107 protein-coding genes and 2 tRNA genes (2 of these 109 only partly in view) are annotated in these 115,343 nt (G+C 58.2%); 65 read left to right on the top strand and 44 right to left on the bottom strand.

Annotated features, from left to right (window positions below; genetic code table 11):
* On the top strand, nucleotides 1-450 hold the 3' portion of the coding sequence (locus tag KF767_09615; GenBank protein MBX3018135.1) for a tetratricopeptide repeat protein. It extends 351 nt beyond the left edge of the window; 450 of the gene's 801 nt are visible here — the last part of the coding sequence; its start codon lies off the left edge, out of view; it ends in the stop codon at nucleotides 448-450.
* 104 nt (nucleotides 451-554) lie between these two features.
* Here KF767_09615 and rpsT read toward each other — a convergent pair whose 3' ends face one another.
* Nucleotides 555-830, bottom strand: a complete 276-nt coding sequence (gene rpsT, locus KF767_09610; protein ID MBX3018134.1) for a 30S ribosomal protein S20 — start codon at nucleotides 828-830, stop codon at nucleotides 555-557.
* 64 nt (nucleotides 831-894) lie between these two features.
* On the opposite strand from rpsT, the gene murJ reads away from it, so the two are divergent.
* The gene (murJ, locus tag KF767_09605) at nucleotides 895-2,529 is read left to right on the top strand and encodes a murein biosynthesis integral membrane protein MurJ (protein MBX3018133.1); all 1,635 of its coding nucleotides are present in this window, start codon (nucleotides 895-897) and stop codon (nucleotides 2,527-2,529) included.
* 93 nt (nucleotides 2,530-2,622) lie between these two features.
* Here the strand turns inward: murJ and KF767_09600 are convergent, their stop codons facing one another.
* The 11 genes from KF767_09600 to mazG form a co-directional block, all read right to left on the bottom strand.
* Nucleotides 2,623-3,279 carry a hypothetical protein gene (locus KF767_09600; GenBank protein MBX3018132.1) on the bottom strand — a complete coding sequence of 219 codons (657 nt, stop codon included), beginning with the start codon at nucleotides 3,277-3,279 and terminating at the stop codon, nucleotides 2,623-2,625.
* Between the two features lie 22 nt (nucleotides 3,280-3,301).
* Nucleotides 3,302-5,335, bottom strand: a complete 2,034-nt coding sequence (locus KF767_09595) for a hypothetical protein (GenBank protein MBX3018131.1) — start codon at nucleotides 5,333-5,335, stop codon at nucleotides 3,302-3,304.
* Nucleotides 5,336-5,380: 45 nt separating this feature from the next.
* Nucleotides 5,381-6,136: an outer membrane beta-barrel domain-containing protein gene (locus tag KF767_09590; GenBank protein ID MBX3018130.1), complete on the bottom strand. Its 756-nt coding sequence runs from the start codon at nucleotides 6,134-6,136 to the stop codon at nucleotides 5,381-5,383.
* A gap of 53 nt (nucleotides 6,137-6,189) precedes the next feature.
* Nucleotides 6,190-7,545 carry an AgmX/PglI C-terminal domain-containing protein gene (locus KF767_09585; GenBank protein ID MBX3018129.1) on the bottom strand — a complete coding sequence of 452 codons (1,356 nt, stop codon included), beginning with the start codon at nucleotides 7,543-7,545 and terminating at the stop codon, nucleotides 6,190-6,192.
* A complete protein-coding gene (locus KF767_09580; protein MBX3018128.1) occupies nucleotides 7,542-7,841 on the bottom strand; it encodes a hypothetical protein in 300 nt (99 codons plus the stop codon). Before KF767_09580 ends, KF767_09585 begins: the two co-directional genes overlap by 4 nt.
* Nucleotides 7,838-10,486 (bottom strand): hypothetical protein, encoded by a 2,649-nt coding sequence (locus tag KF767_09575; protein ID MBX3018127.1) that lies wholly within the window; start codon nucleotides 10,484-10,486, stop codon nucleotides 7,838-7,840. The genes KF767_09580 and KF767_09575 overlap by 4 nt, the downstream gene beginning before the upstream one ends.
* Nucleotides 10,487-10,496: 10 nt before the next feature.
* Nucleotides 10,497-10,976: a biopolymer transporter ExbD gene (locus tag KF767_09570; GenBank protein MBX3018126.1), complete on the bottom strand. Its 480-nt coding sequence runs from the start codon at nucleotides 10,974-10,976 to the stop codon at nucleotides 10,497-10,499.
* Nucleotides 10,973-11,518, bottom strand: a complete 546-nt coding sequence (locus tag KF767_09565; GenBank protein ID MBX3018125.1) for a biopolymer transporter ExbD — start codon at nucleotides 11,516-11,518, stop codon at nucleotides 10,973-10,975. The genes KF767_09570 and KF767_09565 overlap by 4 nt, the downstream gene beginning before the upstream one ends.
* 71 nt (nucleotides 11,519-11,589) lie before the next feature.
* On the bottom strand, nucleotides 11,590-12,213 hold the full coding sequence (locus tag KF767_09560; protein ID MBX3018124.1) for a MotA/TolQ/ExbB proton channel family protein: 624 nt from the start codon (nucleotides 12,211-12,213) through the stop codon (nucleotides 11,590-11,592).
* A gap of 45 nt (nucleotides 12,214-12,258) precedes the next feature.
* The gene (locus tag KF767_09555) at nucleotides 12,259-13,275 is read right to left on the bottom strand and encodes a hypothetical protein (protein MBX3018123.1); all 1,017 of its coding nucleotides are present in this window, start codon (nucleotides 13,273-13,275) and stop codon (nucleotides 12,259-12,261) included.
* Between the two features lie 327 nt (nucleotides 13,276-13,602).
* Nucleotides 13,603-14,439, bottom strand: a complete 837-nt coding sequence (gene mazG, locus KF767_09550) for a nucleoside triphosphate pyrophosphohydrolase (GenBank protein ID MBX3018122.1) — start codon at nucleotides 14,437-14,439, stop codon at nucleotides 13,603-13,605.
* A 121-nt stretch (nucleotides 14,440-14,560) separates the two neighbouring features.
* Here mazG and KF767_09545 point away from each other — a divergent pair, with 121 nt between their 5' ends.
* The 17 genes from KF767_09545 (at nucleotide 14,561) to KF767_09465 (ending at nucleotide 34,225) form a co-directional block, all read left to right on the top strand.
* Nucleotides 14,561-16,987: an HDIG domain-containing protein gene (locus KF767_09545; GenBank protein MBX3018121.1), complete on the top strand. Its 2,427-nt coding sequence runs from the start codon at nucleotides 14,561-14,563 to the stop codon at nucleotides 16,985-16,987.
* A complete protein-coding gene (ybeY, locus tag KF767_09540) occupies nucleotides 16,987-17,418 on the top strand; it encodes an rRNA maturation RNase YbeY (protein MBX3018120.1) in 432 nt (143 codons plus the stop codon). The genes KF767_09545 and ybeY overlap by 1 nt, the downstream gene beginning before the upstream one ends.
* Before the next feature lie 66 nt (nucleotides 17,419-17,484).
* On the top strand, nucleotides 17,485-18,027 hold the full coding sequence (locus KF767_09535) for a hypothetical protein (protein ID MBX3018119.1): 543 nt from the start codon (nucleotides 17,485-17,487) through the stop codon (nucleotides 18,025-18,027).
* 170 nt (nucleotides 18,028-18,197) lie between these two features.
* Complete coding sequence (gene prfB, locus KF767_09530) at nucleotides 18,198-19,268, top strand: peptide chain release factor 2 (protein ID MBX3018118.1); 1,071 nt, start codon at nucleotides 18,198-18,200, stop codon at nucleotides 19,266-19,268.
* A complete protein-coding gene (locus tag KF767_09525; protein MBX3018117.1) occupies nucleotides 19,268-20,506 on the top strand; it encodes an ABC transporter permease in 1,239 nt (412 codons plus the stop codon). The genes prfB and KF767_09525 overlap by 1 nt, the downstream gene beginning before the upstream one ends.
* Nucleotides 20,499-21,182 (top strand): ABC transporter ATP-binding protein, encoded by a 684-nt coding sequence (locus KF767_09520; protein MBX3018116.1) that lies wholly within the window; start codon nucleotides 20,499-20,501, stop codon nucleotides 21,180-21,182. The genes KF767_09525 and KF767_09520 overlap by 8 nt, the downstream gene beginning before the upstream one ends.
* A 238-nt stretch (nucleotides 21,183-21,420) precedes the next feature.
* A complete protein-coding gene (bamA, locus tag KF767_09515; GenBank protein ID MBX3018115.1) occupies nucleotides 21,421-24,066 on the top strand; it encodes an outer membrane protein assembly factor BamA in 2,646 nt (881 codons plus the stop codon).
* 31 nt (nucleotides 24,067-24,097) lie between these two features.
* Nucleotides 24,098-24,601, top strand: a complete 504-nt coding sequence (locus KF767_09510) for an OmpH family outer membrane protein (protein MBX3018114.1) — start codon at nucleotides 24,098-24,100, stop codon at nucleotides 24,599-24,601.
* 5 nt (nucleotides 24,602-24,606) lie between these two features.
* The gene (gene lpxA / locus KF767_09505) at nucleotides 24,607-25,389 is read left to right on the top strand and encodes an acyl-ACP--UDP-N-acetylglucosamine O-acyltransferase (GenBank protein ID MBX3018113.1); all 783 of its coding nucleotides are present in this window, start codon (nucleotides 24,607-24,609) and stop codon (nucleotides 25,387-25,389) included.
* 25 nt (nucleotides 25,390-25,414) lie between these two features.
* Complete coding sequence (locus KF767_09500; GenBank protein ID MBX3018112.1) at nucleotides 25,415-26,341, top strand: Gfo/Idh/MocA family oxidoreductase; 927 nt, start codon at nucleotides 25,415-25,417, stop codon at nucleotides 26,339-26,341.
* A 68-nt stretch (nucleotides 26,342-26,409) separates the two neighbouring features.
* Complete coding sequence (lpxB, locus tag KF767_09495; GenBank protein MBX3018111.1) at nucleotides 26,410-27,543, top strand: lipid-A-disaccharide synthase; 1,134 nt, start codon at nucleotides 26,410-26,412, stop codon at nucleotides 27,541-27,543.
* Nucleotides 27,540-28,595 carry a tetraacyldisaccharide 4'-kinase gene (gene lpxK / locus KF767_09490; protein ID MBX3018110.1) on the top strand — a complete coding sequence of 352 codons (1,056 nt, stop codon included), beginning with the start codon at nucleotides 27,540-27,542 and terminating at the stop codon, nucleotides 28,593-28,595. Before lpxB ends, lpxK begins: the two co-directional genes overlap by 4 nt.
* Nucleotides 28,596-28,603: 8 nt before the next feature.
* On the top strand, nucleotides 28,604-29,452 hold the full coding sequence (locus KF767_09485) for a lysophospholipid acyltransferase family protein (protein ID MBX3018109.1): 849 nt from the start codon (nucleotides 28,604-28,606) through the stop codon (nucleotides 29,450-29,452).
* Nucleotides 29,453-29,502: 50 nt separating this feature from the next.
* On the top strand, nucleotides 29,503-30,642 hold the full coding sequence (locus KF767_09480) for a DUF3108 domain-containing protein (protein ID MBX3018108.1): 1,140 nt from the start codon (nucleotides 29,503-29,505) through the stop codon (nucleotides 30,640-30,642).
* A 152-nt stretch (nucleotides 30,643-30,794) separates the two neighbouring features.
* Complete coding sequence (locus KF767_09475; protein MBX3018107.1) at nucleotides 30,795-31,958, top strand: glycosyltransferase family 9 protein; 1,164 nt, start codon at nucleotides 30,795-30,797, stop codon at nucleotides 31,956-31,958.
* A 195-nt stretch (nucleotides 31,959-32,153) separates the two neighbouring features.
* Nucleotides 32,154-33,089, top strand: a complete 936-nt coding sequence (locus tag KF767_09470) for a glycosyltransferase family 9 protein (GenBank protein ID MBX3018106.1) — start codon at nucleotides 32,154-32,156, stop codon at nucleotides 33,087-33,089.
* Nucleotides 33,090-33,235: 146 nt separating this feature from the next.
* Nucleotides 33,236-34,225 carry an HNH endonuclease gene (locus tag KF767_09465; GenBank protein MBX3018105.1) on the top strand — a complete coding sequence of 330 codons (990 nt, stop codon included), beginning with the start codon at nucleotides 33,236-33,238 and terminating at the stop codon, nucleotides 34,223-34,225.
* On the opposite strand, the gene KF767_09460 is transcribed toward KF767_09465, so the two are convergent.
* Both KF767_09460 and KF767_09455 read right to left on the bottom strand, forming a co-directional pair.
* A complete protein-coding gene (locus KF767_09460; protein ID MBX3018104.1) occupies nucleotides 34,226-35,674 on the bottom strand; it encodes a sigma-54-dependent Fis family transcriptional regulator in 1,449 nt (482 codons plus the stop codon).
* On the bottom strand, nucleotides 35,643-37,442 hold the full coding sequence (locus KF767_09455) for a CHASE2 domain-containing protein (protein ID MBX3018103.1): 1,800 nt from the start codon (nucleotides 37,440-37,442) through the stop codon (nucleotides 35,643-35,645). The genes KF767_09460 and KF767_09455 overlap by 32 nt, the downstream gene beginning before the upstream one ends.
* Nucleotides 37,443-37,597: 155 nt before the next feature.
* On the opposite strand from KF767_09455, the gene ribF reads away from it, so the two are divergent.
* The 8 genes from ribF to KF767_09415 all read left to right on the top strand — a co-directional run bounded on the left by ribF (nucleotide 37,598) and on the right by KF767_09415 (nucleotide 48,010).
* A complete protein-coding gene (ribF, locus tag KF767_09450) occupies nucleotides 37,598-38,587 on the top strand; it encodes a riboflavin biosynthesis protein RibF (protein ID MBX3018102.1) in 990 nt (329 codons plus the stop codon).
* Nucleotides 38,584-39,381: a hypothetical protein gene (locus KF767_09445; protein ID MBX3018101.1), complete on the top strand. Its 798-nt coding sequence runs from the start codon at nucleotides 38,584-38,586 to the stop codon at nucleotides 39,379-39,381. Before ribF ends, KF767_09445 begins: the two co-directional genes overlap by 4 nt.
* A 68-nt stretch (nucleotides 39,382-39,449) precedes the next feature.
* Nucleotides 39,450-41,144, top strand: a complete 1,695-nt coding sequence (pilB, locus tag KF767_09440; protein ID MBX3018100.1) for a type IV-A pilus assembly ATPase PilB — start codon at nucleotides 39,450-39,452, stop codon at nucleotides 41,142-41,144.
* Between the two features lie 21 nt (nucleotides 41,145-41,165).
* Nucleotides 41,166-42,200 carry a hypothetical protein gene (locus tag KF767_09435; GenBank protein MBX3018099.1) on the top strand — a complete coding sequence of 345 codons (1,035 nt, stop codon included), beginning with the start codon at nucleotides 41,166-41,168 and terminating at the stop codon, nucleotides 42,198-42,200.
* 46 nt (nucleotides 42,201-42,246) lie between these two features.
* On the top strand, nucleotides 42,247-43,467 hold the full coding sequence (locus KF767_09430; GenBank protein MBX3018098.1) for a type II secretion system F family protein: 1,221 nt from the start codon (nucleotides 42,247-42,249) through the stop codon (nucleotides 43,465-43,467).
* Nucleotides 43,468-43,473: 6 nt separating this feature from the next.
* Nucleotides 43,474-45,129 carry a PAS domain-containing sensor histidine kinase gene (locus KF767_09425; GenBank protein ID MBX3018097.1) on the top strand — a complete coding sequence of 552 codons (1,656 nt, stop codon included), beginning with the start codon at nucleotides 43,474-43,476 and terminating at the stop codon, nucleotides 45,127-45,129.
* Between the two features lie 60 nt (nucleotides 45,130-45,189).
* The gene (locus KF767_09420; GenBank protein MBX3018096.1) at nucleotides 45,190-46,596 is read left to right on the top strand and encodes a sigma-54-dependent Fis family transcriptional regulator; all 1,407 of its coding nucleotides are present in this window, start codon (nucleotides 45,190-45,192) and stop codon (nucleotides 46,594-46,596) included.
* A 196-nt stretch (nucleotides 46,597-46,792) separates the two neighbouring features.
* Nucleotides 46,793-48,010 carry a hypothetical protein gene (locus KF767_09415; GenBank protein ID MBX3018095.1) on the top strand — a complete coding sequence of 406 codons (1,218 nt, stop codon included), beginning with the start codon at nucleotides 46,793-46,795 and terminating at the stop codon, nucleotides 48,008-48,010.
* A 9-nt stretch (nucleotides 48,011-48,019) separates the two neighbouring features.
* On the opposite strand, the gene KF767_09410 is transcribed toward KF767_09415, so the two are convergent.
* Nucleotides 48,020-48,095 (bottom strand) — tRNA-Arg (locus KF767_09410).
* Nucleotides 48,096-48,234: 139 nt separating this feature from the next.
* Here KF767_09410 and KF767_09405 point away from each other — a divergent pair.
* Nucleotides 48,235-49,215 carry a trypsin-like peptidase domain-containing protein gene (locus tag KF767_09405; GenBank protein ID MBX3018094.1) on the top strand — a complete coding sequence of 327 codons (981 nt, stop codon included), beginning with the start codon at nucleotides 48,235-48,237 and terminating at the stop codon, nucleotides 49,213-49,215.
* A 3-nt stretch (nucleotides 49,216-49,218) separates the two neighbouring features.
* Nucleotides 49,219-49,569 carry a hypothetical protein gene (locus KF767_09400; GenBank protein ID MBX3018093.1) on the top strand — a complete coding sequence of 117 codons (351 nt, stop codon included), beginning with the start codon at nucleotides 49,219-49,221 and terminating at the stop codon, nucleotides 49,567-49,569.
* An 18-nt stretch (nucleotides 49,570-49,587) separates the two neighbouring features.
* Here KF767_09400 and KF767_09395 read toward each other — a convergent pair whose 3' ends face one another.
* Nucleotides 49,588-50,280 (bottom strand): hypothetical protein, encoded by a 693-nt coding sequence (locus KF767_09395; protein MBX3018092.1) that lies wholly within the window; start codon nucleotides 50,278-50,280, stop codon nucleotides 49,588-49,590.
* Between the two features lie 148 nt (nucleotides 50,281-50,428).
* Between KF767_09395 and KF767_09390 the strand changes: the two genes are divergently transcribed.
* Nucleotides 50,429-51,547, top strand: coding sequence for a glycosyltransferase (locus KF767_09390; GenBank protein MBX3018091.1), 1,119 nt, complete (start codon nucleotides 50,429-50,431; stop codon nucleotides 51,545-51,547).
* Here the strand turns inward: KF767_09390 and KF767_09385 are convergent.
* On the bottom strand, nucleotides 51,544-52,296 hold the full coding sequence (locus KF767_09385; GenBank protein MBX3018090.1) for a hypothetical protein: 753 nt from the start codon (nucleotides 52,294-52,296) through the stop codon (nucleotides 51,544-51,546). The genes KF767_09390 and KF767_09385 overlap by 4 nt on opposite strands.
* Before the next feature lie 225 nt (nucleotides 52,297-52,521).
* Between KF767_09385 and KF767_09380 the strand changes: the two genes are divergently transcribed.
* From KF767_09380 to KF767_09340, 9 genes are all read left to right on the top strand, one after another.
* The gene (locus KF767_09380; GenBank protein ID MBX3018089.1) at nucleotides 52,522-53,478 is read left to right on the top strand and encodes a hypothetical protein; all 957 of its coding nucleotides are present in this window, start codon (nucleotides 52,522-52,524) and stop codon (nucleotides 53,476-53,478) included.
* A 69-nt stretch (nucleotides 53,479-53,547) separates the two neighbouring features.
* Nucleotides 53,548-55,092 (top strand): ATP-dependent DNA helicase RecQ, encoded by a 1,545-nt coding sequence (locus KF767_09375; protein ID MBX3018088.1) that lies wholly within the window; start codon nucleotides 53,548-53,550, stop codon nucleotides 55,090-55,092.
* A gap of 91 nt (nucleotides 55,093-55,183) precedes the next feature.
* Entirely contained in the window at nucleotides 55,184-55,375 is a 192-nt protein-coding gene (locus KF767_09370) for a hypothetical protein (GenBank protein ID MBX3018087.1), read from the top strand.
* Nucleotides 55,362-55,781, top strand: a complete 420-nt coding sequence (locus tag KF767_09365; GenBank protein ID MBX3018086.1) for a hypothetical protein — start codon at nucleotides 55,362-55,364, stop codon at nucleotides 55,779-55,781. The genes KF767_09370 and KF767_09365 overlap by 14 nt, the downstream gene beginning before the upstream one ends.
* A gap of 183 nt (nucleotides 55,782-55,964) precedes the next feature.
* Nucleotides 55,965-56,480 (top strand): helix-turn-helix transcriptional regulator, encoded by a 516-nt coding sequence (locus KF767_09360; protein ID MBX3018085.1) that lies wholly within the window; start codon nucleotides 55,965-55,967, stop codon nucleotides 56,478-56,480.
* 2 nt (nucleotides 56,481-56,482) lie between these two features.
* Entirely contained in the window at nucleotides 56,483-57,025 is a 543-nt protein-coding gene (locus KF767_09355) for a hypothetical protein (protein ID MBX3018084.1), read from the top strand.
* 1 nt (nucleotide 57,026) lies between these two features.
* Entirely contained in the window at nucleotides 57,027-57,425 is a 399-nt protein-coding gene (locus tag KF767_09350) for a hypothetical protein (protein MBX3018083.1), read from the top strand.
* Nucleotides 57,426-57,523: 98 nt separating this feature from the next.
* Nucleotides 57,524-57,802 (top strand): hypothetical protein, encoded by a 279-nt coding sequence (locus tag KF767_09345; GenBank protein MBX3018082.1) that lies wholly within the window; start codon nucleotides 57,524-57,526, stop codon nucleotides 57,800-57,802.
* Nucleotides 57,803-57,960: 158 nt separating this feature from the next.
* A complete protein-coding gene (locus KF767_09340; GenBank protein ID MBX3018081.1) occupies nucleotides 57,961-61,290 on the top strand; it encodes a hypothetical protein in 3,330 nt (1,109 codons plus the stop codon).
* A gap of 37 nt (nucleotides 61,291-61,327) precedes the next feature.
* Here the strand turns inward: KF767_09340 and KF767_09335 are convergent, their stop codons facing one another.
* The 4 genes from KF767_09335 to KF767_09320 all read right to left on the bottom strand — a co-directional run bounded on the left by KF767_09335 (nucleotide 61,328) and on the right by KF767_09320 (nucleotide 67,413).
* Nucleotides 61,328-62,719: a DUF1552 domain-containing protein gene (locus KF767_09335; GenBank protein MBX3018080.1), complete on the bottom strand. Its 1,392-nt coding sequence runs from the start codon at nucleotides 62,717-62,719 to the stop codon at nucleotides 61,328-61,330.
* Nucleotides 62,720-62,726: 7 nt separating this feature from the next.
* Complete coding sequence (locus KF767_09330; protein MBX3018079.1) at nucleotides 62,727-64,844, bottom strand: DUF1592 domain-containing protein; 2,118 nt, start codon at nucleotides 64,842-64,844, stop codon at nucleotides 62,727-62,729.
* A gap of 138 nt (nucleotides 64,845-64,982) precedes the next feature.
* Nucleotides 64,983-65,831 carry a hypothetical protein gene (locus tag KF767_09325; GenBank protein MBX3018078.1) on the bottom strand — a complete coding sequence of 283 codons (849 nt, stop codon included), beginning with the start codon at nucleotides 65,829-65,831 and terminating at the stop codon, nucleotides 64,983-64,985.
* Nucleotides 65,832-66,039: 208 nt separating this feature from the next.
* Complete coding sequence (locus KF767_09320) at nucleotides 66,040-67,413, bottom strand: porin family protein (protein ID MBX3018077.1); 1,374 nt, start codon at nucleotides 67,411-67,413, stop codon at nucleotides 66,040-66,042.
* A 297-nt stretch (nucleotides 67,414-67,710) separates the two neighbouring features.
* On the opposite strand from KF767_09320, the gene KF767_09315 reads away from it, so the two are divergent.
* Together KF767_09315 and KF767_09310 are read left to right on the top strand one after the other, a co-directional pair.
* Nucleotides 67,711-67,798: transfer RNA gene (locus KF767_09315), tRNA-Leu, on the top strand.
* A gap of 28 nt (nucleotides 67,799-67,826) precedes the next feature.
* A complete protein-coding gene (locus tag KF767_09310; GenBank protein ID MBX3018076.1) occupies nucleotides 67,827-68,195 on the top strand; it encodes a hypothetical protein in 369 nt (122 codons plus the stop codon).
* Here the strand turns inward: KF767_09310 and KF767_09305 are convergent.
* The 3 genes from KF767_09305 to KF767_09295 all read right to left on the bottom strand — a co-directional run bounded on the left by KF767_09305 (nucleotide 68,192) and on the right by KF767_09295 (nucleotide 70,153).
* On the bottom strand, nucleotides 68,192-69,058 hold the full coding sequence (locus tag KF767_09305) for a TIGR02147 family protein (GenBank protein ID MBX3018075.1): 867 nt from the start codon (nucleotides 69,056-69,058) through the stop codon (nucleotides 68,192-68,194). The genes KF767_09310 and KF767_09305 overlap by 4 nt on opposite strands.
* Nucleotides 69,049-69,468, bottom strand: a complete 420-nt coding sequence (locus tag KF767_09300; protein MBX3018074.1) for a hypothetical protein — start codon at nucleotides 69,466-69,468, stop codon at nucleotides 69,049-69,051. The genes KF767_09305 and KF767_09300 overlap by 10 nt, the downstream gene beginning before the upstream one ends.
* Nucleotides 69,469-69,583: 115 nt before the next feature.
* A complete protein-coding gene (locus tag KF767_09295) occupies nucleotides 69,584-70,153 on the bottom strand; it encodes a hypothetical protein (GenBank protein ID MBX3018073.1) in 570 nt (189 codons plus the stop codon).
* 267 nt (nucleotides 70,154-70,420) lie between these two features.
* On the opposite strand from KF767_09295, the gene KF767_09290 reads away from it, so the two are divergent.
* The 12 genes from KF767_09290 (at nucleotide 70,421) to KF767_09235 (ending at nucleotide 83,413) form a co-directional block, all read left to right on the top strand.
* Nucleotides 70,421-71,173 carry a hypothetical protein gene (locus KF767_09290; protein ID MBX3018072.1) on the top strand — a complete coding sequence of 251 codons (753 nt, stop codon included), beginning with the start codon at nucleotides 70,421-70,423 and terminating at the stop codon, nucleotides 71,171-71,173.
* Between the two features lie 116 nt (nucleotides 71,174-71,289).
* Nucleotides 71,290-71,616, top strand: coding sequence for a GNAT family N-acetyltransferase (locus tag KF767_09285; GenBank protein ID MBX3018071.1), 327 nt, complete (start codon nucleotides 71,290-71,292; stop codon nucleotides 71,614-71,616).
* 186 nt (nucleotides 71,617-71,802) lie between these two features.
* Nucleotides 71,803-72,375 (top strand): ribosome maturation factor RimP, encoded by a 573-nt coding sequence (locus KF767_09280; protein ID MBX3018070.1) that lies wholly within the window; start codon nucleotides 71,803-71,805, stop codon nucleotides 72,373-72,375.
* Entirely contained in the window at nucleotides 72,375-73,790 is a 1,416-nt protein-coding gene (nusA, locus tag KF767_09275; protein MBX3018069.1) for a transcription termination/antitermination protein NusA, read from the top strand. The genes KF767_09280 and nusA overlap by 1 nt, the downstream gene beginning before the upstream one ends.
* A complete protein-coding gene (gene infB, locus KF767_09270) occupies nucleotides 73,787-76,759 on the top strand; it encodes a translation initiation factor IF-2 (GenBank protein MBX3018068.1) in 2,973 nt (990 codons plus the stop codon). Before nusA ends, infB begins: the two co-directional genes overlap by 4 nt.
* Before the next feature lie 26 nt (nucleotides 76,760-76,785).
* Entirely contained in the window at nucleotides 76,786-77,187 is a 402-nt protein-coding gene (gene rbfA, locus KF767_09265) for a 30S ribosome-binding factor RbfA (protein MBX3018067.1), read from the top strand.
* An 8-nt stretch (nucleotides 77,188-77,195) separates the two neighbouring features.
* Complete coding sequence (truB, locus tag KF767_09260; GenBank protein MBX3018066.1) at nucleotides 77,196-78,104, top strand: tRNA pseudouridine(55) synthase TruB; 909 nt, start codon at nucleotides 77,196-77,198, stop codon at nucleotides 78,102-78,104.
* Nucleotides 78,105-78,263: 159 nt separating this feature from the next.
* On the top strand, nucleotides 78,264-78,533 hold the full coding sequence (gene rpsO / locus KF767_09255) for a 30S ribosomal protein S15 (protein MBX3018065.1): 270 nt from the start codon (nucleotides 78,264-78,266) through the stop codon (nucleotides 78,531-78,533).
* Between the two features lie 157 nt (nucleotides 78,534-78,690).
* On the top strand, nucleotides 78,691-80,796 hold the full coding sequence (gene pnp / locus KF767_09250; GenBank protein MBX3018064.1) for a polyribonucleotide nucleotidyltransferase: 2,106 nt from the start codon (nucleotides 78,691-78,693) through the stop codon (nucleotides 80,794-80,796).
* A 102-nt stretch (nucleotides 80,797-80,898) separates the two neighbouring features.
* Nucleotides 80,899-82,233 carry an insulinase family protein gene (locus tag KF767_09245; protein ID MBX3018063.1) on the top strand — a complete coding sequence of 445 codons (1,335 nt, stop codon included), beginning with the start codon at nucleotides 80,899-80,901 and terminating at the stop codon, nucleotides 82,231-82,233.
* Between the two features lie 22 nt (nucleotides 82,234-82,255).
* A complete protein-coding gene (gene dut, locus KF767_09240) occupies nucleotides 82,256-82,720 on the top strand; it encodes a dUTP diphosphatase (GenBank protein MBX3018062.1) in 465 nt (154 codons plus the stop codon).
* Between the two features lie 282 nt (nucleotides 82,721-83,002).
* Complete coding sequence (locus KF767_09235; GenBank protein MBX3018061.1) at nucleotides 83,003-83,413, top strand: translation initiation factor; 411 nt, start codon at nucleotides 83,003-83,005, stop codon at nucleotides 83,411-83,413.
* 50 nt (nucleotides 83,414-83,463) lie between these two features.
* Here KF767_09235 and KF767_09230 read toward each other — a convergent pair whose 3' ends face one another.
* From KF767_09230 to KF767_09220, 3 genes are all read right to left on the bottom strand, one after another.
* Nucleotides 83,464-83,823 carry a hypothetical protein gene (locus KF767_09230; protein ID MBX3018060.1) on the bottom strand — a complete coding sequence of 120 codons (360 nt, stop codon included), beginning with the start codon at nucleotides 83,821-83,823 and terminating at the stop codon, nucleotides 83,464-83,466.
* A 102-nt stretch (nucleotides 83,824-83,925) separates the two neighbouring features.
* Entirely contained in the window at nucleotides 83,926-84,519 is a 594-nt protein-coding gene (locus KF767_09225; protein MBX3018059.1) for a hypothetical protein, read from the bottom strand.
* Nucleotides 84,520-84,551: 32 nt separating this feature from the next.
* Nucleotides 84,552-85,226 carry a hypothetical protein gene (locus tag KF767_09220; GenBank protein ID MBX3018058.1) on the bottom strand — a complete coding sequence of 225 codons (675 nt, stop codon included), beginning with the start codon at nucleotides 85,224-85,226 and terminating at the stop codon, nucleotides 84,552-84,554.
* A gap of 84 nt (nucleotides 85,227-85,310) precedes the next feature.
* On the opposite strand from KF767_09220, the gene KF767_09215 reads away from it, so the two are divergent.
* The 11 genes from KF767_09215 (at nucleotide 85,311) to KF767_09165 (ending at nucleotide 96,731) form a co-directional block, all read left to right on the top strand.
* Complete coding sequence (locus tag KF767_09215) at nucleotides 85,311-85,742, top strand: hypothetical protein (protein ID MBX3018057.1); 432 nt, start codon at nucleotides 85,311-85,313, stop codon at nucleotides 85,740-85,742.
* Nucleotides 85,743-85,786: 44 nt separating this feature from the next.
* Nucleotides 85,787-86,491, top strand: coding sequence for a polyprenol monophosphomannose synthase (locus KF767_09210; protein ID MBX3018056.1), 705 nt, complete (start codon nucleotides 85,787-85,789; stop codon nucleotides 86,489-86,491).
* On the top strand, nucleotides 86,491-87,492 hold the full coding sequence (locus KF767_09205) for a hypothetical protein (GenBank protein MBX3018055.1): 1,002 nt from the start codon (nucleotides 86,491-86,493) through the stop codon (nucleotides 87,490-87,492). The genes KF767_09210 and KF767_09205 overlap by 1 nt, the downstream gene beginning before the upstream one ends.
* 31 nt (nucleotides 87,493-87,523) lie before the next feature.
* Nucleotides 87,524-89,509 (top strand): DNA mismatch repair endonuclease MutL, encoded by a 1,986-nt coding sequence (gene mutL, locus KF767_09200; protein ID MBX3018054.1) that lies wholly within the window; start codon nucleotides 87,524-87,526, stop codon nucleotides 89,507-89,509.
* Nucleotides 89,506-90,420: a tRNA (adenosine(37)-N6)-dimethylallyltransferase MiaA gene (miaA, locus tag KF767_09195; protein ID MBX3018053.1), complete on the top strand. Its 915-nt coding sequence runs from the start codon at nucleotides 89,506-89,508 to the stop codon at nucleotides 90,418-90,420. Before mutL ends, miaA begins: the two co-directional genes overlap by 4 nt.
* Nucleotides 90,421-90,478: 58 nt before the next feature.
* Complete coding sequence (locus KF767_09190; protein ID MBX3018052.1) at nucleotides 90,479-91,357, top strand: YicC family protein; 879 nt, start codon at nucleotides 90,479-90,481, stop codon at nucleotides 91,355-91,357.
* The gene (gene gmk / locus KF767_09185) at nucleotides 91,354-91,920 is read left to right on the top strand and encodes a guanylate kinase (protein ID MBX3018051.1); all 567 of its coding nucleotides are present in this window, start codon (nucleotides 91,354-91,356) and stop codon (nucleotides 91,918-91,920) included. Before KF767_09190 ends, gmk begins: the two co-directional genes overlap by 4 nt.
* A 29-nt stretch (nucleotides 91,921-91,949) precedes the next feature.
* Entirely contained in the window at nucleotides 91,950-92,189 is a 240-nt protein-coding gene (gene rpoZ / locus KF767_09180; protein MBX3018050.1) for a DNA-directed RNA polymerase subunit omega, read from the top strand.
* Between the two features lie 79 nt (nucleotides 92,190-92,268).
* Complete coding sequence (locus KF767_09175) at nucleotides 92,269-94,497, top strand: bifunctional (p)ppGpp synthetase/guanosine-3',5'-bis(diphosphate) 3'-pyrophosphohydrolase (GenBank protein ID MBX3018049.1); 2,229 nt, start codon at nucleotides 92,269-92,271, stop codon at nucleotides 94,495-94,497.
* A gap of 21 nt (nucleotides 94,498-94,518) precedes the next feature.
* Nucleotides 94,519-95,484 (top strand): DUF4421 family protein, encoded by a 966-nt coding sequence (locus tag KF767_09170; GenBank protein MBX3018048.1) that lies wholly within the window; start codon nucleotides 94,519-94,521, stop codon nucleotides 95,482-95,484.
* A 65-nt stretch (nucleotides 95,485-95,549) separates the two neighbouring features.
* Nucleotides 95,550-96,731, top strand: a complete 1,182-nt coding sequence (locus tag KF767_09165; GenBank protein ID MBX3018047.1) for a hypothetical protein — start codon at nucleotides 95,550-95,552, stop codon at nucleotides 96,729-96,731.
* Nucleotides 96,732-96,735: 4 nt separating this feature from the next.
* Here KF767_09165 and KF767_09160 read toward each other — a convergent pair whose 3' ends face one another.
* The 16 genes from KF767_09160 to KF767_09085 all read right to left on the bottom strand — a co-directional run bounded on the left by KF767_09160 (nucleotide 96,736) and on the right by KF767_09085 (nucleotide 113,140).
* A complete protein-coding gene (locus KF767_09160; protein MBX3018046.1) occupies nucleotides 96,736-97,395 on the bottom strand; it encodes an SGNH/GDSL hydrolase family protein in 660 nt (219 codons plus the stop codon).
* A 43-nt stretch (nucleotides 97,396-97,438) separates the two neighbouring features.
* Complete coding sequence (locus KF767_09155) at nucleotides 97,439-98,344, bottom strand: hypothetical protein (protein MBX3018045.1); 906 nt, start codon at nucleotides 98,342-98,344, stop codon at nucleotides 97,439-97,441.
* Nucleotides 98,337-98,675: a hypothetical protein gene (locus KF767_09150; GenBank protein MBX3018044.1), complete on the bottom strand. Its 339-nt coding sequence runs from the start codon at nucleotides 98,673-98,675 to the stop codon at nucleotides 98,337-98,339. Before KF767_09150 ends, KF767_09155 begins: the two co-directional genes overlap by 8 nt.
* Before the next feature lie 103 nt (nucleotides 98,676-98,778).
* Nucleotides 98,779-99,240: a single-stranded DNA-binding protein gene (locus KF767_09145; GenBank protein ID MBX3018043.1), complete on the bottom strand. Its 462-nt coding sequence runs from the start codon at nucleotides 99,238-99,240 to the stop codon at nucleotides 98,779-98,781.
* 193 nt (nucleotides 99,241-99,433) lie between these two features.
* Entirely contained in the window at nucleotides 99,434-100,402 is a 969-nt protein-coding gene (gene gspN / locus KF767_09140) for a type II secretion system protein GspN (protein ID MBX3018042.1), read from the bottom strand.
* Entirely contained in the window at nucleotides 100,402-101,052 is a 651-nt protein-coding gene (locus KF767_09135; GenBank protein ID MBX3018041.1) for a hypothetical protein, read from the bottom strand. The genes gspN and KF767_09135 overlap by 1 nt, the downstream gene beginning before the upstream one ends.
* 10 nt (nucleotides 101,053-101,062) lie before the next feature.
* Nucleotides 101,063-102,721, bottom strand: a complete 1,659-nt coding sequence (gene pilM / locus KF767_09130) for a pilus assembly protein PilM (GenBank protein ID MBX3018040.1) — start codon at nucleotides 102,719-102,721, stop codon at nucleotides 101,063-101,065.
* Between the two features lie 284 nt (nucleotides 102,722-103,005).
* The gene (locus tag KF767_09125) at nucleotides 103,006-104,322 is read right to left on the bottom strand and encodes a general secretion pathway protein GspK (protein ID MBX3018039.1); all 1,317 of its coding nucleotides are present in this window, start codon (nucleotides 104,320-104,322) and stop codon (nucleotides 103,006-103,008) included.
* A complete protein-coding gene (locus KF767_09120) occupies nucleotides 104,319-105,188 on the bottom strand; it encodes a prepilin-type N-terminal cleavage/methylation domain-containing protein (GenBank protein ID MBX3018038.1) in 870 nt (289 codons plus the stop codon). Before KF767_09120 ends, KF767_09125 begins: the two co-directional genes overlap by 4 nt.
* Nucleotides 105,185-105,670 (bottom strand): general secretion pathway protein GspI, encoded by a 486-nt coding sequence (locus tag KF767_09115; protein MBX3018037.1) that lies wholly within the window; start codon nucleotides 105,668-105,670, stop codon nucleotides 105,185-105,187. The genes KF767_09120 and KF767_09115 overlap by 4 nt, the downstream gene beginning before the upstream one ends.
* Before the next feature lie 43 nt (nucleotides 105,671-105,713).
* Nucleotides 105,714-106,268: a type II secretion system protein gene (locus tag KF767_09110; GenBank protein ID MBX3018036.1), complete on the bottom strand. Its 555-nt coding sequence runs from the start codon at nucleotides 106,266-106,268 to the stop codon at nucleotides 105,714-105,716.
* Nucleotides 106,269-106,329: 61 nt separating this feature from the next.
* Nucleotides 106,330-106,791 (bottom strand): type II secretion system major pseudopilin GspG, encoded by a 462-nt coding sequence (gene gspG / locus KF767_09105; GenBank protein MBX3018035.1) that lies wholly within the window; start codon nucleotides 106,789-106,791, stop codon nucleotides 106,330-106,332.
* A gap of 44 nt (nucleotides 106,792-106,835) precedes the next feature.
* Nucleotides 106,836-108,059 (bottom strand): type II secretion system F family protein, encoded by a 1,224-nt coding sequence (locus KF767_09100; GenBank protein ID MBX3018034.1) that lies wholly within the window; start codon nucleotides 108,057-108,059, stop codon nucleotides 106,836-106,838.
* An 8-nt stretch (nucleotides 108,060-108,067) separates the two neighbouring features.
* Complete coding sequence (gspE, locus tag KF767_09095) at nucleotides 108,068-109,759, bottom strand: type II secretion system ATPase GspE (protein MBX3018033.1); 1,692 nt, start codon at nucleotides 109,757-109,759, stop codon at nucleotides 108,068-108,070.
* A 108-nt stretch (nucleotides 109,760-109,867) separates the two neighbouring features.
* Nucleotides 109,868-112,168, bottom strand: a complete 2,301-nt coding sequence (gene gspD / locus KF767_09090; protein MBX3018032.1) for a type II secretion system secretin GspD — start codon at nucleotides 112,166-112,168, stop codon at nucleotides 109,868-109,870.
* A 33-nt stretch (nucleotides 112,169-112,201) separates the two neighbouring features.
* On the bottom strand, nucleotides 112,202-113,140 hold the full coding sequence (locus tag KF767_09085; protein MBX3018031.1) for a general secretion pathway protein GspC: 939 nt from the start codon (nucleotides 113,138-113,140) through the stop codon (nucleotides 112,202-112,204).
* A 283-nt stretch (nucleotides 113,141-113,423) separates the two neighbouring features.
* Between KF767_09085 and KF767_09080 the strand changes: the two genes are divergently transcribed.
* Complete coding sequence (locus KF767_09080; protein MBX3018030.1) at nucleotides 113,424-114,599, top strand: hypothetical protein; 1,176 nt, start codon at nucleotides 113,424-113,426, stop codon at nucleotides 114,597-114,599.
* On the opposite strand, the gene KF767_09075 is transcribed toward KF767_09080, so the two are convergent.
* Nucleotides 114,591-115,343, bottom strand: the 3' portion of a protein-coding gene (locus KF767_09075) for a hypothetical protein (protein MBX3018029.1). Its footprint extends 396 nt past the window's final position; only the last 753 of its 1,149 coding nucleotides appear in the window; its start codon lies off the right edge, out of view; the stop codon is at nucleotides 114,591-114,593. The genes KF767_09080 and KF767_09075 overlap by 9 nt on opposite strands.

Raw genomic sequence — 115,343 nt, 5'->3', positions numbered from 1 at the left:
AATGCCTTGAATTTGCAATCGCCGGAAGAGTCCGACGCGAAACTGGGGACGCTCGAAAAGATCGGCTACTGCTTGCATCATGCGGGTCGCAGCGAAGAGGCGCTCGAGGTCAACCGCGGGCTTCTGTTGCGGGCCGAGGCCTTCTTCGGGCCGATGGATCCCACTTTGGCGTCGGTGCTCACCAACCTGGCGGCGAACACTTTCGACACGGGGGACTTCGCCTCGGCACTGGCTTATCTGGAGCGGGGCTACGAGATCTGCGCGCAGCTCCCTGAGCAGGCCTTCGAATTTTTATTTCAATTGGGCGCCCTGTGCGTCGAGCGGGGGGACCGCGAAAAAGCGATGGAGTGGTTCCAACGCCAACTCGCCATCGCCGAGTACATCGAAAGCCCCGACCACATCGAAGAAGCCTGGCGCAATCTCGAGATGCTGAAGGCCGGCGCGGCCTAGGCCGCGCCCAGACTCTGGCGGCTGAGGCCGTGCTCAAAAGAAAACCGCCAGCAACGCCGGCGGTTCTTCGACTGTCCATTCAAAAACGGAACGAAAGAGTCTTCTTACTTGGTCGCTTCTGCGGCCATTTTCGAAATGCGCTTCGAAATACGGCTGATTTTGCGCGAAGCGGTTTCTTTCTTGATCACGCCTTTGTTGACCGAAGCCATGATCTTCGCGGTGAAATCGCGGAGGGCTTGCTCAACGTCTTTCGACTTTGCGGCGATGGCGGTGGTCAGGGTCTTTTCGACGGTCTTCACACCTTTGCGAGCTTGCGAATTGCGAGCGGCACGTTTGATCGTTTGACGAGCGCGTTTCTCTGAGGACTTATGATTTGCCAAGTGAGACCTCCTAAAGGACACTTTGAATGCTTGAATAGACAGCTTCGAGGAGTGGTTTCGTAGCATGGCCGATGCTTTGAATCAACAGCAAAAAACCAAGCCAAATCAAGACGATGCTTCGCGCTCCGTGGTGGTCCAAGCCCTTTTCATGGCGATGGGGACCCTGACCAGCCGTGTGCTGGGTTTGGTGCGGGAAGTCCTTTTTGCCGCTCTTTTCAGCCGGGCGATCACCGATTCGTGGTACGCGGCCTTCCGACTTCCCAATATTTTCCGCCGTTTGCTGGGGGAGGGCTCCCTTTCGGTCAGCTTCATCCCGGTCTTCGTCGAAGCCCAAATGGAATCCAGCGCCCGGGCGCGCAACCTGGTGAACAGCTTCTATACCCTGTTTTTGATCGTGATTTCGGCTCTGACCGCCGCCGGGATTTTCGGCGCCGAGACGATCCTGCCTTATCTTCTGGATGAGGCCTTTCTTTCCCAACCCGAACGCCGCGAGATGGTGCTGCGGATGAGTCAGATCATGTTTGGCTACGTCTTTTTGGTCTGCACTTACGCCTATTTCATGGCGATTTTGAATGCCCTGGGGAAGTTCGGCTGGCCCGCGCTGGCGCCGACGTTCTTTAATATCGCCATGGTGGCATCGACCCTGATCCCCATCCACTACCTGGGGTGGCCGGGGCAGGCGCTCAGCTGGGGCGTGATCGTGGGCGGGGCGCTGCAGATGGCGGTCTTGCTGCCGTCGCTGCATCGGCTGGGGTACTTGCCGGTCTTTTCATTCAACTTCTGGAACCGCGATGTCCTCAGGGTTTTGCGCGCCATGGGACCGGGGCTTCTGGGGATGGGGCTTTTACAGATCACGACTCTGGTGAATATGAACTTCGCAAGTTCCCTGGGCGAGGGCCCGATCTCGTACCTGAATCTGGCGGACCGCCTGATGGAGCTACCGCTGAGCCTCGTTTCGGTCTCGATCGGCACCGCGCTCCTGCCGACGCTCAGTCGGCTTTGGAGCGAAGAGCGCAAAACCATGATGATCGAAACGGCGGATGAATACTTCCGTCTGAACCTCTTCATCTGCTTGCCCGCGGCGGTGGGGCTATTTTGCCTGGCCCGGCCCATCGTGGAGCTTTTGTTTGAGCGCGGCGAGTTTCGCAGCTTTGAAACCGAAATCGTCGCGAGCGTGATTCGCGTCTACTCGGTCATCATGATCTTCACGAGTTCGGTGCGGGTTTTCGTTCCGGCCTTTTACGCCATCAAAAACACCTGGCTTCCGGCGGGCGTTTCGGTGGTTTGTCTCCTTCTGCACATCTACATCGCCCCGATGCTGATGGAAACGTGGGGGCTGACGGGCCTGAACCTGTCCACGCTCATCAGCGTGACGCTGAATTGGATTTTGCTTTTGATCGCGTTCCGTATCTTGATCGGCAGCTTCCCGTGGACATCGCTTCTGTGGTCGATGCTGAAATGGAGCGTGCCGCTGGCGGGGCTCTTCGTGTGGCTCCAGAGCTATTCGTTTTCGCGTTATCTGGTCGGGGATACGTTCATCATGAAGATGCTGGTCTTGGCGTTCACGATCGCCGTGGGCGTGATCATTTTCGCGGTTTTGAGCTACTACATGTCGGTTTCGGAATTCAAAAATACGTCCGAGATCTTCGTGCGTAAGCTCCGCCGCCGTTATCCGCGTTGGTTCAAGGGGGAGGCATGATGGCCCAAGCCTTGGCGAAGCGAGCGACGGAGTCCGAAGAGCCACCGCCGAAAAGCTAAGCGCGGGTCCGTTCACCCGCGCCCGCCTCGACGCTTAACCGCCCTTGAGGGAAGCTAAGTTTTTCTTCACGGTTTCTTGTTCGGTCAAAGCCTTATCCCACTTCGCCGAGTCTTTTTCGTAGCGCGATTTCTTGCCGCGCCACTCTTTTTCTTCGCCGGCCAAGCGGTCGTCGCGGACTTTGGCTTCGGCTTGGAGTTTCATGAGCTGGTCGCCCCGCGATTTCCACTCGGCGTGGGCCGCGCCGACCTTTTCACGTTCGCTCGTGATTTGGGTCAGGTTCGTGCGGCGTTTGTCGATCGAGTCGCGCAGCAGCTGGGCGGCTTTTTCGAGCTCTTGGATTTTCCGTTCCTCGGCGGCGATGGCTTTCTTTTCGGCCTCTTCGCTCTTCTTGAATTGATCCAGGGACTTTTCGATTTCGCCCGTGGTTTTCTGGTTCACGGCGATTTCGCCTTTAAGTTTGGTCATGTCGGCCTGCACGCTGCCGCGCGCGCGTCCCACTTGGCCGAGATTTTCGGTCACGACCCCGAGGTTACGCGCGTTGTCTTCGCGGTTGGCCTTCGCGTTTTCGATGTTCTTCTCGACGCGGCTGAAGACTTCGGGGCTGGAGCTTTGCGCCCACGCGAGTGAGGCGGCAAAAGCGTTGACGGCGGCGAACAGGGCAAGACGTTGAAGTAATTGATGCGAGTTCATGTGTTTGATCCTTCCTTAGATCTTAGTTGCTAGCGGTTTCTTTGGCGCAGACGTTCGAGAGCGATGAACGGAAATGTCCGAGCTCGTCCTCCCAAATTTCACCTTTGAACTTCCAATTCACGGCCTCGTCCTTCTTGGGATTGAGGCTTGCTGTTCGACGGGCTTCGATTTCGCCGCCCGCCGCTTGGAAGCGCAGGTGATCGCCGGCGCCGTTGTAGATTTCGTACAAAAGAACTTCCGACTGATCGATCACGCCTTTCAGCGCGCCGTGCAGGGACGTGCGACGCTGCGAAAGCGCCTCGAGGGCCAGGGCCTTACGTTCGTCCTTCAATCCTTCCAGCTTCGCGGTGATTTCGGGACGGATCTGGGCGAGCGACTTACGCGCGAGCTGCAACATTTTCGATTCCACTTTCGCGGATTCCAATTGGTTTTTCAGCTTCGCCATTTTTTCGGCGTCCGCTTTCGCGGCGACGGCCGCAGAAACGGCGTCGGAAGCCTCGGCGATCTTTTTCGAGAGTTCGCGCTCTTGCTTGACCACGGTTAACGACAGGCCACGGAACGCCTCGAGTTCGTCTTCGAATTGGTTGATGCGCACCTGGTGGCGTTGGAAGTCCGGATCTTGCGTCCAGGCGAACAGGAACGGGCGGGCGACACCCTTGACGTCGCTGACACCCGGGTTTTTCGCGAACTCGCGGATCGTATCGTAGTCCGACGTGCCTTTGACTTTTCCGTATCGCTCAAGACCTTCCAGAATCGGTTTGTATTTGCGTTGCAGATCCTGCACGACCTGCAGGGCATCGGCGTACTGGCACAGGTTCAGGTAGCCGACCGTACGGATCAGGTAACTGTCCGGCGAATACGACTTCTTGAAGAAGTCCGTATGCAGCGAGAACATATTCCCCGCCGCGCCTTCGAAGTCTTCATAAAGGATTTGGCTGAGGGCTTGCTCCATCATGGCTTCGGGCCAGACGGGGTTGTTCTTCGGGACGTTCCGGTAGGCTTCGAACGCGTTGTTGAAGTCGCGGCTCTGGAAGCTCAAACGTCCCATAAGCATATTGGCTTTGGCTTTGATCTCGTTTTCGCGGAAGGCTTCGGGGTGCTGTTTCAGCGCCGTCGCGAGCGAGGTCTTCGCGGGGGCGAGGCTGCCTTGACGGTATTCCAACAGCGCCTCGAAATACGCGCGCAGACCGAAGATCTTTGAGTTCGGCGCGATCTGTTTCAAAGTTTCGAGCGCGTCTTTGACCTGTTTCTGCGCGATTTGGCGGTGGACCCGTAACATCAGGTAGGCGTCCGAAGGGGCCTCGACTTTGAGCGACCCAAATTGCGTTTCGCTTAAATGTTGCACCCACACCGATTTATCCATATCCGAGTTGCGCACCAGGCTTTCGGTCGCACGCGTGGACCATGCGGGGGTTCCGCGACTCAAGAACTCCAGCAGCGTCACTTCATATTGGACGCGTAGTCCGAGCGCGAGGGCCGCGTGCGCGTAACCCCAGCGGGCCGAGTCTTGTAGCGCCGACTTTTTCGTCATCAAGGTCGCGAAGTTTCCCAAAGCGGGGAGCGGTTTTTTCTGATCTTCCAGAAGGACGTAAGCTTCGAACAAACGAAGCTCGTCGGCGGTGTAGCTCTCGACGGTTTTCAGTTGATCGTTCGTCTCTTTGAGCTGCAGGACGGCTTCGGCCCCCAATGCGGGCATGGCCCCTTTCGGAAGTTGAAACGCCGCCGCGCCTTTGGGTTGGGCGACGGGCGCTTCGGGTTTCATGTCCAAACCCTTCAGCGAAGTCTCGGGACGTGCGCCACGGGCCGCGGGCGCTTGAAAGCGCGCCGGCACGTCGGGAATCACCGACGGGCGATGCTGAAATTCGAAGTTCTTTTCGTTGGGCAGTTGATGCCGCGGGATCACGACAGGCTTGCCGCCCGCGTTCTGCGGCGCGCGCGCAATCCGTTTCGCGGGAGCGGAGGTTTTCGTGGGGCCGGCGGCTTGCGCGAAGCTCGCGCTACCGACGAGGGCGGCGAGCATAAGGGGAGCGTAGCGAACCTGGTTTTGTCTTTTCATGGCGAAAGTCCTTTTCTGCCTTTAGTTCTGATATCCGGTTCTTAATTAGTAAAAGAAAGTCACGCCCAGCAGGATGCTCGTATCCTGCGCGCTCAGGTTGGGCAGTCCGCGATCAGCCTCCGTTTGGCTGCCGCTCAGCTGGTAGCGCTGACGATCCTGGCTGGACCACTTGTTCTTGATGTCCAAGCGCAGGGCGATGTGTTCGTGGAAGAACAACTGCTGGGTGATATCGAAGTTGAACGAGGTCGCCGATTTCGTTTCCGGGCCGATATTGCGTTGGACTTCATATTCCGTTTGTCCGATGCCCGCCGCGAACTGCATGTCGAAGTACAGGATCGACGTGTCCAGGAAACTCATTTTCGCGTAGAGGGGAACGAAGATGACGTTTAAAGATTTGTTGCTCACGAATTTATTATAGTCGACTTGCACGCCGTACTGGTCGCGATATTTCGTCACGCCGTCGTTATCTTTTAAGTCGCCTTTTTCGTATGCGAACTCGACACCCCAGCGCTCATTAAAGAAGTACCCAATGGCCGCGTTCGTCATCCGGCCCGTAGAGTAGCTGTCGTTGAGGAGGGGGCCGTACGAAAGTGAGATGTAGGGGCGGTTCGCTTTCGTGTACGTGCGGTTTTGGACCACCGAATAGTCGCTGTCCTTCGCCGCCCAGTATTTCTCTTCGAGTTTTTTCAAGTCCACCTTGTCCGAGTCCGCATTTTGCGCGAAGGCCGGGGTGGAAATTCCGCACATCAAAGCCAAGAGTCCAATTTTGATTGCGTGGGGGATTGTTTTTGTCGTCTGCATGAAGAACCTCCGATGTTCTTTCAAGTGTGTGTCTGACCTTTTATTCTTTTCTTTTAATTCGTCGTCTTAAACAGGAACGGGTAGTTGACCGAAACTTGGACCCCGCCTTTCGGCGTCGGGAACTTCCACTGGGCGACCTTGTCCAGGATGCAGCCCTCGACGCGTTGGTCTTTCAGGGTCGATTCGCCGATCTTCTGCGTTTCGACTTTCCCCGAAGCCCCGATCACGAAGCGGACGGACACCTTCCCGAACAGATTCGGGTTCGCGGACAAAGAGCGTTCGTAGCAGTACAGGATGTGACCGATGTTGCGGCGGATGAAATCCGCGATCACTTCACGGTCGAGTCCTCCGGTGACTTCGGATTCTTGATCCAGCAGATTCACGCCGGACGTTCCGATGCCGTTACCGGCCAGACGGGCGTTGCCGCCGGTCCCGCCCGCCAGCGAGCCGCCGACTTGCCCCGAAACTTTGGTGCCGGCCGCAGTATTCCAGTCCGTCGACGGTCCATCGAGATTCGCGACGCCCATCGCGGGGGCGTTCAACGTGCCGTTCGGGCCGATCGAGGCGGGCATCCGCGACGCTCGCTTCAGGAATTTTCCGGCGCGGGCGGCGATGGATTGCGAAAGATCTTGGATGCGGGCCACGCGGTTGTTTTGGTTTTCGTTCTTTTTGCCGGGGGCTTCGGGGGCGCGGCGCTCGGTCGGAGGCACGAGCTTCATGACCAAGGGCTGCGAGGATTTCGGAATTTCATCCGCCGCCACTTCGACCGAGGTCTTTTTAACGAACGACGTCGAAAGCGCGCCGATCATGAAGACCGCCAGGATCGAGGCCATCACGATTTTGTCGTGACGCGAGGTCTCGAAGCTCTCTTTCAAGCTCTTCAGGTAGGCGGCGACCCCCTGACGGGCCAGGGTTTTCTGGCGGATTTCGAAGGAGCCTTGGGTTTCATAAATCCACGTGCGTGACGGTTGGGTCTTCACGGACATATTTTCGCCCGCGAGTTCCAGGTTCAAAGTTTCGCCGGGTTGAACGCGAGCGGAGTGGAACAGGTGACCGCGGTTATGGAACAGGACGATCTGCTCGCCCAGCTCGCCTTCGGTCGGCGCGTCGTCGAAGATCGACTTTTGCTCGACGATTTCGGTCGAGAACACGAACTCACCGATGCGGAATTTTCCGGTCCCGCGTAACGGCACCAGGATCGGCGCCTTTTCGTTCAGACTGAACGAGTGGTAAGTCCACGCGCCATCTTCGAAAAGGATGCAGCCTTCGATGTGTTCCGACATCGCTTTGGGCAGACGGATATCGGCCTTACGCGAGTGGCCCAGGACCACCTGCTCGCGGTCGTGATCGAAACGGTAGATTTTTTCGCGGCCGTCCTGGCCTTTTTGCGTGACGAAGAGCTGATTCATTTCGCGCTCCGGGTACGGGTCATTGTGGTATTCAGAATCTCGTCGGGCTCACTCCCGCGGATCCGGGCATCCATGTCTTTCTGAACTTCGTACAGCGGGAAGAACTTCAGGTTCTTCTTCTGCACGAGGAAGGCGCCCTCGGGGTTACGAATCGTCCCTTTCATGGTCATCTCTTCGAAGTTGACCTCTTGGACTTTCGAACGTTTTTCGGAGCCGGCGCCCTTTTTGAACTGCGCGTAGCCGGGCAGTGCCAGGAAAACCGAAACCAACGTGATAAGGACAGTGAATTTCATCATGACTTCACCTCTTCCGATGCGATGAGCTCCTTCAATTGGAGCTCGAGCGGACTGATCAGATTCTGCATCTGTTCATCCAGGGATTTCTTCTCTTGAGCGTTCAGTTCTTCTTTGATCTCGACGGCTTTCAGGGCCTCGATCGAGTGCTGGAAACAACGTTTCAGGCCTTCGCGGGCGTCACGGGATGTTGCCGGGTCTTGGCCCGCCATTTGGATCGTGGACATGAAGGCTTCTTGCGCTTTGCCGAGTTTTTCGAGTTTCATGCCGATGACCATTTGCAAACGGGTCAGCGAGCTCTTCACGCTCTGGCGACGGAGTTCTTGCTCCAGGACGCGCGCTTGCAACAGGCGCGCGCGGGCGCGCACGATCGCGGGTTTGGAGGAAGCGACCAGGGCACGCGACTCGTTGAAAACCTTTTCGACTTTGCCGGCTTCGAAATCCTTTTCCAGACGGGAAACCAGGATCAGGCTTTTTTCGGGCTCCATGCCGCGTTTTAAAATCTCGTTTTCCAGTGCGGCGATGCGCGCGGGCGAGCCGTTGTACTGGATCAGGTTTTCGCGGTAGGTCCACAGGATCTTGGCGACCTCGTTGCCGTTCGCGCGTTTCAGCGAGGTTTCGAAAAGCTCGACGCTGCCCGGGCGTTTCGCGGCGGGCGTCTTATCGAAACGCACCAGGATCTGTTTCAGGCCGTCCCACAAACGCACGTCTTTGCTGTCGGCTTTACGCTCGATCAGTTCGAAGGCGACTTTGTCTTCGTTCATGGTCAACGCGAGCGCGAGCGTCTTCCAGTAGACGGGCTCGGTGACTTTGACGTCGTTTTTGTAGGCCTGCATGAAATCCAGATATTCCTTCAGCTTCTTCGCATCGCCATCGGTCCCGGTGGGGGCCGTTTCGAGTTTTTCGAGCTCCAGCTGTGCGACCAAGCGGCGCAGTTCGGTTTTGCGGGTCGTGTCGGTCGTTTTTTCGGTGATGCCGTCCAAAGTTTTACGGAACTCGGCCGTCTTGTTCTGCGCTTTCAGCGTTTCCAGAAGCAAGTTCTCGGCGGGGACGCGGGGATCTTCTTTGGCATCCTTCGCTTTGACGTTGGTGGCGAGCACGGTGCGCAAGTTGGCTTCGGCTTTCGCGAAATCCATTTCGGCGTACTGGATGTTCGCCAGACGCAAGAGCAGCTCGGCCTTGAAGGGCGTTTGCGGGAAGTCCTTCAGGTGGACCAGAACTTCTTCTTTATAAAACTCGGGGGCGAGGACGGCATTTTTGTTCTGATCCATCCAGCGGTCCAAAGAAACGAGGCTTCCGTACTGGTATTTCTCGAGGGCCTTTTCTTTGAGTTTCGCGTCCGCCTTGGGAGTTTTATCATTTTTCGTTTTCGCGACCAGTTCGCGGTAAATCCGCGCGGCATTTTCGAAATCGTCGGATTGGAAAAGCAGTTCGGCGTAAGCCTCCAGCGTTTTCGGGCGGGGATCGGGATTGCGCTGAATTTCGATCTCGAAAATCTCTTTGGTGGCTTTCAGGGCCGCGGGATTTTTGGTTTTTTCCCACGATTTCCATGCGTCTTCCGCCGATTCGGTCAGCTGCACGCGCAGGTCCTGTTTACAGACCTCGGCGTCGTCGGGTTGGATCAAACACAGGTCGTAGGCGGCTTTCAAGTGCGCGACCTGATCGGTGGGATCTTTGCGTTCTTTGGCGTCCTTCGCCATCAGCAGGCGAAACTGGATTTTGCCGGTTTCGTCGGTGCCGCGTTTCAAGTATTCGTTCGCGATCAAGCGCGCGTCTTTATGTTTGGAGTGCGAGCGGTAGATGTTCGCCATCCGGTAAAGGCCCGCCGCCGTTTCTTGGGGCGTGGTGAACTTTTGGAAGAAGTCGAAAGCTTCGTTCGAGGCGCGGGTTTCGGTCAGGTACAGGGCGATGTCCCGCAACGATTCGCTCCGTAACGCGAAGCCTTCGGGTTTTTCGGGATCGACGGCTTTGACCAAGCCCATGAGCTTCGCGATCGCGTCTTCGTTGCGTTCCAGGTTGTAAAGGGTCCACGCCGCTTTGTACTGCGCGTAGTGCGAGATCTTGATTTTATCGCTGGTCGCGGCTTCGTTGAAATGGCTGAGGGCCTGGGTATAGCGTTGGCTGTCGTAGAAGACTTCGCCGATCAGCAGGTGCGCGTCGGAACGCCATTCCGATTTCGGATACTTCGCCAGCAGCATTTCGACTTCCACGGTCGAGGGTTTGAAAAGGCCCATCTGCGCGAGGGTCAGGGCTTTGTGGAAGTGCACGCGATCCGCGTGGGCGTATTTCGGGGACTTGGTCTGGATCTGCTGGAAGCACTCCACCGCTTTTTTCAGCGGGCGCAGCGCGGCCTTTTCTTTGATGACGGGCGGAAGCAGCGACAGGTTCTTGTCGTTTGTGCGGTTCAAATTGAAAAAACGCACGGACTTCGCCTGCTTCAGGTGAAGTTCCGACAAGCGCTCGAGCAGATCGGGCTCGTCGGGCGAACCGCGGCGTTTTTCAAGAATGCGCTCCAAGGCCTCGATGGCTTTTTGTTCGCTCATCGATACGAGCGCTTCGGACGCGACGGGATCTTTGACGATCTCTTTCTGCGCGAAAGCGGGCGAGGTCAAAAGCAGCAGGGGAAGGAGGAAACGCGACGTCTTCATGCGATCCTCCTTAGCGCCCGAGCACGGTCGCCAATTTCACCTTGGCGAAACCCGCGGCCGAAATGGTCGTGAGGTAAGGGGCCAGCGAAGCCATGTTCTGACGTGAGTCCGCCGACAAAATGACCGCATCGTTCACCGACGGTTCGGTCGGCGCTTTGCCTTTCAGCGCTTCGAACAGGGGTTTCACGAGCGCGGGATTGTGCGGATCCAGGTCGCTCGCCTGCGGACGTCCGTCGGTGAGCTTCGCGACGACCACGCCGTCGATTTTGATCGCGTCTTTGGAAACCAACACTTGCGGGACGCGTTTGGGCTCTTTCATCGAACTCGACATCGGCAGCTTCGTGGTCGGGTCCATCTCGACGTTGAAATCCGAGGTGGCGTAAGTCTGCAGCAGGAAGACCAGCAGCAGGGTGAACATGTCGCACATCGAGGTGATATTCAGGGGGAAGGTGCCCGATTCGCGGCGCGCGGGTTTTCTAGAGCGTCTCATGTGGCCTCCGACGGTTCGATCATGACTTCGGGGAACATCCACTGAGTCTTCTGCGGTTGATCGGGTTTTTCTTTGTCGCGGTAAGTGAACTCCACGGTTTCGCTTTTCGACTTGCGGGCTTCGTCCATCAAGGAAACGGTCTCTTGATACGTGACGGTGCCCGAAGCCTTGAGGATCAAGTGGAAGCTTTCGGGGTAACGCTTTTTGATTTCGACGAGTCCCGCGTGCACGGCTTCGAAGTCGATGACGCCCTCTTTGGCGGGAATTTGAACTTCCTCGTTTTTACCGTCGATGGTCATCACGAGGGTGACGTCTTTATCGTTCTCGGCGACCATTTTGATTTGGACTTTTTGCTCGTGGCTTTGCTCGACCGCTTTGGCGAGCGAGCCCGGAAGATCGCTTTCGATCGTCATCACCTGTACGAAGGCCGACGAGATGAGCAGCACCGGTACGAGTTTGACCAACACCGACAGCAGCGGTGCCAGATCCAGTTCGAATTCGTGATTCGCCTCGCGGCGAGGTGTATATCTTTTGCCTCTCATCCCATCCTCCTGAAGTTAGTTTTCATTCCTTCGCGGTCGTCCCCGCCGCGAAGGATTGGCCCAGCACCGTCTTAGTGGTGGCTCGTCAGCAGCTCCGTGAGCTTGCCGCATTTTTCGGTCATTTCATCGACCAGCGAGTTTTGTCGGCTGATCAGGAACGAGTAGAAAACCATCGCGGGAATCGCGACCACGAGGCCGAGCGCCGTCGTGTACATCGAAACCGAGATCCCGTGCGCGAGCAGCGCCTGCTTCTGCGTCGGATCGGCGGACGCGACCGCCGCGAAGGAAAGAATCAGACCGTGGATCGTACCGAGCAGTCCCATCAGCGTCGCGACGTTGGCGAGCATCGACAGGTAATGCGTCCGGCGCGTCAGCTGCGGGATATTTTCGGCGAGCGCGATATCGTGAGCTTGGAAAATCGTGTCGTCATCGCGATCCGCTTTTTCCAGGATCGTGCGGAACGCCGATGCGAGGGGTTTCTGGTTGAGATCGTGCACGATGCCGAGGGCTTCGTCGGTTTTACGTGCCGAGACGAGGCCGCGGATCTTGCTGTAAAGGTCGTCGCCTTTCAGCGAAACCTTGAAGTAAAGTGCGTAGGCCCGTTCGCCGATCAGCGCGAAAGTCGCGAGACCGATCCCCAAAATGGCCCAACCCACGATACCCGAATCATTCATAAACTGTAATACTGCGCCCATCTCAAAATCCTCCTTGTAAGAAACGTCCATCCATACTTTGGAAACTTAGTTTTTCGGTGCCAGCGGATCGAAGCTGATCATGACCTTTTGTCCCGCCGCCGGAACCGCCGATCCGTGGAAGGTGACCGTCATCGTCGCGGGGTCGTAATCCCAACCGTTCGTGGCATTCTGGGTGACGGCTTGACCGTCGACCAGCACCCGAATCGAGGCGGGGATCGGCTCGCGGTCGAGTTTGAAGCTCGACGACACTTCGATCAAAAGGTCCGAAATCAAAGTCAGGCTTTCGCCGAAGTCACCGCAGAGCGAGGTCTGCACGCCGCCCGACGCTTTCGACAGTTCGACGTAACGTTTACCGATGATGCGGCCGGAGCTTTGCGCGTTCAGATCGTCGCGGCATTGGGCGTCCAGGATCGTGATCGCGTTGACCGACCAGTTGCCCGCGCCGACTTTGCCGTCGAGATAGTTCTTGTAGTAGCTGACCGGGATCAGGCGCGAACTATTGTAGTTGTTGTTCAGGTGCGCCGAGGTCGTCGCCGAAAAGTCGTCCTCGTCCGACAGAATGATGATGGCCAGGTAAGCGTCGGAGCGGCGGAAGTCCGCGTTGTCGATATGATTGAGGGTGTCTTCGATCGAGCTGAACGCGCGTTCGTCGCCCGAGCCGCTGATTCCTTGGGTCGCGTTCACCATGAACACGTTCTGGATGTCGGCCGTATTGCGATCCATCACGAACACGCCGCTATGGCTGGACCCCGCCCCATCCCTGAGGCGGCGCAGCCCGATCCGTGAAGAATTGTAGCGTCCGAGCCATGCATCCGTGGCATTGACGCCCATGCGGAAGTCGTAATTGAGTGCTTTGAAGCGATTGATAAAGGAGGCGAAGTTCGCGGTCAGATTGTCCTGACTCGACTTCATAGAGCCCGAGTTATCGATGATCCAAAGGACATCGATTTTGCGCGGAACGTAGGTCGCGTTCTGCTGGAAGGCTTCCGTATCTGAAAGCAGAGAGTAGCTCCGGTCGCCTTTCTCGCAAGCGGTGATGACCAGCATGAGTCCCGCGAGCATCAGCGCTCCTGAAGCGACGCGCATCCGTGCGCGTTGGGTGCTTCCATTCATGATTCCTCCTTGAGCCATGTGTTCCATGGAACTCAGATTAGAGGCGCGCCCCGGACTTTGAAACTTTCGCGAAGCCGATGCTAAGCTCGCGTGATCAATGCGGGATTGGGGGCGCGATCCAAAATCGAACGCGTCGAAGTGCGCGGAAGCGCGAGCGATTCTCGAATCAGACCAGCTTTAAAAAATATTTGCGTCGAAAAAATCTTGGGCAGAAAGCGCGGGAATGTTCCGGCGCTTTCGTCGAAGTTTACGGCAGCCCCTTTCGGGGAGCGGATTTCAGGTCGGGGTTGCGGATTTTCTGACGAACTTTTTCGCGTCCGCCCAGAGGGCCTCTTTCTCGTCTAGAGGCAGCGCGCGGAACTGATCCTGCGTGAGTTTCGCGTGTTCGATCATCACCGAGAAGCGTTTTTCGAACTTCAGATTGCCCTGGCGAAGCGCGGCCTCGGGATCGATTCCCAAATGACGGGCCCACTGCGCGACCGCGAACAGCAGATCGCCCATTTCATCGAGCTGCGCGGCCGGATCCTTCTGCGCGATGGCCTCTTGGACCTCGCGAAACTCTTCGGTGACCTTCGCTTCGACTTGGGCGGGTGTGTCCCAGTCGAACTTCCAGTCTTCGCTGCGTTTGCCGATTTTGTAACTGGTTAAGAGCGCCGGAAAGCCGCGCAGCTCTTTCGCCAGGCGGAAGGGCTTGGCGGGCTCGGGGCTTGCTTCGACCTCGGCCGCTTTGATTTTGGCCCAGTTCACGAGGACCTCGGCGCTGGTTTCGGCTTTAACGTCGCCGAAGACATGAGGGTGGCGGCGGATCATTTTGTCCGACAGGTTCTTCAGAATGTCCGTCAGCGCGAAGAGGTTTTCATCCTGCGCGACCTGGGCTTGCAAGACGACTTGAAAGAGGTAGTCGCCAAGTTCATCGAGGATGTGCTTTTGGTTTCCGGAGTCGATCGCCTCGGCGAGTTCGAAAGCCTCTTCCAGGACGTACTTGGTGAGCGATTTCTGGGTCTGTTCTTTGTCCCAGGGACAACCGTCCGGTCCGCGCAATCTCGCGACGATATCGACCAAACGCAGGAATTCTTGGACTAGGGCCTCGCGGGACGGGGAGCGGGTTTGCATATGTTCCGTTGTAGCAGAGAAATCGGGCATTTTTCCAAGCGAAAAGTCCAGCGCGCAGCGATAGACGCCTTGGAGTTTTGATGTCTTCCAACCGATAATTGTGAGAGAAAAAGGGCTTCTGATGCCTAAGAAACCGCCGAGTCTTAAAGACGAAGATCTGCACATCCGCGAGAGGTACTCTGACCACAGTCAGAAGTTCCACGATTGGGTGCAGCGCATGGGTTTGGAGCGCTCGCCGCTTCTGCACCTCCTGTTCAAATTGGATCAAAAGTTCCATTTGCGGCGTTTTTCGGTCGTTTTTCTGTTCGCGCTTTTGCTTGCGATCGCGATGAACTTCGAGATCCGGACCCACGTCGAGTACGAGATCGGCGATATCGCGAAGGAAGACATCGTTTCGCCCGTGGCGTTCACGATGGTCGATCAGTTCACGACCGACGAACGTCGGGCGAAAGCGACGGAAAGCGTACCGACGGTTTTCGATTTCGATCCCCACGTTTTCGAGCAGGTTTCCAATCACGTCTACCGGTCATTCCGGCTGATGCGCGCGAAACTCAAGCAGATGCCGTGGCCGAAAAATGCTTCGCTCCGCGCCGAAATGGTGAAGGATTTTTTCATCCATAAAGGCGAGTTCGACAAAGAGCTCGGGCTCGCGGTGAATGAGTACATGTTCGAGTGGCTGGTCGAAAACCGCTTCAACGCGCGCATCGAGAATGCGCTCTTGCGGAACCTCGATTTCTGGTACCGCGACAAAATCATCGACGGCGTCGCCAAAAATATCCAGTCGAAGACCCAAATGGTTCTGGCCCGCGTGGTGCAGAAGAACAACGGGGGACGCGAGTTCCACATCCGCAAGACCGACCTCGTCGATCTGAACGAAGACGAATTCTTTCAGTTGCGCGAGACGCGGGGACTTTCTCCGACCGAACAGGTCGCCGTTCTAAATTTGGCGCGCACCCTCGTGCGTCCCAATCTGACCGTGAACGTGCAAGAAACGGAAACGCGGCGCGCGCAGGCGCGGGATTCCGTTTTGCCGGTCACCGTTTCCGTCAAACGGAATCAGGTGCTCATTCAAAAAGGCAGCGTCATTCAGCCCTATCACGATGCGTGGCTCGACAAGATCAAGTCCGTGAAGTCCGAAGGGCGTTACGAACTGGTGCTCCTCGCGACGACTTTTCTTTTCCTGGGAATCGTCGTGGTTTTCTTCTCGTACCTGCGTCGTTACACGATGGGGAAAGTGAAGATCGCGAGTCGTGACCTGACGGTCATGGGCATGATCGCGATCGGCTGCGTGATCATGACGAAGACCTTTTTGTTCTTCACCGAGGATTCGCTGGTCGCCAAGTTCGGGACGGCGATTCCGGCGACGGCGTTCATCCTGGCGGCCCCGGTGGCGGCGGGACCGATGCTTTTGGGTCTTTTGATTCAATCGGGCGAAGTCATTTGGCTGTTCACCGCATTCCTGGCGATCGCGATGGGGGTCATGACGGACTTCAACTTTCCGGTCATGCTCGTCACCATGGCGGGCGGCATCGCGGCGGCGCGCGGAGTTTTCAGCTGCAAAAAGCGCAACGACATTTACTGGGCGGGCGTGCGTACGGGGCTCGTGTCGGCGGCGGTGGTCGCGTTGATCGTCCTGATCCAAAAGGCCGATCAGCCCACGCTACTGGGCTCGGAGCTGATGTGGATGGTCCCCGCGGGTTTGATCGGCGGGATCTTGTCGTCGTTCGTCGCGATGATGGTGGTGCCGGGATTGGAAAGCCTCTTCAACTACACCACGGACGTGAAGCTGTTGGAGCTTTCGAATCTGAACCATCCGCTGCTCAAAGACATGATCGTGAAGGCACCGGGCACTTACCACCACTCGATGATGGTGGGCTCGATGGTCGAAGCCGCGGCGGAAGAGATCGGCGCGAACTCGCTGCTCGGTAAAGTCATGTGTTATTACCACGACATCGGGAAGATGGAGCACTCGAACTACTTCATCGAGAACCAAAAGCCCGGTCACAATCCGCACGATCACATTTCGCCCTATATGTCGAAGACGCTCCTGATCGCGCACGTGAAAGACGGCGTGGAGCTCGGGATGGAGCACAAGCTGGGCGAACCCATCATCGCGGGCATCCTGCAGCACCACGGAACGACGTTGATCTCGTATTTCTACAACAAGGCGCTGGAACGCTGCGGGGACGACGAAAAGCAGGTCCCCGAAGAAGAGTTCCGCTATCCGGGACCGAAACCTCAGTTCCGGGAAGCCGCTTTGTGTATGCTCGCGGACTCCATCGAGGCGGCCGCACGTTCGCTGGACGAGCCGACGCCCGTGCGTCTGCAGAACATCGTCCGCAATATCGTGCAGCGAAAGTTTTTGGACGGACAGTTGGATGAGTGTTCTTTGACTTTGAAGGACCTCTCTAAAGTGGAAGCCGCGTTCACGCGGATTTTGCTCGGGATTTATCACCAGCGCATCGATTACCCGCGCGCGCAAGGTGGGGGCGCCTCGGAAAATACGACCCCCATGTTCAATCGTCCGACCGGGAAGCCCGCGTCGTGATCGAACTCAATCTGATCAATCAATCGAAGAAGCCGCTGCCGCGCGCTTTCTTAAAAACGTGGGTCGCCGACGTCGAGCGAGCTTTGCGCGCCCGGCGCGTGAAGCTGCCGCGCGCGGCGGAGCTCAGTATCGTCTTCATGGATCCGGGGCCGGCGAAGGCCTTGAACCTCGAATACCGGGGGCGCGCATACGCGACCGACGTTCTGAGCTTTCAAAACGAAGAGCCCCTGGGGGATCTGGTGTTGTGCCCGCAGGTTCTCGAACGCCAGGCACGCGAGCACGAGCTGTCGTTTCGCGAAGAGCTCGGCTACATGGTGATCCACGGGATGCTTCATCTTCTGGGTTTCGATCACGAAACGAACGAGCGGGACGCGAAAAAGATGTTCACGCTTCAAGACGCCATTTTCGAAAAGCTGCGCGCGAGCCTCTAGCGGGGCATCGGTTTTGCTCTCCCCCTGCGCGAAGATTGAAATCGATGAAATTCAAGGGGAGTCGCGATGGGCGTCATGAAAGCTTTTTCGGGAGTGGTGATTTGTTCGACACTGGCGGCCTGCTCGCCGTCCGGTGGGGACGGGGCGCGAGTTTCGGCGCAGGGCCAACCCTCCGACGGCACGTCGTCGGTCACCTACTCGGGCGCGCACAGTCGTACGACCGCGTACGGCACCGATCCGAATACGGCGGTGTACTGCGCGCGCGGGAAAAGCGGTTATCTCATCAGCCTTCAAGAGAAGGGTGAAAACCGCAAGAACACCGGCTGGGCTTACGACGGCGTCTATTTTTCGTTCTACCGCTCGGCCCGCCCGCAGGACGTTTCGGAAGTCGGTCGCGACGTCGACACTCACGTCTACGTGGCTTTGAAAGAGTACAAGGATGCGGACGGTTCGTTTTCGCCCGACGGCAAAGCCTGCGACTTTCAAGCGTCGCTTTCGGGAACGAAGCTCGACATCAAGTTCGACTGCGAGCAGCTGACGGGACCGAAAGGGGACCGGCTGCGGGCGCGCGGCTGGGTCGAGTGCACGCTCCGTCAGAGCGACTTTTAAAAGCCAAACGCGGCGCGCGGGATTTGACCCGCCGCCCCGCCCTCGGCCAGAATGGGACCCCTAAGACTCTTGTCTGCAAAGGATCCCATCGATGTCGATCGCTTCGGAAATGTACGACGTAAACAAAAACCTCGGCGAGCTCACGCGCTTGTCGGAAGACCTTCGGGGGTATCTTTGACCTCGACGCCAAAAAGCGTCGGCTCGAAGAACTAGCGATGAGCGCGGAGAACCCCGCGATCTGGAATGACCCCGATAAGCTGCAGAAGCTCAACAAAGAGCGCTCCTTCCTCGATAAATCGATCAAAGAATACGAAGACTTTCACCAACGTCTGGAAGACGCGAAGGTCCTGATCGAGATGGCGACCGAAGCGTCGGACGAAGATACCTTCACCGAAGCGAAAAGCGAAATCGACCAACTCAAAAAACTGGGTAGCGAACTCGAGATCAAACGCGTCTTGAACGGCGAGCTCGATGCGAATAGCGCCTACATCTCGATCAACTCGGGCGCCGGCGGGACCGAGGCTCAAGACTGGGCCTCCATCCTTATGCGAATGTACATGCGCTTCGCCGAGAAGAGCGGCTATTCGGTCGACGTGATGGAGATGTCCGACGGCGAAGAGGCGGGGATCAAATCGGTCACGCTTTTGATCGAAGGCGCCTACGCCTACGGCTATTTGAAGGCCGAGTCGGGCGTCCATCGTCTGGTGCGGATTTCGCCCTTCGACTCGAACGCGCGTCGCCACACGAGCTTCGCCTCGGTTTTCTGCTGGCCCGAAATCGACGACGACATCAAAATCGAGATCCGTCCCGAGGACTTGAAGGTCGAGACTTTCCGCTCGAGCGGGGCGGGCGGACAGCACGTCAACAAGACGGACTCCGCGGTCCGTATGTATCACTTGCCCAGCGGGATCATCGTCAGCTGCCAAAACCAACGCTCGCAGATTCAGAACCGTGAAAAAGCGCTGAAGATGCTGAAGGCGGCGTTGTACGAACGCGAAGTCGAAGCGCGCGAAAAGGCCAAAGCCGAACAAGAAGCGGGCAAAAAAGCGAACGAGTGGGGGTCGCAGATCCGCTCTTACGTCATGCATCCCTACCAAATGGTGAAGGATCACCGGACGGGTCATGAAACGAACCAAATCCAAGATGTCACGAATGGCGAGATCCAGGATTTCATCATGGCCTACCTGAAATCGAATTTGACGACGGCCACCGGCGACAACGCGCCCGGAGCCCGCGGCTGATGCCCGCGCTTCTCGAGATCGCTTATCGCCTGCTGAAGCGGGGACGCGGCTTCGGTCTCGACCTGACGGGCTGGATTTCGCTCGCGGGTCTGGTGATGGGCGTGGCGTGTTTGGTCGTCAGCATGGCGGTGATGAGCGGCTTCGAAAAGACCCTGCGTGAGTCGCTTTCGGATGTGACCGGTCACGTGCAGATTTTCCGCTACCGGATCGGCAATGAGCCGCCCGAGAAACTCAAAGAGCGCGTGCAGAAGATCGTTCCCGAAACGAAAGCGATGACACGTTTTCTGAGTGTTGAAGGGGTGCTGGCGCACAAGGGGCGAATTCAAGGTGTGTTCATGCAGGGCCTCGACGAGGGCGAAGCTTGGAAGGTGCTGAATCTCGAGCGTCGTTTGCTGGACGGAGAGCTGGCGATTCGGGGGGCGTCCAAAGAGTCGCCGAACGCGCGCGTCCTGATCGGAAAGGGCGTCGCCGAAACCTTCGGTTTGAAACCGGGCGATACGTTTCGCCTGCTCGTCCCGCTGCCCAGCGAATTCGATCCGCAAGAATTCAAACGCAAGATCGGGGTGTTCGAAGTCGCGGGCGTCGTCGAGCTCGGAAAGTTCGAGTACGATCAGCGCATGGTCATGATGCCGATCAAGGATCTGCAGAAGCTCGCGGACGTGGGCAGTCGTGATTCGGGTTTCATTCTGCGGGTCGAAGACGGCCTGAAGGCGCGTGCCGCCAGCTTCCGTTTGAGTGAGCAGCTGGGGCCGGGTTTCCGGGTACGCGACTGGCGTGACATCAACGAAAATATGTTCGACGCGGTCGAGATCGAAAAGCTCGTCGTCTTCTTCGTGATTTTGGTCATCGTCGTGGCGGCGTCATTCAACGTGGCGACCAGTCTTTACGTGAACGTCGTCCAACGTTATCCCGAGATCGGCATTTTGAAGGCGCTGGGCGTGAGTCCGCGCCAGATGGTCGGCGTGCTTTGTCTGCAAGGAGTGGCGCTCGGGATCATCGGGTGCACGGCGGGCCTGGGGCTCGGCGTGGTCTTGGGTTACTTCTTCGAATGGGCGCAGACCAACTTGGGGCTGCTTCCGGCCAGCGTTTATAAAATCAGCTACATCGAACTCGATTTCCGCCCGCAGGATATCCTCGCGATTCTGGGCGTCACCCTCGTGATTTGTGTGCTCGCGACGCTCGCGCCCGCGCGGCAAGGGGCGAAGCTTTCGCCCGTGGAAGGACTCCGTTATGAGTGAAATTTTGGTTCGCGGAATCGGACTGCGCAAACACTTCGCCCAAGGCACCTCCGAACTCGAAATCCTCCGCGGCGTCGATATCGACGTGAAGGCGGGCGAATCCATCGGGATCGTCGGCTCCAGCGGGGCGGGGAAGTCGACGCTGTTGCACATCCTGGGGACCTTGGATCGACCGAACGAGGGGGAACTTTACTTCGGCGAAACGAACGTGATGGAGTTGTCGGACGAGGAAGTCGCGAAACTGCGCAATCGCGAGATGGGTTTCGTCTTTCAGTTTCACCATCTTTTGGCGGAGTTCACGGCGGTCGAAAACGTCATGATTCCCAGTCGCATCGCGGGCGACTCCAAGGCTTCGGCCAAGATCAAGGCGCTGGAACTTTTGGACATGCTGGGGCTCGCGGCGCGGGCGGATCACTTTCCGAACGAGCTTTCGGGGGGGGAACTTCAGCGGGTCGCCATCGCGCGCGCGCTCGTGCGGCGGCCGCGCATTCTCTTCGCGGATGAGCCGACGGGGAACCTCGACTCGCAAAATTCGCAGATCATCCAGAACCTCTTTTTCCATTTGAAGGAAAAATACGGACTGACGTTGATCGTCGTGACGCACGATTTGCAGTTCGCGCAAAAGTTCACGCGGACGTTGCGAATCGTGGACGGGAAGTTCGTCGAAACCCGGTGAGTCTTCGACTGACGCGCCTGCACAGGCGAAGGACAGGTCTTTGATTTTGACAAGGCCTATGGCCCTTGTTAGGCTCACGCCGGTTAAAGATAAATAGTGAAGATCATAGGGTTTTCTCACCGAGAACAGTGATGACGGCGGAACTTTTTTGAAACTGGTCGATGTGCTCTTTTCGCGACAGCTTTCCTTGAACCAACCGGCGCCTCTCGTTGAGAGTCGTGGTGTTTGCTTTTCTTTGATGCAGTCTTCGCTGTGTTTTGCGCTCGTTTGCGCAGTTTCACTGCAGTCGACGGTGGTTTTCGCCCAAGACGCTCGCACCTCTTCGGAGGAGACGGAATTTTTGAACGGCGCCCCGGCTTTGCCTGCAGCGTCGGAATCCACCGAAACCTCCGCGCCTTCCGAAACTTCGGTCCCGAAACCGAAGCGTGCGCCTGCCAGCATCGATGATCTGGGCGGTGAGCTGACGGAGGTCGCGGATCGCGACCCGGCGCAAGCGCGGCCGACGGGGACGCGGCCGGCGAAACCGGCGGCGAATCGCCGTGTTCGCCCCAATGCCGCTCCCGCAAAACCCAACGCGCGCAAGCCGCGCACGGCGAAGGCCGTACCGGCCCCGGTGGAAGCTTCGGGACGGGTCGCGAAGATCACGATCGAAGGCCACCGCAAGATCGAACCCGATGCCGTCACCGCGCGGATGAAACTCGCGGTGGGCTCGCCGTGGACCATGGAGATGATCCGCGAAGACGTGCAGTCGATCTTCAAGAGCGGTTTTTTCTATGACGTGCAGGTGCTGCGCGATGGAACCGCCGATCAAACCGAACTCATCTTCAAAGTGGTCGAGAAGCCTTCGGTCGTCGAGATCTCTTTCGAAGGCCAAGATGAAATCAAAACCGATGAGTTGAAGGAAGCCGCGAATATCAAGATGTTCGAGCTTCTGAACATGACCAAGGTGCGCGACGCGGTCGAAAAAATCCAAAAGCTCTACGAGGACAAGGGTTACTTCCTGGCGCGGATCGAGCCCCAGGTGATCGACGTCACGAAAGACGAGACGGTCAAAATCCTGTTCAAGATCAGCGAAAACGACAAAGTCCGCGTGAAGAAGATCACCTTCCTCGGGAACCGCAAACTGAAAGACGGTTTCCTGAAGGGGCGGATGATGACCCAAGAGGGCGGCTTCTTCAGCTTCCTCAGCGGTTCGGGTTCGTACAAACAAGATGCGTTCGATCGCGACACGCAGATCTTGCGCTTCCTGTATTTCAATGAAGGTTTCGTCCAGGTGAAGATCGATCGTCCGCAGGTCTACGTGACCCCGGACAAAAAAACGATCTACATCACGATCCGCGTGGAAGAGGGCGAACAGTTCAACGTGGGTGAAATCGATTTCGCGGGTGACTTGCTGTTCCCGCGCGATGAGCTCGGCGAAGCGATCGAGATCAATAAACGCGATGTCTTCAGCTACGACGTTCTACAAAAAGACTTGAGCACCCTGCAGGCAAAGTACGGTGATTTGGGTTACGCGTTCGCGAACATCATTCCGCGGACGCGGATCAATGAACAAGAACGCAAAGTGGACGTGACCTTCGAGTTCGACAAAGGCTCGCAGGTCTATTTCGGTCAGATCAACGTCGTCGGCAACTCGAAGACCCGCGACAAGGTCGTGCGCCGCGAGCTGAAGATCAAAGAAGGCGAGCTCTACAACGAGACCCGCCGCCGTGAATCGCTCGAAAACGTGCAGCGTTTGGGTTTCTTCGACGAGGTGAACTTCCGCACCTCCACGCCGCCGGATCGTCCCGATGTTTTGAACATCGACATTTCGGTCAAGGAACGGAATACGGGCTCGATTCAGTTGGGCGCGGGTTACGGGTCGGCGACGAAGTTCACCCTGCAAGGGCAGATCAACCAGTCGAACTTCCTGGGTAAAGGGCAGAAGCTCAGCGCGGGCTTGAATATCTCGGATTTGGCACAGGTCTATAACCTGAACTTCACCGAGCCTTACTTCTTGGATACCGAGTGGTCGCTGGGTTTCGACGTCTATCAAAGTTTGTCGGATCGTTACGAATACTACGAAAACCGCCGCGGTGGCGCATTCCGTTTCGGTCACCCCTTGGGCGAGTTCCTGTTCGGTTCGGTCCGTTACCGTTTGGATCAGACGAATCTCGAAGTCATGAAGGACGTGAACAATAACATCACGACCGATCAGGCGCTGTTCCCGCTTTCGACGGCGTCGGGTGTGACGTCGTCGGTGACCGGGATTTTGGAATACGATCGTCGTGATGACCGCTTCTCGCCGTCGAAGGGCGTGTTCTTCTCGACGTCGCTGGAGTACGCGGGTCTCGGTGGGGATCTGAAATACTCAAAAGGGACGAACGTCGCTCGTTACTACAAAAAGCTTTTCTGGGAAGTCGTGTGGCGGAACAACCTGAGCTACTCGTTCATCAATAGTCACGAGGATGGCAAAGAACCTCCGTTCAACGAGCTTTTCCTGCTCGGGGGACCCTACAGTCTGCGTGGTTACCAGTTCTTCCGCGTCGGTAAGACGGTGTACTCGCAAAAGACCTACGACTTCTTGATCGGTCGCGGAATCAACGCGGAAGACGCCGCTCGCCGCGCGCAGGTGCCGTTCGGTGGAAAACAGCAGCTCCTCTATCAAATGGAGTTCGAGTTCCCCCTGATCGCCGAGGCGGGGATCAAGGGCGTCGGTTTCTTCGACGTCGGTCAGGCCGAGGACGTGATCGGCGCGGACAAATTCTATAGCAACGTCGGTTTTGGATTCCGTTGGTTCTCGCCGATCGGGCCTTTGCGTTTCGAGTGGGGTTTCCCGCTCCGGACGCTGGAAGTGGCGCCGGACCCGGTGGTGTTCGAATTCTCGATCGGCGCGCCTTTCTAAAATTTCGTAGTTTATTATACAGGAGGTATTCATGACCCGTTTTCTGACCGCAACCGCAGTGACTCTGTTGATGGCTGCTCCCGCTTTGGCGCAAAAGGTGGGTTTCGTGGACGTCCAAAAAGCCGTGCAGGCGACTTCGCAAGGTAAAAAAGCGAAGGCGACTTTGGATGGCGAGTTCAAAAAGCGCAAAGACACTCTGGATAAGAAAAAAGCCGACATCGAAAAGATGGGCCAAGATCTGGAAAAGAAAAAATCCGTTCTGTCGGAAGAAGTTCTCGGCAAGAAGCAGATGGAACTCCAAGAAGAGATGATGAAGTTCCAAAAGCAGGTCGGCGAGAACCAAATGGAAATCCAGAAGAAGGAAGAAGAGCTGGTCGGCCCGATCCTCGAAAAGATGAAGGGCGTGATCGAATCCGTCGCGAAAGAAAAAGGCTACGCCATGGTTCTCGAGAAGAAAGCGCAGAACGTTTTGTTCTCGGTGGCGGACGCAGATTTGACTGACGATGTCGTGAAGGCGTTTGAGAAAGCGAAGTAATTCCTATGAAGATCCATCCCAGCTCCGTCATCGGCCCCGAGGTCGAGATTGCTGAAGATGTCGAGATCGGACCCTACTGCCTGATCCAAGGCAAAGTGAAGATCGGCCGCGGAACATTTGTCGAGGGTCATGTGACCCTCGGCTCGCGCTACGGAATCATGGAAATCGGCGAAGGCAACACCTTCGCCCCGGGCGCCGTCATCGGCGGACCGCCGCAAGACATTACCTACAAAGCCGAACCGACGAAGCTCATCATCGGGAACCACAATACCTTCCGTGAGTTCTCGACGGTGAACATCGCGACGACCAAAGCGACGCGGGAAACCGTGGTCGGCGATCACAACTACCTGATGGCGTACACGCACATCGGTCACGATTGCCGGATCGGCAATCACGTCGTCATCGCCAACGATACGCACATCGCGGGACATTCGGTGATCGAGGACAACGTCACCATTGGCGGAGTCTGCGCGTTCAACCAAAACACCATGGTCGGCAAGAACTCGTTCATCGCGGGGTCTTCGGTCGTGAATAAAGACATTTTGCCGTTCTCGCGCGCGCAGGGAAACTACGCGGTCTGCCGGGCGACGAACAAAGTGGGTCTGTTGCGTAAGGGGTATTCGTCCGACGAGGTCGAAAACATCCACCGCGCGATTCGTATTATCCTTATGGGCTCGGACACGATCGAAGAGGGCATCGCCCGCATCGAGCGTGAGTGCACGCCGAGTGAAAACTTATCTTACCTCGTGAACTTCATCCGGTCGTCCAAACGGGGGATCGCGAAGTAATTCGAGTCTCGTCAGTGGAGGTCCCATGTTGCGGACGGCGGTCATCGGGGTCGGCTATCTGGGCCGGTTCCACGCGCAAAAGTACAAACAACTCACGGAACAGGGAAAGTGTCAGCTCGTGGGCGTTCTGGATTTCGATCCGGCGCGCGGTCGGTTCGTCGCGGAAGAGCTGGGCGTGAAGGCCTTCGGCTCTTTCGATGAGCTGAAGGGTCACGTCGACGCGGTCGCGGTCGCTTCGACGACCAAAACCCATTTCGAACTCGCGAAGAAAGCGCTGCTCGCCGGTTTCCACACCAATGTGGAAAAACCGATGACGGTGTCTTTGGCCGAAGCGAACGAACTTTGCCAAATCGCGAAAGAGAAGAAGCTGGTTTTGGCGGTCGGCCACTCCGAGCGTTTCAATCCCGTGTTCCGCGATCTGGCGCCGAAGTATGCGAAAGCGAAATTTTTGGAGTTCCGTCGTCACGCGCCGTTCAAGTTGCGCGGGAGCGACGTCTCGGTCGTTCTGGATCTGATGATCCACGATCTGGATCTTGCTTTGAACTGGGTGAAGGAAGACCTGAAGCTCGTTTCGGCGGTCGGGGGGCGCATGCACTCCGAAACTTTGGATTGGGCCGAGGCCGAATTCAAAACGATGTCGGGGGCGTGCGTGCGCGTGTCGGCGTCGCGGACGGCGTCGGCGATGACCCGGGTCGTGCGCGGGGTCGAGGGGCTCACGAATTTCACGGGGAACTTCCAAACGATGGACGTGGAAGAGCTCGAGTGGGCTTCGGGTCAGGAAGAACCCCGCCGTAAACGCGTCGAGACTTTGGCGAAGGCCGATCATCTGTTCTTGGAAACCGAAGGTTTCGTGAGCGCCATCGGCGGCGGTGCTTTGCCGTGGATTACGGGCGATCAAGGTCGTAAGGCTTTGGATTTGGCACTGCAAGTGGAAGAACGGATCTCCAAGTGAGTGACGTGGGCGGCGCGAATGGCGTCGGCGGCAGTTCCGTGAATTTGCCGGCGCGTGAAGACAGCGTGATGTTCGTCGCAGCCGAAGCGTCGTCGGCGCTCTTTGCGCAACGTTTGATGGAGTATTGGCGTTCGCAGAACCGTGGTCTCAAGTTCTTCGGTGTCGGAACGAAAGAGATGGAAGCGCTCGGCCTTGAACGCATCGGCAAGTCCGAAGAGATGGCCGTCGTCGGCGCGCAAGAAATCATCGAGCAGTGGGATCTGTTGAAGGGCGTTTTCAATCGTTTGGTCGAAGAGGCCGCGCGACGCCGTCCCAAGCTCGTCATCGTGCTCGATTATCCGGAATTCAATTTGATGCTTTCCAAAAAGCTGCACGCGCTGGGAATCCCGGTCGTCTACTACGTGAGCCCCCAGGTGTGGGCTTGGCGCAAGGGACGGGTGAAGACGATCAAAAAATACTGCCGCAAAGTGCTGCTGCTGTTCCCGTTCGAGGTGCCTTTCTACAAGGAAAAGGGCGTGCCGTACGAGTTCGTGGGGCACCCCATTCTCGACGAGATTCAGGACAAATACTACGAGCCCGTCTATCGCAAAACTCACCGGAACCGTTGCGGCATCGGTGATGACGATATCGTGATCGGTCTGATGCCGGGGTCGCGGCGGGGCGAGATCAAGCGGCACTTCGACATCCAGATCGAAGTCGCGCGCCGTCTGTACAAGAACTACAAAAACATCCGCGTGCTGCTAATGGTGGCGCCGACGTTCGAAAAAGAGCAGCTGCAAGCGTTGATGGACGACGTGAATTTTCCGATCATCGTGCAGAAGGATGAGCCGTTCGAGATGATCCATCTGTCCGACTTCGTGCTGGCGGCGTCGGGGACGGCGACATTGATGGTGGGCCTTCTGGAAAAGCCGATGGTCGTGATGTACCGGATGACCTTCTTGACGGGCCTTCTGGCGCGCCTGGTGGTCCGGGGCGTGAAATTTTTCGGGATCGTGAATCTGATCAAGAACCGCGAAGTGGTGCCCGAGCGTTGGCAGGGCGGGGCTTCGGCGGATGAGCTTTACTCGTTGATGAAACGTTATCTCGATGACCCCGCTTACACGGCGAAGGTGCGCGAAGATCTTCACTCTTTACGCAAAGAGCTGGGGGACAGGGGCGCGACGGCTCGCGTGGCGGCGGCGGTTGAGGAATTCTTGCGGTGACGGGACTTCTGGGGGCGCTCGTGCCCTTGTATCGCGGGCTCACGGTGATGAAGAACGCGGCTTACGACGGTGGGTTTAGCGAAGCTTTGCGTTTGCCGGTGCCGGTGGTTTCGGTCGGGAATCTCTCGATGGGCGGAACCGGGAAGACGCCCGTGGTGATCTGGTTGTCGCGGACGTTGGCGCGGGACTACCGGCGGCCCGTGATCGTGACCCGCAGCTACCGGACGAAGTTGCGGGGGCCGCGGGCCGTGCAGCTGGGCGTGCCCGATGGCGCGAGTCTCTTTGGCGATGAAGCGGTCGAGCTCGCGCTGAAAGCGGGGGGGCTCGTTTACACGGGGCCCGTGAAGTGGCGGACGGCGTTGCAGGCTTATCAAGACGTGAAACCGGATTTGATTTTGTTGGACGATGGGTTTCAGCATCGGCGCTTGGCGCGCGATTTTGAAATCGTGCTGATCGACGCGACGGATGAGCGGGATACGCTTTTGCCGTCGGGACGTTTGCGCGAGGATTTCTCGTCGCTGCGGCGGGCGGATGCGGTTTTATTGACGAAGGTGAACTGGGCGCGGCCGGCGTTCGTCGAAAGGCTGCGGGCCAAGATCGCGCCGCACGTGCGGGCGGACGCGGTCGTGATGGATTTGCATTTCGGCTTTCGCGATTTGTCGCGAATGGCGGAGTTGGGATTTGGTCGGCCGGTGGCGCTGGTGTCGGCGGTGGGCCGCAACGAGGTTCTGCGCGCGCAAGTCGAGTCGGTGCTGCAGCGGCCTTTGGATTGGGTGGTGGCGGAGCGCGATCACCATCCGTGGTCGGCTCGGGATGTCGAGGGCTTGCGAGCCTGGTGGGCGCGGCATCCGGATGGGCTCGTCTTCACGACCGAGAAGGACGAGACGAAGCTGCGTCCGCTTTTACGGGGCGAGGCGCGACTCGTGAGTTTGCGGTTGGACGTGGATGCACGGGGCGAAGAGGCGCGTCTTTTCGCGGCGGCACGTAGGAAGTTGCAGGGGGTCCACCACTCGGGGGTGCGGCCGAATCTTGAGGCGGGACCGTGGCCTTAGCGAGGTTCGTGGCGTTCCTGCTGTCTTTGGTTCCGCGGCGGTGGCTGTGGTACTGGGGCGTCGTTTTGGGATGGCTGTGGTGGGATGTGTTCCGCTTCCGGCGCTTTACTTTGTACCGGAACATAACAATTGTTTTCCCGGAGTTGCCGAAGGCCGAACGGGTGCGTTTGATCAAACGCTCGCTCTCCTGGCTGGGGTTTAACTTTTTCGAAACTTTACTGATCCCGGGGATGGATGCGGACTGGGTGCGGAAGTGGGTGGTCCTCGAGGGCGAAGAGCACCTCGACGCCGCCTTGGCGAAAGGGAAGGGCGTACTGCTTTTGAGCCTTCACCTGGGGAACGGCGATATCGCCGCCGTGGCACTTCCGGTGATGGGTCGGAAGCTGAATTTGATTTCGAAGCGCTTCAAGGTGAAGTGGGCGAATGATTTCTGGTTCGGGATGCGCGAGGCGAAGGGCACGAAGCTGATCGAACCCCACGCGAGGGACAACGCGTTCCAGATTCTGAAGGCGCTGAAGGCGAACGAGTCGGTCGTATTCGTGATCGATCAGTTCATGGGGCGACCGTACGGAATCCCGACGGAGTTCTTTGGTCGCCCGACGGCGACGGCCTACGGTCTTTCGCTTTTCGCGATGAAAACGGGGGCGCCGGTGGTACCGGTCTGGACCTATCATGGCGAAGATCTCCGGATTCATGTGGCATTTGGCCCCCCTGTGGAAATTGAGCACTTCTCGGACGACAAAGATTTACAAATGAAGGGAATGACCCAAAAATACAACTCAGTGCTGGAAAGGCTGATCCTCGCTCATCCGGAACAGTGGATGTGGGTTCACCGGCGCTGGAAACATTGGGAGTGACCTTGAAGCGAAACAGTCGCGGCGCCGTTTTAGCGGGAATCCTTGCGGGCATGGGAATGCTCGTCGCGTCGGGTTGCGGCTCGAATCTTCTGAAGTACGAGAAGGATCAAAGCTTCAAGAAGATCGACGACTTCGAATCGAAGGTCAAAATCGACATTCCCGCCGATCCTGAGGATTCTTCCGAGACGGGGGCGGCGACATCGACATCAGGTGAATCTACTTCCGGCGCCGGAAGTAAATCTCCGAAGACGTCCGAGCCCCGTCCCACGGCGACCCCGAATCCGGCAGAGATCGAGGCCGCGGCTAAGGTGAAGGCTGCGGATGCACGGGTAGCAAAGAAGACTCCTCCGGCGACTTCGAAAACCAAAGTTCCCAAAACCGCACCGAAAAGCGCAAAGACCTCGAAGGCAAAGGGAGGGGCCGTGAGTGCTCCTGCAGTTCCGTCGCGTCGTCAGCCCGAGCTTGAAAGTGAGGTCGGATTTGAGGGACGTCGTCCCATCAAAGACCCTTTCCGCGTCGGCGAGAAGGTCGTGCATCAGGTTCACTACTTCGCGGTTTCGGCAGGGCAGATGACGATCGAGGTGAAACCTTTCGCGCAGGTGAATGGCAAGAAGAGCTACCACTTTGGCGTCGGAGCTAAGACCAGTCGCTGGTATTCGGGAATCTACTCCGTCGATGACAAGGTTTCCGTACTCATGGACTTCGAAACCTTGGTTCCTTCCGTGTATCAGTTAGCCGTCCGGGAAACCGGACAAGTTAAAGAATCAAGAATGCTTTTCCAAGACGGTAAGGCGATGTTTTGGGAACGCAAAGTCACCGAGAAGCACGGTGAAGAAGAAAATAAGAAAGAGTGGGACATCCTCGACTACTCACAGAACGTATTTTCGGCCGCTTTTTACCTGCGCGTCTTCGATTGGCAAGTGGGTCAAGAGAATGCCTTCCGTGTGGCCGATGACGGGGAAAACCTGATTTTCCGTGGCAAGGCGATTCGCCGTGAACGCATTTCGACCGATGCTGGTGATTTCAACGCGATCGTCATTCAGCCGCAGATCGAGCTGAAGGGGAAGTTCAAGCCCGTCGGCGATATCTTCATTTGGCTGAGCGACGACGATCGCAAGTTCATTCTGAAGATCGAATCCAAGATCAAGATCGGGACCTTGGTCTCGGAAGTGATCGAACTGAAGCCTTGATCCGGACCTGGGTCCTCTAGGGGCAAACTCCACATTCAGGCTAAAATTGAAGGATGGAAGTCCGTTGCCGTCACTTCAATGGTTATAAGCCCTGTGGTCTGTCTCAGCGTTGCGATGCGAACTGCGCGAAGCGAGATATCTTAAAGAGCTCAGTGCTGATCGTACATTTGGGGGCGATGGGTGCCGTTGTTCGTTCGACCGCGCTCCTCGAACCCATCCAACGTAAATATGCTGGCGCGCAGATTACGTGGGTGACGGATGCTCCTTGCGATCGTCTGCTGGCCGGACATCCGCGGATCGACAAAGTGGTTCGGGCGGATGCGACGGACCTGCTCTCGATTGCGGGGCGTGAATTCGATGTGGCGCTCGTCATCGACAAAAGTGATAAAGCTTCGGGAGTTCTGTCCACGGTTCGCGCGAAACAGGTCTTCGGATTCGTCACCGATTCACGTTTCGGAAAAATCGGACCCGCGACTCTGGCGGCCGTCGAACTCTGGGAGTTGGGTCTCGATGACGAACTCAAATTTTTCGTGAACCAGAAAACCGAAAACCAGCTGATTGCCGAGGCCCTTGAACTCGGACCCTACGAGCGAGATGAATACGACCTTCCGCTCTCGATATCGGAAAAGGCTCTGTCGCATGAGCGCATGGAGGCTTGGCGACGAAACCCTGCCCAACCCATCATCGGTTTCAATACGGGATGTGGGCCTTTGATGCCGGCGAAGAAATGGACGGTGGAATTTCATCGTCAGGTTATCGAAAAGCTGCTGTCCCTTGGCTTTGAAAACTTGGTTCTTCTAGGTGGACCCGAGGACGAAGAGCGAAATCGGCAAATCGCGGTCGGACTACCGGTTCAATGCAGTCCTTGCACCCAAGGTCTTCGCGACGGGGTTGCCAGCATTGCGGCCTGTGACGTCGTTTTGACTGGAGACTCGTTCGGAATGCATGTCGCGATCGCGCTCAAAAAGTTCGTGGTCGCTTGGTTCGGCCCTAGCTGCGCACATGAAATCGACCTTTTCGATCGGGGCGTGAAGTTGCACGCCCAGGTCGGCTGTTCTCCCTGTTGGAAGCGCAGCTGCCAAACGGAAGTGATGTGTTATGACCGCGTGTCCATGAGTGAGATCCAAGAGGCCGTCCAGCGGGGAGCGAATTGGTGGCACAGGCCGGTGGCGGCAGAAGTGATCGATTCACGAACGGGTCGCGCAATCCTTGCGCCTCCGACTTCAGCGGAAAGGTTTTCGGGAACCTTGGCTGCGAATGCGACGGTGGGTTTCGGCGCGGGAAACCTAGCGCGCTCGGAAGTTGATCCCGTCTGACGCGCTTCGCCCTAGAAAGACTACGCAGGATGGAGTTTCACCGCTAAAGTGGAGACTATGTCCGCGCCCATTTTGGTCGTACAAACCGCTTTCCTTGGGGACCTCCTGCTGAGCACGGTCCTTTTGCGGGAAATTCGGCGGGCGCGACCGAAAGCCCCCATTCATCTCGTTTGTCGGCGTGGCTTTGGTACCCTGATGAAGGGCCTCGGCCTCATCGACGAAGTTCACGAGATCAAAAAAGGCGACTCTTCGACTTATAAAGACGCTCATTCCGAGCTCGAAAAACATCGGTTCGAGTGGATTCTTTGTCCTCATCCATCCATCCGCTCGGCGCAGTTTGTACAGGGACTGTTTGCAGGACAGACGATCAGTTTCACGCGTGGATGGAATGCGCTTCACTTCTCTAAAACAGTCATGTCTCCGGATTTGCCGGACCCACTTCGTCAGCTCTCGTTGCTGAAACCCGTGGTCCCTCATTTAGAGGAACGTATGGCGAAGTGGGGAGGCATCGACTGGAATGCGAAGTCCACTGAGGGATTCTTGACCGAAGTGCCGGACGAACTTTCCATGGAGATGAAGTCTCGGCTCTTGCGGGAAAGCCCGGTTACGCCGGTGGCGCCGCGGTCTTGGGTTCTATTTCCGGGTAGTGTTTGGCCTACGAAGCAGTGGCCCGAAGAGCACTACGAAGCCTTGGCGCAAAAGTTAATTGCGGAAAACGTCCAGATTCTTTGGTTGGGTGGTCCCGACGAAAAAGAGGTTTGTCAGCGTTTGGCCGAACGACTTCCGCGGACTCGGAGTCTCGCGGGGCAATTGAGCCTTTGGGAAAGTTTGGTCGTTCTTTCGCGAGCCGAAGGCGTCATTGCCAACGATAGCGGTGGTCAGCACATGGCCGCGATTGCCGGAGCTCCGGTGTTGTCAATATTTGGGCCTACGGTATTGGAGTTCGGATTCCGCCCGTGGGCACGTATGACCGCCGTTGCCGAACGGGCGGAACTCTTTTGTCGTCCCTGCGGTCCCCATGGCAGCCGCCGTTGTCCGCGGGGTTCGCATGAGTGCTTGACGCAACTCGAGCCCGATCAGGTTTTTCAGATCTGGAAATCGATGGTCCGTCGGATTCGCAGCAGTAACTAGATTTTTACTTCCAGCGCCGGAAGTAGCTTCCTCAGACGTGTCCGAACGCCGGTTATGCAGAGGCATCCTCGCCGCACTCACTTCATCTGATTGCCCGCTAAGCTTTGCATAACCTTCTTCCAGATCACCAACGACTGGAGAAAACCGTGATTCACGAACTGTCGAACGAAAAATTAGTATCACTGACTTTTGATCTTTTTAAGACGGAGAGACTAGGTCAGGTTTCAATCCTCGAGCACCTTCGGGAAATTGATTCGCGCAGGCTTTACTTGGAGCGGGGATACCCCAATCTATTCGAAATGTGCGTTCAGGAGTTCCGATGCTCGAGCGGGGGTGCGCAGCGCCGAATCCACGCGATGCGCTTGATGCGGGAAGTTCCCGAGGTTGCTCCCAAGATCGAAACCGGTGAGTTGAACTTGAGCGTTCTTGCCCATGCGCAAAGGTTCTTTCGAGCCGAAAAACGCGAACATCGTGAATACACCCCCGCGGAAAAGTACGAACTTCTCTCAGGATTTGTCGGAAAGTCCACTCGAGAAGTCGAGCGCATTCTGAGCATTGCAAACCCGAGCATTGCCAAGCGGGAACATCTACAGGTTCTTTCGGCGAACGAAGTGAAGATTTCGCTCGTGGTCTCGATGGCACTTCAAGAAAAAATTCAGAGATTGCGCGAACTCACGTCGCATGCGAACCCCGAACTACGTCTCGAGAATTTGTTGGAGACCCTCGTGGATCGAGAGCTGCGTCGATTTGGCATTAAGCCAAGTTCGGAAGACCCAACGGGAGGCGAGCCCGGTGTTCAGCCACGCCCGGCGAAAAATAGCTCTAAAACCGATCTCGGAGAGAAAGATAAGGTGGCCAAGCGCGGTCGGAAGCATCCGCAGGGCCTCCTATCGAAGCATCGTCGGTATATTTCGCCTCAAGTCCGTCGTGAAGTTTTCGGCCGGGATGAGGGTTGTTCCTATGTCGATCCCGAAACGAAGCGGCGTTGTGGATCGAAGCTCTTTGTGCAGGTCGATCACATTCTTCCGCTGGCGATGGGCGGAAGCTCCGACAAAGAGAACCTACGTTTATTGTGCGCGGCCCACAATCGATCCCGGCCCGATTTGATCCGGAATCGACCTTGGATGATTCACTAGCTAGTCGTTCTCTTCGTTTGAGGTCGCACCGCTAATCTCTTTCACGTTAATCCCGTACTTCTTAATCTTTCGGAGTAGGGTGTTCTTGGGAATGTTAGCATGCGCAACGGTTTGATTGATCCGTCCGCGGTTGGCTTTCAGCGCGCTAACGATGAACTCTTTCTCCGAAGATTCTTTGAAAGTTTCATAGTTGAGAGCTTGCGTTGGGGCCCCTTTTTCACTTCCGGCGCCGGAAGTAGACTGTGCCGCCCGTTCAACACTTTGGCGCAAGTGATCCGGTAGGCTCGTCGGCTGAATCGTCGATTGAGTCTCGACGATGAACGCGCGCTCGATGGCGTTTTCTAGCTCACGGATGTTTCCGGGCCAACGGTGCGCTTGCAGGACCTTAAGTGCTTCGGCAGAGATGCCGCCAATCGGGGATTGGGGGTGGCCTTTTGTGAACTTACGGATAAAGGTTTGCACCAGCGCGGGAATGTCATCCGCGCGCTCACGGAGGGGCGGCAAGAAGATCGGCATCACGTTCAAACGGTAGAATAGATCTTCCCGGAAATCTCCAGAGTCGATCATTTTTTCGAGGTTCCGGTTCGTGGCCGCGATGATACGTGCGTTCGTCTTCACTTCACGCGAACCGCCGACGGGCGTGAATTTACGTTCCTGAAGGATGCGCAGCAATTTGACCTGCATTTCGGGCTTTAGCTCGCCGATCTCATCCAGAAAGAGGGTTCCATTGTTCGCCATCTGGAACCGACCGATTTTTCGTTCATGCGCTCCGGTGAAGGCGCCCTTTTCGTGGCCGAAGAATTCGGATTCCATCAAGGACTCGGGGATCGCTCCGCAGTTCACGGCGACGAAAGGGCCGGCTTTGCGAGGGGAGTTGAAGTGAATCGCTCGAGCGACGAGTTCTTTTCCGGTTCCGTTTTCGCCGCGAACGAGAACCGTCGTTTCGACTTTGCAGAGCTTGTAAATCAAGTCGAAAACCTGGCGCATCTGTTGCGAGTGACCGACGAATTCCGAGTCAATGTCGTCGTCGAAAATGGGATTCGAAAGTGCCAATGACGAAACGAGCTCTCGCGCCTCAAAGCTCTTGAGAACGATCTCTGCCAGGCGGGCCGGATTCACCGGCTTCTCGAGGTAATCGTAGGCGCCGTCACGAATTGCGACCACGGCATCTTGGAGGTTGGAGTGCGCAGTCATGATGACGACGAAAGTGGCTGGTGCCTTCGACTTGATGTGGGAAAGGGCTTCCAGGCCATTCATGCCCGGCATCTTGACGTCCATCATGACGAGGTCGAATTCTTGCTCGTCGAATTTAGAAACGGCCTCCAAGCCATCCGCGGCCTCGGTGATCGCGAAAGAGACCTGGGGAAGTTGTGTCGTCAGAACTGACGCAATACTGCGCCGAAGTTCGGGTTCGTCATCAACGATTAAGACTGAGATCTTTTGATCCATCTGCATCTTCCTCCAGCGTATCTACCTTATCGGTATCCAGATCCAACGGCAAACTCACCGTGAAGAGCGTCCCGCGGCCGAGCTCGCTTTCAACTGTGACTTGTCCTTGATGTAGTTCAATAAAATACTTCACCAGGTAAAGACCGAGGCCTGTGCCCTTCGTCTTTAGATCTTGGTCTTTACCGCGTACGAATTTCTGCCAAACACTTTGTAATTCGTCTTTACCAATACCGGGGCCCGTGTCTTGGACCTCCACGATCACTCGATCGTTCCGTTCCGAGGACCGCACCGACACCTGTCCGCCCTCGGGCGTGTATTTGATCGCGTTCTCGACGAGGTTCAATATGACTTCGCGCAGAAGGGTGAAATCCCCCTCAATCGTAAAGAGGGGCTCTAGCTCGGTCTTCAGACTGATTTTTTTGTTCTCGGCAATGGGGCGAAGCTGCACGATCACGTTTTCGATCGTCTCATTGATGTCGCCTAGGGTGCGAATCAGTTTGAAGTCCCGTGACTCCACCCGGAGGAGCTTCAAAATACTCTGAATATAGCGATTCAGTTCGTCCGAGTAACCCCGCAGCTGCGCCAGATCCCCCGCAATTTCAGAGCCCGGATGCTGCGCGATCATCCGATCCACGCTCCCTTGGATCTTCGCGATCGGGGTCTTCAGGTCATGAGAAATCAACGAAATGAAGTTGTTCTTCAACTGCTCAAGCTCTGCCAGATAGCGACTCTCCTGCAGAAGTTCCATATTCTTCCGCTCGATCTTGTTCGCCTGGTAGCCTAAAAAGATGATCCAGGTCGCCAAAATCTGCACGAGCGGAGAGAAGATCGGAATCCAAACCGAAAAGCTATCAAAAGTCCAAATCGACAGCGCCGTGATCAGCGTGGACAGCCAGATCAAGAACAGAAATGCCACCGACTGCGGATACTGAATCAGAATCACGACCGACAGCAGGAGCACGATGAAGAGTCCCGCCATGTAGAACCCCACCGGTGCCCGCTTGATCCAGCGGTCCGTCAGGATGTTGTCCACGATCTGCGCCATTACTCCCGCGCGGTGCGAGGGCCCCATCGGGGTCAGGAACTGCGAGTTCGAGTTCGTCTCCGCGCCGATCAGGATGATCTTGTCGTGAAAGGCTCCCGCCGGAATTTGTCCCGACAGCACTTCGGTCATCGAGTACTCGGTGAAGACGTTCGTGCCTCCCCGGTAGTTGATCATGAGCGTGGTGTCCAAGGGCAGATTCACCCCCGTCACTTTCTCGGCCAAGTGCGGAATCCCCGCCGGGCCCTTCACGAAACGTCGGATGATCCCGTCCTCGTCCCGCACCAGATCGTAGATCCCGACGTTCGACAAAGTGGAGTCCGCGAACAATGGCAAAATCGGCCGATCCCCGCCAGGAGTCGGCGAAGCCCACGTGATGCGCGGATCCAGGAAAGCCCGCACCCCGCGCTCGGACAAGGCGGCGTTACGCAAAGTTTCGGAGAGGTAAACCGTGACCCCAATGGAGCGCGGATGTTGCGCGAGGAGTTTCTCGAGCATGTTGCCCCAAGCCTGCGGATCCCAGTAGAAGGAGTCCGTCACATCGACGACGTCCTTCCAAGTCGAGAGCCGTCCCCGCAGCCGGTAGTTCGCCATCACCTCGTCGGGATGAATCTTCACGACGACCACATCGTGGGAGGTCGGCTGATCCCCCCGCATTTGAAAGCGCAGGTCGAACGACTTCACTTCGTCGCCAAGCAAAAGCGAGCAGCCCAGCGCCCAGCACACGAAGCCGCGCCAAAAGAGCGATTGCGCCCGTTTCCAGCGTCTTTGCAGGGACTTCGCGATCAGTTGGGACATTGCGCCGTAACCTACACTCACACACCGCAAAAGGGAAACCCCCAACGCATATTGCGAAGTATCAATCAGGCAAAAACTTCGCTATGATCGAGCCCTTGGACCCCATGACCCAACCCCGATTTTGGACCGCCCGCGCCCCCAGCGAAGTTCCCGACAGCTTCGCCCAAAGTGCCGTCGTCCTCGGAAACCTCGACGGCCTCCACCGCGGCCACCAAGCGCTCCTCGAAGTGGCGCAAGAGTTCGGCACCCGCAATGCCGCTCCCGTCGTCGTTTTCACCTTCGACCCGCACCCCATGCAGGTCCTTCCCGGGAAGCCCGATTTCCGCCGGATCTTCAGCCCCGAAGTTCAAACGGAAATGCTCCGCCACTGGGGCGCCAGCGGCGTCTACTACCAACACTTCGATCTGGATTTCGCCAAAACGAGCGCCGAAGACTTCCTGAACCAGTGTCTGGTGCCCGCCGTGAAGCCCGCCGCGATTGTCGTCGGCTTCAACTTCCGCTTCGGCCAAGGCCGGCAGGGCACCCCCGAGTTTCTGAGGGAGTGGGGGAGTCGGCACGGCGTGAAGATCCTCGTCGTCGAACCCGTGAACTACCTCAACGAAACCGTCTCTTCTTCGAAAATTCGCGCGGCCCTTTTGGCGGGAGACGTCCATCATGCGGGCCAGTTGCTCGGGTTCCCCTTTTTCCTACAGGGCATCGTCGAGAAGGGCGCCCAGCGCGGCCGCAACCTTGGCTTTCCGACGGCCAACATGATGTGGTCGACCTCCGTCGATCCCGTCGCGAAAACCACGCTCACCCCCGCGTTCGGGGTTTACGTGACCCGCACGCACTTCCAGGGAAACGTCCTTCCGTCGGTCAGCCATTTGGGGCCGATCCCCACCTTCAGCGACATCCGGCCGCGCCTAGAAACCCACATTTTGGACCGCGACCTCGCCCTTTACGGAGAGACCCTCCGCGTGGAGTTCCTGGAAAAACTTCGGGACCCCGTCAAGTTTGAGGGGCTCGACGCGCTCAAAGCCCAAATCGACGCCGACTGCGCCGCCGCCCGCCGCTACCACCGGGAGCACCCATGACTTTCAAGGTCCATACGGCCCCCGGCGCCGAATCGCCCACCCGCGAGGCCCTCTGGGCGCAAGAGAAGTTCCCCGTCGAGTTCGTTCAAGAATCCGCCACGGCGGATTTCGTGCTGACGAACGGCCGCGACAGTGAAGAGCGCTTGCAACAGATGCGCAATATTCCGCGCGAAGTCCTGTTGACCCGACACGTTGACTTGATCGACCAACGCGATCCCAAGAAACCATGGCCCCGCTCACTTTTGACGGGCGCGTTCAAGCAGTCCGTCTTCCGCCGGGCGAAGGGGCTTGATCTGCGCGCGTACGCGCTCGTGACCGGGACGGGGCCGCTGACCCGAGCGGCGATGGTCGCGATCTTCGAGATCGGTTACCGCAAGCTGCGTTTGATCCATACCCCCGAAGAGGCCGAGGCCGCCGCCAAGATCCGTGAGGACTTCGCGAAATTCTGCTTCGGCTTCGACATCGAGTTGCAGAAGCGCTCGGAACTCACGCTGGCGCCGAACAACGGCTCGATGATCATCAATGTCGAAGACCTCAGCCATGACGAAGATCTTTTGCAGACACTTCTGTACCTGAACTTCCTGCATCGGCCCGGTCTGGTGGTGGATCACTGCGAAAGCAAACCCGGCGAGTCGGCGCTGCTGAAAGAGGCGGCCCTCTCCGAATTTGGGACCGTTTCGGGAATCGAGGTCCGCAGCGAGTGGGACCTGCTCTTCCTGAACCTGATGGGCGTGCCGAGCGGACTCGACATCGTCACGTACCACCAGCGCCTGGCCGCGGCGACGTCGCCTTAACCTCGACTCACGTCTAGCCTGCCCCGCGCGATCGTGCACCCACGCGCCCGAGCGATTATCCTAAAATCATGAAGCTCGCCGAGATTTTAGTGAAGCAAGGCCTGATCCGTCCGGATCAAATGTCCAAAGCGATGGACGATCAACGTAAGGGTGGACAGCGCCTGTCGACGGTCCTTGTTCAGCAGGGCATCGTGAAGGACAACCAAATCCTGAAGGCCCTCGAAAAGCACTACGGGATTCCCGGGGTCGATCTGAACACCTTCCAGGTTCAGCAGGGCGTGACCGATCTCGTGAACCGCGAATACTGCGAAAAGAACATGTTGATCCCGATCCAGAAAGTCGGCGACACCACACTCGTCGTCGCGATGTTGGACCCGGGACAAGTTCAAGTGCGCGATGACCTGCGTTTTCTGACCAGAAGAAAAATCCAAGTCGTCTTGGCCTCGGAGCTCGGGATCGCGTCCGCGATCGACAAGTATTTCGGCGCGAACGTCCGCGACATCGTCAAAGAAGTCGAAGATGACATGGATGCCGAACCCGACATCATCTTGCAAGGCGCGGAGTCGATCGACAGCTCCGCCGATGGCGATGAGGGCCCGATCATCAAGTTCGTGAACGCCATCTTGTCGGAGGCGATCCGCAAGAAAGCGTCCGACATTCATTTCGAACCTTACGAAAAGAAATTTCGCGTCCGTTACCGGGTCGACGGCGTCATGATCGAGGCGACATCACAGCCTTCGGGATCGGGACCGGCCATCGCGTCCCGTTTGAAGATCATGTCGAAGCTCGACATCGCCGAAAAACGCCGTCCGCAAGATGGTCGTATCAAAGTCCGCTACAAAGGCGGGAAGGACATGGACTTCCGGGTCAGCGTCATGCCGACGATCTGGGGTGAAAAAGTCGTCTGCCGTCTGCTCGACAAATCGAACTTGCAGCTCGACATGACGAAGCTCGGTTTTGAGCCCGAGGATCTTGAGATCTTCAAAAACATCATCAAAATGCCTCAAGGCATGGTGCTGATCACCGGTCCTACGGGTTCGGGAAAGACGACGACCATCTACTCGGCGCTCTACGAACTCAATCAGCCCGATGTGAATATCTCCACCTCTGAAGACCCGGTCGAATTCAACCTCGAAGGGATCAACCAGCTTCAGGTCAATTCCGATATCGGTCTGACGTTCGCGGCCGCGCTGCGGACCTTCCTTCGTCAGGATCCCGACATCATCATGGTCGGAGAGATTCGTGACCTCGAAACCGCCGAGATCGCCGCGAAAGCCGCGAGCACGGGCCACTTGGTCGTCAGCACCCTTCACACCAACGACGCCCCCCAAACCATTTCCCGTCTCGTGGAAATGGGCGTCGCGCCCTTCGTCGTTACCTCCACGATCGAACTCATCGTGGCGCAGCGTCTGGTCGGCCGGATCTGCGATTCATGCAGAGCGCCAATGGATGTCACGCCACAAGTCCTTCTGGATTTGGGCGTCGAACCCAAGGAAGTGAAGGAATACCGGGTCTTCCACGGTCGCGGATGCAACACTTGCAACAACACCGGAATCAAAGGTCGTATTGCGATCTTTGAATTGATGGTGATGTCAGATAAGATCAAAGAATCCGTATTGAAGGGCGAGACCGCCGCCCAGCTTCGCTCGCTCGCGCGACAAGAGGGGATGCGGACACTTCGTCGTTCGGCGCTTCTGAAATTGAAGCGCGGCGAGACGTCGATCCAAGAGGTGTTGAACGCCTCGGTTCGCGACTCGGAATAGAAGTAGGAAGGGACGCCTGACATGAAGACTCTGGTTGAACTGATTCGCGATGCGCAAAACCGTGGCGGCACCGGGCTTCGGCTTGTTCCCGGCTATCCGATGGAGCTTAAAAACGGGCGTCAGTGGGTGCCCTTTGGCGGACAGACCCTCGCGGCGCAAGACGTGCGCGGCGCGATCTGGGCGCTGCTCTCCGCGGAGGAAAAGAAGCAGCTCGATCAGGATCGCGTTCTTGATGGTTACTTGCGCGGTCAGGGTGGTCCCATCCGTTTTCAATATCTGCTTCACGAAGCGGGCCTCGTCGGCAGTTTCAGTTGGCACAGTGAGGCCGAGCCGGGGCTTGCGAGTTGGGCCCTGCCGCCCTACGTGACCGAGAAGATGCAACGTCAGTCGGGCCTCACTTTGGTGACCGGCCCCATCGATTCCGGCAAATCGAGTTTCCTCAAGGCTTGGGCGAAGACTTTGGTCGAGGTGCACGGAACCGTTCTGTTTTTCGCCGATCATGAAGAGTTTGCTTCCGAGGCGTCGCTGCCGATTTTGCCGACTTCGGCCCTCATGAAGATGACGGGGCTTTCGCAGCTTTCGCGTTTCATCGTGATCGACAGCGAACTTCCCGAGGCGCGTGCGCGGGCATTGGAGCTGGCGGCGCAGGGGCTTTGCGTTTACCTGGGTGTCGCCGCGAAGTCGATTCCGTCGGCGGTGATGGGGCTTGCGACCGAAGCGGCGCGAACGTCGAGCGCCGAAAGAATTTGGCAGTTAATTGGCGAAAACTTGGTCGCCGCTTTCGGACTGCGTCTGATTCCGGGACTGGAGGGCGGACTGCAGCCGGTTTTTGAGCTTCTGGTCGACAGTCCCGAGATCAAAATGAAACTCGCGCAAGGAAATGTCCATGGTCTAGTTGAGGTCATGGCCAAAGGTGGCGATAAGTCGGGCATGAGGACGCTGAACCAGGCGCTCCTGCAACTGCTCATGAAGAGAAAAATCGAGCTGCGGACCGGATTCGATGAATCCCCCAACCCGCTGGAACTCGACGAACTTCTCAAAAAAGTGGGCGTTTAAGCAGGCGAGCCGTTTCCGGTGTCCTTGAGTGATCAAGGGAGTGGGAATGGCTCGTTACATTTACCAGGCAAAAGCGGCGAACGGCACGGTGACGACCGGCGCGATCGAAGCTTCGAGTGAAGCGGAAGCGCAATCACGCCTTAAATCCAAACAGCTCGTTCCATTGCGCCTGGTGAAGTCGGGCGGGGGTTCGAAGTCTCAACCCCAAGCTTCCCTGTTCTCGCCGCGCGTGGATTCGAAAGAGCTGCAAATTTTCACGCGTCAGTTTTCCACGCTGATCAACGCCGGTATTCCGATCGTCGATTCGTTGAAAATCCTCAGCGAAGGAAAACGGAATCCGCTCTTGAAACAAACCGCCGCTAAAATCAAAGACTCGATCGAAGGCGGTAAACGCTTGGGCGATTCGATGTCCCAGCATCCCACGGTGTTCGATCGTTTCTACGTCAACATGGTCCGCGCGGGTGAAGAGGCCGGGATTCTTGACGGCATCTTGAACCGGATGTCGATCTATCTCGAAAAATCCGAGAAATTGAAAAAGCAAATCAAAGGCGCGATGGCCTACCCGATGGCGATCGTCGCGATCTCGATCTGCGTGGTCACCGCGATCTTGGTGTTCATCATTCCGGAATTCCAAAAGCTCTACTCCAGCGCGGGTAAAGAGCTGCCGGCGGTGACCAACATGATCATCGCGATGTCGAATACGGTGATCCATCGTTGGTACGTCGTGATCGGCGTGGTCATCGGAATTCCGGTGGGTCTGGTCTATTACTACCGTACGCCCGATGGCCGTGAAACCATGGACCGCCTTCTGATCAAGGCGCCGCTTTTCGGAGAGCTGATCCAGAAGGCCTCGGTCGCCCGCATGACCCGCACTCTGTCGACGCTCCTCAGCTCGGGTGTCAGCGTGGTCGAAGCGCTCGACATCGCCGCGAAGACGTCGGGGAACGCCGTCATCGAAGAGGCGCTCTACCGCAGTAAAGATTCCGTGATCGCGGGTCGTCCGCTGGCGGCGCCCCTGCAGAAAGAGCCGATGATCCCGGACATGGTCACGCAAATGATCGCGATCGGTGAGAAGTCGGGAACGATGGACCAGATGCTTGGTAAAATCGCCGACTTCTACGAAGACGACGTCGAGAACGCCGTCAAGGCCCTGACCTCGTTGATCGAACCTTTGCTCATGGTCATTCTCGGAGGCGTCATCGCTTTCTTGGTCGTGGGCATGTACTTGCCGATCTTCGATCTGGCCTCTGTCGCGGCCGGAAAGTAAAGGTCAATGGAAGCACCGAAGCTGACACCCCAGCCGACGCGTTCAAGCTCTGCCGAGACCTCCTCGGCGACGCCCGCGCTCGTCGCGCATGTCGGTGACGGTCGCGGGGAACTGGCTTCCGCAATTCCGCTGGAAAAACTGCTGGTGCAGAGCGTGCGCGCGGGACTTTACATCCTGGTGCTCACGCTCGCGCTCGTGCATCACCTTTACCAAGACGAGTTCTTTAGCTGGGAAGTTTACCGCAACTTCTACGCCGTCGCCGCGCTGGGGCTCTTGGCCCCCGTCGTGTCGTTGCCGTTCCTGAACGGCTTCTTTCGTCAGCGGGGTCTGGTCGCCGCGAGTTTCGCGCTGGATATCGTCCTCATCACGGCGCTCCTGCTGACAAGTCGCTTGAACCAAAGCATCTTCCTGTTTCTGTACATGATGACCATCATCTTGTCGGGGTTGGTCTTCCAGCTGCGCGGCGCGCTCCTGACGGCGCTGGCCTGTTCATTGGCAAGTTCGGTGGTTCTGCTCTTCGGTGAAGAACTGAAGTCGCTCGGTTTTTTCTTTCTGTTGATGCTGAACAACATCGCGTTCTTCAGCGTCGCTTGGATTTCGGGTTTTCTGTCGGAGCAGCTCGAGATTCAGGGACTCAACATCTCGGACCTGCGTCGATTGAACCAAAATATCGTCGACACGATCCCGTCGGGTCTTTTGACCGTTCTGGAGTCGGGTTTCGTCGTGCAGGCGAACCCCGGCGCGGTGGGCATCCTGGGAGATAAACTCCGGGGCATGGAGGAAGGTCAAAAGAGCGTGCGCGACCTTTTTCCCGAAGGCACCTTCACGGAATGGCCGCTGGCGAACCGTCGCGAAGTCCGAATCAATAAAGACTCCGAAACCCAGATCCTGACCCTCAAAATGCTGCCGCAGCGGGTGGGGGAGCAGAGCGCCTATCTGCTGGTGATCGAGGATGAAACTCAGGTCAAAAAGCTCGAGTTCGCGGTTCGCCAAAGTGAAAAGCTCGCGGCCGTGGGGCAGCTCGCGACCGGGATCGCGCACGAAATCCGCAATCCCTTGGCCGGCATCAGCGGCTCGATTGAACTCTTAAGTCAGCAGCAGCAAACGGACGACGACAAAAAGCTCACGCGCATCATCTTAAGAGAGATCGATCGCCTGAATCACCTGATCTCGGAGTTTTTGGACTTCGCGAAACCGGAAAAACCTCCGGTGGACGCGGTCGACCTTGGTAAACTTTTGGACGAGACGCTCTCGCAAGTGCGTCTGAATCCGCAGCTGCGCACGGATATCGAATACGTCCGCTTGAATGAAGGCGAGCCCGTGGTGCGCGCGCATCGTGACAAGTTGAAGCAAGCCTTCCTCAATATGATGATCAATGCCTGCCAGGCGATGGGGCAGTCCGAAAAACCGCGACTCGAGGTCGTTTCGAAAGTGAAGGACGACAAAGTCGTGATCGAAGTGAAAGACAACGGTTGCGGAATGACCGAAGAAGTCATGCGCCGGATGTTCGAACCTTTTATGACCACGAAGCCCAAAGGCACGGGGCTCGGCCTGGCTATTACACATAAGATTTTCGAAACGCATCAGGCCCGGATTTTCGTCGAGAGCAAGGTCGGCGAAGGGACCCGGATTTCGGTCGAGTTCCCTAGATTCACCGTTTGAACATCCCTCTGTAACCACTGACAATAAGAGACGAAGATCTATTGTGAGGGGGCCCGTTCCATGAAGCCAAGAATTTTGGTCGTCGACGACGAAGAATCGATCCGCGAGTTTCTCGAGATCATGCTGAAAAAAGAAGGCTATGATATCACCATTGCGGAAGACGGCGCTCGCGCGAAAGACGTCCTCGCGAAGAAGACCTTCGACATGGTCATCTCGGATTTGCAGATGCCCAACATGACGGGTATCGAGCTTCTGAAACACGTCAAAGACTCTTACCCCGATCTCGTCTTCATGATGATCACCGCCTTCGGCACCACCGAAAGCGCCGTCGAAGCCATGAAGATGGGCGCGTACGATTACCTGACGAAGCCGTTCAAAATCGACGAAGTTCGTATGAACGTGACGAATGCGCTTCGCTCGAAGAACCTCGAAGTCGAAAACCGCGTCCTCAAAAAAGAACTCAATAAAGAATACTCGTTCCAGAACGTCGTCGGTAATTCCGAGGCGATGCACCGGATTTTCGATCTGATCAAACGCGTCTCGATGGCGCCTTCGAACATTTTGATCACGGGTGAATCCGGAACGGGTAAGGAAGTCGTCGCGAAGGCGATTCACTACAATGGTCCCCTGAAAGACAAAAATTTCGTCACCGTGAACTGCGGGGCGATTCCCGAGTCGTTGATGGAATCGGAAATGTTCGGTCACAAGAAGGGCTCGTTCACGAGCGCCATCGCCGACAAACCGGGTCTGTTCGAAGTCGCGGACGGCGGAACGCTGTTTCTGGATGAGGTCGGCGAGCTTCCTTTGAACATTCAGGTGAAAATGCTGCGCGCGATCCAGGAACGCGTCATCCGTCGCGTCGGTGCGAACGACGATATCAAAGTCGACGTGCGGATTATCGCGGCGACGAACCGCGATCTTGAAGACATGGTGAAGGAAGGGACCTTCCGTCAGGATCTTTACTACCGTCTGAACGTCATCAACATCAAGACGCCCGGTCTGCGTGAGCGTAAAGAAGATATTCCCCTTCTGGCGAATCACTTCCTGAAAAAGTACAATGAGCGTCTGGGTAAGCAGGTTCAAGGGATCTCGGTCGAAGCGATGGAGATTCTGAAAAAGTACGAATACCCCGGTAACGTCCGGGAACTCGAGAACATCATCGAGCGTACGGTCGCCCTCGAAGGCGGCGCGACGATCCTGCCCGAGAGCTTGCCCCCGATCGTGAATACGCCCACGGGCCGTAAGATGGCTTCATCGAATGAAATCGAAATCGGCACCGACGGTATTGATCTGGATAAAGTCCTGGGCCAAATCGAAAAGGAACTGCTGATTAAGGCGATTCACGCCGCGGGCGGGGTCAAGAAGAAGGGCGCGAAGCTTCTTCACATTACTTTCCGATCTATGCGTTACCGGGTCGAGAAGTACAACCTCGGCACCATGGACGATGAAGAAGGCGACGACGATTGATCGTCGCAAAAATTCAATCGTGAAGAAAAAGGGACCTCCGGGTCCCTTTTTTATTTTGTGTGGGGCGTTCAGCTTTACGACATCTGCGCAGCTCCCGGTAGACGCTCGCGCTGCCGCGGATGTCTCATGGCCTCCTGAGCCCGGTGCGCCGCTTGCAACGAGCTCCTCCACGGGATGGATTTTGGGGGGTAAGGATATGGGGACGAATCGGAGTACGGCGCTCGCCGTCGTGGCGCTTTCATTTTTCTTTCAGAATTGTGGACGCAGTTTCAATTTTGTCGATCCGGAATCGAAGGCGCAGGTGCTGCGGGATCAATCGGTTTTCGGCGGTCAAGGCACCTACATTTTCATCAATAAAGCGACGAAAAAGCTGCGCGCGCTTGAAGACGGCGTGGACCAAGAGGGGGCGATTCCCATCACGGGCCCCAACGGCGAAGCGGTCATCATCATCAGTGAGCCGAACATTTTCGGCCCCGGCTCGGGCGTGATTCCCGTGGGCGCGGGAATGGGGCAAGGACAAGTCTCGGTTGAAAACGGCGTCGCGCAAGGGCCGAACTGGTACGTGCCGCCGACCGTGATCATCACGACGACAACAAAGCCCAATACGCATAACTCCGCGGCGCTTTTCGGCATCTTTTTGGGAGCGATCGGCGCGATCACCTCGATGGGTGGCGGTGGGGGCGGGGACTCGTATACGAACTACCAAAGCTACGTACCGACCCCCTCTTCGTCGAATCCGACGGGGGGTCTGGACTACGGGACGGCGGGCGGTGGTGTCGATATGTCCACGCTCCCACTTTGCGCGAACGTCGGAAATGGAAAGTCGGTGGAAGCCAACCCGCTCTTCATGCAAGGCAAGTGCATGTCACCCCTGCTGATCGCGTTTGCTGAAGAGGCGGATTTTCGCGCATTCGAGCTGACGGATCCGTTACGTGACGGGCGGTGGTTCGATATCGCCGGTCGAAGGTCCGTCCCCGAGCCGCACACGAAGCTCATGATCAGTTGGTTGAAAAAGACGAGCTCTATGTTCATCACCCTGCCGAATGAAAAGGGCGAAGTGAATGGGGTGGACGAGCTTTTCGGCAACAACACTTACGGTCCGGACGGAACGTTCGCGATCAACGGCTACGAAGCGCTCCGTAAACATGACTCGAACGGCGACGGCGTCATCACGGCGCAGGATGAGGTCTTCGCGAAGCTGCGTCTTTGGAGCGACTTGGATGGAAACGCGATTGCCGAACCTCATGAACTCTGGCCGCTCGCGAAGAAAGGGATTGAACTCATCGACTTAAACTACGACGCGAACTACATGGAGTACGACCGATTCGGGAATCTCACCGCGATGAAAAGCGTCGTGCGGGACGAAAGCGGTCGGCTGCACTTGCTGTTCGACTTGTGGTTTCGCGTACCGTGAGCGTGAGGTTGGTGACCCCACCCCGACTTGAACGGGGATTTACAGTTTAGGAAACCGTTGTTCTATCCAGTTGAACTATGGGGTCGGTCGCGCTCATGACTTAAGTAATTCCGTGGGTTTAGCGAAAAACCTCGGCGCAGGCAATCAAATCCGCCCCTGAAAATTTGTCGGCGCGCCGATTTCCGTCTCGCCCGCTCGCGATGGAATGCGTAAGGTCGCGCATCATGTGGGGATTTCTCGTTCTATTTCTGACGGTGCCGGCCTTCGCTCTTCCGGGGTTTCAGCCTGCGGGCGGTGAGGCCGTTCCGGAACCCGTCCGCCGGGCCGAGGCCTCGATCCTGAAAATTTATTTTCCTTACTACCTGACGGTGAAACGCGCCGAGGCCCCGGCGCTGCTCACGGCGACCTTGCTGACCGCGGCGGGACGACAAGAGATCGCCGACTGCGTGAACTCGAAACTCGAGGACTGTTCGATTCCGCTTTCTTTCGTCGAGGGCACGGCCTTTCGTGACCGGCGCAAAGAGGACGCGCTTTGGACGAACTGCCATCTGGTGGACGCTTGGGTCCGCCACCAAAAGTACCGCGCGCAAATCGAAGGCGTGAATTTCCGCGAGCGACTGAAAACTTCCACGATCCGCGCGCGCGTGTACGACCACCGCGGCACGCTGCTGGTCGACGAGGCGGATTTTCGCATGGAGGTCGCGCATGTGACCGAAGGTGACGGGCCCCGCAGCGCGGGCTGCGTGCTCGCGGACGATGCGGTTCGTTTGCTCGGCCCCCGCGTGGATCGCCCCGCGCTCCCGTGGGCCAAAACCCCGGCGCAACCGGGTGAGGCCACCTACATCGCGGGATATCCGCGCCAAACCGACTCGCGCGCCTCGATGGGCGCCGCCGACTCGGACGGCGCGAGCTTTCGCTGGACCCTGGGGGCGCTGATGGGGAATGCGGAATTCAATCAAGTGCTTAAAGCGGAGAATCTTCCGCCCGAGAAGTACTCCTTCGCGCGCGCGGGAATCTATTCGCTTTTCATGTCCAACGACGGCGCCGAGGGGATGAGCGGTGGCCCCGTACTGAACGCGCAAGGCGAGGTCCTCGGGATCTTTCGCGGCATTTTGCCGGGCCCGATCACCCGCGCTTGGCCGCTTGCCACCGTGGGAATTCAAACCGACGGCCTTCGTTATCTCGAAATTCGCAGTGGAGAATAAAGTATGTCGCTCAATCTGTCGTTGATGGATCTTGGAACTTTGTTGATCAGCCTGATCGTGACGGCGGGCGCGCATCTGGCTTTGAAACGTTGGTCGGAATTCTCGGCGGTCGAGCGGAACTATTTCTTCTACGCCCTGGTCGCGTTGTCGCTGGGTTTGGTCGCCGACTTCGCCGTGAACGATCTTTTGGCGCGGGTGCAATCTTTGGGAGCGCCTGCAGCCGCCGCTCCCACTGCGCCCGCCACGATGGCGGCTTTGACCTTCGTTAGCTATACGGCGGTGAAGCTCTTCATCGTCGTGGCCCTCGTGCGATTGACGTGGCTGCTGGCCCGCAACCGGCGTCACATTTCCTAACGCGCGGTCTTAGCTTCTTTACTTCGGGTGCACGATCTTGAGCGGCAGGTCGCGGAGTGCTTGCGGGTCTTCGATGCGCGCCACCTCAGTCAGATCCACTGTCAGATTCCGTTTTCCAGAAACGAAAGTTCCGCTCACGCGTGCGAGATCGTACTGAAGCCGCGCTTCGATCGGTTGGGTTTCGCCGTTCTGCAGCCAGACCGCTTTTTCGAAGGCGGGTTTCGCCCCCGGACGCACGCCCCAGCCGAAACTGGCGAGGAGGGCCGAGCCGTCGCGGAGTTGAAACAGGAACGTCGTTTTGGCGGACCCATCCAGATCGTTGAAGGCGAGCGTCGCCTCGTCCTTCAAATACCAATTTCTAAGCTCGGAGGCTTTCGCGAGTTCCATTTTCCGTGGGTCCCCTTTCTTCGCTTTGGGTTGGTGCCAGGCCTTGATGATTTTGGATACTTCCTCGCGCGCATCCAGCTCTGCGGTCACGCAGTAGCGTTCGCCGTCTTGCGTTCCGGATTCGCCCCGGCGTCCCGAATTTTTGCCGATGAGGCGATCGGTTTCTTCGAGCAAGCCCGCGCCGTCACCTTGGACCGCGAGCGTGACGACCTCGCGGTTTTGCGAATCGACGAGCATCGCGTTGCCGGCGGTGCCGTCGCGTTTTCCGCAGAAGGTTTGCGTCGTGGTGGCCGCGAAGCCGTCGACTTGCGACAGGAGGATCAAGATGAAGGGCGAGACTTTCCACCGGCCTTGGACTTCAACCCAGGCAATGAATCAATAAGATCGCCCGACCGTGGTCCAGGGGTCCGGTCTTGACCTGAAGTCCTTCAACTTTCACCGCATCTTGAGGAAAATGGAAGTTGGAGCCACATTGAAATTTGCCATCGTCATTTTGACTTACAATCAAATCGAACAGACCGTCGACTGCATCAAGTCGATTCAGGCCGTGAAGACGCGCGAATTTCCCGACAAACAGATCTTCGTCGTTCATAACGGAAGCGATCCGGCGGTGGTCGCCGATTTACGTCATCGTTATCCACGTTTCCACCACGTCGTCTTGAATGAAAATGAGAGCTTCGCGGCGGGCGCCAACGCGGGAATTCGTGCGGCGTTTTCACTTCAGCCGTGGGTTCTTTTTCTGACCCAAGATACGACGCTCGTGCACTTCCCGAAGGGGCCGCCGTTTGAGCCGTGCCTCGCGGCCGTGAAGATCTACAAACGCAAAGTCGAAGTCATGAACTCCATGGGCGGGGCTTGCGATCTCGATATGGCGAAGCATTACTACTGCACCAAAGCCGATCACTTCTGGAATTCGTTCGAGAACGCGATCTTGCAGCCTTACGTTCCGCGTACGGCGTTCTGGATTCATCAGCAAGCCTTCGAAAAGGTGAACGGTTTTGATGAAACGATCGGAAGCATTTGGGAGGACGTCGACTTGTCGATCCGTCTGCGCGAGGACGGCGAGATGCTCCAGTTGGATGAAGCGACCGAGGTCATCCACCACCGCAAAGGATTCAGCCGTCGTGATCCCTTCATGACGCGTTTTTTGTACAATCGCAATCGCTTCTGGGTTTCGCGGCGAAAGTTGCGTAATCGCGGTCAGAGCATCATGTTCGAGTTCGGGATCTTCAACGAGTGGTTCTGGCTGTGGCTGGGCACACTTTTGAAGAAACCCAAAGAGGCTTCGCTGATCTGGAAAGCGTACCGGGCGAGCTTCAAGCGTCCCCTGGACCCGCCGAATCTGGCGCTCGAGGTGCCCGAGAAGTTGAAACCCGCGGCGGAAGCCAAGCCGGCCGAAGCGGAAAAGCCCGAGACCAAAAAAGAAACGCGGGCGAGCGAGAAGAAATCCGACAAGAAGTCTGATCCGAAAGACAAAGTCGAAAAGAAGAAAGTTGAAGTCGCGCCGGCGGAAGCGACCGGCGCAACCGCGTCGACGGGCGCGACCCTGACGGCGACGGAAAAAGAAGAGCGGACGAAAACGAAAGCTTAGTTGCCGGCCAAACGTTCCTGGGTCGAGGGCGACTTTAAGAGCTCATTGATGCCCGCCTGAACGTAACCGGCCATCGACGAATCCCCACGGATCTTTTTGAATCCCAGAATGCAATGACGATCGTCCGTCATGGCCAAGCCCGCGGGACCGAAAGGATTGCGGGGCGAGTCCCAAGCCATTTCCCCGATGAAGAAATCGAAGCGGTTTTCGCCTTTGATGGCGCCGCCGGTGTCGGCCACGATCACGTATCCCGGATGGGGCATCAGTCCGCCATCGGGATGGGGGACAAGGACGCCCTTCAGCTGCGGGATGCGCAAGATATCGCCCATGCGATGGTGGCGAGGATCCGCGGCGACGTGAATGTAGGGAGTCAGGCAGACGCCCGCCGCGCCGGTCGTCGTCGCGCAGCCCGAGTTCACCCGCTCGGAACTACCGTTATAACGGTAAATGTAGCGCTGCTCGCCGCGCACGATTTGTAGTGAACCCTGCATCACGGCTTCGGCCTTCGCCGAAGGGCAGATCCGCGCGGTGGCTTTCGACTTCGGTCCACCAAGGCGCACGGTGATTTTATCTTGATCGCGACAGCGGAAGTCTTCCGCGCGCGGTAGAAAATAATTCGTCGCCGTCAGGCAGCTCATTCCGGTGAGTTGATCGTCCGCATGACTCACGTTGAGGCGATCCTCCGTCTCGTTAAAATACGCGAACCAATTCGCGCCCGAGAACGCACTGGTGATCAGTACCGTCAACATCGTGATCACCGCTGTCCGAAAGATGGTCGGTGACTTTTTACCTCTGAAACTTGTCAACGTGTTCGACATTCCAAACCTCGTTTTCAAAGACTTCGCGTCCGTTACATAGGAATAGTGCAAGGGCGGTGCTTTTCATGTCTCATTCACGATCTCGGAATGGTGCAAATCTAGGAAACCGATGGTGATTCAGCTATTCTGGTAAGACGTTTATTCGGGGGAAATTCAATGAGAGTTTCGATACTCATCGCCACGCTCTTGAGCATCGCTTCGACCGGCGTGACTTCATTCGCCGAATCCGTAGATGCCGAGGATTCTGTTCCCGTTCAGCGTGGCGAAACGATTCGTCGCGGTGATTTACTCGTGAGCCGTCTGGGCGTGGCGTTGAAAGACGCGCGGACGGCCGATATGGAAGCTTCGAGCTTCGAGGCGATGAGCTCCAAACCCGTTTTCGACAAATGTCATTTTGAAGTCTTGAAATCCGAGAAGAAGCTGAATGGCGAGCAAAGCTTTCCCGCCCAGGCTCTCGAAAGCGTGCACGTGAAAACGGACGCTCCGGATTTCGATATGATCGGCTTCCTGAATCAGCTGCGCCCGGCGGCGGAAAACATCTTCGATCAAGTGGTGGATGTTGATGACCTCGCGGGTCCCGTATTTAAACGTGAAGACCTGAAAGAAAAGCTACGCCTGGCCTTCCTGGCCGAGCCCTACACGCAGCTGCCGCGTTCGACGATCAGTTCCGTCGAGCAGGCGATCACGATGCACGTGTGGGGATACTGGGGGGACGTCCAAAAAATGAAGGGGCGTAATCCCGCCGACATTCGCGCGGGTTTAAGCACGCACCGCACGCAGTGGATCGGCAAACTGAAGGACAACGTGAGCGACTATTTGAAGACGGAGGCGCGCGGGCGCATCCAGACTTTGAAGTCGGACCAGCTCACGAAAACGAAAGTCACCTTGAACTTCACTTATAAAGACGACCGCGGTCCGGCCCAAAGCAAGCTCGAGTGCTGGTTTGAGGGCGAGAAGGCGAAACTCACTTTGCAACGTCTGAATGCGGTCATCGGACCTTATTTTGAGCTGGTGCCTAAAAACCGGCACGCGGCGGAATCCGCCGCCCAAACGCCGAAGAAGTCCCGCGGCCGCGGAGTCGCCGTTGACGGTCAAGCCGTCAGCTCGAAGTAAGCTGAAGCAAGGCGTCGCGTTCGTTCACGCTTTCCCAATCGGGGCCGGGTATTGCACACTGGGCCCCTCATGATCATTCCCCAGGAATCTTTGCTCATTTCGCACTTTGGACTGTCCGAATTCCGGCGCGGTCAGAAAGAAATCATCGGCTCCATCCTGGAGAAGCGGGACGTCCTGGCCGTGCTACCGACGGGGGGCGGGAAGTCGCTGTGCTTTCAGTATCCGGCGGTCGCGCTTGGCCAACTGGTGATCGTGATTTCACCCCTGATCGCCCTGATGAAAGATCAGGTCGCGAATCTGCGGCGGAAGGGGATTGCGGCGGGCGCGCTTTATTCCGGGCAAACGGCGGACGAGAAGCGCGAGATCTTCGCCGACATCCAAAAGGGCGGCACCTACGTGCTTTACCTTTCGCCGGAGCGGACCTCGAAAGAGGGTTTCCAAAGCTGGATCAAGGAACGTCAGATCGGTCTTTTCGCGATCGACGAGGCCCACTGCGTTTCGCAGTGGGGACATGATTTTCGCCCGGAGTATGCGGCGCTCGGTTTGTTGAAAGATCTGCGTCCGGATGTTCCCGTCTTGGCGTTGACCGCATCGGCGACCCCGTTGGTGTTAAGGGACATCGCGCGAACTTTGAAATTACAAAGTCCCGTTCGCCACGTTCACGGGTTCTACCGTAAGAACCTTTATTATCAGGTCGAAACCTGCGGTGGCGAAGACGATAAGATGCGCCGACTGAAGTCGGCGCTCCGGCAGAATCCAAGTGGACGCATTCTCGTTTACTGCGGCACCCGCAAGGTGACCGAGGCCGTCGCCGAAGAGCTCGGTCGTGAGTTTCCGGAGGTCGGGTTCTACCATGCGGGGCTCTCGTCCGAAGCCCGCACCGAAACCCAAGCACGTTACGACCGCGGGGACGTCCGTATTTTGGTGGCCACCAACGCTTTCGGGATGGGAATCGATCATCCGGACGTGCGTTTGGTCGTGCACTTCAATATGCCGGCGAATATCGATGCCCTCTATCAAGAGATGGGGCGGGCGGGGCGTGACGGCATGGATTCGACCTGTTTGCTTTTGTACGCGCCGAAGGACAAAGGGCTGCAAAGCTTTTTCATTCAATCCAGCGACGCCGCCAGCGATATCAAACAAAATCGCTGGAACACTTTGAACGCGCTCGTAAACTACATCGACGGCGGTGAATGTCGCCACGCCGAGATTTTGACCTACTATCAAGATGCCGAGCGGATCCAGCGTTGCGGTCACTGCGACACCTGCGAGCCCGGATCGAATCGCCGGATGGCGCCTCCCCCCGTCGAAGAGATCACGGGACTTGGCGGCGGCGTTCGTCTGCGGAAGAAAAAATCCACCGCGAAAGAGAACTCGAACGCGCTTCCGCTCAGTGCGAGTGAGCAGCTCCGCTTCGAACTTCTGCGCGACTGGCGCAAGAAACGCGCTTCGGAGTTGGATGTCCCCGCGTTCGTCATCTTCAGTGATCGGACGCTACGCGAACTCGCGCGCCGCTCGCCGCAGTCCTTGAAGGAACTCGAGAGCGTGAATGGTTTCGGCCCGGTGAAGATCGAAAGATTCGGCGCCGAAATTCTTGAGATCGCGAAGCACTAAGCCTGCCGCTTCGCGATCACGAACTCCACCGCTTCACGCCATCGTGAACTTTTCTTTGAATCCGCGTGGAATTTCGCCCGATTCTCAATTCGTGTTCACGACGATTACGGAAAACGTTGATTCTAAAGCGGCGCGCACCCGTTTGCGCGCGGGCGTTCACAAGCATACAAACCTTCCTCGGGAAACAACCCTAAACAAACACCCGCTGGAGGGGAAAAATGAAAAAGATCTTGGCATTCGCGATCACAACAATCGCAGCAACCGCAGCAATGGCAGCTTGTAAAGAAGGCGCACGTGGCTACATCACAAAGTACGACGCTTCGGGCGACCGCACTTACAATGAAGCACGTATCTGCAAAAACGGCACTTACATGAACGACGAAGAAAAAGCGGCTTACGTTTACAAGCCCCGCACAGGTTGCGTTGAAGGCGCACGCGGTACCGTGACTAAGTACGATGCTTCGGGCGATCGCTCGTACACTGAGTTCCGTACTTGCAAAAACGGTTCGTACATGAACGCTGAAGAGCGCGCTGCTTACGTCCGCGTTCCGAAGAACAAATGTAAAGAAGGTTCGTTCGGTCGCGCTCGCGCAACTGACTACTACCCCGAGAAGGCTGGCTCGTACGGCGACCACGTTCCGGAAATCGGCACTGTCTGCAAAGCTGGAAAATGGGTTCCCCGCGGTTAATCTCTTTTCAGAGATGAAAGCGTAGTGAACGCGTAAAGACCGCGACCTGATTCAGGTCGCGGTTTTTTTTATGTCCAAAAAAATCTCATCACGAATTCAGGTTCACGCCATCGTTGATTTCTGTTTCTTCGCGGCGTGGGTTCACGTGGCCATTTACTTTCGCTAGATAGGACTTCGTGACGTTTGCATTTTCCTGAGTCTTTTCCGGCGATTGCCGGATTTGATAAGGGGCAAAATGGGCATCTTCAGAATTGGTTACATTGTGAAGGGGGGAATGGCTTGCTGGAAACCGAGAAAGTTTCTAAGGGCGATCACATGAGTCAATTGAGGGGACAAGAAACTCAGAGCCCGACGTCCGACGAAGTCATGTCGCTCGTCCGGGAGATCTGCCGCGAAGTCGGCATCAAGCAGCGCGATCTGGCCGCGCACCTCAATCTCAAGCCCAGTCAGATGAATCTCTACTTCTCTGGAAAAGTTGAAATGCGCACGGATCGTTTGGTGCGTCTGCTCGAAATTCTCGGAGTCGATTTGCGTCAGTCGTTGCGGCATCGTCTTGATCAGATCAAAGGGGTGAACGTCACGCCGACGTCCTTCGACGACGAGAGCATCGACGATTCCAAGATCCTCGCCAAAATTGGCCGCGTAAAAAGTCCGAAGCGGGAATCCCTGCTGCGGATCATCGAACTGCTGGGGACGTGACGATGCAGACGGAACTCAGTCTTTCGACCAAAAGTGCCGCCGAAATCAATCACGCCGAAGTCATTCACCAGATTCGTCAGGACTATGAGTTCGGACTTTTCTGTTTACTGCCCGGATTCGAAGGTCAGTTGCGTCCCCTGTTGCAGGCGGCGCAGAAACTCGGCCTGACCGAACGTAAGATCGAACTTTACAGTCGCCGCTTGTTCGATGCGGGATTGTGGACCCTGGACGGGAACAACATTCAGGCGCAGTTCGATTATCTGGAGCTCGGCGATATCGACATTCAAGAGTATCTCGCGATGACCGTCTGTATCGTCTCGCGTTTGTCCCAGAATAAATCCTACGAGTTCGATACGCTGTCGCTGGTCACGAACCGCACGCTCATTCGTAACTTCGTGTCGAAGGTGAACTCGGGGCTCAAGGAACTTTACGCGGCCTCGAAGGCCGAAGGCGCGGCCCGGGACTGCGTGTTCTCGTGGACGCATACCGGAGTCATTGAATTGGAAAAGAAACCGCCGGTCGCGAAGTCGGGCGACGAGGAGTAACATGGGACACTGGTTTTTTGTCATGATGACGATGGCCTTCGCGATTTGGATTCAAAGCCCGGCCACGGCCTTCGCGCAGGCGGTGGGTGGTAAAGGCAGCGGCGGCGGCGGACTCCTGGCCGCGAACGCAACGAAAGCTCCGCGCTATGGTTGCGAGGAGGGACGTCGCCAAGGTGTGACATTCCCCGATGCCAGCGGCGAGCAGGTTCTACAAGTGCGGACGTGTCGCAACGGAAGTTATATGACCGACGAGGAGCGCGCCGCGTATATCTACAATCCGAAAACGCGCTGTCGCGAGGGGCGACTCGAAACGTGGACCGAACATAACGCCAGTCCGTCCGAACGCATTCGCTATAAACGGATGGTCTGCCGCGGGGGTCGGTGGGTCGAAAGACCCTAAGTGGCGCATTCGCGGTGCGCCAGTCCCCCTGACTTTACTTTTGGGGGAGCTCCCTTTAGCGTGAGGACGTGTTCACCACGACAGCCTCGGAGGGCTCCATGTTACGACTGACACTGGCGACGATTTTGTTTTTGACCGCAAATTTGGCGATGGCCGCGGACGGCGAGCATCTTTGCAAATCCGGAAAACTCGAACGCAAAGTCAACATCGTGGAGCTTGAAGCCGGGAAGAAAGCGCCCTGCGAAGTGAAGTACACGAAAGAAAACGGCGAAGAAAAGGTCCTTTACTCGGCGAAGGCCGACGAATCCTATTGCAGCACGAAAGCGCACGAGTTCATGGGGAAACTGAAAGAACTCGGCTGGGAATGCCCCGAATAACCAAAACGTCCAAAGTTTAGACACCTGCGGGCCGCTCGACCAGAACGGCCCTCTAAAACCCGTCTTAAGGTCTGTCGTAAAACCGCGTGTTCCTTGAAGTTCGAACGACGCCCCCCGAGGTGTCGGGATTGCTTTTCTTCGGCTTCAGGAGAACTCCCATGAAGCCGCTGCTCAGATCCCTCATCGCCTCAAGCCTCCTTGTCAATACTCCCGCCTACGGACAAATCCAGCTCGATGTTTCGGGCCGACACGGTCGGGACGCGGCCCATGGTTATTCGTACTCGGGTTCGGCGGCCAGCGGCTCGGCGGGCTCAAGCGGAAGCCACGGCGCCGACGGTGGGGATGCGGGACTCGCCGAGCGTGGAGAGAACGCGGGACGGCTGCGCGTGCAAGCGCATCTGGAGGCCGCGCGCGGCGAAGTCATCCTCAGCGGCGAAATGCAAAAGCCCGGAAGTTCACCTCAACGCGTGGGCGAGACCTTTCACGTGCAGAACGCGGGCGTCATCAGCTTGGTCGGTCGTGGCGGCAACGGCGGCCGCGGAGGTTGGGGCGGCGACGGTCAAGACGGCGGTCGCGGCGGTGACGGTTGGAACGCGACCGAATCGGGCCACGGAACCGACGGCGGAAACGGCGGTCGCGGTGGGGATGCCGGGCATGGTTCGGACGGAGCGGACGGCGGAAATGGCGCCGAGATCGAACTCCGAATGCGCGCCCAGGATACGGCGGTACTTCTGCTGGTGAAACAAGATATCCGTCCGGGCGTCGGCGGTGAAAAAGGCGCGCATGGTCGTCCCGGTTCGGGCGGGCACGCGGGACAGGGCGGAAGCTCGCATACGTGGACGGAAGTCACCGGCACCCGTGAATGGACCGATAGCGAAGGCAAAACCCACCGCGAGGACATTCGCGAAACCCGCTCGAATCCGGGCGGCTCGGATGGCTGGAGCGGCAGTGGCGGCTTGACGCCCTCGTCCACGCTGCTGGACGGTCAGGACGGTAAAGAAGGAAAATTCGAGATCGCCGTCGTCGAGAAAGACGGAACGACGTCGCGTTACCGCGAAGCCTTCGATCTACAATTGCAAGATTTCAAAATCATCGAAGGTCACCAGAACGGCGTGCTCGAGCCCAGCGAAAAAATCACGGTTGCCGAAATCCGCGTGAAAAACACCGGGCAGATGCCGACGCCGGCTTACTCGAAAACTTTTCTGACTTTGAAAAACGGCGAGTATTTCATCTCGAACGGCGAAGAGCTGGTTCTGGAAAAATCCCTGCAGCCGGGCGAAGAGCACGTTTTTGAAAGACGGCTCAGCTTCACGGTGAAAGAATCGGCGTTCACCGTGGGTGAAGAGCGCTGGCGGGTGCGCGACACCGTTCGCCACGAAGCGTTCGTCCCCGATGTGAATCGGCCCTTTGAACGTTTCGACCGTCCGCGCGAGGTGCAGCTGACCTTCCCCGTCGAGATCGAGCCCGTCGAAGTGCCGCGATCGCTCGCGGCCGGCGAAAGCGGCCGCTTCCTGATTCGGATCAAAAATATTTCGAGTCTGCCTTTGGGGGTGAACGCCCAGGGCCGTCGCGATCTGAGCGTCGAACTTGACCGCAACTTCAGCGGCAAAGAGATGTACGATAATCCCGACGCGAAAATCAAATTCGCGATTCAAGGACAGGTCCTCGAGTTCTCGGGACCGATCCTGCAACAGCTTCTGAGCTTGGATCCCGGCGGCAGCTTGATGCTGGAGGGAAAAGTCCAAGTGCCGGCGACGGCTGATCCGTTCACCTCGAGCGTTTTTCGCGCGGGACTGAACTTGGACGGGCGCGCGATTCAGGCGCGCAACGTGGAGTTGCGGGTCAGTCAGACGTACCGTTACAACAACGAACAGGTGCTGCTCGTCGTGAATTCGGGAACGCCCCGCCAGGTCATTCAGCGTATCACCGAGGCGGCCGGTCATTTGGGGCAAAAGGTCGCCGTGTGGGATCTTTCTTACTATTCGACGCTCGCGTTGACCGAGGCCGTAAATAACGGCTCGACCTTGGCGGACGATTTCAAAAAGGGGACCTTCGTCCTTTTGGCGGACGACTACAAAAATACGACGGGTGAAACCGAACGTGCGAACGATCTGCTCCGTCGTCGCGATCTGATTTCGTCGATCAGCGAAAAGGGCGCGAACTTTCTGGTCATGGGTGAAAATCCGCGCGGCGGACTGCTGGGCGATCACCTCGTGCCGGTCGACGGCAGCGTGGTGAAGAACTACGATTCCTTGGGACAAATGATGGACGCGATCAAAAACGCGCAGTCCCCGGCGGATCTCGCCAAAGCGGCGGGCCAGGATTATACGAAAGCGTTCAGCTCGGTCGAGATCGCGCGCCCTTACTTCTTCGGTCAGCCGAAGGAAAAAACGGTCACGCGTCGGGCGAAACGTCTGGCGGACGCTTTGCGGTCGCGCTTTCCGGACCGCCGTTTCGTGGTGGTCGCCGACTTCAAACCCGAGGCGGCGAACAACGGTCTGCTCGGAACGGGGCTTCTGAAGCGCTGGCGCGTGGGGCGTTTGGAAATCCGCGAAACTCTTGATCCCATGCAGGGGCGGGCCTTCGGCCTGACGGTGCCCGCGGGCGCCCTCGGGGATGCGAACGCGGGGCTGAACGCGAACGAATTCTACACGGCGCTTTTGATGTCGCAGTCCATGACCGCGAAGGCGAACGCTTTCGTCGAGATCGCGGCCAAGATCAAAAGTTCGTCGGGCCGCATCCGTGAGTCGTATGAGCGGATGCTGGGACTCGCGGTCGACGCGATGCTGGCGGACCTGGCCCACGAGCAGGTGCTTTTGCGCGACAAATCCTGGGGACGTTTGAAGTCCGATGAGCTTTTGAGCAAGATGCGCGCGTCAAAGGAACTCCTCTCCAGCCGACTCAATAGCTTCGAGGCGACCGTGCATCCCACGGTGCTGAATCATCTGGTCCGCTTGGTCGCCGAGGCCGAGATGATGGCCGATCGCAATATCGACTGGGTCGGCTTTTTCATGCCGCTGCGTCGGAATGAGCGGGTGAATACGGCGACCGAGCTGATGGCGGCGAAATTGCGCGAGCACATCTTCGGTTTGAAAACCCGAATGGGACTTTTCACGTCGTCCGCCCGCGGCTTTGATGCCGGTGAGATCGAGAAGGGCGTGAAAGCGGCGAAGGTTCAGGCTAAAGCGAAGCTGAATCTGAAAGAGGCGGACGCGAAAGGTCTTTCGTACCTGAAGTCGGTGAGTGCGCGTTTGGGACTGGACCGCTTCTTCCAGGGCGCGAATGAAGAGAACCGCACGGTGAAAACGATTTCGGGTCGCGAAGCGGAAGGTCTGCGCGTTCAGGACACCCAGCGCACGAACGACATCGTCCACCGCGAAACGGTCGACCGCCACAACCGCGCGGCCCTGATGGACGGCGCCTACGACGCCTCGGCCACCGTCCGCCGCGCCGGCGGCGGGCGCTGCGAGGCTGTCCACGCGCCTTAGCGCGTGGCCAGAGACCAGCCGCGCCTTCGCTTCAATATTAGCCGAGATTGATGGCCGAGCTGTGGCCCTGGAAGCTCGTGACGTTGTGACCCAGGCGCTGCATGATCGCCAGGTGCAGGCCGCGCAGGTCGGTGCCGGCGGGCTGGTGCAGCTGGCGGCCCGTGCGCATGAGGTTCTTACCTCCGGCGAGCATGACCGGTAGGCCGTAAAGATTGATGTCGTAACCGGCCGCCGTGTGATTGCCTTCGTCCACGCCGAAGCCGGAAAGAATCAAGGTGTTGTCCAGAAGGGGAACCCCGGCCGCGTCCGTGGACGAGCGCAGGCGATCCATCAGATAGAACAGATAGCTCAGGTAAAAGCGGTCGCGGCTGATGCAGCGATCGTTTTTGATGGCTTGCCCTTCGTGGTGGGCGACGTCGATGTGATTCTCTTCGTCGTTGAGTTGCACGCCGTTATACAACAGCGAAGTTGGGATCTTGCCGCGGAAGCGACGGCTGGCCGTCTCGGCGTCGAAATTCAGAGTGACGATCCGGTGCATATCGCATTTGAAAGCGAAGACGATCAGGTCCATGAACGCTTTCAGGCGCTCCGGGAAATCCAGACCATTGCAATAGAAGTCTTCGTTGTTCAGGGTGTTCGCGATGCTCGGGGCCGTGGTGCAGCCAGCGGGCACGACCGGCGGGGTCGCCTTCATTTTGACTTCGAGTTCGCGAAGCGAGGTCAAATAGTCGTCGAGCTTCGCGCGATCCGACGCCGTCAGCCGCGTGTTCAACCGGGTGATCGAGGCGGTGAGCGAATCGAGCACGCTGGGGTTACGGGCCAGGGCCATGTCGGTGGCGACCGCGGTCGCGCCGATCAAGGTCGTCGCGAGCGCCACGGGGTTTTTGATTCCGTTGACGCCCTTGCGGTCTTTGTAGCTGACGTATTCTCCGTAAGGATAGGCGGTCGAATCCGCGCGGATGTCGGCCGAGCCTCCGCCCGAGATGACGATCGGATCTTTGGCGCCCAAAGAATTGCGCATCAACCAGTCGATGGAGTCACCTTGGATCGTGCAGGTCGTTTCGTTCGAGGTCGCGTGCGCGCAGGTGAGAAAGCCCGAGATCCCGACCGAGTGGGCGCCGCCGAAGGGCGTGCGGAAGGCTTCGTTGTTGCGCAGTCCGCGCAGCAGCGTCACTTCATTCATTTGCGAAGCGAAGGGACTGAAGATCGGCGGGAGCGACGGCATCGCGCTGAAGTCACCCGCGTTGCGCGCCCACCAGTTGGCGCCTTGGTTGTGGTAAAGGGCGGTTCCGTTGGGCATGTACAAAGTGACGAAACGTTTGGTGTTCGCCGCTTGCGCGTAGGCGCGCTCGCCGATCAAGCTCTCAAGAAATGGCAGCAGCAAAACGGCGCCGCTCCCTCTTAGAAATTGTCGACGATGGATGGTCATAGATTCCTCACTCCGCCTGCATCGAGAAATTCGGGCTCGACACCAGCTCGTAAACATAATCGGAAAAGACGGTCCCCGAGTTGAACGCGATATAGCCCGTGTGGCTCGAAGCGCACTTCTCGTAGGAGTTTGCGGGCCGATTTTCACCTAAACGGACTAAACTTTGGGCGATGCAGGAATGCGCCTGACTCACTTTGGGAAGCTGCTCGACCAGCTGGCGCGAGTTCGCGAATTCCAGGCCGGCTTTGCGGTCCGATCCGTAGGATTCGACCACCGAGTTGTCGTGGTAGCGCTCGCGCCATTTGCCGAAGGGATCGAAGTTCTCCATCCCCAGCCCGTAGAGGTCCATCTTCTGGTGGCAGCCCGCGCAGGAGGCCGTTTTCGTATGCACTTCCAGGCGCGCGCGGATCGAACCTTCGTTCGTCACGTCGGTGGGCAGCGCGGGGATGCCGGGCGGGGGCGGCGGCGGTTTTTCGCAAAGGATACGGTCTTGGATCCAGACGCCGCGACGGACGGGGTGCGTGACCGTGGTGCCGCCCGCGGTGGCCGCGAGGACCGAGGCGTGGGTCAGGATCCCCTGGCGGACGGTGCCTACGGTGGAGAGCGCGACGAATTGGTTCGCGGGGGTTCCGGCGGGAAAGCTCAGCCCGTACATCTCGGCGAGCTCTTTGTTCACGAAGGTCTGCTTCGATTCCAAAAGCCAGTTCAGCGGACGATCCGATTGGATCAGATCTTCCAGGAACATCGAAGTCTCGGTGGTGTAAGCATTTTGCAAGGCCGTCGAAAGACCCGTGAAGGTGGCGCTTTCGAAACTCGCGAGACCCAACCATTCTTTACGTAAAACCGAGGCTAAACGTTTGGCGCGGTCGTCCTTCAGCATCCGTTTCACTTGGGTTTTGAGGACGGCCGGGTCGGACAGGCGGGCGGCGGCGGCCTCCGCGCGCAAGGTCTCGTCCGGGACCGACTGCCACAGCAGGAAAGACAACTTCGACGCGAGTCCGAACTCGGTGAGTTTGCCGTCGTTCGCCGCGTGACGGACGAGCATGAAACGCGGATCCATCAGCAGCGACACGACCGCGTCCCCAAGGCCACGTTGCAGAATATTGGCGTCATTCACCAAGCTCACCATCCGCGTGGCTTGCGCGGCGATTTCCGCTTCGCCATCACCCATGCGGAACAGGCGCGCGCTCATTTCCGTAAAGACCTTTTGCAGGCAGGCGTTGCCGGTGGGGGCGGCGGGGCCCGGCGGTAGGCCCGTCCAGGTCAGATTGCGCACGATGAGGTTACGGTCGTAGGTCGTCGCGCCTACGGTCTCCATGCCGTCGTTATCGAAGAGCAGCACGACGTCATGCGAGCCGGCGACGAGATTCAAATTCACCACGTAGCTCGCTTCGACGGTCGAGGTCACGTTGATCTCTTGTTCGACCGCGCCGTTCACCATGACGACCATGCGGGCGGCCGGAAAGTTTGCGGGCATGTCGGTTTGCAGGGCGCGAATGGTGATCGTGTGTTCACCCGTTTTCGTGGTGAAGAATTTTTGTGAAATGCGTCCATTCGACCAAAGCATATAGCCTTCGGTGCCGCTGTTGGCCCCGAAGCTTCCCGCTCCGGGATCGCGGTACATGTCTTTGGCGGCGACTTTTAGATTCGAGGCAATCACCAAGGCGTCCGACGGCGGCGGTGTGATCGAGCAGTGGAACACTTTGAAGTAGGGACTGGATGAGTTGTTGTACCCGGCGATCAAGGTCGAGGCCACGCGCTCGGCGGCGTTATAGAATTTGTTGAGGTGATCGAGATCGAAGCTTCCGAGCGCCTGTGCGTCGTTACGGAAGCCGCTCGGGCCAAGGGCGTTCGTCGGTAGGATGGACGAAAGATCCGGCTGCACGCCGAGCACGTCGTAAACGGCATTTTTGTATTCTTCGTTGGAAAGGCTGCGCAGTTGGACGGGGGTCGAGCGCGGAAGGCCGCAGTTCTTTTCGACGACGATGGAGGGCAGATCGACGCTGCCTTCCGGAAGCTCATCCGCAACCATCACGGGCTTGCAGTTTTGGAAAGTCATCGCCACGAGGACGAGGGCCACCACCGAAAGCCATGAATTCAATTGAGCCCGTTTTGCCTTCGGCACGCTTCGCACTCCCGTCCTTGTAGAATAAGTCGACGGGTGGAGAGTTCTTAAGCGGTCTTTTCGAATTGGCTCAAGATGAGCTGTCCCGGCGCAAAAGGGAGCGTCCCATGATGAGACGCTTCGTCCGAACAGGGGATTTTAGCGTTCGCGGAGTTCGGACGGCGTCGGGAGCCCCAGCGCGCGCACGTCGGGCTTCGCGGCGAACCAACGCATGAGCTGTTGGAAGTAGCCGGCGTACCAGTCCTGTTCGGCATTCACGTCGAGCCCCATCTGCACGCGGTCGTAGGCGCCGATCTGCATGCTGAACTTTTCGGGCTCGGAAATCGTCACGCGCATCTGTCCCCCGGGATCGAGCGCGCTCATCTGACGGACCCAGTCTTTCAGTTCGAGCGGTTCGCCCCAGTAAGAGTCAAGGACCCACCACGTCCCGGGCGTCGTCCCGCGCACGATCGTCGCGACGTGAAATTGCCAGACGAGATCGCCCGAGTTCAAATTTCCCACGGCCCAGACCTTTTTGATCGAGTCTTTCAGCACGCCCAGGTGAAGCAGCATGAGGTGCGTGTAGGTCGCGCGGCCAAAACAAAAGCCGATCTCGACGCCGGGTTGTTTGTTGAAGCGGCGGGTTTCGGTTTCGGCGACGATGGGGTGGCGCGCGATCGAATCCACGAGCCGTGTCGCGAGATCTTCGTCAATCGCGACAACGCGTCCGCGCGACTCACCCACGGGCAGACAGGCGAGATCCAGAAGCGTTTGGTCGTTGGCGGCCTTCATCTGCGCGGGCGACTGGTTGCGTAGGCTTTCGAGCCAATCCATGAACAGGTCGCGGGGAACGGCCTCTTGGTGCGCGCGCAGGACCGCGGCGGCCTCAGAGGTCGCGGGGCAGGCGGGCGCCGCTTCCGACCCCCAGGGCCACCATCCGGCGTGGACGTTCAGGGTGCAAAGAAGCGGGAGCAGGAGAGCGAAGGGGCGGAGCCTGTTGAGCTGCATAGGGGGAACCTCGGCCCTGGGTCTCGCAAGGGGCGGGGGTTCTGGCAAGGCGGGGGAGGGCCGGCGTGCAAAAACGAATAAAAATGCCGTCGGTCCAATGAAAAAAGCCCCGCCTAGACAATCTAGACGGGGCCCACCACATAACCCAAGGAACTTCAAACCATCGGGCATTTCGCGGTCCGAAGTTCCCAACCCAAAAGAGAGAACCTTAGAACGTTGCCCGACCCACGAGCGAGAAGTTGAGGTAATTCAACTCTTCGATGGGAGTACCTGTACCAATCACTTGTTGCGAGAAACGGCGTTGGAAGCCGTCGCTCGACGAGCGGTTGAAGACGTTCCACATATAGCGGACGTCCGCACCGATCGAGAACGAACGCGTCACTTCGATGTCGGCACCGGCCATCAGACCGACGTCAACCGCGTGCGAGGACGCATCGTTGTTACCGAAAGCCAACTGCACATCCGAGAACGTGCGGTAGTTGTAGGCGAGGACACCACCAACTACGGGACGGAACGAACCGCCGAGCAGTTGATATTTGATCACGCCCGAACCCGTGTACTGGTCCATCTCGGTGATACGCGAGTAGTAGGGATCGTAGCCCCAGGGGCCGCTATCCATCTGCTCGATCGAGAAGTTCGAGTACTGGAAGGTTCCTTCGACCAACATACGGTCGTTGATCTTCGTACCGATCGCGAAACCGAGCGAGTAGTTTCCGCGGACGTTCTGCACGTCGGGGAAATCGCCCATACCGATCATTCCGGCCACGTAGCCACGAGTTTCGGTCTCGGCTTCGTGTTCGGCGTTTTTCTTATGCGAGTCGAGCTCGGCGCGGAGTTCGTTTTTGATCGCTTCGCGGTCGATGATCGTCTCTTCTTTTTTATCGATGATCACGACCTGCGACTCTTCGGCCTTTTTGACCTCGGGCTGCTGCACGATCACCGGTACGGGAACGTAAACGGGCTGTTGCGCCGGCACGTCCACCATCACGGGTTGCGCTTTTTGCTCTTGCACCGCAGTTTGCTGCGACGAAGCCTGCGCACCTTGCGTGACATCACCTTGAACGCCATAATTTTCGTTCACGATGATCTGTTTTTGCTCGGTTTCCTGAGCGGCTTTTTGCTCGCTCTGGTTCATGAGCTTGTTGAAACGATCACCGAAAAGGACTTCCGCACGACGGCGTTCGTCTTCCAGGCGCGAGTGCTCGATGCGCTCGACCAGCTTTTCTTCGGTTTTCATTTCGGCGTCTTGGCGCGCTTTGCGCAGACGGTCCGCGCGCGACTCGGTCAAAGGCGAAGCTTCGATCACGGTCGTGGGCTGTTTCTGAACCACTTTGGTTTCCACTTCCGTGGTCGTGACGGTCGCGGCTTTCGCCTCGGTCCGCTGACCAATATCGGTCACTTGCCCCGCGGATTGATTCTGATTCGGACTTGCTTGGACGTTCACCTGTACGGAGGGCGCCGAGTTGCGCACTTGGTACATGCGGTCCAGTTCCGCATTGATTTCGTCATCCAATGAACTCTGCGCGAGCACCATCGATGCCGGCACGAGTGCGAGGACGGCGATTAAAGCCAGTCGTTTCATAGTCTCTCTCCTTACAATCACCCGCCCCTGCGAATGACTTTGATCATGTGTTTGAAACTCGGGAAGACCCATGAGCAACGGCCGTGCCCAAAAACGGGCAAATGGACCGAATCGCTAAGTCTTCGACACTGCGTCAATTTTTGTCTCAGGCGGAAGAGGGTGGAGTGGCACACGTCTTGGGCAAGTGACGAGGCTTGTGACAAGGCGGGTAAGAATTTCCTTGAGCTCCTCGCGAACTCCCTCTATTTCTGAGGACTCCAATTGGTGGGCTTTACTGAATAAAGCCGCCGTGACCGTGGCCCTGTGGTGGAATTGGTAGACGCGCTGGACTCAAAATCCAGTGCCCTTTGCGGGCGTGGGAGTTCGATTCTCCCCGGGGCCACCACTTCTTGACTCTTTTGAGGATCCTCCGCGTGCTTCAGATCGAATGCGGAAATGCGACTCCCACTCTCGTGACCAACGAAATCGAATTTTTGTCGTCGCCGCGACGAATGAAGCGAGCACTTCAGTTTTTGGGTGGCTTCTGGGCCGCGGCGCTGCTCTCGATCCCTCTTCCCGGTTTGCATTTCGTGCTCGTGCCTGGCTTTTTCTTGGCCGGTCTCGGCTACTTTTTTGTCAAACTTCGCGAGACGCGGCGGTTGTCCTTGCAGGGGACGAACTGTCCGTCGTGCGGGAAGCCGCTCAAGGACGCGGTTCTTCATTTCGGGTCGGATTTCCCGCGCCTCTATTGTTATGAGTGCCGTCAGCACCTCTGGCTCAGCGAAGCGCCGTCCCGTCCTTAGGACTCATGCCCCTCGCCGGGACCGGTGATGGGGATCATGTAGGTCCCCAGCTGAACGATGCGGTCGGGGGCGGTTTCGGATTCCAACCAACCGATGATCTCGTCTTGAAAACGACGGATACGGGCTTTCAGCTCGGGCAGTTTGTCGCTGGAAATCGGGATGTTCAAAATTCCCAGCTCGCGTTTGTCGCGGTCCAGGCGTGGCAGCACCCGCATCCAGGTCTCGAGCATCCGGCGATGGTGGGACAAGATCTGCAGTTCGTTGAACGCGTCGCCCGTATCGATCACGGGCTCGGTCTGCCGGTAGCGGCCGTTCTCTTGACGAAGGAAGCCGCTCTTTTCCAGAAGCGAGAGCGAGGCCTCGGCTTCGGCCACGCTGATGAGGTCCCGCAGGCGTCGCGAGATCCACTCCCCCGAGGCTTCGAAGTCCGGAAGCGCGACGAGCTCGCGCACGAGCAGATGGTACCACTCCGTCAGCACCTCGGCTTGGGCGCGTGGGATCTCGCGGCTGGCGAGCTTTTTGGTGCGCCGAAAGATCTCGGCCTGCATTTTCTCGCGGCCGGATTCGGTTTTCGCGTTTTCGAAACCGACCAAAGCGACGAAGTAGGCCTTCTCGTCCGCGCTGAGGTGCAGGGCGGTGGCGATCGCCTCGGCGACCTCTTCCGAGAGCTTGCGCTGTCCTTGGATGACGAGCTGCAAGTAGTTGGGGCTTTTGAGTCCCGCGAGCTGCGAAAAGCGCCGGTAGGAAAAACCGGCGCGCAGACTTTTTTTGAACGCGTAGATGTCGGCCAGAAAACGGCGATAGTCGCGGTAACGGTAGATCGAGGGGCGGGGCGCGTTTTCCGGAGGCGTCGTCATTTCCATACGCAGCGGCCCCCGTCGAGCGTCAGGCTTCCGATCAACTGCGCCAGCGCGGCTTGAACCTGCGCTTGCGGCGCCCCCACGATGACCACACCCTTGCGTTCACCCCATGACAGGACGGTCGTCGTCGTCGCCCCGTTGACCGCGCTCAACGCGAGGACACAGGGTTCCGGAGTCTGCAGGAGCGTCCACGTGGCGCCAAGGCCTTGGTAGTAGGCGAGGGTGCCGTCGCGGCTCGTGTCGGGAAGGGCCGGATACTCGGTGGCCAGCCGGTAGAGATCGAGCGTCGCGTTCGTCGTCGCGTGGGGACCGAAGAAGACACCGCCCGCGAGGGGGGCCGTCAAGCGGAGGGCGCCATCGCCGAGGTTGCGGACGTCGAAAAAGCTCGGCGGAATCTGGGCCTGAAAACCCAATTCGGGGTCTGCGATGACGGAGTTTCCGACTCGGGAAATCGGAAACGCCCGGGGGGCGGCGAAAGCCACCCCACAGAGTAAAATCAGGCTGAGATAATTCGGGCGAAGCATCGGCTTAGTCCTCAAACTTGAAGATGACGTTGATGCGTTCTTCAAGGACGCGGTCGCCGTCTTGATCGGAGCTCAAGTTTTCACCCCACACATTCGTCACCAGCATCCGCGCGTTGGGTTCCACCGCGTTGATGGACGGGGGAAGCGATTTCGCGAAAGTGCCGCTCTTCGTTTGCACCCAAACGGATGTGCCGAAAGACTTGAAGTCCATGAGGACTCCGTCGCCGAACATGTCGACATTTTTTTGTTCCGCAACGTATCCCATCAGCATCAGGCGCGACGGTCCGATTTTCAGTGTCGTATCGCAGGTCATGATGTTCGCGGGATCAATCTCGGGATTTTTCGCATCGGCGCCCAGGACGGGGGCGACTCCCGTGACGTTACAAATGACTTCGGTCTTGTAAGCGTAGGTGCCATCGGCTTGCTGCTCCTTGAACAGCTTCGTCGCTTGGACTTTGACTTTCGCAAAGCGGATAGGTTTGTCCGTCGGAGTCGAAGGGTTCGCGTGAGCGGGGATGCCGGCGCCGATCAAAAGAGGAATCAAGGCCAGAGTTGAAAGAAGAGTTTGTTTCATGTTGTGCTCCATAGTTTGAGTTTTAAAGTCTGTATTCGTTTGTTTTCTTTTCCGTGTCGCGACTCGTTCAAAGTCGCTTGAAGACCCCGGTTTCGTCAATGCACCGGAATACGATATCGAAGACTCGCAGAATACGCCGTGCACTCTCGAAACCCCTTCCCTTGGGCGTGTCCCAGGGGATATCGCAGGGTTCCGGCACTGCGTCGGCCTGGTTCTTGGGCTCCACGGCTTTGCGTCGCGGGTGGGATGTGCGACACTGAGGGAGCGATGGCGAAACGGATTCTGATCTTTTTGATGACCTTGGCTCTTCCGATGACAAGCGTCGCACAACCCGCGGCCACGGCGGCTCCGTCGGGTGTTGCCGCGACATCGTCGACCGCGGTTGCGAAAACGCCGCCGCCAATTCTGACCGTGCGTGCGGTCGGCCAAGTCGGCGACCAAATTCTGACCTCAAGAGATGTGATCCTGTCGGGCGTGATCGAACAGTGGCTGTACGCCATTCAAGATCGTCCGTCGGAAACGCTCCGCCGCGCCGAAAAGGAATCCTGGTTTTTGTCTCTGGAGAGTCCGTCGTTTCGTGATCAAGTCTCACGCGTGATGATCGATCTGATGATCAATCTCGAGGCCGAGAACTTCGCGGTGGCCGAGGTGAATCAGCTCGATCTGCAGAAGTACTCTACGCGCCTGATGATCGATTTCGCCATCGTTCCGCAATGGAAGCAGTGGGCGCCGGAGATCGGCGAAGTGCAGTTGATCTTGAAACGCAAACTCCGTTCGCGCGCGTTTCTGGAATTTAAATCCGAAGGCTCGTCGCAGATGGTGTCGGACGACGAAGCGAAAGCCTACTTCGAGGCGAACCGCGCGAAGTTCGGCCCCTATCCCTTCGACCAGTTTAAGAAATCGATCAAAGAGGTCCTCGCGCGCGATAAAACGGATCAAAAACTCAAAGAGTGGTTCGAGGTGCTGAAGAAGAAGTACCGCGTCCGCTTCCTGGGCGCGCCGCAAGAGGGGGGCTTCTGAGCCCGCCCCGCCGCTATGGCCCCCTGAGTAGCGTCCAGGTCCTGAGCATCGCGTCTTGGATCGAAAGGCTGCACCAGCCCGGATTTCATTGGAATGCCCAGCAATATAAGGACGCGGTGGTCGGCCGGGGGGTTTTTGGCGAGCTGGCGGATGAGCCCCGGGCGGCCCTTCTCTGGGCGGACGTCGGGGCGGCGGTCGAGATTTTGGTCCTGATGACCCATCCGGATCATCAAAGACAGGGCCTGATGCGTGAGTTAGGCCCGGAATTCTTTAAGTACTTCACGGGCTTAAAGCCCGAGATCTGGCTCGAGGTCCATGCTCTGAACGCTCCGGCCCGTGCCCTTTATGCGGACTGGGGATTCACTCAAGTCGGCGAAAGGCCTCATTATTACGGGCCTGGCCAAAGCGCGATCTTAATGACGAAGGCCTTGCCAAGCCTTTAGGACGCAGTTACAACGAAAACACTGAAACTTCGCGGCGAGGTCGAAAGACATTCGCGCATGAAGTGGGCCCACCAGCCCACTTTTTTTGTTTCCGGGGTCCATTCGAATCGAAAGCCGATCCCCTGGAAGCTAAAAAACCAGAGGACTCGCATCTTGCAAACAGGAAGAACATTACAGGACGAGTGGATGACGAAGCTGGAAACGATCGCTTCCGATGTCTGCGCGCGCCAGTCAGTCGAACTTTACGATCTGGAATTTGTCGGCACCGGCCAGGGTCGGACGCTGCAGATTTTCATTTCCAAACCCGACGGCAAAATCGGCATCGAAGATTGCTCCAACGTTTCGAAGGGTCTGAACGAGATCCTCGATGCGGATGAAGCGCTGATCCCCGGTGGGCCTTACAGTCTTGAGGTCTCGTCCCCCGGTCTGGAGCGCCCGCTGCGTCGGCCCTCCCACTTTGAAGGGGCCGTGGGCGAAACCGCTTGGGTCAAGCTGACACGCTCGCTCGGCGAGATCGCTCCGGAATTTCCGGTGACGACGCTGCGGAACGCGAAGCAACTGACCGGCAAACTCCTCGCCACGAACACCGAAGGTGTTGAGTTGGACGTCGAGGGAACTCCGACCCGCATCGTTTGGTCGGATATTGATAAAGGTAAAACGGTTTTCGATTTTGACGCTCTCGACACGAAGTCCGAAGGCGCGAAAGCGAACCCGAAAAATAAGAAGAACAAGGATCACAAAAAGAAGGTAGGTCACTAATGGCGGACAATATGTTCTCCGAACTCAGTCGCGTGATTGAACAAGTCGGAAAAGACAAAGGCATCGATCGGGGCGTGATCGTTGAAGCCATCACGCAAGGGATGTTGACCGCCGCTCGTAAAAAGTACGGCACCTACCGCGAGATCGAAGCGACCTACAACGACGACACCGGCGAAATCGAACTCTTCGAGTTCAAAGAGGTCGTCGAGCGCGAAAAATTCATCGATGAAGAAGTCGAGATTCCCTTGGACGAAGCTTTGAAGCTCGATCCCCAGGCGCAGCTTGATGACTCGATCGGGATTAAACTCGATGCGACCGACCTCGGCCGTATCGCCGCGCAAACCGCGAAACAAATCATCCTGCAAAAAGTCCGCGATGCGGAGCGCGAAATCATCTTCAATGAGTTCGAAGCTCGTAAAGGTGAAGTCGTCTCGGGGATCGCTCGTCGAGTCGAGCGCGGCGCGATCGTCGTCGACATGGGCCGTACCGAAGCCTTCATCCCTCCGCGCGAACAGATCCCCGGGGAAGTTTACAAGCCCGGCGATCGTATCCAGGGTTACATTACCGAAGTCCGTCAGACGACGCGCGGTCCGCAGATCATCATGTCGCGCGCGACCGAGCATTATTTGATGAAACTCTTCGAACAAGAGGTTCCCGAGATCTACGACGGCATCGTCGAGATCATGGCCGCGGCCCGCGAGCCCGGCGCCCGCGCGAAAATCGCGGTGCGTTCGAACGATTCGGCGGTGGATCCCGTCGGCGCGTGCGTCGGTATGAAGGGTTCGCGCGTTCAGCAGATCGTGCAAGAGCTCAAAGGCGAGAAGATCGACATCGTTCCCTGGAACGAAGATATCACGCGTTTCGCGGCCAACGCTCTGGCGCCCGCGGAAATCTCGCGGATCTTCATGGACGAAGAGAATAAAGAACTCGAAATCGTCTGCCCCGATAACCAACTGTCGCTCGCGATCGGTAAGAAAGGTCAGAACGTCCGTTTGGCCGCAAAACTGACCGGCTGGCGCATCGACATCTTGGGTGAATCGGCGGCGTCGGCACGTACGGCGGAATCGATCTTCAACCTGATGCTCATCCCGGGCATGAACGAAACGATGGCGCAGAATATCTTCCAGTCGGGTTTCGGTTCATTCACGTCGGTGGCGCAGGCGCAGGCGGCGGATATCATGACGATTCCTGGTTACGACGACCCGGCGAAGGCCGAAAAGCTTGTGGAAGATGCGAAAGCATTGGTCCAAAAGTACAAGACCGAGGGCATCCCGATCCCGCAAAGCCCTCAAGCTCAAGCCGTCCTCAAGGCCGGCAACGACTCCAAGTCGCAGGCGGATCTGCGCTTGAAGCAAGAGATGGAGAAGCTGGCGGGACAATCTTCGAAAGCCGAAACCGGCGAGGGGCGTGAGTGAGTAATTTGAAGGTTTTTGAATACGCGAAAGAAGTGGGGATGACCCCGCTCGCGCTGATGGACAAAATTCGGGAGTGGCAACTTCCGGTGAAGTCCCACATGGCCGAGCTGACGCCCGACCTCATCTCGCAAATCCAAGAGAAAATGAACGCGAAGGACGCGCCCGCGGAGCCCGTGAAAAAAACGGCGACCCGCAAGAAGGCCGCGACCAAAGCGGCGCCGAAGGCTCCGAAAGTGACCACCGTGAAGGCGAAAGCTGCGGCGGCCGCGAAGGAAGAGCCCGTTGAGGCGAAACCGAAATCTTCGGCCACGGTCGTTCGTCGTAAGGCGAAAGCGGTTGAGGAAAAGGCCGATGAGGTCGAACTCCAAGACGATGTCGTTGAATCGGTCGATGACGCCCCCGAAGTGACTCCGGAAGTCTCGGCGAAAACCGAAGACGTTCCGGCCCGCGCCTTGAAAACGGAAGTCCCCGCCGAAGCGGCCGCGCCGGTTGCGGCGAAGCCTGCTCCCGCAGTGGCGGATGTCGTCCCCGAAGCTCAAGTGGAAGCGCGCGCGCCCGAAACGGCTCGTCCGGCGGAAACCGCCAAACCGGCCGCCGAGACCGCGAAGCCCGCGGCGACGGACGCTCCGGCACAGGCTGCCGAAACTCCGGCGGCCGCCGCGGCGCCGACGGGAACGGCCGCACCCACGGGACCGAAGATCGTCGCCCGTAAAAAGGAAGTCGCGATCGGCCAGAGTGGTGTTGCCAGTAACGTGGCGGCGAGTGCGCCCCGTCGTAATATCGTCGGTCGTATGGATTTGTCGCGCGTTCAGGCGCCTCCCGGTCGTCCGACTCCTCGCGGAGACGGCGGGGGTCCCAGCAATTTCTCGCGTCCGACTCGTCCCGGGGAAGGTGGCTTCGCGCCGCGCCCGAAGGGGAATTTGCGCCCTGGATTCATCCAGCAAGCGCCCCCTCCGGATCTTCCGCCCATGGGTGCCGACGACTTCCGTCGTCGCGTCGATAACAGAAAACGTCCCGGTGCCGGTGGCGCGACCGATCCCGCCAGCGCACGTGAGAAGGAAGAACAACCGAAAACGTTCGACGCTGCGGAATTCCGTAAGCGCGAACTGGTGTTCCAGCCGAAGAAGAAAAAAGTCGGACTCAGCCGTCCCGCTCAGGCGACCGTTAAAACGGTTGCGGCCGCGCACAAGCGTGTTCTTAAAGTTGAAGGCGGCATGAAGGTTGGGGATATGGCGCAGACCATGGGTCTGAAAGCCACGGATCTGATCAAAGTGCTGATGAAGAGCGGCGTGATGGCGACCATCAACACCGTCCTTGATTTCGACACGATCGCGCTGATCGCGCCCGAGTTTAAGTGGGAAGCCCAATCGGTTCTCAAAACCGATCAAGATCTCGTCGCGGAAACCGCGTTCGGTGATTTGGACGCGGAACCGGTGGTTCGTCCGCCCGTCGTGACCGTCATGGGTCACGTCGATCACGGTAAAACTTCGCTGCTGGATGCGATTCGCCAAGCCGACGTGGCTTCGGGCGAGGCGGGTGGAATCACCCAGCATATCGGTGCCTATCAAGTTTCGCTGGAAGACGGCTATAAGGTCACCTTCCTCGATACTCCTGGTCACGCGGCCTTCACTGCCATGCGTGCGCGCGGAGCGAACGTCACGGATATCGCGGTCATCGTCGTTGCGGCGGATGACGGCGTGATGCCGCAAACGGCCGAGGCCATCAGCCACGCGAAAGCGGCGGGTGTCCCCATGATCGTGGCGGTCAACAAGATGGATAAGCCGGGCGCGAACCCCGACAAGATCAAGCAACAGCTGACCGAATATGAAGTCGTCCCCGAAGAGTGGGGCGGTAGCACGATGTTCGTGAACGTTTCGGCGCTGAAGAAAACCGGGATCCCCGAGCTTCTCGAGCAGATTCGTCTGATCGCGGAAGTCGCGGAGCTGCGCGCGAACCCGATGCGTTCGGCGAAGGGCGCGGTCATCGAAGCGAAGATTGAAAAGGGACGTGGTCCCGTCGCGACGGTGCTGATCCAAGACGGAACGATCAAAGTCGGTCAGTTCATCGTTGCGGGAACGCAAACGGGTCGCGTGCGCGCGATCATGAACGACAAAGGTGAACGCTTGGAAGAAGCGGGACCCGGAATGCCGGTGCAGATCGGTGGTCTGGGCGGAACGCCGCAAGCGGGTGATAAGTTTGACGTCGTCGCCGATGAAAAAACGGCGGAAGAAGTGGCGGGATACCGTCGCGACGAAGCCGAAAAAGCGGCCCGCGTGACCGGTAAAGCGACGCTCGAGCAGATCTTCGCGAAAGCCACTCGTGGCGACGTGAAGGATCTCGCGGTCGTGCTGAAGGCGGATGTCGCCGGATCGCTCGAAGCGATTCAGGGGATGTTCTCGAAACTGTCCACTCCCGAAGTGAATGTGAAGATCATCCACTCGGCGGTCGGCGGGATTTCGGAATCCGACGTTCTGCTCGCTTCGACGACCAAAGGGATCATCGTTGGTTTCAACGTGCGTCCTGACGGCGCGGCTTCGCAAGCGGCCAAGTCGAAAGGCATCGAGCTTCGGACTTATTCGATCGTTTACGAATTGATGGACGATATGAAGCGGATCATGTCGGGTCTGTTGACTCCGGACGTGGTCGAAAAAGTTATGGGCCGTGCCGAAGTGCGGAACACCTTCAGCGTGCCGAAGATCGGCGTGATCGCGGGTTGCTTCGTCTCCGACGGAAAAATCGCGCGTTCGAATCTGGCGCGACTGGTTCGCGACGGCAAGATCGTTTTCGAAGGCAAGATCAGCTCGCTCAAACGTTTCAAAGACGATGCGCGTGAAGTCGCGACCGGCTTTGAGTGCGGGATCGGGATCGAGAACTTCAACGACATTAAAGTCGGCGATGTGATCGAAGCTTACACCAAGGAAGAAGTGGCGCGTTCACTTGAAGGTCCTGGTGCAGGAGCCGAAGCGTGAAGCGTGGCGGAGCCTCGGGCAATAAGATGAAAGGCGATGGCATCCGCGTCGCCCGCGTCGAGCGCGAGGTTCAGTCCTTGATCTCACGTTTTCTGGCGGGCGCCTATAAGGGCGAGCTGCCGGGACTCGTGACGGTCTCGATGGTGAAGATGCCGGCGGATCTCAAAACCGCGCGCGTCTTCATCAGCTTCTTCAATGCCGCTGAAAAAGAAGAGAAAGAGGGCGTGCAGCTGCTGCAGCGACGCGCGCCCGAAATCCAAAGTTACATCAATGACGAACTCGGCCTGCGTTACTGTCCGCGCCTGACCTTCATGCGTGATGAGACCAGTGAGCGGATCATCGAGATCGACCGCATCCTCCAGGATTTGGATACGCAAAAATCCGGGGCATCGAAGCCCGCATCATCGACGGAGACGTCGGACGAATAGGGCTCCCTTTGTTGGAAAAAAACGGACTTCTGCTTCTTGATAAGCCCGCGGGCTGGACCAGCCACGACGTCGTCGCGCGTGCGCGGCGGATTCTGAATATGAAGTCCATCGGTCACTCGGGCACTCTCGATCCCATGGCGACGGGACTGATGGTCCTTCTGTTGGGCGAGGCGACGAAGCTGTCCCAGTACATTCTGGAAAAAGACAAAGGCTACGAACTCGAGGTGCGGTTCGGGATCACGACCTCCACTTTCGATGCCGAGGGCGAGGTCGTTTCGGAAAAGCCGATCGAGGTTTCCGAAGCCGAGATCGAGGCCGCCGCGCGGGGCTTCGTGGGCGAGATGGAGCTTCCCGTCCCGGCCTTTTCGGCGATCAAAGTCGATGGCCAGAAGCTGATGGACCGGGCCCGCCGGGGGGAAGATTTCACCCCGCCGATGAAGACCATGCACTTTTTTGACCTTGAAATCCTGGGGCAGGCGCCGGGGACTTTGCGGGCCCACATCTCATGCTCCAAGGGCACTTACATCCGGACCTGGGCGCATGAGCTGGGGCAGCGGTTGGGCTGCGGCGCCCATCTGACGGCGCTTCGGCGGACCGTCTCGGAGCCCCACCGGCTGGGGGACGCCGTCACGTTTGAGCAGCTCGAGAACATGGTGGCCGAGGACCGTTGGAGCAAGGGATTCGTGCCTATGAACCAGGCGCTTTCAGAGTGGAAAAGCGTCCGGGCGCAGGGGAATATGGCTCATTTGCTTTCGAACGGGCAGATCTCGCATGACCTCAAAGCCCAGCTGATCCGCATCTTTAAGCCCGGCGAGGACCGGGGAGTGCAAGTTCTGAATGCGAACGGGCAGATCCTGGCTTTGATCGGTTTAGAGGCCGGCAAGGGCTTTACTCTGCGCCGGGTTTTTCGTTATTGACCCCTTGAAGAGCCTTCAGTAAGACCTCAGGACAACTCAGGAAAAAGGCGCGAACGATCGACAGCCATGACGGTCGCTGGGGTTTTTTCCGATGAACTTTTCGTTCTGAAAAGTTCGCGGCCACAAAGGTCCTCGAGTTCCGAAATATCGGAGGCTTTAATGGCAGTCACCAAGTTGCAAAAAGAAGCGATCGTTAAGAAGTTCAAGACCAGCGAACTGGACACCGGTTCGTCGGAAGTGCAGATCGCTCTGCTGACTTCGCGGATCAACGAAATGTCGTCGCACTTCTCGATCCACAAAAAAGACGTGCACGGCGTGCGCGGACTGATGCGTGCGGTCGGTCGCCGTCGTAAACTCCTGGATTACCTCAAGCGCACGAACACCAAGTCGTACGAAAAGGTCATCAAAGAACTCGAAATCCGTAAGTAAGCTTTCGCTTGGCAACTGGACCCCGTCACGACGGGGTCTGTTGTTTTAGGGGGCCCGCGGCTAGCGGGTCCGACTTTCCTTTTTAGAATTTAAGAGTGAGAATAATTTGGCCGAGCCCTCAAAGAATCGGGAACGGCGGAAAGCAAAAGGAGTTTGAATGAAAACCACCGTGACGACTTCAGTCGGCGGACGGCAGATCACCATCGAGACCGGACGTCTCGCAAAACAAGCCGATGGTGCGGCACTGGTCTCTTGCGGTAACAACATCGTTCTCGTGACCGCGGTCTCTTCGAAAAAAGAATCGACTCTCGATTTCTTCCCCCTGCAGGTCGAATACCAAGAAAAATTCTACGCGACCGGACGCATTCCCGGCGGCTACTTCAAACGCGAAGGTAAGCCCACGACAAACGCGGTTCTGACCGCACGTCTGATCGATCGTCCCATTCGTCCCAAGTTCCCCGAAGGCTACCGCAACGAAACGCAGATTGTGGCGACCGTTCTTTCGGCGGACGGCGCTTTCCCCGTCGAAATTTTGGCTTCGATCGGTGCGTCGAGCGCGCTCCACGTTTCGGATATTCCCTTTGACGGTCCCATCGCGGCGGTTCAAGTCGGTCGCGTCGACGGTCAGCTGATCGCGAACCCCACGCCCCAGCAAATGGAGCGTTCGGATTTCGATATCATCGTGGCGGGAACCAAAGTGGGTCTTTTGATGGTCGAAGGCGAGTGCAAACTCGTCAGCGAAGCGGACGCGATGGCGGCCCTGCGCTTCGGTCATGCCTCGCTGATTCCGATCCTGAATGCGCAAGAAGAACTGCGCGAAAAGTCGGGCTCGAAGCCCAAGCGTGCGTTCACGCCCGCGGTGATCGATCCTGCGTTCCGTGAATCCGTCGAAGCGTTCCTGGCACCGAAGATCCACGCGGCTCTGCGCATCCGTGAAAAGGGTGAGCGTTACGCGGCCGGTGATGCGGCGAAAGCCGAAGCGAAGAAGCAATTCGTCGCGACGATCGCGGACGACAAACTCAAAGCGCAGCGTGAAAAAGAGCTGGGCAATATCGTTGAAGATCTGAAGTACAAGACCGCGCGCTCGATGATTCTGGACGACAAGCACCGGATCGACGGCCGTGACATGGTCACCGTCCGTCCGATCGCGTGCGAAGTCGGTTTCCTGCCCCGCGCGCACGGTTCGGGCCTTTTCACTCGCGGTGAGACTCAGGTTCTGGGGACCGTGACTTTGGGAACCGGCGATGACGAACAGTTCATCGATTCGCTCCTGGGTCTGGAAAAGCGCCGCTTCCTGCTGCACTACAACTTCCCCCCGTACTCGGTCGGAGAAACCGGTCGTTTCGGTGGAAACTCGCGCCGCGAACTCGGTCACGGGAACTTGGCGGAACGCTCGTTGAAGATCGCCCTGCCGGACCACGAGAAATTCCCCTACACGATCCGTGTCGTTTCGGAAGTTCTGGAGTCGAACGGTTCGTCGTCGATGGGTACGGTCTGCTCGGGTGCCTTGGCGCTTTTGGACGCGGGTGTTCCCGTGAAGCACAACATCGCGGGAATCGCGATGGGTCTGATCAAAGAGGGCGACCGTTTCGCGGTTCTCTCGGACATCCTGGGTGATGAAGATCACTTGGGCGATATGGACTTCAAAGTGGCGGGTTCGGCAGCCGGGATCTCGGCGCTGCAGATGGATATCAAGATCGACTCCGTTTCGTTCGAAGTGATGGATCAGGCCCTCGCGCAAGCGAAAGACGGCCGTATCCACATCCTGAACGAGATGGAAAAAGTCATGAAGGTGCCCCGTGGTCAGATCTCGGAGTTCGCTCCGCGCATCGAAACCATCCGCATCAATCCCGACAAGATTCGCGAAGTCATCGGTGCGGGCGGTAAAGTCATCCGCGGCATCACCGAGGCGACCGGCGTGAAGATCGAGATCGAAGATGATGGTCAGATCCACATCGCCTCGGCCGATCCTTTGGCGACGAAAAAGGCGATCGCGATGATCCAAGACATCGTTGCGGAAGCCGAAGTCGGCAAGGTCTACAAAGGCAAAGTCGTGAAGATCACGGACTTCGGCGCGTTCGTCGAGATCATGGCGGGGACTCAAGGTCTTCTGCACATCTCGGAGATCACGCACGAGCGTTTGCGTTCGGTGACCGATGTTCTTCATGAAGGCGACGACGTGGACGTGAAAGTCCTCGATATCGACCGTGCGGGCCGCGTGAAACTGTCGCGTAAGGTTTTGCTTTCGAAAGACCAGCACTAAGGGGCTGGTTCTTGATTGCCAGCACTTCGGTGCTGGCCTTGGCTGACCAGCACTAAAAATCTGTTTTGACGCCTCCACTGACGGAGGCGAAAGGACGACGAATTGAAGCGTAAACAAGCGCCCAAGACCAGAGGCCGTTCGGAAGCGACGGCCTCTGTTCGTTTTCAGAAGTCCACGCTGTCCAACGGCGTGCGGGTCGTGACCGAACACCATCCCTTCGTGCAGTCGTTGTCCATCGGGGTCTGGGTCATGTCCGGGACGCGCGACGAAGATGCGGGGCTGAACGGGATCTCGCATTTTTTGGAGCATCTGGTTTTCAAGGGCACGAAGAAACGTTCGGCCTACCAGATCGCGCGTTCGTTGGAAGAGGTTGGCGGCGAGCTCAATGCCTTCACCACGCGCGAGTACACCTGCTATCACGCCACCGTTTTGCAACGGGACTGGCGACTGGCTTTGGATGTCTTGGCCGATCTTGTGACCAATATGAAAATCAAACCGCGCGATTTCGAGAAAGAGCGCGAAGTGATCCTGGAAGAGATCTTGATGGCGGGGGATGACCCGGAAGATCTCGCCTATGATTTATTTTTGCAGAAAATCTTCCCGCGCCATCAACTGGGGAAAATGATTCTGGGGACCGAGAAGTCCCTGGCGGCCATGAAACTTTCCGATATCGTCGCTTACTACCGCGAACGTTATCAGGGGAAACACCTGATCATCTCGGCGGCGGGGGCTTTGGATCACGATGATTTCGTGGCCGAGGTGGAAAGTCTTTTCGGCCGCAAGCCGAGTGCGGGCCGGATGCCGGCGCGGCGCGCGCCGAAAACTCAGGGCTTCGCCATGGGTGTGAATCGTCCGACCGAGCAGCTGCATTTGTTGATGGGCGTGCCTTGTCCGTCGTTTCGGGATCCGTCGCGCTTTGCGAGCTTTCTGATCAACGCATGGCTGGGCGGCGGGATGACCTCGCACTTGTACCAGAAGGTGCGCGAGAAGCGCGGTCTGGTTTACTCGATCTATTCGGCTCTGCACACCTTCACCGATGCGGGCATGATGAATATCGGCGCGTCGGCGGCGCCCGCGAAGATGGCGGACGTGGTGGAAGAGGTCTTCGACACGATGCTGAAGCTTTCCGAGAAGGGGATGACCGAACGCGAGATCCGCTTTTATCAGCGTCAGATCGAGGGTTCGCTCCGACTGGGGGCGGAAGACGTCGAAAATCGCATGAATTCACTGGCGATCAATGAGATGGTTTTCGGCGCTTACCGGCCCGTGCAGCAGGTGATCGAAGAGATCAACCAGGTGACCGAGGCCGACATCCGTCGTGCTTTGAAGCAGTGGCGGGACAAGGATTTGGGCGTGCTGTTCGTCGGTGCGAATGCCGAGAGCGTGCACGAGTGGTATCAAGGGGCGCGCGCCAAGGGCCGCCTCAGAATCGATTAGGGGGATGACCATGATTACGAAACTGCAAACCTTCGCGATGAAAGTGAAGACCTGGCCGCATTTCCGGGGGGAGGCGCCGAAGTACCAGACGGCGTTGGCTTCGGGCTTTGACGTGCGCGCGCAGCTGGATGCCCCCATGGTCGTGAAACCTCTCGAGCGGGTGTTGGTGCCCACGGGACTCAGCTTCGAGATCCCCGAGGGCTTCGAGATCCAGGCGCGCCCGCGCTCGGGTTTGGCGATCAAGCAGGGGCTGACGCTTTTGAATACGCCCGGCACCATCGACGCCGACTACCGCGGCGAAGTGAAGATCATCATCATCAATCTGAGCCAAGAGGCCGTTACCATCCAGGACCAAGACCGGATCGCGCAGCTCGTGCTGTGCCCCGTTTACCAGGCCGAGTTCCAGTTCGTGGAAGAGCTGTCGGAGACGGTTCGCGGCGCGGGTGGCTTCGGGTCCACCGGAGTGGCGACGACGCCTTCGGTGTAGGGAAGGACGTGGCGCCGTCGGTGCCATGAACGTGCTTCGAGTTGCCGGCTTCGTTCGGTCTTGTCCGGGATTCGGCAGCCGCTGAAGCTAGGGGTTCTTGAAGGGACGACTTTTCTTTAGAATCGGTTCAGTTTTACTTCCGGCGCCGGAAGTAAAATCCGCTGGCGAGAGCGCGGTGGATTGGCCGTCGAGCCGTAAAACGAGATCACTCCCGATTCGGAAGTTGCACGGTTTTTTGTTCTCAGGGCGCGAGATCACAGATTCAAACGGAGTAATGACCCTATGTCTTCGAATAAAACGAAAACCGGACAGGGCTTGGGAAGCCTCGGATCGCTGACCGGGAATACGGGGCTCGTGTGGTCGAACGATCCGAAGGATCAGGCGAAGATCGCGGCGGCGGCGCAGAAAAAGCCGGGGAACGTTCCCGAGAAGATGATTCAGCCCGGTTCGTTCACGGCCGTCTTTCGGATCGAAAAGGGTGGGCGGGGCGGGAAGACCGTCACGGTCATCGACCAGCTCCCGCGGCATGAGACTTTTTTGAAAGAGCTGTGCAAGGAACTGAAGAATAAGTGCGGCACGGGCGGCACTTTCGAGGTCGAATCCGATCGCGGTTTCATCGAGATTCAGGGCGACAAGCGCGACCAAATCAAACAGATCTTCGAGAAGAAGGGCTTTCGGTTTAAAGGGATGTGAAACATCCTCAATGGACCAGGGATGTGAAACATCCCCTTTCAATCACCTGATTAATTCAAATACAGACGCTTGTGCGTGATGAAGCTCGAGACGAACTCGTTCTTCGCGTCCAGATTCACGCAGACCCACCACTTGGTGTAGGCCGAGAATCCGCCCGGCGTGGGGACTTTCGCGTGACCCGTCACCGTCCAGCGGCAACCGGGCTCACTGAAGGTGAAGCTCATCTCGTTGATGTCCTCGTATTTCATCGACAGAGAGCCGGCCTCGCCATCGATGGCACCCGTGTACTTCAGCATCACGCACTCGCGCACGCTCTGGTCCAGCGCGCTCATGGTGCCCGTCGGGCGCGACAGGTTCGCGAAGCTCAAGAGGGGGAGCATCAAAACCGACAGCAGAACGAGTGAGCGCATGAAACCTCCAGGGACCCTGGAAGTACCAGGGGGCCTTGGGGATCGCCAAGCGTGCTCGACGGCATTGAAAAATGGACCGAAAATCGGCGGGGCGGATCGGTGTTATTCGCCCAGTTGCACGGGCGGGGCCCGTAGGGACTCGTTCATGGAGCGCTCGAAGCGGATCGCGTCCAGGCGGCTCCAGGCCCAGACCATCATGAACAGGAAATAGACCAAAATCACCGAGCGCGCGACGAGCCGGCGGGGCAGCCCGAACTGGGTCGTCAGTCCCGCGATCAGGATGAAGCCCGTGAATGCCAGGCCGATCAGACTGATCGGCGGGAAGAACTCGCTCGCGATCTGGAACAGGAAAAACGGAATGTTCGCGAAGAAAAGAACCGTGACCATCTTCCGCATCGAAAGGCTTTGGCCCGCGAAGATCTGGAAGAAGTAGTAGAAAAAGCCCGCGCCGATCAGGATCAGGATGATCGAGATGACCGGAATCATGATCAGGCCGTAAACGGTGGACGCGAAACTTGTCTGTACGAGGCCCGCCGCGCAGCCCGTAACCGCCGTCACGCCCGCGATCTGGAACAAGAGCTCGGGCCAGCTCCAGTCGGGAAGCTCTTGGATCCCTTGAATGGGGTTACGCAAATAGCGCACGTAGGTTTGGAGCGAATTCTTGATGTAGGACGGCGTAAGCAGCTGCTTCAGCATACGGCCATCATGGTCGGAAGTGGGCTAACTTGTCAAAACGAGGTTTCGAGTCGCACCATCAGATCGGCGGAATTGCGATCCAGCGATTGATCGACGAGCGCCGTCCGCAAGGAAATCTCGGCGCCGATGTTCACCCGGTCGGTCAGAAGTGAATCGAGGCCCCCCGCCACGATGAGGTTCGGCGACTCTTCGCTGACGCTCACGTTGTGGACGGGATCGGTGAAACGGATATAGCGCGTGGACAAACCCGTGCCCGCGCGGAATCCCAGCTTCGAACCCAGGCTTTGACGGTGCATGACCTTCAAGTCGACTTCGCGCAGGGCGTGCGTTTCGGTTCCGGATTCGCGCGTGCCGAAGTTGCGCAGCGCGAGCTCGGCCATCCACTGCGGCGAGAACAGATCGATGCCGAGACCGATCTGAAAGCCGTTCATCCCGCGGCTCAGAGAACGATCGCTGACGCGATAGTTGTTGAACGATGCGGCCATCGCGATGGAGGCGTGCAGATTGATTTCGTCGAGCTGATTCGTGCGACGGGGAGCGGTCACCTTTTTGCGTTTCGCTTTCAACTGGTCCACGAGATCTTGGTACGAGAGTTCTTCGACACCGTCCTCGGCCGCGTGCGCGGGGAATGTCGGCGCGAACAGGGCCGCCGTCAGGGCGACCGGACCAAGGGCGAGGGTGAAAAGTCGTGCGAGTTTTTTTGCCATAGGCTTTCAGTGTAATCGAAACGCGATTCTTCGCAAAACCGGGCTTCCGTTTCTGGACTCTTTGCGGGCACACTGAAGATCAAGATGAAGAAGTTTTTCCATTCGCGGGTCCAAGTGCTGTGCGCCTTCTGTCGCAGCCCCCGTCACATTCATCGCAAACGCCATATCGGCGTGATCGACTTCGCGGGTTCGGCGCTCGGCGCGGCCGCGATCACGGCTGCCGTCTTCGGCGGTTTTGATGGGCGGGGTTTGCTTATTTTCGGTGCCTTCGTGGTCGCCGCGGAAATCTTCGTGCAGATGCGCTGGCGTGTTTCGATCCCGTGCCCCCACTGCGGGTTTGATCCCGTTTTGTATTCGCGCAAACCGGAAGATGCCGCCGAAAAGGTCAAAATCCGTTTGGCGGCCCGCAAGAACGATCCACGCGCGCTGCTGGGCCGTCCGCTCAGCATCCCCGTGCGCCGAATCACCCCCGAAGATCGGCGACACAAAGGCCAAAATCTGTCGCGCGAAGTTTGAAGACTTGATCCCCACAGGTCCCCGGCCGATACTGGGATCCACCTATGAAAAGCCTGATCCTGGTGCCGACCTACAATGAACGCGAGAACATCCAGCCGCTGATGAAAGCGGTGCTCGACGTGAATCCCGAAGTTCACATTTTGGTGATCGACGACAGCTCACCCGACGGCACGGGAGAGCTCGTGAAAGCCGAGGCCGCGAAGGATCCGCGCATTCATTTGCTCTCGCGCGCGCAGAAACAAGGTTTGGGCCGCGCGTACATCGCGGGATTCAAATGGGGCCTTGAGAAAAACTACGACACGCTCGTCGAAATGGACGCGGATTTTTCCCACCGACCGGAAGATCTGAAGCTCATCCTCGCGAAGTTCCAACCCGGCGTCGACTTCGTGATCGGCTCGCGCTACGTCCCCGGCGGACGAACGGTGAACTGGGGACTCCTGCGCAAAATCATCTCGCGCGGAGGCAGTCTTTATTCGCGCCTCATTTTGGGTTATCCGGTGAATGATTGGACCGGCGGGTTCAATGCGTGGACCCGTCGCGCGCTCGACGTGATCCAACTCGACCGGGTCACCTCGAACGGTTACAGCTTCCAGATCGAACTCAAGTACCGCGCGCTTCGTGGCGGTTGCAAGGGCGTCGAATCACCCATCGTTTTCGAAGATCGTCGCGTGGGGCAGTCGAAGATGTCTTTGAACATCGTCCTTGAGGCCTTCTACAAGGTCTGGCAGATCCGCTGGAGCTCCACCTGATGGCGGGGGTTCGGTTCGCGGGACTCGCGTTCGTGCTCGCGCTCGTGTGGGGAACCCCCGCGAGCTTCGCGCAGGGGACAAGGCCGCGTCCGTCTCGCCCCACGAACGCCAATCCCAATTCGCAGATGCAAAAAGGCCGCGTCGTCGTCCCCGTGGCCGACGTCTACGCCGGACCGAACTTCGATCAGCAGGTCATCGGCCGCGTGCGGTTGGGCTCGACGTGGTGGATTTCCAAACGCATTTACGGCGCCTTCTACCAAGTCCGCATCGGTAAAGAGCGGATCGGGTACGTGACCGACGCCGACATCAAGCCGGTCTCGAGCGCGCAGGCCCGCGCGGCGGAAAGAGCCGCCAAGTCGGCCGCCAAACCGAAACCGCCGCCGCCGCAGCAGCCCTCCGCCGCGCCCGCAGGACAGGTCCACGAAGGCGCGCATCTCGCGGGCGGGACGCTCGCGCGCAAAGCCTTCGACGAACAGGATTTCCAAGGCGTGAGCTTCATGATGCTACGCTACCGCGAAGAGACGATGGGACTACGACCCACCGACAATCTGCTCACGATCGGCTTCAAAGCGACGGGCAACGACGTTTTGATCGAGGGGCTACCGACGGAGCTGAACGTGCAGCTGTCGCCCGCCGCGCCCAAGTATTACGAGCAGGCGACCGCGCGGGGGACGGAAGGTTTTCTGTTCATCCTGGACGGCATGATGGTCGCGCCCCGCACCCACGGACCGAATACGATGACGTTTTTCGGTTTCGGCCCGATGTTCCGCTTTTCGAAGTTCGGCGTCACCTTGCCGGTGGCGGGGAAAGACGAGTTCTACAGCCTGGAGGACATGGCCGTGGGCATGAAGTTCAACGTGGGGGCTTCCCAGCGCTTCGGAAGCTTTGCGACGCGTCTGGATTTTCAATATTTCTGGGAAAAGCAGCAGTATTACGGCCTCTCCGTGGCTTTCCAATTCGCATCATCCAATACGGCTTTGCAGAGCCCCCCTTCCCGTTGACCCGGCTCTAAAATCGGGTTGAATACCCGCCATGAAGAGCACCACCGAACTCCACCGAGTCCTGGCTTTACCGGAAACCGTCATCGATCAAATCGCCGCTGGCGAAGTCGTCGAGCGTCCTTCGCACCTGGTGAAAGAGCTGGTCGAAAATAGCCTTGATGCGGGCGCCACCTCGGTCACCGTGGATGTTTTCGAAGGCGGACGTGGCGTTTCGGTGAAAGATAACGGCCACGGCATTCACCGCGACGATCTGGCGTTGATCTTAAAGCGACATACGACCTCGAAAATCAAAAGTGCCGAAGATCTTTGGAAGCTTTCGAGCTTCGGTTTTCGCGGCGAGGCGCTCAGCTCGATCTCGGCCGTTTCGAAGTTGCGGGTTTTGTCCAAACGTCAGGGCGCGAAAGAGGCCTACCAGATCGAGGCGCACTTCGGAAAAGAGCAGCCCTTCGATAGCGTGTCGCACGACGTGGGCACCACGATCGAGGTGCGCGAGCTCTTCGCGAATTTGCCCGCGCGTCTGAAGTTTCTGAAATCGGGTTCGGCCGAGGTTTCGGCGATTCGGCAGATGGTGAAATCCATCGCGCTCGTGAATCCCACCATCGAATTCCGTTTCCGCGTGGAAGGGGAGCTTGATTTCTACGTCGCCGCCGCGAAGGATTTCTTCGAACGCGTGCAGATGGTGCTCGGCGAGGATCGTCTGTGCCATACCCTGGCCGAGCGCGACGGCATGTCGCTGGAGCTCGTGTTCTCGGACCCGCATCTGGTGCAGAAAACCAGTCGGGCCCTGTGGTTTTTCGTGCAGGGGCGCCCCGTGCAAGACAAATCCCTGCAGGCCGCGATCGTCGAGGCTTACCGCGGAACGCTTATGCATGGCGAGTATCCGATGGCGGTCTTGAAGTTGAACGTTCCCACCGACGAGGTGGACGTGAACATTCACCCCACGAAATCCCAGGTGAAATTCCTGAAGCCCAACTTGATTTTCAGCTTCGTCCACCACGCGCTTCGCCGCGGTCTGGAAGAGCATCTGAAGCCGCGCAACCAGGTCCGCGTGGACGCACCTGAGATTCCGCAGACCCTCGCTTTCGACTCGGCGGAACTTTCGCGCGTGCAGTACCAGACGAAGGATCTGCACTCGCCGCTGAAGGTGTCGGACGAGCCCCTCTTTGCGAAACCCGCCATGTCCGGCGCCCGCGCCTCGCAACCGAATTTTGCGCCGGGGGCGCCGCAGTCGGGGGCGCCTGAGCCGGGGGCTTCGGCCCCATCGGCCGTGACCCCCGCGACGTCCGGCTTCGCGAGTGTCGACATGATCGTCGAGTCCGTGCCGAGCGCTGCGCACTCGACGGTCTCGTCGTCCGCGCTTCAGCCGGGGGCGCTTCAGTCGTCCGTGCCCCAGCCGACGGCCATCGCGCCGGCTCCCGCCAAGGCTGCGGGCACCTGGGCACGGCTTCAGGTCTTGGCCCAAGCGCATCTGACCTATCTCGTTTGCCAAAGCGATCAGGGACTGTGCCTGGTCGATCAACACGCGGCCCACGAGCGCGTTCTGTTCGAAACCCTGCACCGCGCGTGGCAGGACGGGAAGGGAACGGCGCAACCGCTTTTGTTCCCGCTGGCGGTGGATCTGTCGCCCGAGCAGATCGAAGCGCTCGAACTCGTGAAGGACGGCTTCAAAAAAATGGGGCTGCAGTGGGAGGGACTCGGACCCGGAACGATCGGCATCGTGCAGATCCCCGAACTCGTGAAAGAGGCCGCGCTCCCGCAGCTGCTCAAAAAAATCGCCGACGATATTCTGCGCCAGGGCGGCTCGTTCGAATTCGAAAAAGCCGTGCACGAGATCCTTTCGACGATGGCCTGCCATTCGGCGATCCGCGCGGGACAGGCGCTGAGCTCGAACGAGATGCGCGCGCTGCTGGAGCAGATGGACGAGTTTCCGTTTTCGCAGTTCTGCCCGCACGGTCGCCCGGTGTCGGTGCGCTGGAGCGTGGAAGAACTCGAACGTGAGTTCGGGCGCCGCAAGTGAAGGTGGTCTTCTGGGTGGGCGCGACGGGAACCGGCAAGACGGCCCGTGCGCTCGACAATGCCGAACTTCATCACGCGGACATCCTGAACGCCGACAGCGTGCAGATGTACGAGGGCGTCGATATCGGCTCGGCGAAACCCACCGCGGAAGAGCGCGCCCGCGCGCCGCATTTCCTGTTTGATCTCGTGAAGTACCCCGAGGTTTTGACCGCCGGGGACTACAACCGCCATTTCTTCGAGTTGCTCAATCAACACCGGCCGCAGCGGCGTCCGCAGTTCGTCGTCGGCGGCACCGGCTTCTATTTTCAGGCGATCGAAAAGGGGATTCTCGAGATCCCGAAAGCGAATCCCGAAACGGCGAAACGCCTGGAGGCCGAAATCGCCGAACCCGGCGGCGAGGCGAAGCTGCATCAAAGACTGCAAGCCCTTGATCCCGTGGCGGGGGCGCGGATTCATGCGCGCGATCATTACCGGGTCGTGCGCGCCCTCGACATCATCGAGGCGACGGGCCAAAGCCTGACGTCACTTTTAGAGGCGCACAAAAATTCGGGCCCGCGCTTTCCCGATCCGCTTTTGAAGCTGGGCTTACGGATGGAGCGTGAAGAGCACCTCCAAATTCTGCGTGAACGCACGCGCCGGATGCTTCAAGACGGATGGCTGGATGAGGTTCAAGGCTTGATCGGCAAAGGTCAGGGCGAATGGGAGCCGCTCGGGGCGGTCGGCTACCGGGAATGTGTCCAATTTTTGCGCGGCGAGTTCCCCCGAGAAGAGCTCGAGGATCGCATCGTGCAGTCGACCTCGCGCCTGGCCAAAAAGCAGCGCACTTGGTTTCAAAAAGACCCCGAAATCCGCTGGTTTCACCCCTCCCAGAAGAGTGAAATTGCGGATGCCGTGGCCGCCTTTTTGGGATGACCGACGCCGACCGTCGTGTTAGCAAGTTGTGAACCGCCTCGTAGATCCAAGGAGCCCCATGAAAAGCATGACCGGTTACGGCCATGGGAAGGTTCAAACACTCGAAAGCCTCATTGAGGTTTCGGTCCGCTCGGTGAACGGCCGCTTCTTGGAGCCGCGTTTTCACCTGCCCCGCGAGTACATCGCGTTCGAAGGCGAGCTCAAAAAGATCCTGCAGAAAAACTTCAGCCGCGGCACCATGGACGTTTACGTTCTTCGGCGCGTGCGTTGGGATCAGGTCGAATCCAAAGTCGTCGTCCAGAACTCGCTGGTGAAAGAGTACGACAAGGCCTTGCGTCAGATCGCGAAGTCGCTGAAGACGAAGTTCGAACCCAGCGTCGAGGCGATGGCCCGCATGCCCGACGTGCTTAAAATCGAAACTCAAGACCACGTCAGCTCGTCCGAGAAAAAAGCGCTCCTGAAGGCGATGGAGACCGCCTGCGCGGCCTGCGTGACCGAGCGCACGCGCGAAGGCGCTTCGCTCAAACACGACATGGAAAAGTCGCTGAAGGCGCTGGAAAACCTGGTCGGCGAAATCATGAAGGTGCGCGAAGAGGTCAACAAGGGCCTGCAGGCGAAGGTCGAGCAGAAGCTGAAAAGCCGCTTCCAGGGCGGGGAGCTCGATCCGGCGCGCCTCAGCCAAGAGGTCGTTTTCCTGCTCGACAAGTCGGACATCAACGAGGAGCTCGTGCGCTTGAAAGAGCACACCAAGAACTACCGCGCGCTGCTCAGCACGCCGGGCTCACTCGGTAAGAAATTGGATTTCTACACTCAGGAACTTTTGCGTGAAGTGAATACGATCGGGTCGAAGTCGAGCGTGTCACAGCTGACGCAAAACGTGGTGGAAGCGAAAACCCTCATCGAACGGCTTCGGGAACAGGTGCAGAACATCGAATGAAGGCGAATCTCATCATCGTGGCCGCCCCGTCGGGCGCCGGGAAATCCAGTTTTGTCGAACGTATCTGTCGGGAAGAGCCCCGGTTGGTGGATACCGTCACTTACACCACGCGCTCGATGCGCCGGGGGGAAAGTCAGGGGCATCCCTACCACTTCGTTTCGAAGTCCGAGTTCGAGGCGTTGATCGACCGCAACTTCTTCGTCGAGTGGGCCTTTGTTCACAACAATATGTACGGGACCCCGCTGAACCAGCTGGAAGAGGCTTGGAAGTCGGGGAAGGCCGTCATCATGGATGTCGACATCCAGGGCGCCGCGACCTTCCGCGCGAAGTTCCCGGACCAGGCGGCGGGGATCTTCATTTTGCCTCCGAGTTTAGATGAATTGGAGCGCCGCATCGTAAAGCGGGATGGCCAACGCCCCTCGGATCTGGACGTCCGCCTGAAGAATGCGCAGATTGAAACCGCAAAAGCCCATGAGTTCGATTACCAGGTCGTGAATGACGACTTCGAGCGCTCCTATGCGGAGTTCAAGAAAATCGTTGAGGATTTGCTGAAACCCCGGTAATAATTGGGGTTTTCATAGAGAGGTACTCGATGGCTCGTGTCACGGTTGAAGATTGCTTGGACAAAGTTCCGAATCGTTTCGCACTGGTTCTGCTCGTCGCGAAGCGCGCGAAGCAACTCATGAAGGGTGCTGAACTCACCGTGGCCACCAAAGGGAACAAGATGATCGTCGGGTCACTCCGCGAAGTCGCCTCGGGCAACGTGATCTTCGATCACAACCCCTCGCACGGTCCGACCGTCGAGCAGATCGAAAAAGACCTGAACAAGTAAGACAACTCGCCGTCCTGTTTTGAGCGCTTCCGCCGAGAGGCGCTCAACAAAGTCTCGCCGCCCAGAATAGAATATCCCTATGCTCGATTTCGCGGCCGGGGAGAAACTCCCCGACAAACATATCCGAAGCTTGGAAGAGCTTTGCGACAAAATTCTCGCCTACCATCCGCAAGCGGACCTCAACGTCGTCCGCAAGGCCTATGACTTTTCCGAAAAAGCCCATGCCGGACAGATTCGCCGCAGCGGTGAAGCCTACATCTCCCATCCGCTGAGTGTCGCGGGCATCCTGGCGGATCTGCGTTTGGATCTGGATTCGATCATCACCGGGCTTTTGCACGATACGGTCGAAGACACGAGCGTCACCATCCAAGACGTGAAGGCCGAGTTCGGCGAGGCCGTCTCGCACTTGGTGGACGGGGTCACGAAGATCTCGAAGATGAATTTCAAAACGAGCACCGAGCGCCAAGGCGAGAACATCCGCAAGATGATCGTCGCCATGGGAAAAGACGTGCGCGTGATCCTGGTGAAGCTGTGCGATCGTCTGCACAACATGCGGACGCTGAATCACATGCCCTACGAGAAACAGGCCCGCATCGCGCTCGAGACGCTTGAGATCTACGCGCCCTTGGCGAGTCGTCTCGGTATCAGCTCGCTGAAGACCGAACTCGAAGATCTGTCGTTCCGTTACTATCGGCCCGACCAGTTCTACCAGCTCTCGCAAAAAGTCGATCTTTTGGAAAAAGACCAAGCTCGCTACATCGACGACGTCAAACGTATCGTCTCGAAAGAGCTGGAGGGTTCGGGGTTCCGGAACTTCGAAGTGCTGGGCCGTTCGAAGCACTTGTGGTCGATCTACCGGAAGATGACGAACCGGAACATCGACTTCGAGCAGGTGAACGACGTCCTCGCGTTCCGGGTCATCGTGGATACCATCAGCCAGTGCTACGAAGTCCTCGGTCACGTCCACTCGATCTGGAAACCGATCCCCGGGCGTTTCAAGGACTTCATCGCCATGCCCAAGGCCAACGACTACCAGTCGCTTCACACCACGGTCGTGGGCCCCGGCGGGGAGCGGATCGAAATTCAGATCCGCACCAAGCAGATGAACTTGATCGCCGAGCGCGGGATCGCCGCGCACTGGAAGTACAAAGAGCGCGGCAAAGTCGACGATGAGACCTCGCAGAAATTCGATTGGCTGCGCGATCTGTTGAACTGGCAGTCCACCGTGCGCGACGCGGATGAGCTTCTCGATACGGTGAAGACCGATCTTTTCGAGAGCGAGATTTACGTCTTCACGCCGAAAGGCGACGTCAAAGAGTTCCCGGACGGGGCGACGCCGCTGGATTTTGCCTACTCGGTCCACACCGATGTCGGTCACAAATGCGTGGGCGCGCGGATCAACGGCAAGATGGTGCCGCTGAAGTACCGTTTGAAGAACGGGGACTCGGTCGAAATCGTGACCTCCAATACGCAGGCGCCGTCGAAGGACTGGCTCAAGATGTGCGTCACGAACCGGGCCAAATCCAAAATTCGCGCCTTCGTGAAGGAAGAGCAGCGCAAACGTTCGCTGATTCTGGGCAAGGAATTGGTGGACCGCGAATTCCGCAAATTCGGCGCGGCCGCGTCCCGCTACGTCGGCAAGGGCGAGGAGTGGGCGGCGTTACTTAAGGATTTCGGCCTGCATAACGACGATGAAGTTTTCGTGCGCGTCGGCTACGGCAAAATGGAACCGAAGCACATCCTCGAACGTTTGGCGCCCGAGCTGAAGAACCTCGACGTCAAACCGAAGGAAGAATCCGAACCTTCCTTCATGCAAAAGGTGCTGAAGAACGCGCAGGCGAAATCCAAGAAGTCGGGCTCGCTGATCTCGGTCTCGGGGATGGACGACGTTCTGGTGTACTACGCGAAGTGCTGCAACCCCATTCCGGGCGACGGGATCGTGGGCTTCATCACGCGCGGCCGCGGGATCACGGTGCACCGCTCGGACTGCCGCAAGGCCTTCGAGTTCGACCAGGATCGTCGCGTCGACGTCGCGTGGACGCAGAAATCCGCCGAGGGCGATGCCGAACGTCTGGTGAAGATCCAGGTGTTCTCGCAGAACGTGCAGGGGCTTTTGAAACTCATGTCCGAGGCCTTCTCGGCGCAGGGGATGAACATCCAAAACGTGAACGCGCGTACGACCCGCGACCAGAAGGCGATTGCGACCTTCGAGGTCACCGTGCGCAATACCGAGCAGCTGAACAACGTGATCTTGGGCCTACAGAAGATCAAAGGCGTTCTCGGCGTCAGTCGCGTCACGGACACTTAAGACTTAAAAAGGAGAAAAGCCGTGGTCGTCCTTCGATTACTTGCCGCGCTTTTTTGTTTGCACGCCGCCACGGCGCACGCGAAATCCTACGAAGACATCAAGGGGAACCCGCTTTCCGTGAAGCTCGGCATTTCGATCCCGAGCCTGAATATGGAATTGCGTGAGCGTCATATCGCGCAGCTCGACGCGCTCGAATACGTCCCCCATACGCGGTCGTCGACTTATTTGTCGGTGGCTTACGATTGGTGGGGCTTCAGCGTTTCCAGCGTCAACGCCACCGCGGACGAAGATGATCGCATGAAGGGGAAATCCAAGGCGCAAGATTGGCAATTCCGTTTCAATTTCGAAAAGACAAGTTACGAATTCTTCTACCAAAATTATCAGGGCTATTTTCTAGAAGACCATCCGTCGCAGCCGCGCGCGGTGAACGCGCCTTATCTTCAATTTCCGGATATGCGGACCGAACACTTCGGAGCGAACTTTCTTTACAATTGGAATCCGGACGACTTTTCGATCGCGGCCGTGATGGATCAAACCGAGCGGCAGAATCACAGCTCGTGGGCGTGGCTGTTGGGGGCTTCCGTGCACGGCATGCGCTTCGCGAATCCGACGTCGATCGTGCCCACCGCGTTGCAATCCACCTTTGGTGAATTCAATAACGTTCGCTCGGGGCGCCTTTATTCGACCCTGGCTGGGGCGGGCTTGGGCGGGACGTGGGTCCCGGCGGAAAAATTCTACGTTTCGGGGCTCGCGGTCGTCTATTTCGGCGTCGAGAAACAAAGCATCGAGTCGACGACGGAAGACTACGAATACTTCGGTACGACATCGAAAATTCACATGAAGATGAGCGTCGGCTACAACGGTGATCAATGGGTCAGCGGGGTACAGGCGAACTCCGATGCGGCGAAATATAATGTCCGTAACGCTGAAATGAATTTTATGAACATGGCGATCCAGCTCTTCGTGGGGCGTAGATTTGACCTTTAGTTCTTGAGCTGGCCTTTAAGAAAAATGAAGTTCAAAAAATGGTGCCTCAGAGTTGCAATGGGCACATGACGGCCACCGAAAATCTGCGTATCGAAGCGCTGGAAAAATACCGCGATCACTACGCGGTCGAAGATCAAGTTCTTTTGCAACTCTGTCGAATCGCCGCGAAAGTCTGCGACGCGCCCATCGCGGCGGTCAGTTGGATCGGCAAAGATGAGCAGTGGTTTCAATGCGCGCACGGAACACCGCTCGGCCGCGTGCCGCGCGCGCTCGCCCCGTGCGACAAAGTGGTGCGTTCCAAAATGGCCGTGGAGACCCCTGACTTTACCGCCGATCCGCAATGGCGGGACTCGCCGCTTTTCGAAAAAGGGTTGCGGGCGTATTTCGGTTTTCCGATGATCGACAAAGCGGGCTTCGCCTTGGGATCGTTCTGCATTCTGGATACGCGCGCCCGCTCCTTAAGCGATGTTCAACGCGAAGTCGCGCGCGAGCTGTGCCAGCTGGTCGTCGCGCGCATCGAAGCGGCGACTTACGTGCACGGTTTAGTTCGCGAAGTGCGCCATCACGAGCCGCTCGCGCAGCTCGGGCTCGTGGCCGGGGGATTGATCCACGAAATCGCAAGCCCGCTGACGGCCCTCATTCACCGCTCTTCCGCGGCGCGCATGAGTTTCGAAGAGGGGCGTCAGGACGTGTCCGAACAGCTTCTGCGCCAAGAGGCGCTGGCGCAAAGGATCTTAAAGATCGTGGCGGCGGTGCGCGGTTTCGCCGAAAGGCCCGAGGAACTGCCGAGCGAAAGACTCTGCATCGCGGATTTGATCGATCAAATGTTGATCGCGGTTCACGCCGACCAACAGAAACAGAAAATCGCGATGTATTTCGACGTGCCGTCGGATCTTCATCTGCGCGGAAACTCCGTCATGTGCGTGCAGATTTTGGTGAACCTGTTCAACAATGCCGCCCAAGCGATGGAAGCCACCGAGTCGAAATGGATCGAGATTTCGGCGGCGCCGTCGGCCGAAGAAGGCTTCGTCGATTTGCGTTTCCGCGACGGCGGCGCCGGAATCAGCGAAGAGGTGCGAAGCCGTCTGGATCACGCTTTCGTTTCGACGAAGTTCGGCCGCGGTGGTTTGGGCTTGGGACTGACGATCTGTCGGCGTTTCGCCGAGCAGATGTCGGGTTCACTCACGCTGGATCCGGATCGCGCGCGCACGACTTTCATTCTGCGGCTGCCGAAGTTTTCGCGCTAAAGGATCAGTCCTTCTTGGGATTGAGGGCCGTGACCAGGCGTTCGCACATCGTGGCGTAGCCTTTGTCGTTCGGATGCAGGCGATCGCTCATCAGCTCTTTATCGCCCCAGAAGCCTTTCATGCCATCGAAGACCAGAAAACCCGCGGTTTCGGCCATGCGGCCCAGTCGCGCCATGCGGGCGGCGCTTTCGGCCGGGGGCTGTGCCAGCAAATAAACCACCTTGATCTTACGGGCCGTGAGCTCCGTGGCGATCGTTTCGAAATTGCGAACCGACTCTTCGGCGGTGAAGCCCGAGCCGAGCACGTCTTCCAAAACGTCGTTGCCGCCCGCACTCAAAAAGACGATCGCCGCCGCTTCGCCGGTCGCGGCCTTGATTTGCGCGACGATATCGTGAGTGGTCGCGCCCGGGACGGCGCGCACGACGGACTCGGCGCCCGTGATTTTCTTCAAGCAGCCGGCGGGCGTGACATCAGGGGACTTTGCGCCGAAACCGTACGCCAGGCTATCGCCGAAGATCAACGCGCGAGTGACGGGCGCCGGTTTTTGTTCCGTCGGTCCGCCGCCGCGTCGGGGAGGATTGATCTCTTGGTTTTTAGAGTTTTTCTGGCAGCCCGCGATCAGGGCGAATGAGAAAATCAGCAGGGCGAGATTTCGGCGCGACATGGTTCCCCCTCGGAAGAGACCCACCCGGCGCGCCGTTTCTGGCTTAGAACTTCCAGCCGTAGCCCGCGCGCAGGTAGATCGCGTTCAGGTTAATCCCCGCGAAAGGGAAAAGTCCATACTCAACCACGAGCGGAATGTAGCCCTTCTGCCCCACGGCAATGTCGGCTCCACCCCCGAGCAGAATCACTTGGTTCGTGCTGGTCGCTTCGAGGTTCGAGATGTTGTTCGATTTCGACATCGCCATCAGGAACGCGTAACCCGCGCCGGCCCAAATGCGCGTGGGGCCCGAAGTCAGGTTGAACTGCGCCGCGACTTCCGCGGAAAGGTAGTTCAGCGCGAGCGTACAAGAGGTGGAGTTCGAGCAGACGGGGGCCTTGGACGGATCCGAAACGCTCGCGGTCGTATTCAGCGTTTCAAGACCGCCCGCCGCGCGGACGGTGAAGCCCGCCGACATGTGATAGTCGTAGATCGCCTTGAAGTTGAAGCTGTTGCCCTTGAGCGCCAGGCTGTCTTCGACCACGGTGGTGTTCACGCGCGTGCGCGCCGTGATCGTCGCGTTGGACATCGCCATGCCGCCCAGGATCCCGAAGCCTTGTTTGTAGCGGCGGCGCAAAAGATCGCGTTCGTTCGAGCGGCTGGCATCCGAGAAGCCGCCGGAAGGGGCGGATTGTCCCGATTTCAGGATGAGCGTGAATCCGGATTTCGCGCCCCCGCGCGTGATTTGACCGATGGCGCGATCACCCTTGATGGAAGAGACGCGTAAAACGCCGGTGCGCTTCCCTTGCGGGCTCATGAGCCAGAGCTCGGTGCCGATCCCGACGCTGAGTCCTTCGAGCTCGATCATCGCGCGTTTGCCTTTGACCTGCGCGACCCGGGCCGCATCGGCGAAATCCGCCGCGAGCAGAATGAGAAGTGCGAGGCCGAGACCCCGAAGCCACAGTTTACTCATGATGTTCTTCCCCGTTTTTCGCAAATTCGGACAAACAGACGCTGATTTCGGATTCGTTCAAACGCTGAACCACCAGGCTTGAGCCCACGGGTGTGGACCACAGGGCTTCGCGCGCCTCTTGGACCCAGCAGGACTCCGAGTCTTCATTGAGCTGCACATCTTTTTGCGCGTCCATGTGCGCCGGCGCGCGCGAGACGCCGATTTCGGTTTTCACGTTGCCCCCGGCGCGGGCTTCGAACTGGTCGCGGCCTTTGTTGCGGTAGATCGAGCAGCCCGAAAGAAGGCTTGCGACCGCGAGGGTGGAAAGAATGACTCGTGATGTTGCGCGCATGACTTAACAATCATAACCACGCGATTCGAGAAAGAAAACGACGAAAAAAAACCCCGGCCAGCAAGGTCGGGGTTTCTTGACGATTCTATTTTCGAGGATCGGCTTAGAACGGAATCTCGTCCGACGAATCGAACGAAGGTTCCGGGCCAAAGTCTTGCGAGCTCGAGCCGCCACCTTGTCCGCCACCGCCGTACTCATTATCGTAACCCGAAGATCCGCCGCGATCCGCGCCGGCGCCGCCGCCGAGGAATTGAACCGTGTTCGCCACGATCTCGGTGGTGTAACGCTTTTGACCTTGTTGGTCTTCCCACTGGCGAGTTTGCAGGCGACCTTCGACGTAAACCTGACGGCCTTTCGAAAGGTGCTTGCCGCAGTTCTCGGCTTGGCGTCCCCAAACGACCACGCGGTGCCATTCGGTGCGCTCTTGGCGTTGACCGTCTTTACCGGTCCACTGTTCGCTGGTCGCCAGCGACAGACGCGCGACGCTTTGGCCTTGGCCGACGCTTTTCAGTTCCGGGTCCGCGCCCAAACGACCGACCAGAATGACTTTGTTAACTCCCGACATTTGAAACTCACTTTCCGCCCACCCTCCGGGGTGAGTCGCTTGCGTTGTATTCGCTTGGCGTATCCAAGCCGTACTGCACGGGAGTTTCAAAGAAAAAACCAAGCTCGCCGCGAAATGAGGCGGCGGAGAGCCGCACGGGCGGCCGCAATCCGAATCGCCGCAGCGCGCCTAGCGCGCCGGATTGTCGCGCTCTTTAGCGCGCCGGATTAAATTGGAACTGCTGGCTGCGGGCGTCGCCCGTCAGGGTGAAGCGGTAGCGACCCCCATCGGCCTCGGGCTGACGGTGATTTTGGATCAAGAGCAGAAACATCGAGGCGCGGTCCTCGAAGCTTTTCTTGGCGACGAGGTTCACGTTGAATTCGTAGTTCGTCGCGACGGGGACGACCATGCCGTTCCCGACCAAACGCATCTCGAGGCCGAGGCGCCCTTTGACGGTCCCGGTGAGCTCGTCGTTCGGTTGGCCGAGTTGACCGTCTTCGATTACGAAGCTTCCCGCCGACAGACGACCTTTGAGGTTGAGTCGGCCGAGCTTCAGCTCAGGGACGGACAGCGGGCCCATCATCGTTTCCACGGTCGAAGGCAACAGCTCGAAGTTCTGCGAATTCAGGTCGATGGTGACGTCGGGTTGATTCGTGAACGAGGGATCGATCTGGCCATCGGCATTCAGATTCAAAACGCCGCGGAAGTTTACGGGCGCGGGCACGAGCTTTTTCACTTCGGCGAGGCTCAAACGTTCCGCATTCAGGGTGATCGCATGCGAGGCCGCACCGTTTTCCATTTTACGACCGGGTTTGATCGACGCGCGGATGTCGCCGCGGAAGATGCCTTCGGCCGTCGCCGAGGCGTCGATCTTTTGCATCAAAAGACCGAACAGCGAAGGGCGCACTTCCAAACGGCGGATGGCGAGCGGGGGCAGCGGCGAAGCCTCGAGCGAGATCTGCGACATCTCGAGTCCCGGCGACGGCAGGAAATCCAAATTCAGATCTTCGAACTGCAGATAAACTTTGTTGCCGGTGCCTTTGTAAACCTGAGTGGTGACGAGATCGCCGACGTCATTCAGCGGGAACATCAAAACGATGAAGACCGCCGTCAAGAAGATCGCGACGACGTACTTCTTCCATTGGCGTGCGAGGAAGACGAGCAGGGGGCGGAGTTGCTCCACTAGCGACCTCCGCGTCCCGCGGGCGGGGGCGCTGCGGGCTCATCGGGAACGTTGGATTTGAACACGACCACGCGGTAGACGACGTCGTAGTAACGCGCGTCTTTGGCGTTCGCGTCCATCATGATGTCTTTGAGCTTGGCGCCTTCGATGCTCGCGAGGTCGGCGGACAGATCGGTGACCTGACGCAAATTCAGCTGCGCCAACGAAACCCGTACGGTGCCGGCTTGCAAATTCGCGTTGATCAGCGGGGTCGCCGCGTCCGTCGTGACCCCTTTTTTCTGTTCGGGAAGGATCTGGCGCGAGTTCAAGATTCCGTCGATGCGGCTTTGCACCTCCGAAAGATCCGGAAGGCGCGGGAGCGGCGGGTTCGATTGCGCTTCGTTGTGCGTGCGCAAAAGATCGCGGATCAGATCGCGCTTTTCCTGGAACTCGCCCAGGGTGATCTGCGAATTCGAATAGGTACTGTAGGGAATCAATGCCAGCACCAGCGTGATCAGCGCGATGCCGCCGCCGATGCTGAGCTTTTGCATGGGCGGGGACATCGTTTCGTAGCGATCGCGCGCTTGTTGGTAGGCGGGCATCTCGGCGATGCGTTCGCCGATTTGCTGGAGCCGACCTTTCAGTTCATCAATCTGCGCTTCGAAAGCCAAGGGCGTGTCCTTACTTTGCGACGACCAGGTTGCGATCCACCTGGAACGTCATGGTGAAGCTCACGCCTTCCTGATTGGGAAGGGCGGCGCCGGGTTGCGAGGTGATTTGTCCGCCGCGGGCGACCCCGCGCAGCGCGGTTTCGATCAAACGGATTTGGGTGGCCTGTTTCACCGAGCCGACCAGGCGGACCCGGTCGTCTTCGACGTGCAGGGTCTTCACCTTCAGCGGAACCTGCTGCGCGTTCGGGATCGCGTCGCTGATCTTTTTCAGGATCTCGACCGCCGGGGTCATGCCCATCACGGTTTCGAGCGATTTCGCCTCGGCCGCGAGTTTCTTCTGCCGAATGATGTAGCCCCGCACGCCCGTGGCGTTCGCCATTTGGGGGCGTAGACCGGCGACCTGTTGTCCCTGCGTTTTCAGCGCGTCGCCCGCTTGGTCGGCGAGGGTCAACGAGTACGAATCGCGGAGCGAAGCGTACACGAAGAACATCACCAGTCCCACGCCGCAGAAGGTGACGACGGGACCCCAGTTGTCCCAGAATTCGCGGAAGCCGTCGTTCTGCTTCGCGAAGTCCAAACGCAAAAACTGGATCGCGGGATTTTTCGGTTTGCGCAGACCTTCGATCGCGAGGCCCAGGGCCACGCCGATCCCGGCCTCGACGGCGGGAGTCTTTTCGAAGCTCGTATTGAAGTTCGTCAGGAAGTGGGCCCGGTTGACGGGAACTTCCAGAACCTGCGTCAGGTAGGCCTGCACATTGAGCGCTTGGCTGAATCCGCCGGAGATCTCGGCCGCCGAAAAGTTGCCGCCGAGTTCATTTTCGAACTCGAGCATCGAGATCTTCACTTCTTTCCCGAGGTCACGCACCTGGTGCGCGATGGTGTCCGAGAAAAGAATCTGGTCGTAGCTTGCGCCGTGTTTGTTGAGCAGGATGAAGGCTTTCGTCTTCATCTCTTTTTCGGCTTCGATGAACGGGATTTCGTAACGACGCGAGATCGCGTCGATCACGTTCTTCGCGCCCCACAGCACCGAACGCGCGCCGAGCAGACGATCGTTTTCGAAAGCGAGGACCAGCGTATGCGTGTGACCGATATGCAGACGTGCGGTCAGGATTCGCGCGGGGCCGCCGTCGTGCAAGTGCGGCGGGGGCGAACCCGCGGCGCGGGGCGCTTCTTGCCAGCGCTCGAAACAGTTCGCGAAGGCGAGCGCCTCGGCCGTCAGGATCGTCGGCGGCAGGCCCGAATCGTTCAGTTTGCGGAGCGCTTGTTCGATGCGCGTTTTCGGCGCGGCGACGGCGACGACTTCCGCGCTCGAGCCCAACACCTGCGAAATGCGCGCATCGTAGATCGCGGTATCGCTCGAGTAGGGAAGGTCCTCTTCCAGCTCGAAGGGCAGGCTTTTCAGAATTTTCAGACGATCCGCGAAGGGAAAGGTCTTGAAGCGGGCGCTGACGAACTCTTGGCGCAGCGAATACACGATGCGCGTCTGTCCGCCGAGGTACTCGAGCGCGAGACCGCGCAGCACTTCCAGGACTTCGAGGTCGCGGTCCAACGACGGATTGGTGCCGATCGGGAATTCCCGATACGACAGCACCTGAACATTGCGGGATGTTCCGGAAACTTCGACCACCTTGATGTTCGAACTTCCGATATCAATTCCAAGGCTTCTCACGGATTTAAGTCTACGTGAGCGGAACGGACATTGGTAATACTTCCGCGCACCTAGCCCTTGGACCTAAGGCGGCTTTCCCCCGCGCTTGCCCTTCCTTGCGAAGTCCGGGATGACCGCCTGAGTTTTTCACTTTCCCAATTCAGAAGGACCTCCGCAGCGGCAGGGATGCCGTATTACCCTGCGGCGAGGCCTGGAGGGCCGTGTCCTTCTGAATTGGGAAAGTGAAAAACTCAGGTGGCCGCCCGGAGCCTTCAAAGGGAGGGCAAGCGCGGGGGAAAGCGCGTTTACCTTTCGGTCCAGAAGACGATGCGCGGGGGGCCTTTCGGGACTTCGATTTTGGGGGCCGTGGAGGTTTTCGGGGGCGTCCCGCCCTCGGGGGTCTTTTCTTTTTTGAGTTCGGTGGCGACGGCCGCGGCCGCGCGGGGGATGTCGTAGGTCACGGCTTCGATTTCGGCGACCGAGTTGGCGTAGCTGCCGACGCTTTTGATACGGAAGTTCATCGCGGACTCGGTCGAGATGGGAGTGCTTTCTTGGATTTCGATCGGGACGCGGCCGCCTTTGGAATCCAGAAAGCTCCAGAAATCCTGGGCGTCGCGGAACTGCCCCTGACCCATGATGTCCGCGCGGCGTTTTAAGACCTCCGCGAGGACTTCGTTGGTGATCGTATTGTGCAGACCTTGGATGACCTCGGGCGGGGCCGTGTTGGGATTGATCGCCTTCGCCCCGTAAACCGTGATCCGCGGCGCGAGCAGTTTGAAGATGTCGTCGGTCATGCCCGCGACCATGCGCACTTCCTCGACCGAACGGAACTGCCGGTTCGGCGGCATTTGCTGGTCCGAGCCGGCGTCGGGGTACATCGCACGCTCGTCGCCGCTTTTGATCGACTGGGTGTCCGCGTCCAGCCAATCGATCATGTTGTTCACGATGTCCTCGGCCTGGAAGTTCTGGTGCTGCTTGGCCCAATTCGTATTTTCGGCGAATTCGTTTTCGAACATCTGCAAAATGAGTTTCTTCGTCGCCTCGCGGATGGTTTTCGAGCTCGAATCCAAGTCGTTGATGTCGACCTTCGTGCCTTCATCCGAGATGACGGTGTTGTAGCTGCCGTCGAGCTTCGCCTCTTTGACGATGGCGTCGATCTGGCCTTGGTCCACGGCGTTCATATCCGGCGGCATCATCGGCGGCCACGCGAACGGGAAGTTCCAGATCAGATCGAGCATCGCCGTGGGGACGCCCTGCATGCCGCTCATCTGCGCTTTGGTTTTTTGGTAGAGCTTGATCCGCAAAAGCGAAAGCTCCACGCCCGAGCGCGCGGAGTAGTAGGCCTTCAGCCGATTGATGGAGGCCTTGTTCACGCTGAACTCGACCTGGGTTTCGTACTGCACTTCCATCGCGATGTACAAAATCAGAGCGAGCGCGAAGGTCGCCAGCATCAAGGCGGCACCTCTGTCATTTGCGCGGCTGCCCGAGCAGCCGCCGTTATCTGCGCGGCGGCCCGAGCCGCCGCCGTGATCGGCACGGCGGCCGACCTCGTTGTCGTGCGGGGCGGGGGGCGGGAAAAGGTGACGGCTCAAATGAGGGAAGTGACGTCGGAAGAAGTTCATTCGGTCGGGATCCCCGTGGGCGTCGACGGCGAGCCCTGTTGGTTTTGCGGAGGGGCGTTGTTCGGAAAGCGCACGGCCGCCACGACCTGCATGGAGACCTTACGTTTTTTGCCGTCCTCGCCGCGTTCGATCGACAACGAGATCTCGACCGCCTGCGGGTAGTTGTTCTTCGTCGCGGCGTCGCCCTGTTCGGAATTCCATTCGGTGTTCCAATCCTGCTTCCCCTGGCCGAAGTAGCGCAGGCGGAATTCGCTCACGTCCTCGAGAAGGACGTTTTCGCTACCGCCCTCTTGAACTTTGCCTTCGACCATCGTGGACTCGCGGCGGACCAAACAGTTCGAGCCGCGGTCCGCGCCCGGGCGGCGGCAATTTTTTAGCTCGTAGCCGACCTCGATGAAATCCGCCTGCTGTTGATCGTAAGCCATACGTGCGGTGTTGCCCGAGACGAAATCCACCTTCGTTTCGTTGCCGATGAAGTGGGTCGTGGGATCCACGCGGTTTTGTTTGCGCGCTTGTTCGGCGGCCGCGACCGACGGATCCTCGGGCACGGCGGGAGTGGCCGGAGGAATACCGGGCGGCGGGGGCGGGGCTCCGGGCGGGGTCGCCGGCGCGGCCGGTTTTTGCGCTTTCTTCAGGGCCGCGCGGAACTCCTCTTCCAGGTCGCGGTAATGAAAGGCGAGATTGAAGTCGCGCTCCATGATCTTCAAAGAGTCGCGCATCTGCGAGAAATCCTCGAGCTTCACCTGAATGCGGCCCCGCGCTTTGAAGGCGTTGTCGATGTTCAAGGCGATATTGATCGTCAAGAAGGCCAGAAGCCCCATGACGATGACGAGTTCAAGGAGCGTGAAGCCGCGCTGGGGTCTCACCCGCCGCCTCCCGGAATTCCGCCACCGCCACCACCGGGGATGCCGATGTTGAGGTTCTTCTCGTAGTCGACGAAGTAGGTGGTGACCGAGTAGGGGATGGGCTTTTTGCCCGCGGGCGTGTGGATGACGGTGACGGTGACTTCCTTCACCGAGTCCGACAGCGTTTCGCTGAAACTTGAAATCAAGGTCGCGGTCATCTGGTCGACCCCGCCGTCTTGGGCGTAGAGCGCCGAGGCGAGGTTCGGGAATTCGAGTTTCTTCGATTCCATTTTCCAGGTGTATTCGGGATAGCCTTCGAACTCGCCCTCTTCGGATTCTTGGATCTCGTCCAAACTTTTGCCGCGGTACTTGAGCTCGTAGTCGACCATCTTGCGTTCAAGTAAGGCCGTGATTTCGAACGAGGACTGGGCGCGGCTCATACGCACGAAGCTTCCGCCCCAGGTTTGCACGAGGAGCATCAGTCCGCTTGCCATGATGGTCATGGCGATGACGGTTTCGAGCAGGGTGAAGCCGCGCGCGCGTGTTCTAATCAAGCTTCACGTCCTTGAGCGACATCTTCTTGTTCACGATATCCACTTTGCCGGTGAGCGGATTCACGAACAAGGTCCAATTCAAGTCGCCCTTGTCGGTCAGATGAATTGCGGAGGCCTGCACCAAACCTTGCGGACTGTAGTAGATGTAGGCGTCACCTTCGGTCAGCATGTTGTCGTTGTTTTTGGTCTCGATGCCGCCGAAGAAAAGTCGATCGCCCAGCTCCCACGCGGACTTCGTGAACTTTTCGTCGCGTTGGAAGTTCTCTTTCGGGCGCAGCTCTTCGTCCATGCGTTCGATCTCTTCGAGCTGTTTTTCGGTGCGGGGAAGCGCGATGCCGTCGGCGGATTCGACCCAATAGGAATGCTTTTCCCCGGCGGGCATATGAAAGACGATGCGGTATGTGCGATTTTTGATGCGCGCCTGGTTACGAACGTCTTTGGAGACGACCAGGATGTGGCGGCTGAGCTTTTTGACTTGGCTCTCTTTGCGGGGACCCGTCGAGAGCATCACGGCCATGAGGCCGGCGATGATGGTGACAACGATCAAAATCTCAAAAATCGTGAATCCGGCGGAAGCGCCGGACGCACGATTTTTTTGGGATTCCGACTTAGTTGATGTCGTCTTGAGTGATGTCTTTATCGACACCGTCTCCGCCGTCACGTTTATCCGCTCCCGTGCTCTTCAAGGTGTAAGTGTTGCCGTCCGATTCGTAGATGAAGGCTTTGCCCCAGCCGTCGGCGGGGATGTCTTTCATGTAAGGGCCGGTCCAACCGTTACAGCTGCCGTCCGACTTCACGAGGGCGTCGAGGGCTCCCGGGAATTTCGCGCAGTCGTTTTGGTACATGGTCAGGTTTTGCACGATGTTCGACATGCGGATTTTCGAATCCTGCACGCGCGAGCGGTTCTGGCTGGTTGTGACCTGGGGAATGATGAACGCCAGCAGACCGCCGATGATCCCGACGACGATCAGGATTTCGAACAGGGTCATCCCGGCTTGAGCGCCGTGACTACGCACGCCAGTGGCGCGACGGGTAAGTTGATTTGAGCGAGTGGCAACGACAGTTTTCAAGCTAGACCTCCGGAATCGCATATTTTGCGCTCTCCAAAATTATGTCATCCCATCCGGCTTGTCATCTCAAACATCGGCATCATGACCGAGAAAATGATCATGGCGATGGTGCCCCCCATGATGATCAGGATCAAAGGATTGATGAGGCTCGTCATGGCATCAATCTTCGCTTTGACCTGAAAGTCGAAGGCGTCGGCGACCTGGATCAACATCGATTCGAGCTCGCCCGTTTTCTCGCCGATGCTGACCATGTGGATCACGATGGCCGGGAACTGGCCGGACTTTTTGAGCGGTCCCGAGATCCCTTCCCCTTCCGAGATATTGCTGCGGGCTTCGTCGATGGCGCGGGCGATCACGTCGTTATCGACAACGTTACGCACGATCTGCAGCGCGGTCAGCATCGGGACGCCTCCGTTCAGCAGCGTCGACAAGGTGCGCGTGAAGCGGGCGACCGCGACCAGGCGATTGACGTCGCCGAAAATCGGGATACGGAGGGCGATGGCGTCCCATTGGGGGCGACCGGTGGCCGAATTTTTCCAGCTGATGAAAAGCGCGTAGGCGCCAAAGCCCACGATCAGGAAGATGTACCAATAGTTCACCATGAGTCCGCTGATCGAGAAGACCATCTGCGTATACCAGGGCATGGTGAGCTCGGGATCCGAATCGAAGATCGCCTGCATTTTGGGGACGAGGTAGGTGAACAGGAAGCCCAAAAGACCCATGGTCGCGACCAGCATGATCGCCGGATAAGTGAGGGCGCTTTTGACTTTCGTGCGCAGTTCGTTGGCGGCCTCTTTGAACTCCGCCAACCGAATCAAAATCACGTCGAGCGTTCCCGACATCTCGCCCGCTTCCACCATCGAGACGAAGATGTTGTCGAACATCTTGGGATACTTCGCCAGCGACTTGTGCAGCGGCATCCCTTCGTTGACCATGTTTTTGCAGTCCGCGACGGCTTCGGCCAGGGCGGGGACCTCCACCTGTTCGGAAACGGCGCCGAGCGCGTCGACGAGCGGAATGTTCGCGCGAATCAAGACGGCCAGCTGGCGGGTCATGAGCGCCATCTCTTTGATGCTGACGCTGGTGTTGGAGATGGTGCTTTTCTTTTTGCCCGCGCCTTCCGCGCCTTTTTTCTTGTCCTTCAGGTCGACGACGAAAATGCCGTCCTTCTTCAGGCGCATCCGTGCGGCGCGCGAGTTTTCGGCGTCGATCGCGCCGCGGATATTTTTGCCGGCTCGGTTCAGGCCTTTGTATTCAAAAACGGGCATGGCTCAGCCTACAAATCCAGTTGGGTATTGGTCATCAGCTCTTCGATCGAGACGGTGCCGGTCAGGACTTTCTGAATGCCGTGATCGCGGAACGTTTTCATCCCCTTCGCGATCGAGACCTTGCGGATCGAGGCGCCGTCTTTGCGCTGCATGATCATGGAGCGGATCTCGTCGTCGACGATCAAAAGCTCGGCGATATTCGTCCGGCCGATGTAGCCCTTCTGGTTGCATTTGTCGCAGCCGATGGGGCGGCAGATGTTCGCGTTCTTCGCGACCTCGGGAGCGATTCCCAGCGTCGAAAGCTCGAACGCCGAAGGTTCGTAGCGCAGTTTGCAATGCGGACACAGAATCCGCACCAGACGTTGCGCGACGACCCCCATGATCGAGGTTGCGATCAGGAAGGGCTCAGCCCCGATGTCCATCAGACGGGGGAAGGCGCCGGCCGAGTCGTTGGTGTGGATCGTGGACAAAACCAAGTGACCCGTCAGCGAAGCTTGGATCGCGAGTTCGGCGGTTTCCTGGTCACGAATCTCTCCGACCATGATGACGTCGGGATCCTGACGAAGGAAGGCGCGGAGTCCCGACGCGAAGGTCAGACCGATTTTCGAGTTCACCTGCACCTGGCCGATCCCGTGGATGCGTTGCTCGACGGGATCTTCGATGGTCAGGATGTTCTGGTCGGGGGAATTGATTTTCGAAAGCGAAGCGTAAAGCGTCGTCGACTTTCCCGAACCGGTCGGTCCCGTGACCAGCAAAATGCCGTAGCTGCGACCGATCAGGTCGTACATGCCTTTCAGCATGTCTTCGGCGAAGCCCAATTGTTCGAGCTCCAGGACGACGTTCGATCGGTCCTGCAGACGCATGACGATGCGTTCACCGAACGCGGTGGGCACCGAGTTGACCCGGATATCGATGTCTTTCCCGCCGACCTTCAGCGGAATGCGGCCGTCCTGGGGCAGGCGTTTTTCGGCGATGTTCATGGTCGCCATGACCTTCAGGCGCGAAGTGATCGAGTTCTGCAGCTTCTTCGGTGGTTTGAAGATGTCGAACATGACCCCGTCGATCCGGAAGCGCACGGCCATGTCTTTTTCGTAAGGCTCGACGTGGATATCGGAGGCTTTTTCTTTCACCGCGCGGAAGAGCAGCGAGTTCACGAGCTTGATGACGGGGGCATCGTCGTCGCCCGCCTCGAGCAGATCCACGATCGGATCGTCCAGATCGTAGTCCTCGGCTTCGATTTCGTCGAGGCCGGCCAGGTTCGAGGTCGACTTCTCGTACACGCGGTTGATCGCGTCTTGGATTTTCACTTGGGGCGAGATCACGGGTTTGATCTTTTTCCCGTACATCACGCGCAGATCGTCCAGCGAGCGGTAGTTCAAAGGATTCGCCGTCAAGACGATGATCTGATCCTGTTCCTCGCGGAAGGGAAGGACCGAATGTTGTTTCGCGTAGTTGATCGGGATGTCGCGCACCAGATCCACGGGGATGTCGTTGACCGGGATGTCCTTCATGAACTCCAGGCTCATCTCGCGGCACAGATCCGAGATCAGCTCGTCGACGTTCGCGTGCTCGCGACCACCGAGCGCTTCGCCGAGGGTCATGCCACCGTTCGCCGTGGGGTGCGCGAGCAGGGTCTTGACCTGTTCCATGTTCAGGCTTGTCGCCTTCGCCAGAATGTTCGTGATGTCGGTCGCCGCCATATACCCAAAAGTATAGAGCGGTTACGGCATAAGTCCAATGACGAATCCAAAAGAAAACGGGGAAGAGTTCCCTCTTCCCCGTTTTAAGATCCGTTGTCGTAATGCGACTTACTGATTCGAAGTATTCGACGGAGCGGTCGCTTTCACTCCGGTGAGCTCGTCGATCTGGGCGCCGAAGGTGTCGCGGCCGCCGGTCTGCTTGATGTAGTCCAGGCGCTGTTCGATTTTGCGGCCCAGAAGCTGGCGGCTGTCGTCGGACGAGCGAATAATCCGGGGAGTCAGGAAGATATTCAGGTTCGTCTTCCCGCGGTTCAGGTTCCGCGACTTGAACAGCCAGCCCAAGATCGGGATATCGCCGAGAAGGGGAACCTTGGTGATGGTTTCCTGTTCGTCCTCTTTGATCAGTCCGCCGAGGACCGCCGTGTCACCGTTACGAACCATGATGTTCGTTTTGATCTTACGGGTCGAGAGCGGCTGGGTCGTCGTCTGCAGCGCCGAGGGCGTACGGGCCTGCGAGGGCTGCTTCAGGGACGCTTCCAGGTCCATCCGGATGTTCTGATCCTCGGGCGAGATGAAGGGTTTCACCTTCAGCTCCAGGTTCGCGTCTTCGAACTGCGGGACGACGGCGGGCGCGGTGCCGGCGACGGCCGGGCCGAGCGTCGTTCCGACGACGACGCGATCCCCGACGGTGATCGACGCCTCTTGGGCATCGAGCGCCAGGATCTGCGGATTGGAAAGGACGTTCCCGTTTTTGTTCGTCTTCAGGAAGTTGATGAAACCCAGAAGCGACGGGATCTTGATCGCCTGACCGCCGGTGATCGGCGTGATGGTCACGGTCGAATTCGGATCGCCGAAGGGCAAGATCACGCCCGAACCGCCGGTGGGGTTCAAAAGCGAGCCCAGGGTTTCGCCATCGATCCCGTTGAAGCCGGCTTTCACGCCCGATTCGCCGACGAAGTTGAAGAAGCCGATCTTGTAGTCGTCAACGACGTTACCCGACATCTCCATGATGATCGCCTCCACGTAGACTTGATCGCGCTGGATGTCGATCTTGCGCAGAAGCGAGAGCACCACTTCGTAATCCTGTTTCGATGCGATCACGACGATGGAGTTCGTCGTTTTGTCGGCCGTGATCTTCACGTCGCCGCCGAAGATCTCTTGCGTCGAGGTCTGCACGCCCGAAACCGGGGACACGTTCGGGGCCGCGGGGGCCGCGCCCGAAGCGGGGCGGGGGGCCGCGTCCTTCGCGATGCCCGAGAGGGTCGTCGCGATATTGGTCGCATCACCGTACTTCACGTAGTACACGAAAACGCCGCCGGCTTCGCCCGCGTCGATCTTGCGATCCAGCTGTTGCAGAAGGCGACGGATGCGCTCGAGACCCGCTTTGTTTCCGCTGACGATCAGGCCGTTCGTGCGCTCATCGGGGATGACCATGAAATAGGCCGAACCTTGATTGCCCGAAGCTCCGCGCGCGGCGGTGTTGCCGAAACGGGGGACGCCCGCGGTGAAGGTGCCGCCACGTTGCTGCTGTTGTTCGCCGCGATTCACGATCTTCATGATCAGCTCGGCCATGTCTTTCGACTTCGCGTAGCGGACCTGGATCACTTCCAATTGGTCCTCGAAGCCCGGGACGTCGAGTTGATTGAGGATCCGCATGATGCGCTCGATGTTCGAACCGTAATCCGAGATGATGAGCGAGTTCGTGGGCGGGTAGGGCGACATTTCGCCGTCTTTCGATTGCAGGATCCGCAGGTCGCGGTTCACCGCTTCGGCCGAGATGTGTTTCAAGTGGATGATCTTGGTCACCATCTGATCCGCGTTCGGGAAATAGGAGCCCGAATAGGTTTCGATCCCGTCACGTTGCGCGTTTCGCGCCGTGCGGATTTTCAGGAAGTTCCCCGAGGGCACGATCGCGTAACCGTTGATCGCGAGCGCGGAAAGAAACGCCTTGTAGGCTTCCGCGACGGAAATTTTCGAAGGCGCGATGATCGTGATCTTGCCGCGCACGCCGGGATCGATGATGAAGTTCTTCCCGGTCAATTCCGAGATCGCCTTCACGATGTCCTGGATGTCCGCGTTCGGAAAGTCGAAGCTGTCGATGGTCTCCGGGAAGTTCTCCGCGGTGATGTCCTCGATGGGGGCTTTCGCGAATTTGTTTTTCTGCGCTTGGTTCATCGATCCGTCGCCGGGCGCGCCCGCGGCGCCGCCGGTGCCCGAAGATCCCGAGCCGGACGAGTCGAAGCCACCGCCGGAAGGCGGCGGCGGGGGCGGAGCGAACTCGTCGAAACTCGGCGGCGGAGGCGGCGCGAAGTTATCATTCAAATCGTCGAACTGGGCGCTCGCCCGGGGGGTGATGGCCTGGGTTGCCGCTACGAGCGCCGCCAGCCATAAACGTCCATGTTTTGCCATTGCCACCATCCTTGGTTTTTTACTTCGGCCTTTTTATTTTACCGTATAGTCGTTTTCTTGGTCCCGACCGTCGCGCTCAACATTGATCTTGATGTTGTTCGAAGTTTTGAGCGCGTTGTACATTTCCATCGCCTTGGCGGGCGAGTCGATCTTTTCTCCGTTCACGCCCTTCAAGCAGTCGCCGACTTGGAAGCCGAGCTGCGTGTAGATGCTGCCGGGTTGGATCGCCAAAAATTTGAAACATTCGATTTCGCCGTTCGCATTCCGGCGCGGCTGCATCGCCGCCTGCTGGAGGACCGACGCCATGTCGCTCGTGTACTTCAGCACGTCCGCGCGGTTGACCTCGAAGCGATTCTGTCCCGTGACTTTCACTTCGCTGCTGGTGGTGTTCGTCATGGGCTTCGCCGAGTTGAACGCCAGTTTGTTCGCTTGTTTGATCTCGATGAATTCCAGGCGGTTGTTGCCCAGATTCCGGATGATCGCTTTGTTGCGCTCCACGCGCACGAGCGTCGCGATGCCGGGAATGTCTTTCCCCACGCGCAAGGCGACCGTCACCGTTTTGGACTTCACCTCGATGGTCGCGATCGACTTTTCGGGGTTGGAGTGAACCAGGGTCCCGACCAGGGTCAAGGGCAGTCCCGACGGAACGGGGGCCGCGTCTTCGGTCGCGCGCTCTTGACCCGCGGGCACCAGCGCGGGCGGGATCTGCGCGCCTTCGTTAAAGATATTGCGCGAGGTGATCGTGGAAAGTCCCGTGCGGTCGAAGAGTTGCGCGCGGTTCTGACGCGAGCCCCGCGCGGGCGGCGCTTCATTGGGAAGCATGTAGGGACGCAGTTTGATGATGATCAAGTCGGCCGCGAAGTAAGCGAACAACAAGACGAGCAGCCAAGGCAGAAATTTACGGATGTCGAATCCGGACGTGCGCGAGCGTCTTTGAATGCTGTACGTACTCGTCTGGCTGTCAATCGCCACTCGGACTCCTGAGCTTCCGCGGTCACCACCGCGAGACAAACTCGCGATATCTGTTGAAAATCCAATTCCCAACCAGTCTAAAGTGGGAAGCTTCCGGGGGTCAGCAAAAAGTCCGTGGACCAGGGACCGAGGTCGGGGCGCGGGCACTCGGAAAAGTCCAGGTCGCGTTACATAATCGCTGTCCAACTTTCAGTCGGACGGGAAGCTCTTTCACGAAGAGGGCACCCGGTGAGCCGTGTTCGGTGTTTCGTTCGGCGCGGGCTTTGCTCTTCACGCGCGCAAGATGAAAATTGGAATTTTTGTTTTGGGAATGGTGGGCGTTTTGAGTTTCGCGCAGGGCGAACCCGTGGCGGGCGGCTCCGCACATCACCACGCGCTGTCGATCGCGCGCGATGAAGCGCGAATTCGCGCGGGCATCTCGGATCAAGAGCCCTGGGTGGGCCTGATCGGCGATAGCGGGATCACGGGCGCGGCGACGAGTTTGGATCTGGATCCGAACTTCTGGTCGCTCGGAAAACTCATCGCGAACTTCCTCGGCGAGTCGCGCCGGACCGTGCAGATCGCCGATCCCGCGCGGGTTCCGGGGCTTGCGGACTTCGGCATCGCCGATCAGGAGCGGTTGTCGCCGCTCGTGCGCGTCGTTTACTCGCAGGCCGAGTTTCAAGAGGCCGTCAAAGACGGCCGACGTTACGAAAAAAATCTTGAAGCCAAAGGAAGCCTGCGTCTGGATATCCCGGAGTATTCGTTCGGGTATTTGTTGGCGCGGGGCTTGGGCGTCCCGGCCGAACGCATCGTTTTGACCGCGCAGGACGGCCGCCGGGTCGGCGCGATTTTAGAGCAAGCCGAACGTTTGCGGGAAGTGTCGCCGTCCATGCCGTCGCTGCTTTTGATCTCGTTTACCGCCAATGACCTGTGCGGCGACGAGCTGCAAGGTTCTCTCGAGGCTTTCCGCGCCCAATTCCGTGCCGAAGTTCATCGGCAGCTGCACGGTCTGATCAGCGGCTACCGCCCGCACCCGAAGCTCGGGACCCGGGTCGTGATCACGGCGCCGCTCGATGTGCCGCAGATTCTGACCAATGAAAATCTGCTCGCGCAGGAAGTGGATTTCCAAGGCCGTGGCCGGATCGCCTGCGGCGAAATCCGTGAAAACCGCGCGGCGATCACCAGTTTAGGCACGAAGATGCAAGAGACCTTGGTCAGCATGTGCCGGTCGATCGTGCCGACCAGCCGTCATAACGCCGCCACGATCCAAAAAATCCGCGCATTCCAGAACGAGCAAATCGAAGTTTGGCGCGAAGTCGTCGCGCAATTGCCCGAAACCTCGGGCTGGTCGTTCGAAGTGCGTGATGAAAATCGTGCGCCGCGGTTCGCGAAGGGTGACCTGGCCAACGACTGCTTCCATCCCGGCCCGGGCGCGCACGCGAAGATCGCGCGCGAACTTTTGCGCGCCTTAAAGTGAGAGGAAAGCTTCGATCTCGGGGTTTTCTTTGTTGCGGGGATCCAGGAAGTCGGGCGTCGGCATCTCCGGCGGCACCAAACAATAGAGAGAGTAAGGCATCTCGGCCGCGATCCAGCCCTTCGGGGGATTGCGGCGGAAATCCTGCTCGGCCCGCGCGTACATCAGAAACTCATCCGGATTGACGTTTTCATAGACCGCAGTCAAGAGCGAGTCGAAGACGTCCTCGTTCGAGGCGAACGGATACACCAGATAACGGAAGTGGAGCGGCGCCTCGAAGCCGGTCGAGCGTACGGGTTTCGTCAAGGGCCGCGTCCAGCCCAGGAAACGACCGAACTTCAAGAACTGACGGAAGTTGTGCGCGCGCAGTCCGTAAGTCAAAGGGCGCAGCTCTTGGATCGCTTCGGCGCTCCAGTTCCCCATGCAGCCGATGATCTGGTTTTTGTTGTCGAGGGCGAGGAAAAAATCCTCGAGCTTCATGCCCGGCATGCGGCGTAAGCGCTCGTCGAAACTTTCCATATCCCAGATCGAAGCGAAGGGTCGGTACTGCGAACGACTTTGCAGGTACGCGATCAGATCCGCCTTCATGGAGTTGTCCGCGCGGGTGATGCGGATGTGCGGAAGCTTCGGCTGCGCCCACGGAAAACGTCCGTGCAGCGTGACCAGATCGAATTTGCGGTACAGGTGATAACGGGGCCAGCTCCGCTTCGCCGAGCGCGGTCGCAGAAACACGTTCTGCAGCGCGGG

Source organism: Pseudobdellovibrionaceae bacterium, assembly GCA_019637875.1.
GTDB lineage: Bacteria > Bdellovibrionota > Bdellovibrionia > Bdellovibrionales > Bdellovibrionaceae > JAHBUW01.
The sequence above is the reverse complement of the archived record's forward strand: the minus strand, read 5'-3'. Positions and strand labels throughout refer to the sequence as shown.

Excerpts from the sequence above, each read along its gene's own strand:
- murJ (MBX3018133.1), top strand. The coding sequence starts at position 895 with ATGGCCGATGCTTTGAATCAACAGCAAAAAACCAAGCCAAATCAAGAC.
- KF767_09600 (MBX3018132.1), bottom strand. The coding sequence starts at position 3,279 with ATGAACTCGCATCAATTACTTCAACGTCTTGCCCTGTTCGCCGCCGTC.
- KF767_09595 (MBX3018131.1), bottom strand. The coding sequence starts at position 5,335 with ATGAAAAGACAAAACCAGGTTCGCTACGCTCCCCTTATGCTCGCCGCC.
- KF767_09590 (MBX3018130.1), bottom strand. The coding sequence starts at position 6,136 with ATGCAGACGACAAAAACAATCCCCCACGCAATCAAAATTGGACTCTTG.
- KF767_09585 (MBX3018129.1), bottom strand. The coding sequence starts at position 7,545 with ATGAATCAGCTCTTCGTCACGCAAAAAGGCCAGGACGGCCGCGAAAAA.
- KF767_09580 (MBX3018128.1), bottom strand. The coding sequence starts at position 7,841 with ATGATGAAATTCACTGTCCTTATCACGTTGGTTTCGGTTTTCCTGGCA.
- KF767_09575 (MBX3018127.1), bottom strand. The coding sequence starts at position 10,486 with ATGAAGACGTCGCGTTTCCTCCTTCCCCTGCTGCTTTTGACCTCGCCC.
- KF767_09570 (MBX3018126.1), bottom strand. The coding sequence starts at position 10,976 with ATGAGACGCTCTAGAAAACCCGCGCGCCGCGAATCGGGCACCTTCCCC.
- KF767_09565 (MBX3018125.1), bottom strand. The coding sequence starts at position 11,518 with ATGAGAGGCAAAAGATATACACCTCGCCGCGAGGCGAATCACGAATTC.
- KF767_09560 (MBX3018124.1), bottom strand. The coding sequence starts at position 12,213 with ATGGGCGCAGTATTACAGTTTATGAATGATTCGGGTATCGTGGGTTGG.
- KF767_09555 (MBX3018123.1), bottom strand. The coding sequence starts at position 13,275 with ATGCTCGCGGGACTCATGCTGGTCATCACCGCTTGCGAGAAAGGCGAC.
- mazG (MBX3018122.1), bottom strand. The coding sequence starts at position 14,439 with ATGCAAACCCGCTCCCCGTCCCGCGAGGCCCTAGTCCAAGAATTCCTG.
- KF767_09545 (MBX3018121.1), top strand. The coding sequence starts at position 14,561 with ATGCCTAAGAAACCGCCGAGTCTTAAAGACGAAGATCTGCACATCCGC.
- KF767_09535 (MBX3018119.1), top strand. The coding sequence starts at position 17,485 with ATGGGCGTCATGAAAGCTTTTTCGGGAGTGGTGATTTGTTCGACACTG.
- KF767_09525 (MBX3018117.1), top strand. The coding sequence starts at position 19,268 with ATGCCCGCGCTTCTCGAGATCGCTTATCGCCTGCTGAAGCGGGGACGC.
- KF767_09520 (MBX3018116.1), top strand. The coding sequence starts at position 20,499 with ATGAGTGAAATTTTGGTTCGCGGAATCGGACTGCGCAAACACTTCGCC.
- bamA (MBX3018115.1), top strand. The coding sequence starts at position 21,421 with ATGCAGTCTTCGCTGTGTTTTGCGCTCGTTTGCGCAGTTTCACTGCAG.
- KF767_09510 (MBX3018114.1), top strand. The coding sequence starts at position 24,098 with ATGACCCGTTTTCTGACCGCAACCGCAGTGACTCTGTTGATGGCTGCT.
- lpxA (MBX3018113.1), top strand. The coding sequence starts at position 24,607 with ATGAAGATCCATCCCAGCTCCGTCATCGGCCCCGAGGTCGAGATTGCT.
- KF767_09500 (MBX3018112.1), top strand. The coding sequence starts at position 25,415 with ATGTTGCGGACGGCGGTCATCGGGGTCGGCTATCTGGGCCGGTTCCAC.
- lpxB (MBX3018111.1), top strand. The coding sequence starts at position 26,410 with ATGTTCGTCGCAGCCGAAGCGTCGTCGGCGCTCTTTGCGCAACGTTTG.
- KF767_09480 (MBX3018108.1), top strand. The coding sequence starts at position 29,503 with ATGGGAATGCTCGTCGCGTCGGGTTGCGGCTCGAATCTTCTGAAGTAC.
- KF767_09470 (MBX3018106.1), top strand. The coding sequence starts at position 32,154 with ATGAAGGGCCTCGGCCTCATCGACGAAGTTCACGAGATCAAAAAAGGC.
- KF767_09460 (MBX3018104.1), bottom strand. The coding sequence starts at position 35,674 with ATGGATCAAAAGATCTCAGTCTTAATCGTTGATGACGAACCCGAACTT.
- ribF (MBX3018102.1), top strand. The coding sequence starts at position 37,598 with ATGATCGAGCCCTTGGACCCCATGACCCAACCCCGATTTTGGACCGCC.
- KF767_09445 (MBX3018101.1), top strand. The coding sequence starts at position 38,584 with ATGACTTTCAAGGTCCATACGGCCCCCGGCGCCGAATCGCCCACCCGC.
- pilB (MBX3018100.1), top strand. The coding sequence starts at position 39,450 with ATGAAGCTCGCCGAGATTTTAGTGAAGCAAGGCCTGATCCGTCCGGAT.
- KF767_09435 (MBX3018099.1), top strand. The coding sequence starts at position 41,166 with ATGAAGACTCTGGTTGAACTGATTCGCGATGCGCAAAACCGTGGCGGC.
- KF767_09430 (MBX3018098.1), top strand. The coding sequence starts at position 42,247 with ATGGCTCGTTACATTTACCAGGCAAAAGCGGCGAACGGCACGGTGACG.
- KF767_09425 (MBX3018097.1), top strand. The coding sequence starts at position 43,474 with ATGGAAGCACCGAAGCTGACACCCCAGCCGACGCGTTCAAGCTCTGCC.
- KF767_09420 (MBX3018096.1), top strand. The coding sequence starts at position 45,190 with ATGAAGCCAAGAATTTTGGTCGTCGACGACGAAGAATCGATCCGCGAG.
- KF767_09415 (MBX3018095.1), top strand. The coding sequence starts at position 46,793 with ATGGGGACGAATCGGAGTACGGCGCTCGCCGTCGTGGCGCTTTCATTT.
- KF767_09405 (MBX3018094.1), top strand. The coding sequence starts at position 48,235 with ATGTGGGGATTTCTCGTTCTATTTCTGACGGTGCCGGCCTTCGCTCTT.
- KF767_09400 (MBX3018093.1), top strand. The coding sequence starts at position 49,219 with ATGTCGCTCAATCTGTCGTTGATGGATCTTGGAACTTTGTTGATCAGC.
- KF767_09385 (MBX3018090.1), bottom strand. The coding sequence starts at position 52,296 with ATGTTGACGGTACTGATCACCAGTGCGTTCTCGGGCGCGAATTGGTTC.
- KF767_09380 (MBX3018089.1), top strand. The coding sequence starts at position 52,522 with ATGAGAGTTTCGATACTCATCGCCACGCTCTTGAGCATCGCTTCGACC.
- KF767_09375 (MBX3018088.1), top strand. The coding sequence starts at position 53,548 with ATGATCATTCCCCAGGAATCTTTGCTCATTTCGCACTTTGGACTGTCC.
- KF767_09365 (MBX3018086.1), top strand. The coding sequence starts at position 55,362 with ATGGCAGCTTGTAAAGAAGGCGCACGTGGCTACATCACAAAGTACGAC.
- KF767_09355 (MBX3018084.1), top strand. The coding sequence starts at position 56,483 with ATGCAGACGGAACTCAGTCTTTCGACCAAAAGTGCCGCCGAAATCAAT.
- KF767_09350 (MBX3018083.1), top strand. The coding sequence starts at position 57,027 with ATGGGACACTGGTTTTTTGTCATGATGACGATGGCCTTCGCGATTTGG.
- KF767_09345 (MBX3018082.1), top strand. The coding sequence starts at position 57,524 with ATGTTACGACTGACACTGGCGACGATTTTGTTTTTGACCGCAAATTTG.
- KF767_09340 (MBX3018081.1), top strand. The coding sequence starts at position 57,961 with ATGAAGCCGCTGCTCAGATCCCTCATCGCCTCAAGCCTCCTTGTCAAT.
- KF767_09335 (MBX3018080.1), bottom strand. The coding sequence starts at position 62,719 with ATGACCATCCATCGTCGACAATTTCTAAGAGGGAGCGGCGCCGTTTTG.
- KF767_09325 (MBX3018078.1), bottom strand. The coding sequence starts at position 65,831 with ATGCAGCTCAACAGGCTCCGCCCCTTCGCTCTCCTGCTCCCGCTTCTT.
- KF767_09320 (MBX3018077.1), bottom strand. The coding sequence starts at position 67,413 with ATGAAACGACTGGCTTTAATCGCCGTCCTCGCACTCGTGCCGGCATCG.
- KF767_09305 (MBX3018075.1), bottom strand. The coding sequence starts at position 69,058 with ATGGAAATGACGACGCCTCCGGAAAACGCGCCCCGCCCCTCGATCTAC.
- KF767_09295 (MBX3018073.1), bottom strand. The coding sequence starts at position 70,153 with ATGAAACAAACTCTTCTTTCAACTCTGGCCTTGATTCCTCTTTTGATC.
- KF767_09290 (MBX3018072.1), top strand. The coding sequence starts at position 70,421 with ATGGCGAAACGGATTCTGATCTTTTTGATGACCTTGGCTCTTCCGATG.
- KF767_09280 (MBX3018070.1), top strand. The coding sequence starts at position 71,803 with ATGACGAAGCTGGAAACGATCGCTTCCGATGTCTGCGCGCGCCAGTCA.
- nusA (MBX3018069.1), top strand. The coding sequence starts at position 72,375 with ATGGCGGACAATATGTTCTCCGAACTCAGTCGCGTGATTGAACAAGTC.
- rbfA (MBX3018067.1), top strand. The coding sequence starts at position 76,786 with ATGAAAGGCGATGGCATCCGCGTCGCCCGCGTCGAGCGCGAGGTTCAG.
- rpsO (MBX3018065.1), top strand. The coding sequence starts at position 78,264 with ATGGCAGTCACCAAGTTGCAAAAAGAAGCGATCGTTAAGAAGTTCAAG.
- pnp (MBX3018064.1), top strand. The coding sequence starts at position 78,691 with ATGAAAACCACCGTGACGACTTCAGTCGGCGGACGGCAGATCACCATC.
- KF767_09235 (MBX3018061.1), top strand. The coding sequence starts at position 83,003 with ATGTCTTCGAATAAAACGAAAACCGGACAGGGCTTGGGAAGCCTCGGA.
- KF767_09230 (MBX3018060.1), bottom strand. The coding sequence starts at position 83,823 with ATGCGCTCACTCGTTCTGCTGTCGGTTTTGATGCTCCCCCTCTTGAGC.
- KF767_09225 (MBX3018059.1), bottom strand. The coding sequence starts at position 84,519 with ATGCTGAAGCAGCTGCTTACGCCGTCCTACATCAAGAATTCGCTCCAA.
- KF767_09220 (MBX3018058.1), bottom strand. The coding sequence starts at position 85,226 with ATGGCAAAAAAACTCGCACGACTTTTCACCCTCGCCCTTGGTCCGGTC.
- KF767_09215 (MBX3018057.1), top strand. The coding sequence starts at position 85,311 with ATGAAGAAGTTTTTCCATTCGCGGGTCCAAGTGCTGTGCGCCTTCTGT.
- KF767_09210 (MBX3018056.1), top strand. The coding sequence starts at position 85,787 with ATGAAAAGCCTGATCCTGGTGCCGACCTACAATGAACGCGAGAACATC.
- KF767_09205 (MBX3018055.1), top strand. The coding sequence starts at position 86,491 with ATGGCGGGGGTTCGGTTCGCGGGACTCGCGTTCGTGCTCGCGCTCGTG.
- mutL (MBX3018054.1), top strand. The coding sequence starts at position 87,524 with ATGAAGAGCACCACCGAACTCCACCGAGTCCTGGCTTTACCGGAAACC.
- KF767_09190 (MBX3018052.1), top strand. The coding sequence starts at position 90,479 with ATGAAAAGCATGACCGGTTACGGCCATGGGAAGGTTCAAACACTCGAA.
- gmk (MBX3018051.1), top strand. The coding sequence starts at position 91,354 with ATGAAGGCGAATCTCATCATCGTGGCCGCCCCGTCGGGCGCCGGGAAA.
- rpoZ (MBX3018050.1), top strand. The coding sequence starts at position 91,950 with ATGGCTCGTGTCACGGTTGAAGATTGCTTGGACAAAGTTCCGAATCGT.
- KF767_09175 (MBX3018049.1), top strand. The coding sequence starts at position 92,269 with ATGCTCGATTTCGCGGCCGGGGAGAAACTCCCCGACAAACATATCCGA.
- KF767_09165 (MBX3018047.1), top strand. The coding sequence starts at position 95,550 with ATGACGGCCACCGAAAATCTGCGTATCGAAGCGCTGGAAAAATACCGC.
- KF767_09160 (MBX3018046.1), bottom strand. The coding sequence starts at position 97,395 with ATGTCGCGCCGAAATCTCGCCCTGCTGATTTTCTCATTCGCCCTGATC.
- KF767_09155 (MBX3018045.1), bottom strand. The coding sequence starts at position 98,344 with ATGAGTAAACTGTGGCTTCGGGGTCTCGGCCTCGCACTTCTCATTCTG.
- KF767_09150 (MBX3018044.1), bottom strand. The coding sequence starts at position 98,675 with ATGCGCGCAACATCACGAGTCATTCTTTCCACCCTCGCGGTCGCAAGC.
- KF767_09145 (MBX3018043.1), bottom strand. The coding sequence starts at position 99,240 with ATGTCGGGAGTTAACAAAGTCATTCTGGTCGGTCGTTTGGGCGCGGAC.
- KF767_09125 (MBX3018039.1), bottom strand. The coding sequence starts at position 104,322 with ATGAACTTCTTCCGACGTCACTTCCCTCATTTGAGCCGTCACCTTTTC.
- KF767_09115 (MBX3018037.1), bottom strand. The coding sequence starts at position 105,670 with ATGACCATCATGGCAAGCGGACTGATGCTCCTCGTGCAAACCTGGGGC.
- KF767_09100 (MBX3018034.1), bottom strand. The coding sequence starts at position 108,059 with ATGCCCGTTTTTGAATACAAAGGCCTGAACCGAGCCGGCAAAAATATC.
- gspE (MBX3018033.1), bottom strand. The coding sequence starts at position 109,759 with ATGGCGGCGACCGACATCACGAACATTCTGGCGAAGGCGACAAGCCTG.
- gspD (MBX3018032.1), bottom strand. The coding sequence starts at position 112,168 with ATGGCAAAACATGGACGTTTATGGCTGGCGGCGCTCGTAGCGGCAACC.
- KF767_09080 (MBX3018030.1), top strand. The coding sequence starts at position 113,424 with ATGAAAATTGGAATTTTTGTTTTGGGAATGGTGGGCGTTTTGAGTTTC.